This is a genomic window from Candidatus Paracaedimonas acanthamoebae (genome assembly GCA_017307065.1).
In the GTDB taxonomy this organism is placed as follows: Bacteria; Pseudomonadota; Alphaproteobacteria; order Caedimonadales; family Caedimonadaceae; genus Paracaedimonas; species Paracaedimonas acanthamoebae_A.
In genome coordinates this window covers 114,904-197,333 of record JAFKGL010000010.1, presented here as the reverse complement: position 1 = coordinate 197,333, position 82,430 = coordinate 114,904, and the positions used below count along the sequence as shown (strand labels likewise).

General features: G+C 39.5%; 76 protein-coding genes (1 of these 76 running past the window's edge). 37 read left to right on the top strand and 39 right to left on the bottom strand.

What is annotated here, in order from left to right:
* Window positions 1-437: 437 nt before the first annotated feature.
* Window positions 438-1,145 carry a hypothetical protein gene (locus J0H12_01055; GenBank protein ID MBN9412503.1) on the bottom strand — a complete coding sequence of 236 codons (708 nt, stop codon included), beginning with the start codon at window positions 1,143-1,145 and terminating at the stop codon, window positions 438-440.
* Window positions 1,146-1,492: 347 nt separating this feature from the next.
* On the opposite strand from J0H12_01055, the gene J0H12_01050 reads away from it, so the two are divergent.
* On the top strand, window positions 1,493-2,788 hold the full coding sequence (locus J0H12_01050; GenBank protein ID MBN9412502.1) for a hypothetical protein: 1,296 nt from the start codon (window positions 1,493-1,495) through the stop codon (window positions 2,786-2,788).
* An 81-nt stretch (window positions 2,789-2,869) separates the two neighbouring features.
* Here J0H12_01050 and J0H12_01045 read toward each other — a convergent pair whose 3' ends face one another.
* The 6 genes from J0H12_01045 to J0H12_01020 all read right to left on the bottom strand — a co-directional run bounded on the left by J0H12_01045 (window position 2,870) and on the right by J0H12_01020 (window position 7,355).
* Window positions 2,870-3,133 carry a hypothetical protein gene (locus tag J0H12_01045; GenBank protein MBN9412501.1) on the bottom strand — a complete coding sequence of 88 codons (264 nt, stop codon included), beginning with the start codon at window positions 3,131-3,133 and terminating at the stop codon, window positions 2,870-2,872.
* 68 nt (window positions 3,134-3,201) lie between these two features.
* Window positions 3,202-3,555, bottom strand: a complete 354-nt coding sequence (locus J0H12_01040) for a DUF4280 domain-containing protein (protein MBN9412500.1) — start codon at window positions 3,553-3,555, stop codon at window positions 3,202-3,204.
* 8 nt (window positions 3,556-3,563) lie between these two features.
* The gene (locus tag J0H12_01035) at window positions 3,564-4,331 is read right to left on the bottom strand and encodes a cytochrome c1 (protein MBN9412499.1); all 768 of its coding nucleotides are present in this window, start codon (window positions 4,329-4,331) and stop codon (window positions 3,564-3,566) included.
* A complete protein-coding gene (locus J0H12_01030) occupies window positions 4,328-5,569 on the bottom strand; it encodes a cytochrome b N-terminal domain-containing protein (GenBank protein MBN9412498.1) in 1,242 nt (413 codons plus the stop codon). Before J0H12_01030 ends, J0H12_01035 begins: the two co-directional genes overlap by 4 nt.
* Before the next feature lie 8 nt (window positions 5,570-5,577).
* Window positions 5,578-6,144, bottom strand: coding sequence for a ubiquinol-cytochrome c reductase iron-sulfur subunit (gene petA, locus J0H12_01025; protein ID MBN9412497.1), 567 nt, complete (start codon window positions 6,142-6,144; stop codon window positions 5,578-5,580).
* A 296-nt stretch (window positions 6,145-6,440) separates the two neighbouring features.
* On the bottom strand, window positions 6,441-7,355 hold the full coding sequence (locus J0H12_01020) for a LysR family transcriptional regulator (protein MBN9412496.1): 915 nt from the start codon (window positions 7,353-7,355) through the stop codon (window positions 6,441-6,443).
* Window positions 7,356-7,901: 546 nt separating this feature from the next.
* Between J0H12_01020 and J0H12_01015 the strand changes: the two genes are divergently transcribed.
* A complete protein-coding gene (locus J0H12_01015) occupies window positions 7,902-9,008 on the top strand; it encodes a DUF1207 domain-containing protein (protein MBN9412495.1) in 1,107 nt (368 codons plus the stop codon).
* A gap of 234 nt (window positions 9,009-9,242) precedes the next feature.
* Here J0H12_01015 and J0H12_01010 read toward each other — a convergent pair whose 3' ends face one another.
* From J0H12_01010 to J0H12_00990, 5 genes are all read right to left on the bottom strand, one after another.
* Window positions 9,243-9,677, bottom strand: coding sequence for a hypothetical protein (locus tag J0H12_01010; GenBank protein MBN9412494.1), 435 nt, complete (start codon window positions 9,675-9,677; stop codon window positions 9,243-9,245).
* 177 nt (window positions 9,678-9,854) lie between these two features.
* Window positions 9,855-10,037, bottom strand: coding sequence for a hypothetical protein (locus J0H12_01005; GenBank protein MBN9412493.1), 183 nt, complete (start codon window positions 10,035-10,037; stop codon window positions 9,855-9,857).
* Window positions 10,038-10,047: 10 nt separating this feature from the next.
* Window positions 10,048-10,536 (bottom strand): SMI1/KNR4 family protein, encoded by a 489-nt coding sequence (locus J0H12_01000; GenBank protein MBN9412492.1) that lies wholly within the window; start codon window positions 10,534-10,536, stop codon window positions 10,048-10,050.
* Window positions 10,529-14,341, bottom strand: a complete 3,813-nt coding sequence (locus J0H12_00995; protein MBN9412491.1) for a DUF637 domain-containing protein — start codon at window positions 14,339-14,341, stop codon at window positions 10,529-10,531. Before J0H12_00995 ends, J0H12_01000 begins: the two co-directional genes overlap by 8 nt.
* On the bottom strand, window positions 14,308-18,039 hold the full coding sequence (locus J0H12_00990) for a hypothetical protein (protein MBN9412490.1): 3,732 nt from the start codon (window positions 18,037-18,039) through the stop codon (window positions 14,308-14,310). The genes J0H12_00995 and J0H12_00990 overlap by 34 nt, the downstream gene beginning before the upstream one ends.
* Before the next feature lie 327 nt (window positions 18,040-18,366).
* On the opposite strand from J0H12_00990, the gene J0H12_00985 reads away from it, so the two are divergent.
* Together J0H12_00985 and J0H12_00980 are read left to right on the top strand one after the other, a co-directional pair.
* On the top strand, window positions 18,367-19,902 hold the full coding sequence (locus J0H12_00985; protein ID MBN9412489.1) for a TRIC cation channel family protein: 1,536 nt from the start codon (window positions 18,367-18,369) through the stop codon (window positions 19,900-19,902).
* Window positions 19,903-20,400, top strand: a complete 498-nt coding sequence (locus J0H12_00980) for a GNAT family N-acetyltransferase (protein MBN9412488.1) — start codon at window positions 19,903-19,905, stop codon at window positions 20,398-20,400.
* A 65-nt stretch (window positions 20,401-20,465) separates the two neighbouring features.
* On the opposite strand, the gene rpmG is transcribed toward J0H12_00980, so the two are convergent.
* Window positions 20,466-20,633 (bottom strand): 50S ribosomal protein L33, encoded by a 168-nt coding sequence (gene rpmG, locus J0H12_00975; GenBank protein MBN9412487.1) that lies wholly within the window; start codon window positions 20,631-20,633, stop codon window positions 20,466-20,468.
* Between the two features lie 209 nt (window positions 20,634-20,842).
* On the opposite strand from rpmG, the gene J0H12_00970 reads away from it, so the two are divergent.
* The 11 genes from J0H12_00970 (at window position 20,843) to J0H12_00920 (ending at window position 29,915) form a co-directional block, all read left to right on the top strand.
* Entirely contained in the window at window positions 20,843-22,342 is a 1,500-nt protein-coding gene (locus J0H12_00970) for a leucyl aminopeptidase (GenBank protein ID MBN9412486.1), read from the top strand.
* A gap of 11 nt (window positions 22,343-22,353) precedes the next feature.
* A complete protein-coding gene (locus J0H12_00965; protein MBN9412485.1) occupies window positions 22,354-22,809 on the top strand; it encodes a DNA polymerase III subunit chi in 456 nt (151 codons plus the stop codon).
* A 25-nt stretch (window positions 22,810-22,834) separates the two neighbouring features.
* Window positions 22,835-23,257, top strand: coding sequence for a nucleoside-diphosphate kinase (gene ndk, locus J0H12_00960; GenBank protein ID MBN9412484.1), 423 nt, complete (start codon window positions 22,835-22,837; stop codon window positions 23,255-23,257).
* A gap of 62 nt (window positions 23,258-23,319) precedes the next feature.
* A complete protein-coding gene (locus J0H12_00955; protein MBN9412483.1) occupies window positions 23,320-24,402 on the top strand; it encodes a DUF2066 domain-containing protein in 1,083 nt (360 codons plus the stop codon).
* Window positions 24,399-24,926, top strand: a complete 528-nt coding sequence (locus J0H12_00950; GenBank protein MBN9412482.1) for a CDP-alcohol phosphatidyltransferase family protein — start codon at window positions 24,399-24,401, stop codon at window positions 24,924-24,926. Before J0H12_00955 ends, J0H12_00950 begins: the two co-directional genes overlap by 4 nt.
* Window positions 24,927-24,936: 10 nt before the next feature.
* Window positions 24,937-26,046 carry an AI-2E family transporter gene (locus J0H12_00945; GenBank protein ID MBN9412481.1) on the top strand — a complete coding sequence of 370 codons (1,110 nt, stop codon included), beginning with the start codon at window positions 24,937-24,939 and terminating at the stop codon, window positions 26,044-26,046.
* 6 nt (window positions 26,047-26,052) lie between these two features.
* Complete coding sequence (locus J0H12_00940) at window positions 26,053-26,706, top strand: hypothetical protein (GenBank protein ID MBN9412480.1); 654 nt, start codon at window positions 26,053-26,055, stop codon at window positions 26,704-26,706.
* 13 nt (window positions 26,707-26,719) lie between these two features.
* Entirely contained in the window at window positions 26,720-28,141 is a 1,422-nt protein-coding gene (locus tag J0H12_00935) for a deoxyribodipyrimidine photo-lyase (GenBank protein ID MBN9412479.1), read from the top strand.
* An 81-nt stretch (window positions 28,142-28,222) separates the two neighbouring features.
* Window positions 28,223-28,555 carry a ferredoxin family 2Fe-2S iron-sulfur cluster binding protein gene (locus J0H12_00930; GenBank protein ID MBN9412478.1) on the top strand — a complete coding sequence of 111 codons (333 nt, stop codon included), beginning with the start codon at window positions 28,223-28,225 and terminating at the stop codon, window positions 28,553-28,555.
* 2 nt (window positions 28,556-28,557) lie between these two features.
* On the top strand, window positions 28,558-28,761 hold the full coding sequence (gene iscX, locus J0H12_00925; protein ID MBN9412477.1) for a Fe-S cluster assembly protein IscX: 204 nt from the start codon (window positions 28,558-28,560) through the stop codon (window positions 28,759-28,761).
* 224 nt (window positions 28,762-28,985) lie between these two features.
* Window positions 28,986-29,915 carry a rhodanese-related sulfurtransferase gene (locus J0H12_00920; GenBank protein ID MBN9412476.1) on the top strand — a complete coding sequence of 310 codons (930 nt, stop codon included), beginning with the start codon at window positions 28,986-28,988 and terminating at the stop codon, window positions 29,913-29,915.
* A 143-nt stretch (window positions 29,916-30,058) separates the two neighbouring features.
* Here the strand turns inward: J0H12_00920 and J0H12_00915 are convergent, their stop codons facing one another.
* From J0H12_00915 to J0H12_00905, 3 genes are all read right to left on the bottom strand, one after another.
* Window positions 30,059-30,622 (bottom strand): hypothetical protein, encoded by a 564-nt coding sequence (locus J0H12_00915; GenBank protein ID MBN9412475.1) that lies wholly within the window; start codon window positions 30,620-30,622, stop codon window positions 30,059-30,061.
* A gap of 96 nt (window positions 30,623-30,718) precedes the next feature.
* Window positions 30,719-31,390 (bottom strand): protein-L-isoaspartate(D-aspartate) O-methyltransferase, encoded by a 672-nt coding sequence (locus J0H12_00910; GenBank protein MBN9412474.1) that lies wholly within the window; start codon window positions 31,388-31,390, stop codon window positions 30,719-30,721.
* A 385-nt stretch (window positions 31,391-31,775) separates the two neighbouring features.
* The gene (locus J0H12_00905) at window positions 31,776-32,012 is read right to left on the bottom strand and encodes a hypothetical protein (protein ID MBN9412473.1); all 237 of its coding nucleotides are present in this window, start codon (window positions 32,010-32,012) and stop codon (window positions 31,776-31,778) included.
* Between the two features lie 445 nt (window positions 32,013-32,457).
* Between J0H12_00905 and J0H12_00900 the strand changes: the two genes are divergently transcribed.
* The gene (locus J0H12_00900) at window positions 32,458-33,843 is read left to right on the top strand and encodes a hypothetical protein (protein MBN9412472.1); all 1,386 of its coding nucleotides are present in this window, start codon (window positions 32,458-32,460) and stop codon (window positions 33,841-33,843) included.
* Between the two features lie 180 nt (window positions 33,844-34,023).
* Here J0H12_00900 and mltG read toward each other — a convergent pair whose 3' ends face one another.
* From mltG to rmuC, 11 genes are all read right to left on the bottom strand, one after another.
* A complete protein-coding gene (gene mltG / locus J0H12_00895) occupies window positions 34,024-35,004 on the bottom strand; it encodes an endolytic transglycosylase MltG (protein ID MBN9412471.1) in 981 nt (326 codons plus the stop codon).
* Window positions 35,005-35,053: 49 nt separating this feature from the next.
* Window positions 35,054-36,316: a beta-ketoacyl-ACP synthase II gene (gene fabF, locus J0H12_00890; GenBank protein MBN9412470.1), complete on the bottom strand. Its 1,263-nt coding sequence runs from the start codon at window positions 36,314-36,316 to the stop codon at window positions 35,054-35,056.
* A gap of 13 nt (window positions 36,317-36,329) precedes the next feature.
* Window positions 36,330-36,569: an acyl carrier protein gene (locus J0H12_00885; protein MBN9412469.1), complete on the bottom strand. Its 240-nt coding sequence runs from the start codon at window positions 36,567-36,569 to the stop codon at window positions 36,330-36,332.
* Window positions 36,570-36,659: 90 nt separating this feature from the next.
* Window positions 36,660-37,397 carry a 3-oxoacyl-[acyl-carrier-protein] reductase gene (gene fabG / locus J0H12_00880; GenBank protein MBN9412468.1) on the bottom strand — a complete coding sequence of 246 codons (738 nt, stop codon included), beginning with the start codon at window positions 37,395-37,397 and terminating at the stop codon, window positions 36,660-36,662.
* A gap of 7 nt (window positions 37,398-37,404) precedes the next feature.
* Window positions 37,405-38,346 carry an ACP S-malonyltransferase gene (fabD, locus tag J0H12_00875; protein MBN9412467.1) on the bottom strand — a complete coding sequence of 314 codons (942 nt, stop codon included), beginning with the start codon at window positions 38,344-38,346 and terminating at the stop codon, window positions 37,405-37,407.
* Window positions 38,347-38,414: 68 nt separating this feature from the next.
* A complete protein-coding gene (locus J0H12_00870) occupies window positions 38,415-39,998 on the bottom strand; it encodes an ABC transporter ATP-binding protein (protein MBN9412466.1) in 1,584 nt (527 codons plus the stop codon).
* Window positions 39,998-41,029 (bottom strand): ABC transporter permease, encoded by a 1,032-nt coding sequence (locus J0H12_00865; GenBank protein MBN9412465.1) that lies wholly within the window; start codon window positions 41,027-41,029, stop codon window positions 39,998-40,000. Before J0H12_00865 ends, J0H12_00870 begins: the two co-directional genes overlap by 1 nt.
* Window positions 41,030-41,031: 2 nt before the next feature.
* The gene (locus tag J0H12_00860; protein ID MBN9412464.1) at window positions 41,032-42,141 is read right to left on the bottom strand and encodes a microcin C ABC transporter permease YejB; all 1,110 of its coding nucleotides are present in this window, start codon (window positions 42,139-42,141) and stop codon (window positions 41,032-41,034) included.
* A gap of 9 nt (window positions 42,142-42,150) precedes the next feature.
* Entirely contained in the window at window positions 42,151-43,977 is a 1,827-nt protein-coding gene (locus J0H12_00855; protein MBN9412463.1) for an ABC transporter substrate-binding protein, read from the bottom strand.
* Window positions 43,978-43,986: 9 nt separating this feature from the next.
* Window positions 43,987-44,523 carry a cytochrome c family protein gene (locus J0H12_00850; protein MBN9412462.1) on the bottom strand — a complete coding sequence of 179 codons (537 nt, stop codon included), beginning with the start codon at window positions 44,521-44,523 and terminating at the stop codon, window positions 43,987-43,989.
* Window positions 44,516-45,943: a DNA recombination protein RmuC gene (rmuC, locus tag J0H12_00845; protein MBN9412461.1), complete on the bottom strand. Its 1,428-nt coding sequence runs from the start codon at window positions 45,941-45,943 to the stop codon at window positions 44,516-44,518. Before rmuC ends, J0H12_00850 begins: the two co-directional genes overlap by 8 nt.
* A gap of 153 nt (window positions 45,944-46,096) precedes the next feature.
* Between rmuC and J0H12_00840 the strand changes: the two genes are divergently transcribed.
* The 7 genes from J0H12_00840 to J0H12_00810 all read left to right on the top strand — a co-directional run bounded on the left by J0H12_00840 (window position 46,097) and on the right by J0H12_00810 (window position 55,134).
* Window positions 46,097-47,362 (top strand): nucleoside:proton symporter, encoded by a 1,266-nt coding sequence (locus tag J0H12_00840; GenBank protein MBN9412460.1) that lies wholly within the window; start codon window positions 46,097-46,099, stop codon window positions 47,360-47,362.
* Window positions 47,363-47,372: 10 nt separating this feature from the next.
* Window positions 47,373-48,419 (top strand): metal-dependent hydrolase, encoded by a 1,047-nt coding sequence (locus J0H12_00835; protein MBN9412459.1) that lies wholly within the window; start codon window positions 47,373-47,375, stop codon window positions 48,417-48,419.
* A gap of 5 nt (window positions 48,420-48,424) precedes the next feature.
* Entirely contained in the window at window positions 48,425-48,877 is a 453-nt protein-coding gene (locus J0H12_00830; GenBank protein ID MBN9412458.1) for a tRNA (cytidine(34)-2'-O)-methyltransferase, read from the top strand.
* The gene (hemF, locus tag J0H12_00825; protein ID MBN9412457.1) at window positions 48,870-49,739 is read left to right on the top strand and encodes an oxygen-dependent coproporphyrinogen oxidase; all 870 of its coding nucleotides are present in this window, start codon (window positions 48,870-48,872) and stop codon (window positions 49,737-49,739) included. Before J0H12_00830 ends, hemF begins: the two co-directional genes overlap by 8 nt.
* A 124-nt stretch (window positions 49,740-49,863) precedes the next feature.
* On the top strand, window positions 49,864-50,793 hold the full coding sequence (locus J0H12_00820; GenBank protein MBN9412456.1) for an alpha/beta hydrolase: 930 nt from the start codon (window positions 49,864-49,866) through the stop codon (window positions 50,791-50,793).
* A gap of 181 nt (window positions 50,794-50,974) precedes the next feature.
* A complete protein-coding gene (locus J0H12_00815) occupies window positions 50,975-53,362 on the top strand; it encodes a hypothetical protein (protein ID MBN9412455.1) in 2,388 nt (795 codons plus the stop codon).
* A gap of 140 nt (window positions 53,363-53,502) precedes the next feature.
* The gene (locus tag J0H12_00810; protein MBN9412454.1) at window positions 53,503-55,134 is read left to right on the top strand and encodes a hypothetical protein; all 1,632 of its coding nucleotides are present in this window, start codon (window positions 53,503-53,505) and stop codon (window positions 55,132-55,134) included.
* 123 nt (window positions 55,135-55,257) lie between these two features.
* Here J0H12_00810 and J0H12_00805 read toward each other — a convergent pair whose 3' ends face one another.
* Window positions 55,258-55,665, bottom strand: a complete 408-nt coding sequence (locus J0H12_00805) for a hypothetical protein (GenBank protein MBN9412453.1) — start codon at window positions 55,663-55,665, stop codon at window positions 55,258-55,260.
* Window positions 55,666-56,619: 954 nt separating this feature from the next.
* Between J0H12_00805 and J0H12_00800 the strand changes: the two genes are divergently transcribed.
* The 5 genes from J0H12_00800 to dapE are packed head-to-tail and all read left to right on the top strand — an operon-like array spanning window position 56,620 to window position 61,081.
* The gene (locus tag J0H12_00800; protein ID MBN9412452.1) at window positions 56,620-57,555 is read left to right on the top strand and encodes a hypothetical protein; all 936 of its coding nucleotides are present in this window, start codon (window positions 56,620-56,622) and stop codon (window positions 57,553-57,555) included.
* A gap of 4 nt (window positions 57,556-57,559) precedes the next feature.
* Complete coding sequence (gene mnmA / locus J0H12_00795) at window positions 57,560-58,687, top strand: tRNA 2-thiouridine(34) synthase MnmA (GenBank protein ID MBN9412451.1); 1,128 nt, start codon at window positions 57,560-57,562, stop codon at window positions 58,685-58,687.
* Window positions 58,684-59,118 carry a DUF192 domain-containing protein gene (locus J0H12_00790; GenBank protein ID MBN9412450.1) on the top strand — a complete coding sequence of 145 codons (435 nt, stop codon included), beginning with the start codon at window positions 58,684-58,686 and terminating at the stop codon, window positions 59,116-59,118. The genes mnmA and J0H12_00790 overlap by 4 nt, the downstream gene beginning before the upstream one ends.
* Window positions 59,115-59,951: a 2,3,4,5-tetrahydropyridine-2,6-dicarboxylate N-succinyltransferase gene (gene dapD / locus J0H12_00785; GenBank protein ID MBN9412449.1), complete on the top strand. Its 837-nt coding sequence runs from the start codon at window positions 59,115-59,117 to the stop codon at window positions 59,949-59,951. The genes J0H12_00790 and dapD overlap by 4 nt, the downstream gene beginning before the upstream one ends.
* Window positions 59,951-61,081 carry a succinyl-diaminopimelate desuccinylase gene (dapE, locus tag J0H12_00780; GenBank protein ID MBN9412448.1) on the top strand — a complete coding sequence of 377 codons (1,131 nt, stop codon included), beginning with the start codon at window positions 59,951-59,953 and terminating at the stop codon, window positions 61,079-61,081. Before dapD ends, dapE begins: the two co-directional genes overlap by 1 nt.
* Window positions 61,082-61,083: 2 nt before the next feature.
* Here dapE and J0H12_00775 read toward each other — a convergent pair whose 3' ends face one another.
* Both J0H12_00775 and J0H12_00770 read right to left on the bottom strand, forming a co-directional pair.
* Window positions 61,084-61,776: a MarC family protein gene (locus J0H12_00775; GenBank protein MBN9412447.1), complete on the bottom strand. Its 693-nt coding sequence runs from the start codon at window positions 61,774-61,776 to the stop codon at window positions 61,084-61,086.
* 63 nt (window positions 61,777-61,839) lie between these two features.
* Window positions 61,840-62,361, bottom strand: coding sequence for a hypothetical protein (locus J0H12_00770; GenBank protein ID MBN9412446.1), 522 nt, complete (start codon window positions 62,359-62,361; stop codon window positions 61,840-61,842).
* 129 nt (window positions 62,362-62,490) lie between these two features.
* On the opposite strand from J0H12_00770, the gene J0H12_00765 reads away from it, so the two are divergent.
* Window positions 62,491-63,042, top strand: a complete 552-nt coding sequence (locus tag J0H12_00765; protein ID MBN9412445.1) for a hypothetical protein — start codon at window positions 62,491-62,493, stop codon at window positions 63,040-63,042.
* Between the two features lie 74 nt (window positions 63,043-63,116).
* Complete coding sequence (locus tag J0H12_00760) at window positions 63,117-65,441, top strand: hypothetical protein (protein ID MBN9412444.1); 2,325 nt, start codon at window positions 63,117-63,119, stop codon at window positions 65,439-65,441.
* Between the two features lie 283 nt (window positions 65,442-65,724).
* Here J0H12_00760 and rpsI read toward each other — a convergent pair whose 3' ends face one another.
* The 4 genes from rpsI to greA all read right to left on the bottom strand — a co-directional run bounded on the left by rpsI (window position 65,725) and on the right by greA (window position 68,271).
* Entirely contained in the window at window positions 65,725-66,231 is a 507-nt protein-coding gene (gene rpsI, locus J0H12_00755; protein MBN9412443.1) for a 30S ribosomal protein S9, read from the bottom strand.
* 6 nt (window positions 66,232-66,237) lie between these two features.
* On the bottom strand, window positions 66,238-66,699 hold the full coding sequence (gene rplM / locus J0H12_00750) for a 50S ribosomal protein L13 (protein MBN9412442.1): 462 nt from the start codon (window positions 66,697-66,699) through the stop codon (window positions 66,238-66,240).
* A 129-nt stretch (window positions 66,700-66,828) separates the two neighbouring features.
* Complete coding sequence (locus tag J0H12_00745) at window positions 66,829-67,785, bottom strand: mitochondrial fission ELM1 family protein (GenBank protein ID MBN9412441.1); 957 nt, start codon at window positions 67,783-67,785, stop codon at window positions 66,829-66,831.
* Between the two features lie 12 nt (window positions 67,786-67,797).
* A complete protein-coding gene (gene greA, locus J0H12_00740) occupies window positions 67,798-68,271 on the bottom strand; it encodes a transcription elongation factor GreA (GenBank protein ID MBN9412440.1) in 474 nt (157 codons plus the stop codon).
* 378 nt (window positions 68,272-68,649) lie between these two features.
* Here greA and J0H12_00735 point away from each other — a divergent pair, with 378 nt between their 5' ends.
* From J0H12_00735 to mutL, 7 genes are read left to right on the top strand one after another with little or no spacing between them, the layout of a single operon-like run.
* On the top strand, window positions 68,650-71,442 hold the full coding sequence (locus J0H12_00735; GenBank protein MBN9412439.1) for an isoleucine--tRNA ligase: 2,793 nt from the start codon (window positions 68,650-68,652) through the stop codon (window positions 71,440-71,442).
* A complete protein-coding gene (gene lspA, locus J0H12_00730) occupies window positions 71,439-71,930 on the top strand; it encodes a signal peptidase II (GenBank protein ID MBN9412438.1) in 492 nt (163 codons plus the stop codon). Before J0H12_00735 ends, lspA begins: the two co-directional genes overlap by 4 nt.
* Window positions 71,927-72,418, top strand: coding sequence for a DUF3035 domain-containing protein (locus J0H12_00725; protein MBN9412437.1), 492 nt, complete (start codon window positions 71,927-71,929; stop codon window positions 72,416-72,418). The genes lspA and J0H12_00725 overlap by 4 nt, the downstream gene beginning before the upstream one ends.
* A 14-nt stretch (window positions 72,419-72,432) precedes the next feature.
* Window positions 72,433-73,767 carry an insulinase family protein gene (locus J0H12_00720; GenBank protein MBN9412436.1) on the top strand — a complete coding sequence of 445 codons (1,335 nt, stop codon included), beginning with the start codon at window positions 72,433-72,435 and terminating at the stop codon, window positions 73,765-73,767.
* Between the two features lie 17 nt (window positions 73,768-73,784).
* Window positions 73,785-75,101 (top strand): insulinase family protein, encoded by a 1,317-nt coding sequence (locus J0H12_00715; protein MBN9412435.1) that lies wholly within the window; start codon window positions 73,785-73,787, stop codon window positions 75,099-75,101.
* Window positions 75,091-76,365: a hypothetical protein gene (locus tag J0H12_00710; protein ID MBN9412434.1), complete on the top strand. Its 1,275-nt coding sequence runs from the start codon at window positions 75,091-75,093 to the stop codon at window positions 76,363-76,365. The genes J0H12_00715 and J0H12_00710 overlap by 11 nt, the downstream gene beginning before the upstream one ends.
* On the top strand, window positions 76,362-78,176 hold the full coding sequence (gene mutL, locus J0H12_00705) for a DNA mismatch repair endonuclease MutL (protein ID MBN9412433.1): 1,815 nt from the start codon (window positions 76,362-76,364) through the stop codon (window positions 78,174-78,176). The genes J0H12_00710 and mutL overlap by 4 nt, the downstream gene beginning before the upstream one ends.
* Before the next feature lie 66 nt (window positions 78,177-78,242).
* On the opposite strand, the gene J0H12_00700 is transcribed toward mutL, so the two are convergent.
* From J0H12_00700 to J0H12_00680, 5 genes are all read right to left on the bottom strand, one after another.
* Window positions 78,243-79,514: an RsmB/NOP family class I SAM-dependent RNA methyltransferase gene (locus J0H12_00700; GenBank protein MBN9412432.1), complete on the bottom strand. Its 1,272-nt coding sequence runs from the start codon at window positions 79,512-79,514 to the stop codon at window positions 78,243-78,245.
* On the bottom strand, window positions 79,511-80,191 hold the full coding sequence (locus tag J0H12_00695; GenBank protein ID MBN9412431.1) for an RlmE family RNA methyltransferase: 681 nt from the start codon (window positions 80,189-80,191) through the stop codon (window positions 79,511-79,513). Before J0H12_00695 ends, J0H12_00700 begins: the two co-directional genes overlap by 4 nt.
* 3 nt (window positions 80,192-80,194) lie before the next feature.
* Window positions 80,195-81,190 (bottom strand): Ppx/GppA family phosphatase, encoded by a 996-nt coding sequence (locus tag J0H12_00690; GenBank protein ID MBN9412430.1) that lies wholly within the window; start codon window positions 81,188-81,190, stop codon window positions 80,195-80,197.
* Window positions 81,191-81,390: 200 nt separating this feature from the next.
* On the bottom strand, window positions 81,391-81,591 hold the full coding sequence (locus J0H12_00685; protein ID MBN9412429.1) for a zinc-finger domain-containing protein: 201 nt from the start codon (window positions 81,589-81,591) through the stop codon (window positions 81,391-81,393).
* A 1-nt stretch (window position 81,592) separates the two neighbouring features.
* Window positions 81,593-82,430, bottom strand: partial view of an MFS transporter gene (locus J0H12_00680; protein ID MBN9412428.1) — the 3' portion only. Its footprint extends 491 nt past the window's final position; only the last 838 of its 1,329 coding nucleotides appear in the window; its start codon lies beyond the right edge, outside the window; its stop codon occupies window positions 81,593-81,595.

Here is an 82,430-nt window from a genome sequence, read left to right as displayed (position 1 = left end):
AAGAGTTCGTCAACTCTTCAACCCTATACAATTATAGTAACAAATTTCACCAAAAATATCAACAAATTTCTGTCACGAATTTCAAAAATCACCCCCCCTCACATGCCAAAAACGCATATCTTCTTTCTCTAAAAAGCACTCGTTCCTCTTACAAATATTATTGATTGGGAATCTTCTGATTCTTCAAAACTTAATTTATTTAAGCGAGCGGCCTCTCGCAATATAGAGGCCACCACAAACGAGTTTCGTCAAAGTTTAAGAGAAGGTTCGGTGAAAACTCACCTTCATCCTTTTATGTTTACAGATTTTTATGAAAATACCAACAAAGACTAAGAAGCTCTTTAAGCTTCCCTTTTCAGAGAAAAACCCTCTTAAAAATTAACTTCAAAATAGAAGATAATATTTCTAACAGGGTTCATCCTTTCAACAACTTCTCTTTATTTCTTTGCCATCAACTTTGCACGTTCTTCATTCGCCACCGTGAATGCTTGATTTCTTTCGATAGCAGCTTTTTGAAGAGCATCTGAAAAATACGCAATTTCGTGTTCTTTGGCACTTGCAATACTTTGATAGGCTTGCTTTTCTTCAGCTGTAGCCTGAGGTGATGTTGCAATAAAGTTTGCTTCAGCATAAGCAAACACAACTTCTAAAAAGTTTTTCCCCTGCTGTAATTCGGCTTTTGTCTTCTTTTCGAGATCATCCAAGGCTATAATCCAAGGCTTGAATTCTGGTTTTTCACCAAATTTCCTTTTTGCTCCTTGGATGCCCACGATATCCTTAATAGCTTGAGTAAGAGTAACCTTGATATTATCGACAAATATTTTCACATGCTGTTTAGCCTCTTTTAGTCCTGGTGTTCCAAGATTGATTCCAGAAAATATTATTTCTGCCTCTAATTTCTGATTAAGCGTTGTCAGAGTACCTTCCAATTTTTGTTGATCAACACTCTGTTCGACGACTGCAATGGCCGTGACAATTTCGTTTAAAGTACCCTGAAGTGCTTGATTTAATTTTCGATAATCCTCTTCTAGCACTGCTGATTTTAAAGTTTGAGAAGCCTCAGTTGGAAGACCACTTACGGCAAATACTTGATTCCCCACGGAAACAAAAAAACCTAGAATAAAAAAGAAGATCTTTTTAAGCATTTTAATAGCCTATATTTAATAAACTCATTCCATCAGACTACAGAGTGGTTTAAAATAAAGTTAATACTTAGAATCTCTCTACGGGAGACTCAGAGGATAAGGGGCATATTTAAATTCTGAGGGTTTAATAAGAGACCCATGAAAGATTATTGCTGACGCGTGCGCACTTCAATATTTCGCGCCTAAAAGTCAAAAAATAGAATCTTTAAATGACGCGGTATAGGCTCCAAAAAAGTATACTTTATTATTTTTCATCATTGACTTTATGACACTTTTTTACTATATAGGGAATAAAATACTTTTATATAATTTTTAATCGGGCTCAAATTCTTTTTTATAGGTAGTTCATGACTAAACTCTCTTTCTTTTGCTCACTTTTAACAACAACCTTATTAAGCATGCCTGCTATCGCAACAAAAGTAGATGAAGACATTCTTTCTGCTTCACGGGAGAAGTCACCCTCCATAAAAAAAGCTGAAATAAAAGCTTCTGAGGACATTGGGGCCTTTCTTGGAGCATGCGTACCCCAAATGCGCCTTTTAAAAGAGTGGATTATCCCCTTCTCTAACTCTAAAGACTCATCCCCTTTACCAGTTCAATCTATGATCAGTACATCACAAGAAGATCACGAAGCAACGATGACGCTCTTTAAAAAAAATGCGGCAAGTACGATTAAAGAATTAGTTCATGACGGTCTTGCTCTTATGGACGATTATCCAACAGAACTCACGGCAAAAAAACTCGACGACTTTAGCGCCTATGAGATGCTAGCAACTTTATTTGCTCGGATTTATGAAACAGAATTATTTCTTCAAGAACTTTCTCCCTCTTACGCCCTACATGGTCAATTAAAGGGATATTTTATCCTTCATAAAACACGCCAAAAAGAAAAAGAAGGACTGCAAAAACTACAGCAAGAACAACAAACCCCATCATCTCCCCAAGAGCCAAAATTTTCTCCAAAAAGAGATGACCTGGAACAAAAATTTCTAACAATAACAGAAGAGCTAGAACAAAAGTTTCGAGGAGTCTGCCAAAAAGTCGCGCAATATCGCCGTCTCACTGTTGCATTGCCGGATGGCACGCCTGATTTCTCTGACCTTACGTCCGAAGAGCCAACCAGCCCCCTCTTAAGCCCAAGGAGTAGCGATTCTATATCTCCTCCAAAACTTTCCCCCTCACCGTTGCCCTCTTCCTCACAAGATAGTATCGTCCAAAGAGGACGCGCGAAAACGACAAGTAGCCCTCGTGTTATGACTACCAGCCCCAAAGGCCCAAACTCCACAGAAGAGTTTCGCACAGGCTCTATACCTTCCTTACACTCTGAAAAAAAGAGACCGTTGAAGGAAAAACGCTCCGAATCAATGAGTGAGAAATCACCTCAAGGTATTTCTGCAACTGCCCTTCAGGAATCCTCGCGCTTTAGAGCTCTTTCTACAGCATCATCTTCTGACGAAAAAATTTCTGTAGAAAAAAGTCCGGAATCTCCCAAATCCGAGTCTCCCCAAAAAAAGCGTACTCTACTTGGGGATTTAAAAAGGTCTTTGAGCGGGAAAAAAAAGAACCTAAATGAGGTCAAATCTTCATCAAGCAGTCCTTCTTCTCGTTCGTCGTTAGGATCCTCTCAAGAGGAAACTCGATAGAAAACAGAAAGCTCTGCATCCATAGACTCTTCTCAGGTATCTCAAAATAAGAAGAGTCTATCAGATTTTTTAATTATTTCTCTAATGAAGACTTAAAGAACAGGAGGTATACTTAAACTCTGACGCTTTAATAAGCGCCACATGAGCCACCGTGACCGAATGCATCCGTCCTTCAATATGATGTGCCCAAAAATCAAGGAATTTATGGAGTTCAGGAAAATTGGGAAGTAAGTCATATTCTTGCCAGATAAACGTTTGTAAAATTTCTGGATGATCCGGCAAATAATAAAGGATTTCAGCGGTTGTTAAACGATAATTTTGCAGCTGAAGAGAAAGATGACTCATCATATCCTCCGTCTTTTTCTTATCAATACTTTTAGAATGGCATAAGATATTAAAGATTTTATTAAGATTTAAGCAAGAGCACTAATTTGTAATTGACCAGGAAATTCAACGGTAATAACACCTCCGATGTTGCAGGCAAGTATAGAGATTTGATCTAAAGCCGCTTCCTCTCCCACAAGAACTGTTGGCACCCCCGGCACCCAAGATTCTACAGCAGGAACACACTCTGTATCGACCCCCAAAGTTTCTGCGGCAAGGATTGAGCACGCAGAAAATCCTTCAATATTCACGAAAGGAATAGCGCTACTAATATTTCCAACCATCCCTTCGCCCGCAATGACATTCCCTAGAATAGTCATAGCACTCGGGGCGGCTCCTGCTGCACATTGGACTAAAGCTTCTGTTACAACCAAGGTTGCCATTGTTCTCTCTATTCTTCAAGTCGACGCCATGTCCGTCTTTTTACAAGCCCCATTAGAACAGTAAAAACTAAAAGATACGTTAAAATTTTGACGCCTAAATGCTTCCGCTCTTCCATTTCAGGCTCTGACGCCCATGCCAAAAAAGTCACAACATCATGCGCCATCTGATCAACAGTGGCCGCAGTTCCGTCCGCATACTCAACAAGGTGATCCGACAAAGGAGAAGCCATGGCTATTTGATGTCCGCCGAAATAAAGATTATAGGACATCCCTGGGGCTAATTTCATTCCTGCAGGAGTCTCAACATATCCTTTTAACAAGGCTTTCACGTAATGAGGCCCTCCCTTGCGGCCTTTAATCACTAAAGAAAGATCCGGTGGATTCGCGCCATTATTCGCGGCGCGTGCGGCTTTTTCATTCACAAAAGGATTCGGAAAATAATCTGACGGCTTCCCATTTCTTTTAACAGGATTTCCATCTTCATCCACTCCATCTTGAACTTCTTTCTGCGCGGCAATCGCCTTAATTTTAGCCTCACTAAATCCAAGAGCTTTCAACTGTCGATAACTGATATGACTCAATCCATGGCATGTTGAGCAAACTTGTTGATAAACTTGAAATCCTCGTTGAAGTTCAGCCCGGTCGTAAGTCCCGAATAGTTGATCAAAGCTCCACTTTTCTTGTGGGAAAAGAGGTTGCTCATTCGCACAAGGCTCATCACTAACCAATAAGTTAAATAAAACAATTGAAATTTCTCTTAAGAAACGACGGCTCATGAGGAGGCTCCCCCTTTTACAGAAGGTACCGATTTCTTTTGAAGGCTCTCAGGCAAAGGAAGAGGACGTTCAATCCGATTCAAAAGAGGCACAAAAACTAAGAAATGAATAAAATAATAAACTGTTGCTATTCTTCCAAAGATCAAAGGTAATCCTTCAGGTTTTTGAGAACCAACCCAACCCAGAATCAAACACGTGGCCACAAAGATCCAAAACAAGACTTTATATAACGGTCTAAAGCGGGCACTGCGAATAGGAGAGCGATCTAACCAAGGCATTAAGGTCAAGATAAAAACGGCGCTAAACATCAACACGACGCCTCCTAATTTATCTGGCACAGAACGCAAAATAGCATAAAAAGGCAAAAAATACCATTCAGGAACGATATGTTCAGGAGTCACAAGTGGATCCGCGGGAATATAATTATCGGGTTCTCCAAAAAAATTAGGCGCAAAAAAAACAAAGCTCCCCCATACCATCAATAAAACACCTAGTCCTAAAAGATCTTTCACGGTGTAATAAGGATGGAACGGGATCTTATCTCCAGGCTTCTTGGCATCAATCCCAAGAGGGTTATTTGACCCATGCTGATGAAGTGCAATTAAATGAAGAAAAACCACGCCTACAATCAAAAAAGGAAATAGATAATGCAAAGCAAAGAAGCGGTTTAATGTCGGATTTGCCACAGAAAATCCGCCCCATAACCACGTAACAATAGAATCTCCAATCAAAGGAATAGCCGAGAATAGATTAGTGATCACAGTGGCACCCCAGTAACTCATCTGGCCCCATGGCAAGACATATCCCATGAAAGCTGTCGCCATCATGAGCAGAAAAATAACAACCCCCAAAATCCACAAAAGTTCGCGCGGCGCTTTATAGGACCCATAATAAAGTCCTCGAAACATATGAATATAAACGACGACAAAAAACATTGAGGCACCATTCATATGAATGTAGCGTATTAGCCAGCCATAGTTGACTTCTCGCATGATGCGTTCCACGCTATTAAAAGCATGATCCACATGTGGTGTATAAAACATTGCTAAGAAAATGCCGGTTAAAATCATGACAACCAACACAACTCCCGCAAGAGATCCAAAATTCCACCAATAACTTAGATTCCGGGGAGTTGGGTAGTCCACCAATTCTTTATTAATAAAAGAAAAAACAGGCAGACGTTCATCAACCCACTGAACAAATCCTGCTTTCTTTTTTTCTGACGAAGGCATTGTCATATCGACTCCTAACCTACTTTCAAGGTTGTTTCATTTAAAAAGGTATAAGGCGGCACCTCTAAATTCCGAGGGGCAGGTCCGCCGCGGATTCGCCCTGAAATATCATAAACAGATCCGTGACAAGGGCAATACCAGCCGCCGTACTGACCGCGATTATCACTGGGCTTTTGTCCAGAAGGAACACACCCTAAATGGGTACAGACACCGACCACTACCAGCCATTGAGGATATTGTTTAAAACGCTCATCATCCGATTGAGGATCAACGAGGTCTGCAAGGTTAACGTTTTTAGCTTCTTGGATTTCTTGAGCGGTTCGATGACGGATAAATAAGGGACGGCCTCGCCACATGACAGTAATAGCTTGTCCGACTTGAATCGGCTTAAGATCAAGTTCAATAGAGGCTAGAGCTAAAACATCTGCAGCAGGATTCATACTTTTAACGAAAGGCCAGATAAAGCCTGAAGTTCCTACAACACCTACCGCACTCGTCGCTAAAATGAGAAAATCACGCCTTGATTTATGAATAAGCTCAGGTTGCTCTTGGTCGATCTTTAAAGTTTCATCGTTCTGCATATAGCCCCCTTTATGGTTGCAGATTCCTTTCTTCTCTTGAATAAATCTATAAGGCAATCAGGGAATTTGAGCAATATGAATAAAAAGAGCCGGCGCTTAAAAAAACACCGACTCTTAATTAGGTCCCAGCGAAAGTTAGGGGAGGGAAAAGATAATCGCTAGAACCATACGAGCCACTTAACATGGCCCATATTTAAATCTTATTCTCAATTCTCATAAAAGCATATATATTCAACTTTGTCATCTAAAAAATAGATCTTAGAGATAAAAAAATTTTATCTCCTAAATTCAGATAATTAACCTGAATCCTTTATACAATAACCACTAGACAAGATATTTTGAGTTAAATATTCTTGAAAGGCCTTAATCCGTCGAGAGTTTTTAAGGCTCCGATGATAAGAATAATAGATATCAACCCAATGTTTTTCAATCTCAGGTAGAACTTCGACTAATTTTCCTATCCCTGGAAAGTGAGGATTCATTGAGATGATCCCAAGCCCTTGTTCTGCAGCTCTCGTTAACGCAAGGCTCGAGTTCACTTGTAAAAAAGGCTTTCTTGAAACACCTGTGGCACACCCTAAATTAAGATGCCAATCTACATTTCCTAAAAAGCTTTTTCTTAATGTTGAGAATGTAATAATTCGATGGTTATCAAGGTCTTTAGTACTTTTTGGCAGCCCAAAATTTTTGATATATTCGGGGCTAGCATAGAGTTTCAAAGGATAGGACATTAAATATTCTTGGATCAAATCAGGCACATTTGCGATCAAAGGTCCTATGGCAACATCAGCATCCGCTGCCTCGAACTCAACCATCACATCATTATATCCTTCAAGAATAAAATTAAATTTGGGATATTGTTTAAGAAAATCCGACAAGATTTCAATAAGCCAAAAATTAATTGTCCCCAAACTCGTAATGATTTTGAGGGTACCCGCGGGCTCTTTATTAAAATCTTCAATTTCTATTGTGGCTAGATTTTCAAGGTCGAATATCTTTTTTGCTGTATTTAATAATAGCTGCCCTGAATCCGAGGGAATAACACCTTTAGCTCCACCCAGCCTTATAAACAGTTGGGTATCCAGCTCTTCTTCTAACATTGCAATCGAGCGGCTAATGGCTGATTGAGCAATTTTTAAGCTTGTTGCAGCAGCAGAAATACTTCCTCGCTTTGCAACCTGATAAAATACTCGAAGCTTTTCTAAATCCATAATAATTAGGCTCTTAATTAATTCTTAAAGCCCCTTCTATTATAAAATAAAGCTTTCAATCCCCCTTTAATATCAGCAATATTCAACAACCTAAGAGTTAACCTACTTTTGCAATCCCGACGAGATGCCATGGATGTATATTTGCATTTTTTTTAATAAGTTTCTTCATTTCAACCCACCTCATATTTAATTTATAAAACCCCAGAACCAACCAAAGCAACTTTAAGTTCAAATTTCTCTATTGAAATAGTCTCATCATTGAGCTTTTTATTGCCAATAGTATTCTTAAGTTTTTTTCTAGATTTAATTAACTAAAATTTAATAAATGTTTATTAATGTATCTAACATTTTTTCCAACAATGCAAGTCAATTTTCACCTTTAGCCTGTCAAAAACCTCCTAAAAAGAAGCTTTTTAACTGCTATTTTCCTTACATAGCCCCCAATAAAATCAATCTCATTTAAATAAAAATTTAATTAAATTTTAAATGCATAGAGAAAAAGTTTATCGTATGATTTTTTAATGAAATCTAAGACTGGGAAAGCATATGAAATTTTATTATTTTTATCTAATTCTTTTCTTAAGCTTTATGACTTTGACAGCCCCACATCCAAGCTTCTCACACTCTAATGATTATTATCTCGGATATGCTCGCTCAATAACTGATGACGCGATCCCAGAAGAAGATGTTCATCTCACCATCACGAATCATATTCTTTATCTTACAATTAAGGGGGATCCTCTTGATATTCATGTAGAGCAAAGATTGAGAGAACGCCTTTTAAGGACAAAATATTTTCAAACGATTAAAATCCATTATGAAGATAAAATAAATACACCCGAAATGACTCTACCGAAGCCCGTAGAAGAAGAAAAACCGGGACTAGATGAACCTATGCCTTCTGGAACTATTTATAATGCACCGATTGCGGACCCTAAATGGCCGAGATTTTCTGTAGGATATCAAAATCATTTTAAAAAAAATCATGGCAAAAGCATTTATTCTTTATCTTTCGGCGAGAATTTAGCCCTCTTCCGTCACAAAAACAACAGTGAAATATATGAACTAGGCATCCAAGCAGGACTTTTTGGAGCTATGGATATTTCGTCAAATCCAACGACATTAATTAACTCTGATTACTTTGTAGGAATAGGACTTTCAATTGTGCGTAGTAAAAAATGGCAGAATATGATTCAGTTCTCCCATCTTAGCTCGCATTTGGGCGATGAACTTATTGTGAAAGATCCAACGATTACCAAAAAAAGAATTAATCTCAGTTATGAAACTCTTAAATGGCTTACCGCTTATAAGTTTAATAGTTTAAGGCCTTATCTGAGCATTGGTTATATTATCCATCGCGATCCCTCCACCATCAAACCTCTCACTTTCGAAGGCGGCTTTGATTACATCTCTGAAGATAAATTTATCTTTCATACGACAAGAGCTGTAGCAGGTGCACATATTCATAGTTGGGAAGAAAATAAATTTAAACCAACGCTAAATGTACGGGCAGGATTACAATTAGAAAACCCCGTCTGGCAAGGAAGACTCCTTCAAGGTCTCATTGATTATTCTTACGGAAAATCACGCCATGGCCAATTTTACAAACAAAAAGAACACTATATTGGCGTCTTAATCTCTCTCTCGAGCTAAGAAATATCCCACTTAAACTGCAGGGATTGGAGATGTGGGGAAAGTTCTGGTGAGGCTAAGCTAATAGCTTACGATAAAAGGCAAGCTCAATTACAGATAAATCTGTAGAAAAGAGTCAAGTGCTTAAGGGAATAAGCTCGTCTGGTCCACCAACAGTTCAATATCGAGAATAGTTTAATGAAGCTTATGTAGAACCAATCTAAACTCTTGTGCTTTTCGAAATAGCTTTTACGCTTAGTATAAACGAACCTCTTTGAATTTTGCTAAACAAGTTTTTGAAAAATCAGAGGGTAAGTTTCGGTCTCTATTTTGTAATAAAATCTTTTCGGCATTTCCTACAATATTTTTTCTAATTTCATAAACCTCTACATTACAATTGCAGTTATTCCATTTATAACTAACCTCGTAATCTTTGCCTTCTTCAAATGTGTGTTGTATAACAACCCCGCATTTACAAATGATACGATTACCTTTAGCACCTTCAAACATATAAACTTGAGGGACACCTGCTCTTATATAAAATTCTTTTGCACCATTCTCATGATAGTCCCATAGAGGTATGCCAAGGCATCTAGGGTCACTATTAAAAACAAATCCATTTCTAAGTCTCATCATCTCATGCTCATCATCACACTCTTTGGATTTGTAGCCTCTAACTACAGTTACCATTTCCATGTCTGTTACGAACCTAACTCTTGCTATAGGTCCAGATGTGGGTTCTTCGTATGTAACACTTGCACATCCAGTGATTGTTAATGTCAAAAGTAGTAGTAGAATGTTATGAATCTTGATTGAGAACATTTTCATTTTCCTTTGGAAGTTTAATCTTGAAACACTAATAAGTTTTTACAGAGTAAATTTTAACATTTCTATCCTCTGCTGAACAAAGTTATGATCGATGGCATTGCTGGCGGTGAAGATACTCAGGCCAGGATCGGTGTTGGTCAAAAGACTTGTGAGAGATCCCCCTATCTTTGCTATTGTGCCTCGTGTCTGAAGAGACAGAGTCTCAGGTAAAGATTCCGGCATAATGTAAGAATTAAGTATTATCTGGAATCAACCCTCTTTCTTTTTCTTCTTCTGTTAGTAAATATTCAAAAAAGTCTGCAAATGAAGGAAATATGCGATGTTTATATTCTAATTTTTTTTCAGCTGCTAAATTATAAGCATCTGGAATACTGCAGTAAATAATAGGGGTTTTTTCTTCTGACGTAGTTTTTGTTTCCATAACTATAAAACTACTTTCTGTCTCTTCAAGAGCAAGATATTTATTAGGAAGACCAAAATTAGATCTTCTATAAAATAATGTTTTATCTACTATATTATATTCATTTCCTTGTCGAACAAAAGAAAAGAGACTATGCAAACCTATTAGACCACCGCTATAAAATTTTGCTATATAATGAAAATCATATGGAAATTTAATTTTTAGTTCACCTTCTGCTTGTTTCAATAATTCAATAGAGGCGGAATCATTTTCGAAATAATTTTGAAACTTATGTTCAAGTTTTTTAAGTTGATCATTCATTTTTAGTAATCCTATCTTTCCAGTATTCTCTTTTTTCGGAATCCCAGACCGTATGATCAACAGGATTTTCTGGATGTGGTTTATTTCTGCCATACTGTCCATGGAGAATATTCTGTCCTATTGTACCGATACCATGATATCGAGTACTCGCTTCTATTAACGGTCCAATATTCTTTTGCCCCACATGGTGGAGTGTTGCAAATGATCCATCTGCTAATTGAGGAGCAAGTCCAAATTTTGCAGCTTCTGCATTCGTTTTTCCTATAAAACGTTTATCGCCACTCTTTCTCACCATATCCCAATCAATATCACTTCGTTGATAGACAGGGTAAGTTTGCTGTGTTCCCACAGAAGATGTCCAGTGAATTTTTTGAGTAAAAATATCGGATTTAAACTCTCCCATAGAAAGAGGTTTTTGCGCCATCTTCTTATCCAGAGTGAGGATATAAGCTAGGGAATCTTCTGCTTGAGGCGTGACAAAGGCTAAAGGAAGAGCATCTTCAAATACTTGATACCCTTCTTGCCAGGGGCCACCATCATATAAAGGCGTGGTCAGAATCTTCATCTGACTCTTCTCAGGCATAAACCCGGAATCTTCCCAAAGGATTCCCTCCGGCAGTAAATCCATCATCAACGGATGATCTTTCAACCATTGTCCAACTTGATGGACAGAGATTCCTGAAAGCCCCAGCTCTGCTAACACTTTTGGTGTTAAACTTCTTGCAAGACGAGCTGTTTGTAGCAGGAAGTTATGATCGATGGCATTGCTGGCCGTGAAGATACTCAGGCCAGGATCGGTGTTGGACAAAAGACTTGTGAGAGATCCCCCTATCTTTGCTATTGTGCCTCTCGTCTCAAGAGACAGCGTTTTAGGCAAAGATTCCGCAAGCACTTCCGCCCCAAGGGCACTCAGCCCACCACCCAAGGCTTCTTGAAGGTCGCCTCCTGAAAGGCCAAGGCTTAATAAAAATCCCGTACCAAAATGCCCACCTTTATGAACTAGATAAGAAAGATCTCCACTTCCATAAAGATCTCCCAGATTATTCGACATCACGCCCCCAACTGTGTGGGCTACACAAGAGGTCACGCCTGACACAAGTGCTTCTTGGGGTTTACATCCTTCTATCACGATGTGGAGGGGCGTTGAGACCAAGGACCTCACGGCATTGACTTTGAGGTGTTGGGCCCATCCTTTCGGTTGAGACGGAAGTTTCAAGGGGCCGCTTAACTCATGTATCGTCCCAGCTGTCGCCATATTGATGATGAGGGATTGGGCAAAACGAGAAGAGGTGAGATCTTTGCCAACCTCTTTTAGATTCCCCCCGTGCATCACAAGAGAACTTGCTGTTTGGCTTGCAACACAGCCTACCGCCACACTCCCAATCGTCCCAATCACCGGCGCTGTGGATGAAACACTTAAGAAAGTCGCCATCACAGTCGGAGTCGCCGTTCCCATCGTCAACAGACCTGCGGCTAGCCCTGCGATCATCGCAAGAGCTTGCCCCCCACGCGCGCGATACCCCACACACTTATCATACATCTCGTCACGAGCCTCAGGACGTGTCAGATCAATAACATCACTCTCGCATATCAACGAAGAGGAGACCTCAGGTCGATCCCCAAATATCCCTCCTGACGCTCTTAAGATAACCTCTCCAGGAACCTTCATCGTCGTGGGAAGGCGAACCTCTTTAAATCCTCCAAGCTCCATAATCTTGCGCTTCTGATTATACAAAAAAGGGGCTTGGGGTTGCATCAACTGCGCATCTTCAATCCTGAGAACGCCCAGCGCCTCTATCAGGGCAGGCCCCTTGTTCCCCTCAAATGCTGTGCCCATAAAATGGATGTCATGATCAGAAACAACATGAATCGATCCCTGCGAAATCACCTTCGTCGGCTCAATCTCATAATAAGGGGTCATCCCCGTCTTACTCATCCCGCGACATCCTGCCGAAAAGTCTTTTAAGGATGTTGTTATGAGGGGAAGAAGTTCAATCTTTTGGGTTACTTCTGGAGACCAGCCTTCTGGTCCAGCTAAAAGCTTTCCACCGTGCACACTCAACGACTCAAGAACTCTTCCTTTTTCATATTCCGGAAAAAAGAGCTCAATTTCTTTTGGATCCTTTATAACTCTCCCAATCTCATAAAGTCCACTCAAGTCCTCAGGATAAGCTTCTGTCATTGTAATTGTGTGCTTCTCTTCCTTCTTTTTTCTCTTAGTACGGCCCGTCCATTTCTTTTTCTTGGTGACGGTTTCAACAGTGTACGTCTCTTGCCAAGATCTCTGTTCTCGCCTCACCAGAACTTTCCCCACATCTCCAATCAAAGTCGTTGCTTGCACAACCCCTGTCGTAGATAACGTTTCGAAATCCGTCCATAAGACCTCTGATTTCACCTCTCCAAGGGCATTCTCACAGTGCTTTCCATGAAGCTCTAACTGCTTGACCCACACCTCGCCCCCAAGGTGTGGAACGTAACGAGACGTTTTGCCTTTTTGTATCTCACAATCAATTTGTTTCGTTAATCTCAGCGTCCCCGTCGCTACACCTCCTTTATCCGCAATTAACCGAGCCTGATCAAAATGGGTCAAAGAAGCCTCATCTCCCATCAGATAAACTTCTTCCCCCTTAATTTGGGCAACGTGCTCTTGCAAATGAGGATCATAATAAGAGAGTGGCGTCCCCACATAGGTCCTCAAACTTTGTGAATTACCTTTTCCTTGAGGGCCATAAAAAAGCACTGGCTCCTGCAGCTTAAGAGAAATCTCTTTTGGCAAAGTCTGTTTTTGGAGTGAACTGATGCCTTTCTCAATTAAGGCCTCAAAAGAGACATCCCCTGGCAAGCCTAAAAGTTTTGGATTCTCAAGAAAAGGCTTTAGATAAGGGATCAGTGCTGCACCATTCTGGATCATTTTTCGATGCAAAGAAAGATAATCAGGGCACTCAGGTGTCAAAGGAATATAGCCGATATTCTTTTGAAACGCTTCTAAGAGCGCGCGACCTTCCAGAAAAGATGGAAGCGCAAACGGAAGCTTTTCTGATCCTTTTGGCCCCAAAATTAAGCGGGTCATCCCTCGAAGTTCTTCCTCTAAAGGATACGCAATCGGTATCAACGAGGTCCCCTTACCCGTTGAGTCACTCTTTCCCACACTTAAAAGAGAATCCAAAGATAATGCCATGATGGGTTGATAAGCTTGCACACTCCCAGATCTTCCAACCGTCTGGACCGTCAAACCTTCTTTAAAACTAATCAAGATTTTCGAGCCGACTATTTTTCCTTGAATAAGCGCTTGCTTTGCCCCTGTAAAAGCAATTCCTTGACTGCCTTCCATCTGCGGGAGAACCGAATACGATTCATTGGTTTCAATCTCAATGATGGAATCCAATGGAAAATAATCTTCTAATGTTCGCCAGTCAGAAAGCTCCGCTCGTTTTGGATTTAATGCTTGCGTCCACTTTTGGCTATTTTCCAGGTTTCTCTTCTCTCGCTCTAAGATCTTTTTAAACTTAGGATAGTCATCTTTGGCTCGATCCTTGTGGAAAATCCAAGAAAATTGTTTGTGTAATTCTCGACGCGTTAAATCAGCACATAGGGCCGGATATAAAATGTCATAAGGTGACTTTTCATAATTATAAAGTATACCCGATTGAAAACAGAACTTTGCTGCAAGATTTTTCATAAATTCTGTCCCCATAATGACGCCAGACGCTAAAATGGAGCCTCCAATATTTTTTCCTTCTTTTGCCTCGAGCTTAAGATGACCATTCACCCTCAAGAGAGGGGCTCTTCCTTGTGTGGTAAACAATAATTTATCCAGTGAGAGGAGGCTGTGTCTTGACCTGTATAGACCGTAGTCGGACTATATTGTTCAAAGACAGGAGTTGTAATTGAAGCATTTCCTTGCCACAGCTCAATAAGAGTTCCACACAATAAACTTTCTTTAGAAGCCTTAATCTCTAAATTTCCATTCGCCACGAGAATATCACCACACTCACTCCACAAATTTTGCGTCTCAAGTCTCATCCCCCCATTCGAGATGAAGCTACTTCCATTGGGAGTATAGAAAGGATAAGAAATTTCAATTTCTGTCCCCTTTTCTGGGTTATTGAAATTCCAACGCTTCACCTTATACGTTCGCTCCTCTTCAAGCCATCGGCCTAAAATAATTTGATCTGTCGCCTGAACATGAAAAAAATCATTTGAAAAAACCGTTCCATGTACAAGGGAGAACTTTTTAGCTCCTATCGACTCAAAAGATCCTCCACTCTGAATCTTTATTAAAGGACGAAAAGTGGTTCCTATAGAAATATTATGGCCTGGGACCTTTAGGCGCAGCCCTTGTCCCGCGATCAGATCGGCACAGAAGAATAAATCTTGAGGCGTCTTGTGGGGCAAAACTTCAATCTCAATTCCTCCCTTCACTTCTAGAGGGCACAAAAAATCTCCTCCTGTCTTAAAAACCAACCTTAAAAGACCTAATGTTCTTAAACAATAAGGCTCAAAGGTAATAATTTCTCGGGGGCCATTTGCTTCAATTTCTAGACCTTCTTGCCCCTCAACAAATTCTCCTTTTAAGTGATGAATATGTCCTTTTATTTTCAGTGATTTCGCCGTTCTCACCTCACTTTCATCTCCCTGAAAAACATTCCCTTGAAATACTATATCCCCTTCATCGCTAATTATCTTTCCGATGTTAACAAGACTCCACTTCCATATATTCTTGAGGTGGGAATTGGTTAAAATCTCAATCCCTTTTCTGGCTTCAAGCGTCGTAACATTTCGAAAATCAGGTGCCTCAATCCTTAATTGTCCGAGCAATTTAAGGGGAATCTCCAAGCGTCGATAAGGCGGTAAGATCAAATGAAGCAATCCCAATGTCTGGAGACCTTCTGCAGGATATGTGAGATTTTCCGCTGTGTTTAACAGGACTTTCTCAGTGCCTTCAACAAACGCTTCTAAAGTAATATCCCCCTTTGTCGACCCAATCAGAACCTGATCCGCTTGGATCTTCTTTTTAGCAACCACGGAAGGGGCTTGAATCAAAAGTTCACCTTTCGCTTGAATCGGCGAAGTTAAGGTAAAATCTTCTTGAAAAATAAAGGAAATCTTCGGCGTATCTCCCTTGATTTCCTTCACTGTGAACGGTTTAGTCACCGTAATAGAAGGACCTTCAAGGGTAAGCTCTGTCTCTGGGCTCTCTAGCGGTTGATTGAGTTGTTTACCCATATCAAAAGCAAAAGTTACCGAAGGACAAGTTTCAAAAACAGTAGGACAATAGCTCAGTCCCCATTTATGTAAGGTATGAATCCTGAGATGCTCTTTTATCGTGAGAGGCCCCTGAAAATAGTTTAAATGCCCTTTAAAATGAGCTTGCCGAGAGCTATAAATTTCGCCTTGGGGATAATGGGTCGTGTTGCCTTCAACATACAAATTCCCTTCTTCACTGATCAATTTGCCACAATTCACCAATCCAAATCCTTCTTCCACAAAAGGCGTTAAAAAGACAAAACCTTTTTGGGATTTTAAGGTGGAAAGATTGTAGGCTTGAGGACCTTTAAAGACAAAAAGACCTAAAAGAGACAGAGGTGACCTAAAACAAAGCTTAGGTACTGCGCTGATGATCTCTAAAGTCCCTCCTGTCTGAAGGCCGGACGTTTGAGAGGTGATATCAGGACCCGCGTCTTTATAGAAAATTCTATCTCCCACGCGTAAAGTAATCCCCTGGACCCCGACCACTCTGTCTTGAAAAAAAATGGGGCCCGAGCACTCAACTTGCATGGTCTTATGAGCAAAAATTTCTTTCTCTGAAACTATCGACAGACTAACAATAGAGATATCTTGATGTCCTAAGATGCTTCCTTTCAGAGACACATTCCTTGACGCCTCTACTTTTAAGTCTCCTTCCACGTCAAGAGGATATTCTGCCGTAAAAGCGTAAGGCGCGATAAACTCAACCTTCCCCCAAGCTTTGAGAGGCGTGGATAAAATATCCCCTGCCATCTTTAAGAAAGGTGTTTGAGCTTCTGTATACGTTGCCTCTAAACCTTTTCCTATTTCAACTGAGGGCCCTTCTAAGAAAAGGGAGCCTAAAGTTTTAATCCCTTGAGGAAAAGATACTGGCTCTTGGAAAATGAGTTTTAATAAATTTTTTGTCTTTAGTTTTTCTGGATCATAGGTAAGTCCTTGTTTACTTTTAATTAAAAAGGCTGATTGAGGATGAAAATCCCCTTGAAATACATGTGCTTCGCCGATAATTTCCACGCCTTCAGAAGCTCCAAGAAGTCCTTGCGTATGATGAACATTGCCTTCAAGGATTATTTTTCCTTGTTCTGAGACTAAAAAGGCCTCATTTAGAATCTGAGGCGCTTTAAACTGAATACTTCCTCGGCTCCCGATTCCCTTAGTATTTCTTACACAAGGGGCTTCCACTTTCAAAGATCCCGCAAAAACAAGAGGATTTGTAAAAGTTAAGGAAGATTTTGTTGAAAGAAGGTGAAGACTCTTAAAGAGAGTCACCTTTTCAAAATCACATTCTTCAAGACTTGAAGCTTCAAGATCAAGGATTTTGCCATTCATTCTAGGCAAAGTGTTAAGTTTTTGAGCCGTCTTCACCTGGATCGTCTGAGCTTTCATAAAAGAATCAGGATGAAATACCATCTCTTGTCCTTCATAAGAAAACTGACCTTTTTTAATCTTCAATTGAGCCTTAGACGTTCGATGGTGAAAAGTGCCGCCCGCTTCAAAGAAGAGTCTCTTAATTCCTTTAATTTTATGATCATTAATTAGATTGTTCCCATGGAGATGAAAAATGCCATCTTCCTTAAATCTTAAAGTTCCTTGATTAATTAAAGTTCCCTCATGAAGATTTAAAGTGCGCACATTTAACGTGCTATTTCCCTCAATCTTCACGTCTCCATAGGCATCTAAATGCTCAACGTCCATCCCCTTTAATCGCCAGGTCTTATCCAAAGGAGCCATGGCTCGAATCACAACATGAGGTGCATACGTCACAAGACCTTTTAGTTGAATCCCATCCTCAATGATAATCTGACCTTCACTCTCAAGCCCAACTGTAAAATCCTGCTGACCTAATCCTTCCAAGAGTAATTTAATATAAAGATTATAGATTCCCTTTTCTTTTGAGTTTTTATGGACCTGAGCAGCCTTTAAAAGGGAAGGATGGTGAACTTCATAAAATCCGCCTTGCCAGCGATAAAAGGTTTGAACTTGATCTCCAGCTTCTCGAAAAATCCAATCACATCCTTTGAATTCTTCCCGAACTTCCGTGGGATCTTTAGAAACACGAATTTCATCAGAAGAAGGAGATGATTTTAAGATCTTTCCATGATGTCGAATTTCATCAAGATCTACTTGAATCACTTTCAAGCCATCACCTGCCCACACAATACCCATAAAAATCTGCTGATAAATCAATAAATAGGTCAAAAAAATTCGACCACTCGAGCTTAGTGCTCTCCCGATTTTTGGTAAAAAATTCCTCATCCCTCCGCCTCCTAAAACGTCAACCCCCTGCTTTCCCTTGTCTTTTTTATCTTATCTTTTATTTTATAAGTGAGTCATATTCCTCAACCCAATCTCTTCTCTCATCTCAATTCTACAAATTAAATTTCCTATCGTAAATATTTTTAACACGATGGGATAAAATAGATGAAAGCTTCCCCTGTAAAATAAAGGTTTCCTCTATTCAAAATGTAAATAGTAAAATTCTCTCAAAAAATAAGTTGTTTCTTAGCGATATTCTTTACTTTATTTTATAGAATTATTGCTACTGTCGACTTTCAGTCATATGATTCATAGAGGGAGGAACCAATGACACTTATAAGAATTTTAGCTTTATTCATCACTTTTTGCATAGATGTAAGCGCTCAAGATAGGCTCGTTCAAAAAGAAACTCTGTTGAATGGGTGGTATTTATGGGATCCTTATCAATACACAATCCACAATGAAGGCGCAGGAGATACCTTAACAGGCCTTGATATTGAACTTGTTAAGGCAATTACCACTGCCGCAAAAGCCCAAGTTGTTTATGAACCTGTTTCGTGGAGACAGCATCAAGAGGACCTTAAAAATGGGAAACGCGATTTTGCGGCGGGAGCAACATACACAGCAGAACGTGCTAAATTTGTTCATTTTTCTGCCCCTTATCGTTTTGAAGAAAATTCTCTTTTTATTCGTCGCCATGAAGAATCTCGGCTTCAATTCAAAACGATTGTCGAATTCCTCCATCAAGTAAAACAACGTCAATTCCGACTTGGCGTTATTGAAGGTTATATTTATGCCGACCCTGAAATTAATAAGTGGTTAGAAGATCCTGCCAATCAAAAATTAATTGTTAAAGCGAATAATGATCTTGAAAATATCAATCTTCTCTTAGACGAAAAAATTGACGGATTTCTCGCCGACCGTGTGGTAGGTGCGACACTTATTTGGCGAGCAAATCATGGCGACCGTATAAATGAAATACGCCTAGGAATTAAAACGCCTATTCATCTCATGTTTAGTAAAAAAACAGTTCCCCTCGCACAAGTAGAAGAGTTTAATAAAGCAATTGAAGAGGTAAAATCTTCTTCAACCTATAACAAAATTATCTCATGGTATCTTCATCCTGTTCTTTTATTGCAAACAATTGACACAAATTGGTTTCATTTTATTGAAATTATGGGAACAATTGCTTTTGCTATTTCGGGACTTGTGATTGCTTATCAAAAAAGAGCCACTCTCTTTGGGGCTTTTCTGCTTGCTGTTTTACCTTCTTTAGGAGGAGGGATTATTCGAGATGTTATTTTTAATCGAAAACCAATCGGAGCCCTTCAATCTCCTTTATATTTATCTCTTGTTCTCGCAACTGTTTTGATAGGTTTTATTAGCTTAAGGCTTTATTCATATTGGCAAAGAAAGAAAATTTCTAAAGAAGAAAAATATCTAACCTATAAATCAAAACACGTTCCAGAACATATTCTTGCTACCTGTGATGCGATGGGGCTCGCAGCTTTCACTATTACAGGGATAGTTGTATCCGTCATGGCCAAAGTAAGCCCCCTTTGGTTATGGGGTGCTTTTTTTGCCTTTTTGACAGGTGCAGGAGGCGGTATTCTTCGAGATTTAATCAGTGGCAGTAAAGATGTTGTCAGCTTACGTGGTGGCATTTACCCAGAGATCGCTATATTTTGGGGATTCTCATTATCTCTTTTCCTTATGTGGCAAACAAACGATATAAATCCAGAAGCAATTAAATATGGTGTTATGCTTCATGTTATAGGTGCATTCTTAACTCGTCTTATTGTTTATTTCCTAAAGATTCCCAACATTCATTTTAGGAAAGAATCTATTTCTTCTGAAATATAAATGATGTTTCCCCTCTCTCAAAAAGACGATGGAACGGTTAAATGGACGTTAAAAGAGTTCACGCAATTAACTGTCGAAGAACTTTATCATATTCTTAACCTTCGAATTGAAGTGTTCATGAGAGAACAAAATTGCTTATACTCCGAGACTGATTACTACGATCAAAAAGCCTTGCACATATGGACAACCAATGATGACAATCTTATCCTAGCCTACGCAAGAATTTTGCCTCCTCACACCCTCTATCATGGTGTCAAAAGCGCGCGTGCTAAAATTGGTCGTGTTGTTGTTAATAAGATAGTAAGAGGAACTGGGCTTTCTTATCAACTCATGGAAAAAGCTATTTCACAGATTCAAGAACGATACTTATCTGAGATTGAGATCTCAGCCCAAGCGCACTTAACGCATTTTTATCAAAAATTAGGATTCGCAATTGATAGTGAGGAATATCTAGAAGATGGCATTCCTCACATTAGAATGATCTTTAAATCGTCATAAATTGAACGCCAAAAACAAAAAGGCCGCTTAACAGCAGCCTTCTTCTCTTTAAAAGCTAAAATAGCTTATTTTATTTTTGCTTCACGAAAAGTGACGTGTTTTCTTAACACAGGATCATACTTACGTACTTCCATTTTTTCGGTCTTTGTCCTAGGATTTTTCTTCGTTACATAGAAAAAACCTGTCTTTTCCGTGCTTAAGAGTTTAATTTTAATTGATGTTGCTTTTGCCATAGTCAAAACTCGCTTTATACTTTTATGAAAAGACCATAATCATGACTACCGAAGAGAGTCAAGTCTTTTATTATAAGCTTTCACCCATCTGTAAAATCACCTATAATAAAGTAATTATGTTTTTTTAAGCATTCTATGGAAATTATCACTCACTCTTTAAGAATGAAATGTGATAAATCCATATTTTATATAATATTTCGGAGGACTGAATGGATTTCAAATTTTCAGCGAAAAGCCTTGATTCAAAAGCAACAAAGGTTTTTCTTTGCTTACAAGATAAAAAACTCTCAAAATCAGCGGAAGATTTTGATGTAACTCACCAAGGTTTTTTAAAGCAAGCGCTTGATAATAATAACTTCAAAGGCAAAAAGAATGAAACCCTTGTGTTGAATGCACCTTCTGGTATTGACAGTCCCCGTATCATTTTGCTTGGTCTTGGTTCAGAGAAAGAAATTTCAATTGAATCCCTTGAAAACGCTGGGGGAAATATTTTTCCGCTCATAAAAGGCACACCCGATCAAGGTCTTGAAGTTATTGTAGAAGATATTTCTCTTAATGATTTCACAGCTGGCGAGATTTGTGGCCGTTTTGCATACGGTTTCTTATTGAGATCCTGGAGCTTTAACAAATACAAAACAAAAGATATTGAAGAACGAAAAATCGCCCTAAAAACAGCTACATTTTTAACAAATGAAACAGACAAAGCTGAAAAACTCTTCTCTTCTCTAGAGCATGTCGCTGCAGGCGTTTTCCTGGCGCGTGAATTTGTCAGTGAGCCCCCCAATGTACTTTACCCTGCATCGATGGCAGAGCGCCTTCAGGAATTGACAAAGCTTGGGATCAAAGTTGAAGTTTTAGGCCTTGAAGAATTGAAAAAACTCGGTATGGGAGCGCTTTTAGGCGTAGCACAAGGAAGCATCCGAGAGCCAAAAGTTGTTGTTTTACAATGGATTGGCACAGATCCTGCAGAAAAGCCTGTTGCTTTCATCGGAAAAGGGGTCACTTTCGATACAGGGGGCATTAGCTTAAAACCATCTGCTAACATGTGGGACATGAAATATGACATGGCGGGCTCTGCTGTTGTCGCCGGCCTCCTTCGCGCTCTTGCAGGACGTAAAGCAAAAGTGAATGCCATCGGCGTTGTGGGACTCGTTGAAAATATGCCATCCGGGAATGCTCAACGCCCCAGTGATATTGTCACCTCCATGTCAGGTCAAACAATTGAAGTTCTTGATACAGATGCTGAAGGACGCCTTGTTCTCGCAGATATCCTTTGGTACACCCAAGATCGTTTTAAGCCTCAATTCATGATAGACCTTGCAACCTTAACTGGCGCGATCGTGATTGCCTTAGGAGATTATTTTTCAGGTCTCTTTTCAAATAACGATGACCTCCGTGAAAAAATAAGATTAGCTGGTGAAAAAACTGGTGAAAGAGCCTGGCCAATGCCTCTCGATGCTCGTTTTGAACGTGAAATTGAATCCGAGATTGCGGATCTTAAAAACATCACATTTGGGCGTAAAGCTGGCAGTGCCACGGCAGGCCAATTCCTTAAAAGATTTGTGAATGATACCCCTTGGGCCCACCTCGATATCGCCGGCATGGCCTGGGCAGATAAAGATCTCCCAACAGTTGCAAAAGGTGCAACAGCTTATGGAGTAAGACTCTTAAATGAGCTCGTTCAAAATTATTATGAAAAACAACAATAATAGGTTATAGGGTGCCCGAAGTTAGCTTTTATAAGCTCCAAAAGACCTCTTTAGAACACAGTTTGCCACGGCTTTTAGAAAAAATCTTTCAAGCTCAAAAGAAAGCTGTTGTTCTTTTCGGGACACCAGAAAGATTAGACGCCTTTAATGCAATGCTCTGGACCTATGCGCAAGGTTCTTTTTTGCCGCATGGGAGCGCAAAAGAAGGATCCGCAGAAAATCAGCCCATCTGGCTCACGACAATATTGGAAAACCCGAATGAAGCTGAAATTTTAATCACCATTGAAGATCAAGAAGTTAATAATTTCTTAACTTTTTTAAGATGTCTTGATATATACGATGGCAATGATCCAGAAGCCGAAGCAAAAGCCAACGATCGTAAAAAAAAGTATAAAGCGCTAGGATGTTCCATTTTAATGTGGCATCAAGATGAAAAAGGCGCATGGCATGAAATGCCGCCTCATTAACAATTTAAAAAACCGGAGTATAATTATGTCCCTTACAAGAACACTTTCAATTATTAAACCTGACGCAACGCGCCGTAATTTAACAGGCGTCATTAATGCCCGTATTGAAGAAGCAGGTTTACGGATTATTGCTCAAAAAAGAATTCAAATGGATCGTTCGATGGCTGAGCGCTTTTATGAAGTTCATAAAGAACGCGCTTTTTTTGATGAACTCTGCGCTTTTATGATCAGTGGTCCCGTTGTTGTTCAAGCTTTAGAAGGTGAGGATGCCGTGCCTCTTTATCGTCAAGTCATGGGCGCCACAAATCCTGCAAATGCAGAAGAAGGAACAATTCGTCGTGACTTTGCCGAATCTATTGAAGCAAACTCTGTTCATGGATCTGATTCAGCTGAGAACGCTCAAAGAGAAATATCTTTCTTCTTTAGCGAAATTGAAATTGTTGGTTAATAACGGCATAATAATCTCAGCCTATCCTTTTTGAGAGTAAAAAGGCAATCAAAGGAGTTTTAATGCTGAGTAAATTTGTCATTTTATTATGGGTTTCTATCTCATGTTTGGTTGCCAGTAACACTCTGGCAGCCAATGAAGATTATGTCATCAGAAACATCCAAGTTGACGTAACGGGAAGTTCTGCTTTAGAAGCGCGTACAAAGGCAATGATAGAGGCCCAACGCCAGGCCTATCATGCCCTCTTAGAGAAAGTTCTCCCCGAACCTGATGCTTTCTTGCTAAATTTAACGGATGACCAAGTGGAATCTCTTGTTCAATCCATTGAAATTCAAGGTGAAAAAACTTCAGACGTTCGCTATTTAGGCACTTTAACGATTCACTTCATTCCTAAAGCTGTCCAAGAATGGCTTACACAACAAGATAAAAAAGTGACTGCCTCTTCTCTCAATAAAACAACTATTATTGTTCCTGTATTGGTCCGTCATGAAAAAACATTATTATGGGAAGAAAATAATCCCTGGTGGCAGGCATGGAATCAAAAAACAGACCTAGAGAATGAAACACTTGTGATTCCAATGGGGGATCTGCAAGATCTCAAAAGTCTTTCTGCAAAAAATGCCCTTGAGGGTAATCAAGATGCCATATGTAAAATGTTAAATCGCTATCACGCCAACAGAATGATGATCTCTATCTTTTATGAAGACCTACCTTCACGTCTTGAAGTTCGCCATTACACGCCAGAAGGCCTTATTGATCACTCTCCTCTTGTCGAATTTGATATGAATGAGCATGCACCCGCAAGCCTATTGCCTCTCGCAATAGCAAAAGTTGTTGAAGCAAGTAAAGCAATCCTTCAAACATCTGCTCAATCTGAATCAAAACAACTTCACTTTACCATTACTTTCAATAATTATCCTGAATGGATTTATTTACAACAGCAACTCGAAAGCATCCAAGGCATACAAAAAATAATGATTCATCATTTAAGCCTAAAAGAAGCTCAAATTTCTCTAACGTGCTCTGGAACTGAAACTTTTATAGAAAATCAATTAAAGACTAAAGGACTTTTTATTGATCAAAAGACGCATGATTTCACATCAAAAACCCTATCTTTAAGAATTGATGAAAGTCTTCCCTCATGACTTGGCCTAATTTTATTAGTTTAGGACGTCTTTTGTCTGTTCCTTTTATTGTTTGGTGTATTCTTTCCGACTCTTTGTTATGGGCTTTTTGGGGGATGGTCCTCGCAGGTCTTTCCGATATTCTTGATGGCCTGATAGCGCGAGCCATGCATTTGCGAACAGTCTTAGGAAGTTATCTTGACCCTATTGCCGATAAATTTCTTCTTGTAGGCGTTTTTATTGCACTTGGGCTTAAAGCGTGGATTCCGTTGTGGTTAATCATTCTTGTTGTCTTTAGAGATGTCTTAATTGTTGGAGGTATGCTCCTTCTTATGATGTTGGATAAACCTATTACCTCAACACCTATCTTGGTTAGTAAATTAAATACTTTTTTACAAATCAGTGTGGTGAGTCTGACTCTATTACAGGGCGCGTATCACCAAAATTACGAGACCTTTAACCAAGCTCTCTTCATGCTAACTGCAATGACGACTATTCTTTCGGGTGCAGCTTATGTTAAAGAAGGTATTAAGCGTTTAAATTAAGGGATGGCATATGAAAGAACCAACGTTGCTTCTTCTCAACCGTCGTGTGTGGATATGGGCCTTGATATTTGCAGGAGCTCTGACACTTTTCTACCTTTTTAAAGGCATTCTATTGCCCTTCATTGTGGGTATTCTCGTTGCTTACCTTTTAAATCCTGCCGTCCTAAAACTAGAAACTTTCAATATCCCCAGAATTTTAAGTACAACTCTCATGATTTTGTTGTTCTTTATTGCAATTGGGGGCTTATTATTTTTTACGATTCCCTTTCTTAAACAAGAACTTTTATTGTTAGCTCAGCATCTTCCTGCTTATGGGGAGCGGCTCTATCAAACCACATTACCTTTATTAGAACAGCTCAATGATGTCATTCCTGTTAAACATTTTAACCAACTCAAAACGACGGCAAGTGCTTATTTTGGGGATATGCTTTCTTGGGGATTCAAAGCCATCGCAAGTATCCTAACCAATACTTTGGCTCTCGCGAATTTATTATCATTAGTGGTATTAACACCTGTGATTGCCTTTTATTTATTGAGAGATTGGCCTCGATTCACCTCGATGTTGATCGGCTTACTTCCTTTAAATCATACTAAAACCATTAAAAATCAACTTAGTCTTATTAATCAGACACTTGCCAATTATGTAAGAGGACAATCACTCGTGTGCTTGAGTCTTGCCTTTTACTATTCCATCGGTTTGAAAATCACGAACTTAGACTTTGCTTTCACTATAGGGATTGCCACAGGCCTCTTAGCCTTTATCCCTTATTTTGGATTTTTATTAGGGGCGACCGTAGCCTTTGGACTTGCTTTCTCTCAGTTTAATGACTGGACTTCTATCGGATGGGTTGCGGCTGTATTTGCGGTAGGGCAAGGTCTTGAATCTTATCTTTTAACTCCTAAGTTTGTGGGAGAACGCATTGGACTTCACCCTGTATGGATTATTTTTGCTCTTCTTGCAGGAGGGGTTCTCTTTGGTTTCCTTGGGATCATTATGGCAATGCCTATTGCCGCGACTTTAAGTGTTATCGTTCGTTTTACGCTTAAAAAATATTATGCAAGTGAGTTTTATCGAGGAATATCCCCTCATAAGCATAAAGCGGCATCCGCTCAGAAATAATTCTCGATGGCACAATTAACCTTTAATTTTACAGCCGCGTGTAGTTATCAATCGGAAGATTTTGTCGTAACCCCCAGCAATCAAGAAGCTTTCTCTTGGGTAACGCAATCCACACCATGGACCCAAAATACGTTATTGTTAATAGGCCCTCAATATTCGGGAAAAACCCATCTTGCCACCATCTTTCAGAAACTATTTTCGGCTGTTTTTATTTCTCAAAAGGATCTGCAAATATACCAAGAAGATTTTCATTCCCATGAAACTCCTTTCATTTTGGATTCCTTAGATTTTCAAGCCTCTGAAGAGCCTTTATTGCATCTTTATAATGGCTGTCGAGAGAAACAACGCCAACTCTTACTCACAGCAGAGACTCATCCTGCTGAATGGAAAATTAAACTCCCTGATCTTGCCTCTCGACTGATGGCCATACCTTATACCACGATTCAGTCCCCCGATGATGCTTTGATTCGAGGAATTCTTCTGAAAAAATTTTCAGACTTTCAGCTAAGCATTTCCGAAACTGTTTTAGATTATCTTTTGACTCATATTGAAAGAAGCTATTTAGGAATCCAAGAGACTGTTCATTCGTTGAATGAAGCGAGTTTAGCTGAACACAAAAAAATCACGCTTCCTCTTGTAAAAAAAATCCTTAATTTATAAGGATTAAAATAATATGACACTTTTCCCTTTAATCCTCTGGTTTCGCCAAGATCTTCGTCTTCATCATCACCCTGCTCTTGAAGCCGCTAAGGCAACTGGGCAACCGATCATTCCCTTGTATATTCTAGATGAAGGCGCTTCTGATCCCTGGAAAATGGGAGAGGCTCAACGCTGGTGGCTCCATCACAGCCTTGCGTCTTTAAATAAAGATCTAGAATCTCAAGGAGGAAAACTGATCCTTAGACGAGGATCTTCCGCTCAAATTCTTAAAAATATTCTTCAAGAAACGGGGACACAAAGTATTTATTGGAGCCGTTGCTATGAACCTTTTTCGATTGCCCGAGATACAGGCTTAAAAAAAGAATTCATTGAGCAAGGAATCACACTTAAAAGCTTCAATTCTTCCCTTTTATTTGAGCCCTGGGAGATTCAAAATCAGCAAGGCCATCCTTATAAAGTTTTCACCCAATTTTGGAAAAAATGCCTTATCCAAGGCCCTCGTTTTCCAACTTTCGACTCAACACTATCCCCTCAATTTTATACCTCACTCAAAAGTGATGACCTCACCTCTTGGGAATTAACACCAACTCACACGAATTGGGCTCACGGGTTTTCCAAAGTATGGCACCCTGGTGAAGCCAGTGCTCATAAAAAACTAGAGGATTTTTGTACCTCTCGCTTGGCAACTTATAAAGAAGCAAGAAACCAACCAGGATGTATTGGAACTTCTCGGCTTTCTCCTCATCTTCATTTTGGAGAGATCAGCCCCCATCAAATTTGGCACCATCTTCACCAAAAATCCTCCTCAAACGCCTCTGTTGAAAGCTTTCTCTCGGAAATTGGGTGGCGCGAGTTTTGTTATCATCTTCTCTATAATTTTCCGTCGTTACCTGAGCGTCCCTTCCAAGAAAAATTTACGACTTTTGAATGGGAAAACACCGATGAAGCCCTCTCTTTATGGCAGACAGGGAAAACAGGTTACCCTATTGTTGATGCGGGCATGCGTGAACTTTGGCAGACGGGTTGGATGCATAATCGTGTACGCATGATCGTCGCTTCATTTTTAACAAAACATCTTTTATTGCCATGGCAAGAGGGTCAAAAATGGTTTTGGACTACGTTAGTAGATGCAGACCTCGCTAATAATGCGGCGAATTGGCAATGGGTTGCAGGTTGTGGCGCAGATGCCGCGCCTTATTTCAGGATCTTTAACCCTATTCTTCAAGGCGAAAAATTTGACCCTCAAGGAGATTATGTGCGCCAGTGGGTTCCTGAATTAAAAAATCTGTCAAATTCTTTCCTTCACAAACCTTGGGAAGCCTCTTCAGCAGAATTAAACCAAGCAGGTGTTGTCTTAGGAAAGACTTATCCTTTTCCCCTCGTGAACCATGAACAGGCGCGGAAACGAGCGCTTGAGCGCTACCGCCACCTTTAAATAATACGTTTTTAACTAGTTTTTCTTTTCATCTCAGGTTAATGTGCGCGATAATCATTTTGATAACATAAGTAGGTTACAATGCCCCAAATAACTTTTATCACACCGAAAGGTGAACGTGTCCAAGTCGAAGCTCCTCTAGGTCTTTCTGTCCTTGAGATTGCCCACCAAAATAATATTGATCTTGAAGGCGCCTGTGAAGGATCACTCGCTTGCTCGACATGCCATGTCATCGTGGATCCTGAATGGTACGACGCCTTGCCTGAAGCTCAAGAAGAAGAAGAAGATATGCTAGATCTTGCTTTTGGGTTGACGCGCACGTCCCGCCTTGGATGCCAAATTATCATCACCGAAGAACTTGATGGATTAACTGTCTCATTACCCGCAGCGACTCGCAACATGATGGTTGATTAAACATGCCCACACTTAAATGGACTGATGTTCGGGAAATTGCGATTGCCCTTGAAGAACATCATCCTGACGTTGATATCCTTCATATTCGCTTTACTGAGTTGTGGAAGTGGGTTCAAGAACTCCCCGGCTTTGAAGATGACCCCCAACGGTCAAACGAACGTATTTTAGAGGCCATTCAAATGACCTGGCTTGATGAGCGCGACTAATTTTTTTTATTTTTCATCCTAAAGCACAAAAAATTTTATCTTCTTAACCAAATTTTAACGAACCTGCTGCTATTTTCTTTTCACACACGCAGCAGGGGGCTGCTGTAGCGCCATTATAAAAAAATAAACCGGGAAGGCTAAAAGGTAAAACCACCCCCACGAATTCTCCCTAATTTTCTTGATTTTTATTCCCCAACAATTGTAGAACCATTGCAGAGGTAAAAATGAAAATTGTTGTTGCTGCTCTTTATAAATTCGTTAAGCTCGCTAATTATCGTGCCTTACGAGATCAATTACAGGATCTTTGTCAAAAGAACGATATTCGTGGCACTCTCTTGCTCGCCCCAGAAGGCCTGAATGGGACGATTGCAGGCACAAGAGAGGCAATTGATCATCTTCAAACTTTCTTAAAGAATAAGGGGCTTTTTGAAGGACTTGAATATAAAGAATCCTCCGTTGATTATTATCCTTTCTATCGTCTCAAAGTGCGTCTCAAAAAAGAAATCGTCACCCTTGGTATGCCTCATTTAGATGTTGAAAAAAGCACGGGCACTTTTGTTGAGCCCGAAGAATGGAATGCTCTCATCAGCGACCCTGACATGCTTCTCATTGATACCCGCAATACCTATGAGACAAAGATCGGCACGTTTAAAAACGCTGTTGATCCAGAAACCGAAACTTTTCGGGAATTTCCCGAATTTGTTGAACATTTCATTCAGCAGAAAAAGAAGCAACGGATTGCGATGTTCTGCACAGGCGGCATTCGCTGTGAGAAAGCCTCAAGTTATCTTCTTGAGCAAGGCTTTGAAGAAGTTTATCAACTCAAAGGCGGTATTTTAAAATATCTTGAGACGATTCCAACAGAAGAAAGTTTATGGCAAGGCGAATGCTTTGTCTTTGATAATCGTGTTGCTGTCAAAGAAGGTGTTGAAGAAGGCCAACATGATTTATGTTTTGGGTGCCGCGCGCCTCTTTCTGAAGCTGACAAAATCTCTTCGGACTATGAAGAGGGCGTCACCTGTCCCTCTTGCTTTGCCCACCATGGGGAAGACAAGAAAAAGCGTCTTCGTGAACGACAAAAACAAATCATGCTCGCCAAACAACGACAAGAACAACATATTGGTCGCTCAGTTTCTAAACGAGTTTCTTCTTAAAGTTAATATTCTTTCGGAGTTAGCTTTTTATACAACAGGCTTTCTTGCTTTCAGGCCATTAAGCCGCCTGAATCCTCATGTTCCATAAAATTATCGTAAATTTTAGTGTTAAACTTTGGAAACCTTACAAAAAAATTTTAATTTTAATGCGAACCAATTTCTCGATAGTGGCTGTTTTTCATTTGGAAAGCTCTATTCGTCTCGACCCATGCATCAGACAAAAAAGAAGTCTCTCTTTGTTCTAATTCATAAAGCATTCCTTTATAATTTAACCAAGCAAGCTTGGATAAATTTTCTTGTTCTTCTTTCTTTTCTTGCTCTTTTAGTTCTTCATATAGGTCAATAACTAAGGATATATTAGGTTGTTCTTTCTGATCTGCGATTGCGAAGCATTCAAGCCCATTTAAGCTCAACCATTTCTGTAATGTTGGAACATCTTCAGGCTGTAGTTCTTCAACAAATTTCAAATAATGAGGGATTGGACTTTCTCCCCTCCAGTCGCCATTTTTATCAACTAAAAAATCTACTGCCTTAAACGCCTCTTTATCTTTAAGCACCCAAAAATCAGCGTCTTTTTTATCAAAAGAGATTGCCTCTAGTCTTTGTATTTGGCTTTTTTCTTCTACATCTTCAACAGACGGCGAAGTTGCAAAAACATTATTGCTTATCAAAAAAGAACACACCAAACCTAAGAAAATTTTTTTCATTATAGTCATCTCTTTTTTGAATAAATTCATTTCTTTCATAAATTCCTATTTTATTTACGTGAGTAAGATAATTCTACAAGAATTTTAATATTCTCCTTAAACAAATGGCACAAAGGTCACAGGAAAAATAGGCTTTTCATGAATGTACCCCTCTTGATCTTTTGTAATGAGCGTTAACATCTGTAGCTTCCCTTTGCGGCCTAGAGGAACAACGATATAACCATCAAGCCCCAATTGGTCGATAAGAGGCTGAGGAACTTTTTCACACGCTGCAGTGATCAGAATTCCGTCATAAGGCGCGTACTCAGGACATCCCACAGCGCCATCCCCTATAAAAGGAAAAATGTTCCGATACTGACATTCATTAAAATGACGTTGCGCTGTTAAAGAAAGTTCTGGAATAACCTCAATCGTATAAACTTCTTTAACCAATTGACCCAAAATCGCCGCTTGATACCCAGATCCTGTGCCAATCTCAAGGATGCGATGTCCTTTTTGAGGATGAATAAGAGCCGTCATCACCGCCACCATGAAAGGTTGAGAGGTTGTCTGTCCATGCCCGATAGGAAGAGCTTCATTAAAATAAGCAAATTCCGCAAGTGCTTCGCTCACAAATCGCTCTCGAGGAACTTTCAGTAAAGCTTGCTCAACATCCAAAGGCAATTCATCTATTCCTGTCAGATGGGCTGTATCTCGAATTTCTCGCTTAATCATCTCAATCATTTTTAGATGATCAGACATCCCTCCCTTAAGGTGATATGCTAACATTTCTTTTTTCTCCAAAATAATGCATCATTTATCTTTGTAAATTAGTCCTCCGATAAAACCTCTCTTCTCACCAAGAATACCTAACTTTTAACTCATTTAACGAGTTGAAAAATTTTATAAAAATCTCTCTTTAAGCATCAATCATTCGCCGATGAACCATATAGAAACCTCTCAAGAATCCCCCAAAAATCAGTCTTATAAATCTATTGAACAATTCCTCAAATCCTCTTTGTTTTATTATCCCTATTTTCATATACTTATCCTTTCTTCATTCTTTTTCTTTCCGGACATTAGACTTCATCATGCTTATTTCCATTCAGGATCCAAGGATGGCGAACGAAAGGTTATTGTTCCTCTCTCTTTTTTCAAAGAGTGCTTTCACCACTCAACCTGAGTCATTCTCAGGCGTATCCTGAGAATCTCGAGAGACTGATAGATCTTTTCTATCGCTAGTTGACCTATTCCACCTCTCATTTTCACAATGCCTCTCCCGCACATTGAAGGCATTTTGGCGACTACTGACATCTCTTGGTTGCCTGAGATCCTCGGCACAAGGTCGAGGATGACCACAAGGAAGAGAGGCTTTACACCCACTACTTTCTAATATTTTATTTATCTTCATTTACGTATCCTTTCTTTTTTTGTTAAAAACGTAAGGCAAAGTTTGGGCATTGCCTCACAAAGTAGGCTAAAAAAATTATTGATTTTTTTAGTCTTTTTTAGAAGAGTAAGAGGCCAAAATTACGAAACTCTTGTTATCTAGATAGGGCCTTAAAAAGATCTAATTTAATCTCTTAACCATCTATTATAATCCTACCACAAATGGTTACTTTTTTCAAGTATTTTCATCCTCAGGATGACTATTTTAATCATTAATTTTCAACAACTTATCATTTTGTTTTTAATAAATTATTTAAATTTTTTCGACCCGTGAAAATACTTATTGAGAGATTTTATTTGCTTATTTGGTCATTTATTTATAAATTAAGCACTATTCTTAAGTTACAAGGATTTCCCCCCTAAAACTGAAAGAATTATTTTAAATCAATAATATAGGGTATTTAACGTTGACATCGAAATTAATTTCTTATGTTTTAGGATGTGTTTTCATCTTATCTTTTGCTCACCAATTGAGGGCAACCGATCCACAAGGAGACTCGAGGCCACCGCGAGAAAAAGTTTCTGGAAACAAAGTCCCTGAAGGCTATAGAGCTCCTCACTCAAGTCTAATGTTTGGCGTTAATACTGAAGTAGCAGAAGAAGAATCCCCTAAAACCAGACAAAGAAAAAAAGCTCCGAAAAAAGCTGGCGATAATAATCAAGGGACATTTCCACGTTTTGATACACTTCAAACAAAAACCCTTCTTAAGTCCCTAGAAAGCATCAGTATGGAAAGTCCTACCCCAGAGAGTAAAGCTTCCTCGTCTTCTCCAACCAAAAAAGAAAAATTAAAACCTTCCTCGGCTTCAAGTAGTCCCAAGACACGAGCAAAACAACCCGTTCGGTCGCGGGTTCCTGAAACACGAGATGTCCCTTTGCCGGAAGAAGCAAGTAGCGCCCCTCAATTCCCCGCAGAAGTAGAAACTGCTGCCTCTCCTTCTCAAGCTCCCAATAGACGAGAAATAACAACTCTCGATGTGGCAACTTTCATGCCATCTGCACCTGTGAAGCAAACTGCCCCAACAACCGAAACTAAAGAAAAAGCAACGAGTTCTTCTCCAAAAGTAAAAGAAAAGAAGGAAAAGAGTGCTAAAAAAGGCAGTAAAAAAGAAGAAATTCCTCAAGCTGCTCCTTCAGCTGCATCCCCTGCGAAAAATCGCATAGGGGAGAAAAACTATACTTTTGATCAAATCTGTAAAATGATGGAGTCCAAACTCCCTGAAACCAAACCAGAAACCCCTCTTAGGCAAGCTAAGGATATCTTTGCTCCCCCCGAGTTAGAGCCTGCATATGCCTTACTTGCGCTTGCTATAGGCTTTAAAATAGTCAAGAAGAAAAACCCCGTTACAGATACAGAGCAAGATAGGACTCAGTATCATATGATTTATATTCGTAAACTTAGAATGCTTATGTACTACAAAATGATGGAAGCAGGCGAATTAGACGCCTTTAAAGAGAAACTTTTATTTGATACCTATTCACAAACCGAAGAAGTGAAAATTCTTCTTGCGCTTATTGGTATTAAAGAAGAAGAAGATTTTGCTAAAATTATAAATAGCACTCTCATGCAAAAAGCTGACTCTGTCCTCAATCAATTCACGCAAAAATATTGGCTTAAAACTGGACTTCGTCTCAAGCGTGAAGACTTTGATAAAAGACCCCTAGGCCCTACTATGGGAGGTAACTATAAAGGAAATTTTGGGTCTTATGTGCTAGAAGATAGGGAAGGTAACCCTGTTCAGGGCTTCCAAGTGAAATTTGCTTTTTGCATTTCAAAGGAAGAAGAAATATAAGTTATTTTCTTAAAAGGCTAGGGTCTTCCTAGCCTTTTTTCTTATAAAGAAACTTCGTGAAGAAGTGACATTGCTTTCTTCTTGAGATATTAAAATCATCGTACCTTGCAAAAAAACTAGAATAGTTAAGAATTCTCAAACACAAACTTAAGCCTGAAAAATAGACTCAAATAAAGTTGTTTAGTTTGGTACCTTTTTATTTCTGATTTTCCGCCATGTTTTATGGTGCTTTGCATGAGCCGTATACGTCTCTGAGAATTCGTGTCCTCCTCGGCCATTGGCCACAAAATACAGCTCTTTCGTAGATGCAGGCATAAAAACGGCTTTCAAAGAAGCGCGCCCAGGATTACAAATTGGCGTCGGAGGCAATCCTTTATGAAGATAGGTATTATAAGGTGTGGAGGCTTTTAATTCGGCCTTTGAAAGATGGCGATTAAGGGCCAAGCCTTTATCATGATAAAGGCCATAAAGAATCGTCGCATCACATTGTAAAGGCATCCCTATCCGGAGCCGATTTAAAAAAACAGCCGCCACACGAGGACGTTCTTCGGAGATTGCTGTTTCTTTTTCCACCAATGAGGCCAATATGATGGCTTCTTGGAGATTTTTATAAGGAAGAGTCGAGGAACGTGTTTGCCATAATTTTTGGGCCTCTTTTTGGAAGGCGTCTTGCATCCGCTTTATAAGGTCACGTCGTTTATCTCTATAAGAAAAATGATATGTCTCAGGTAATAAAGTTCCTTCTTCTGTAAGACCGCTCTCACCTTGTAAAAACGGCAGATCTAGCACCTGTTTTTCAATTTCTGCTGAGGTAAGACCTTCGACGACGGTAAATCGATGGACAACAGTTTCACCTCTCTGAAGCTTTGCAATAATATTTCCTAAACGATGAGGTGGAAAGAATTCATATTCACCAGCCTTCAAGAAACCGAATGGCCTTAAAATACAGGCCCATACTCTAAAAGGAATGTCTGAAACAATAAGGTGGTTTTTCTTGAGGATCTCAGCCATTTGACTCATAGAAGTCCGCTGAGGAATAATAAGTGTATGCGTCTGCTTATCCCCTATCTCTATTCTATAAGAAATCAAGAGAAACGCTGCAGTAACAAGGATTTTACAACAAAGGAGAAGAACAAAAAAACCAAAAAGAGGTTTTTTCATGATCTTTTCTCAGTCAATTTTCTCTTTTTGCTTAGCTTTTCTTTAAAAATTATGAAAATGCCTTAAAAACAAGAGAAGCATTAGTTCCCCCAAACCCAAAAGAATTGGAAAGAGCAACTTTCACTTTTTTCTCTTTAGCTTTATGAGGAATAAGATCGATCCCTTTACACGTATCATCCACATTATCAAGATTCAAAGTTGGAGGCATAATGCCATCAACAATGCCCATAATGCAGAAGATCGATTCAACAGCGCCTGCAGCACCTAAAAGGTGACCTATGGATGATTTCGTAGACGACATCGAAACATGCTCACTATGGCTTCCCATAAGGCGCTTTACAGCACCTAATTCAATCTCATCTCCCATCGGAGTTGAAGTCCCATGGGCATTCACATAATCCACATCCTCTGGAGAGAGTTTTGCATTACGAATTGCCGCTTGCATGGAACGGAAAGCACCATCACCTTCTGGATGAGGAGCCGTCACATGATGAGCATCTCCAGAAAGGCCATATCCTACGAGTTCCGCATAGATTTTAGCTCCACGCTTCTTCGCATGCTCAAGTTCTTCTAAAACGACAACACCGGCGCCTTCACCCATGACAAAGCCATCGCGATCGCGGTCCCACGGACGCGAAGCGCGTTCAGGTGTGTCATTAAAGCTTGTTGACAAGGCCTTCATGGCCGCGAACCCACAAATACCCAATTCATTGATGGCGGCTTCTGCACCACCGGCGATCATGACATCTGCATCCCCATATTGGATAAGACGAGAAGCATCACCAATTGCATTCGCACTTGTTGAACATGCTGTGACGACAGAATGGTTAGGGCCCTTAAAGCCATACTTAATAGAAACATGACCCGACGCAAGATTGATCAAACAAGACGGAATGAAGAAAGGCGTCACGCGACGTGGACCTTGTTCCAACATTGTTTTTGCAGCTTCTTGAATACGAGTTAATCCCCCTATACCTGAACCAATCATAACGCCTGTCCTAACCTGGGACTCTTCGTCCTCAGGCTTCCAACCAGCATCCTCAATTGCTTGAGTTGCAGCTGCAATACCATAACTGATGAAAGGATCTACTTTGCGCTGATCTTTGGTAGAAAGATACAAATCTGGATTAAATGCGCCATCTTGAGTTCCAACAGGAAGTTGTCCCGCAACACGGCAAGGCCAATCTGTAGCATCAAATTTATCAATTTGTACTAACCCAGACTTACTCGCAATCAGGTTCTGCCAAGTCGTTTTAACGTTAGCCCCCAGCGGACTCACCATTCCTATGCCTGTAATTACAACACGTCGCATTTAAAACTCTATGTTATTCGTTTGTGCTTTCTTCAAGCAATTTTACTGCATCGCCAACAGTTTTAATCTTTTCCGCAACATCATCAGAGATTTCAACACCGAATTCATCTTCAAATGCCATAACGAGTTCAACTGTATCCAAGCTATCAGCGCCGAGATCATCCATAAAGCTTGCTTTATCTATGACTTTAGCTTCTTCCACGTTCAAACGTTCGATAATGATTTTTTTGACTCTATTTGCAACTTCACTCATGAGTATTTCCTCAATTGGTTAAAAAAATAAATTTAATGTTTCCTAAAATTCGCAAAGGACTCTAACACAAAGTTTCCAAAACGCAAACACTCAAATCATCGCCATTCCACCATTTATATGAAGTGTTTGACCTGTGATATAAGCAGCTTCTGCACTTGCAAGAAAAGCAACCCCTGCAGCGATTTCCTCGGGCAATCCCATCCGTCCTTGCGGAATTGTGGTAAGTAACTTTTCTTTATGTCCTTCAGGAAGGACATCTGTCATAGGGGTTTGGATAAATCCTGGCGCGACACAATTCACTGTCACCCCACGCGAAGCAATTTCTTGAGCCAATGACTTTGACATTCCAATAACGCCGGCTTTAGAGGCACAATAATTAGCTTGCCCAGGATTACCTGTCACACCCACAATCGATGTAATATTAATAATACGCCCTTCTCGACGTTTCATCATCCCTTTAATAGCCGCCCGCATTAAGCGAAAAGTTGCCCCTAAATTAATGTCGATAACTTCTGAAAACTCATCATCTTTCATACGCATCATCAAATTATCACGCGTAATTCCTGCATTATTCACAAGAATATCTACTTGCTCCATAGCACTTTCTGCTTGAGGGATCAAACTTTCAATGTCTTCGATGCTTTTAAGGTTGCAAGGGAGAACATGAACTCTTTCTTTAAGATCTTGAGCAATCTTTTCAAGAGCTTCTCGGCGTGTTCCAGAAAGCGCGACTATCGCCCCTTGCTGATGAAGGGTTTTTGCAATTGTTGCCCCGATTCCACCTGAAGCACCTGTAATTAGGGCTTTTTTTCCTTCTAATTTAAACATTGATCCCTCACACTTGTTTTAAAAATACGTCTATATCTTCTGGTGTTTGAATAGATAGCCCCTCTAATTCGGGATCTATTCTTTTTGTTAGGCCTGTTAAAACTTTACCAGCCCCAATTTCAACAATTTTGGTCACGCCTTGAGATTTCATATAAGAAATGCTTTCGCGCCACCGCACACGGCTTGTAATTTGCTGTATCAATAACTCAGGATGAGACAGAGGATCATTCTGCGGTTGAGCCATAACATTAAAAACCACAGGCACACGTGGAGCCTTAAAAGAAGTTTTCTCAAGAGCTTCCTTCATAACTTCTGCACTGGGTTTCATCAACGAACAATGGAATGGCGCACTCACAGGCAAAATGACTGCCCGCTTAATCTGATGCGCTTTCGCTATTTCTATAGCTCTATTAATCGCCTCAACATGCCCACTAATTACAATTTGACCAGGAGAATTATCATTCGCAACTTCACACACTTGCCCTTGAGTGGCCTCTTGAGCTATTTTTTCCGCTTGCTCAATCTCGGCGCCTAAAAGAGCTGCCATAGCCCCCTGCCCAATCGGTACAGCCGCTTGCATTGATTCTCCACGCTGCCTTAACAGTTTAGCACAAGCATTCAACTCCAAAGAACCTACCGCAGCTAACGCACTATATTCTCCTAAGGAATGTCCGGCGACATAGTCAATATTTTCTATCTTGACCCCTGCTTCATTAACAAGAGTTCTGAGGATCGCAAGGCTCACAGCCATAAGGGCAGGTTGCGTATTAGAGGTTAACATCAGCTCTTCTTGAGGTCCCTCAAAAATAAGACGTGTTAAATTAAATTTCAGTGTTTCATCAACTTCTTGAAATACTTCTCGGGCGGCTAAAGAGGCTTCATAAAGCTCTTTTCCCATTCCAACAAATTGTGATCCTTGACCCGGAAAAACGAATGCTATGCGATTCATAAGATCCTCTTTTATTATGGCAACAGTCATACCGCCTTAACTTAAAGTGTCAAGAAAATTTATTCTTTTTAAAGGTCAAAAGCAGCTTTAAATAACACCTTGGTATAAGGATGTTGTGGTTTTTCATAAACAACCTGTGTAGGGCCGAACTCAACAATAGAGCCGTGCCGCATCACAAGTACATGATGACTAATAGCCCGTATAACTTTTAAATCATGGCTAATAAAAATATATGCTAGATGATGTTTTTCCTGCAAATCCCTGAGAATCTCAAGAACTTCAACTTGAATTGCTCTATCCAACGCTGAAGTTGGCTCATCAAGAATCAGGATTTGAGGTTTTAAAATGAGCGCCCGCGCGATGGCAACACGTTGTCTTTGTCCCCCTGAAAATTCATGCGGATATCGGTTACGCGTCTCGGGATCTAAACTCACGTCTTTAAGAGATTCGACAATTAGCTCCTCTCGCTGCTCAAAAGTTAATTGCGGATGGTGAATTTTAAGCCCTTCCCCAATAATCTCTGCAATCGTCATGCGCGGACTCAAAGAACCAAAAGGATCTTGGAAAACAACTTGAATCTTATGACGCAATTCTCTTAACTCTTTATTTTTTAAACGATGAATAGGATTACCCTGTAAGAGAATTTCCCCGCTACTTTCTTGGAGCCTCAAAAGAGCAAAAGCTAATGTGGTTTTGCCTGATCCACTTTCGCCCACAATTCCAAGTGTTTCCCCTTGACGAACTTGGAAAGAAACATCTTTAACCGCCTCAAAGTAAGTTTTTGGTGAAAAAAGAGCTGATTTACGCGCAAACTTAACAGATAAATTCTTTGCCTCAAGAATAAGAGAGGCCTCTGGATCTAATTCTTCAGGGATGCCGCGTGGCTCTGAATTTAATAACTGTTGAGTATAAGGATGTTGCGGATTTTCAAAGACATTTTCTGTAAGACCAGCTTCGACACATTCTCCTTTTTGCATGATTACAACGTTTTTAGCCATTTTTTTCACAATCGAAAGATCATGTGTAATCAGCAATAATGCCATTTTAAGTTTTTTCTGAAGAACTTTCAGAAGATCTAAGATTTGTGCTTGCGTTGTAACATCTAAGGCTGTGGTAGGTTCATCTGCAATCAATAAAGATGGTTCTGTCGCCAAAGCCATCGCAATCATGACTCTTTGTCTTTGCCCTCCCGATAACTGATGCGGATAACTCTCAAGTCGATCAAAAGCATCTGTAAAACCGACAAGTTCAAGAAGTTCAATCACTTTTTCTCGAATTTGAGACTTTTTGAAATTTCTATGTAACGTTAATACTTCACCAATTTGCTTTTCGACAGTATGAAGGGGGTTAAGAGAAGTCATAGGCTCTTGAAAAATAAAAGATATTTCATTTCCTCGGATCTTACGCAGGTTCTCATCTGCCTTCTCTAAAAGATTTTCTCCTTTAAAGTGTATCTCTCCTTGCGGATGACTTGCTTGAGGATAGGGAAGTAATTTTAAAATCGATAAAGCTGTAACTGATTTTCCAGAGCCGCTTTCTCCCACAAGGGCCATGGTTTCTCCACCTCTTAAATCAAAGCTTACACCTTTGACAGCGTCAAAACGACCAAAACGAACCCATAAATCTTTAATAGATAATAATGGAAGTGACATTAAAATTTAACCTTTCTGGGGTCAAAGGCGTCACGAACACCCTCTCCAATCAACACAAGCAAAGCTAGCATACAAGCAACTGAAAAAAATGCGGTCATCCCAAGCCAAGGAGCATGAAGATTATTTTTCCCCTGTGCCAACATCTCTCCTAAAGAAGGAGATCCTGGAGGCAATCCAAACCCTAAAAAATCTAATGAGGTAAGCGTTGTAATAGCTCCATTTAAAATAAAAGGCAAATACGTCAAAGTCGCAACCATCGCATTAGGAAGGATGTGCCGAAACATGATATGAAAAGTTGATCCTCCAAGAGCTTTGGCCGCTTTTACATAGTCAAAATTGCGCGCTCTTAAAAATTCAGCCCGCACCAAACTTACAAGAGACATCCAACTAAAAAGAAGCATAAGCCCTAAAAGCCACCAAAAATTCGGCTCCACTAAGCTTCCCATGATAATTAATAAATAGAGGACAGGTAACCCAGACCATATTTCAATGACACGTTGACATACAAGATCGACTGTTCCTCCAAAATAACCTTGAATTCCCCCAACTATCACACCAATGATGGAGCTTATGAGAGTAAGAATTATCCCAAAAAGGACAGAGATTCGAAAACCATAAATAAGGCGCGCAAGAACATCACGCCCTTGATCATCTGTCCCTAAAAGATTTTCATACGTAGGTTTTGAAGGGGCAGGTGACGGAAGATCATAATTGACGGTGTCATATCTATAACGTATAGGAGGCCAAATCATCCATCCTTTGGCCTCAATTTTTTCTTGAATGTAATGATCTTTGTAATCAGCTTCTGTTTCAAAATCTCCGCCAAAAGTTTGCTCTGGGTAAAATTTAAAAATAGGAAGATAAATGTTTTTATCATAGGCAATTACAAGTGGCTTATCATTTGCAATGAACTCTGCAAAAAGACTAAAAATAAATAACGTCAAGAAAATCCATAAAGACCAAAAAGCACGCCGATTAGCATAAAAATACTGCCATCTTTTAAGCGTGAGAGGCGATAATTTAACTTCCACAATCAACCTATTCTTTTTTCAAAATCAATTCTTGGATCAATGATCATGTAAGTAAGATCCCCGATAAGATGAAAAACTAGTCCAAGTAAAGTGAACATAAAAAGAGATCCAAAAACGACGGGATAATCTCTTGAAATGGCTGTTTCAAATCCAAGAAGCCCCAAACCATCCAAAGAAAATATGACCTCAATCAATAAAGAACTTGTGAAAAAGATATGTATGATAGCAGCGGGGATTCCAGAGACAACAATAAGCATCGCATTTCGAAAAACGTGACCATAAAGAATATTCTTTTCATCAACCCCTTTTGCACGAGCGGTTAATACGTATTGCTTATTAATCTCTTCAAGAAAAGAGTTTTTCGTTAATAACGTAAGCCCTGCAAAACCTGTGACGACAATGGAAATAATAGGCAAGACCATATGCCAAAGATAATCTAAGATCCGCTGTCCCCAGGATAACTGATCCCAATTTTCTGACACTAGTCCTCTTAAAGGAAAAAGATCCCAAAAACTACCTCCTGCAAACAAGACAATCAACAGAATAGCAAAAAGAAAACTCGGGATAGCATATCCAATAATGATGGCCGCACTGGTCCAGATATCAAAGGCTGTTCCATCTTTTACCGCCTTTCGAATTCCTAAGGGAATGCAAACAAGATAAATAATGAGCGTGGACCAAAATCCTAAAGAAATAGAAATTGGAAGTTTTTGCTTAATTAACTGAACCACAGAAACATCTCGAAAATAACTATCGCCGAAATTGAGCATGGCATAATTTTTCACCATTAACCAAAAACGCTCGGATGCTGGTTTATCAAATCCATACATTTTCTCAAGTTTTGCAATAAACTCTGGATCAAGGCCTCGAGCCCCGCGATATTTATTTTCCATTCCACCAGTTTGTGAATCATTTAACTGTGTCGTTTGAAAAGTATCTTCGCCCCCTCCCGTGAATCGAGCTGTTGCATCCACGGCAGTTCCCTTAATTTTAGCAATCATTTGTTCAACAGGCCCCCCCGGCGCAGCTTGAATGATGATAAAATTAACGAGGAGGATACCAAACAAAGTTGGCAAAATAAGAGAAAGCCGACGCAAAATATAAGAAGTCATCATTTAAAATTAACTCGCCTTTTCAGCATCAGCACTCCACCATGCATAAAAATCTATTCCGTAAGGGGGTATTATTGAGGGGTGTTCTAATTTTTTCCAGTAAGCAATTGAATCTTTTTCACGATACCATGCAGGAATAACGTAATGCCCCCACAATAAAAGTCGATCTAAGACTCGACAATAATTAATTAAATCAGCGCGATTAGTTGCATTCACTAAGCTTTCAATAACCTCATCAATAATAGGGCTCTTTATACCCGCATAATTTCTACTTCCTTGACTATTTGCGCTTGAGGAAGACCAAAATTCACGTTGTTCATTACCTGGAGAAATACTCTGAGAAAAAGTCATAAAAATCATATCATAATCAAATGTATCAATTCGCCTCGCATATTGAGACGTATCAATAATGCGTATTTTTGCCTTAATCCCCAATCGTTTTAGATTTTTTACAAATCCTTGGATTACTCTTTCTAAATTAGGAAGCGCAAGAAGAATTTCGAATTCGAAAGGTTGTCCTGTCTCTCGATGAGTCAGCACACCATTTTTAATGTTCCACCCTGCTTGTTCAAAGAGCTTTTTAGCCTCATTGAGGTTTTGACGAATATTCCCCGATCCATCTGTTTTTGGCGCTTTATATTCACTTGTAAAAACCTCCTCCGGAATTCTCCCTCGGTATTTCTCAAGAACATTCAGTTCTGCTGGCGAAGAAACCCCTGAAGATGCAAGGTCAGATCCTGGGAAATAGCTTTGAATTCTAGTATAGGCATTATAGAAAATGTTCTCATTAATCCATTCGAAATCCAAAAAATATCCAAGAGCTTGACGGACTTTACTATCTTGAAAGAAAGGGCGACGAAGGTTAAAAACAATCCCCTGCATGACTCGAGGATTTTTGTTTTCAATCTCTTTACGAACAATTTTTCCTTCTTGTGCAGCAGGAAATTTATACTCTTCAGCCCACCTTTTCGCAGAATTTTCTAACCTTAAATCGTAATCTCCTCGCTTAAAGGACTCAAACATAACCGTATCATCTCGATAATATTTATAGGTAATATAATCAAAATTATAACGCCCAACGTTGATTGGAAGTTTCTCACCCCACCACCCTTTAACACGTTCATAAGTAACGATATCACCTGGCTTAAAATGACTAATTTTATAAGGTCCATTTCCTAAAGGGGGCGTTAGATCAGCTTTCTCAAATCCATGTTTTGTATAAAATGCTTTAGAAATAAGAGGGAATTGCCCAATAATTTGAATGATTTCCTTACTCGCATTAGGTCGCAAAATAAATTTAAGACGACGCGTCGTTAGTTTTTCAATTTTTACTACATCTTGATAATATGTTTTATAATAAGGCTGCCCACGGTCTCTTAGGGTGTTAAAACTATAGACGACATCATCCACCGTTAAAGAGGAACCATCATGGAAACTTATGCCTTCTCGCATCGTAAAAATAATCCATGTTCTATCGGGGGCTACCTCCATTGATTCAGCCGCATAACAATAAGCAGATGAAGGTTCATCCATAGACGGAGCCGTCAGCGTGACGAACAATAAAGAAGGATAGAAAGGCGTTATTCCTGCGGCCGGTTGGCCTTTCACCACAAAAGGATTAAAACTATCGAATGTTCCCAGAACCCCCACATTAAATGTCCCCCCTTTGGGAGCTTTTTCGTTAACGTATGAAAAACTTTTGAAATCTTGAGAATATTTTAAAGGCTCTCCATATAAAGTAATTCCATAGAGAGGACTTGCTTCTTCTTGAGTTTGAGCTAGCTGCCCCATTAAGTATGATATTAAAACGATGCTATACGCGCACTTTTTAAACATGGAACTCCTTTAAGGTAAGGGTTTAAGGGTATCGCTCAACGTTCGCAAATATGCAATAAGATCTGCGCGTTCTTGTCCTTTTTTAAGGCCTGCGAAAGCCATTTTTGTCCCTGGTATAAATTTTTGTGGTTTATAGAGATAATGATTCAAATTTTCATAAGTCCATTCTCCTTTATGCCCTTTAAAGGCAGAGGAATAAGCAAAACTATCTGAATGGGCTACTTTGTTTCCAACGATATTCCAAAGATTCGGTCCAACCTTATTTGCCCCACTTTTTTCAAACGTGTGACATTGTAAACATTTTTTTGCGATGTTTTGACCATTTTCAGCACTCGCTTTTGCAAGAAGTGGCTCAACAGCCTCAATGATTTCTTCTGTCGTTGCCGCAGTTTGTGAAGCACTTTCTTCTGCAACATCAATTTGATAGACATCCTTAGCAAGCCATGTTGGCGCAACAAGCCAATCTGCGATTTTTTGACTTACCATTCCTATAAGCAAAGCAAGAAGAATCGCACATAATCCCTTATTAAGCTCGAAACTATCCATGAATTACTTTACCGTCTCCACTTTCATTTTCCCCCGAAATAACAAGCTGTGGTTTTTTAGCAAGGTTTTCATTTTGTCCATCAGCCCTTAGCTCTAATGCTTGCACTTCTCGTGTTACACTTTCAATTTGCGGAAGTACAGGTATTTCTTCAAGAGAATTCGCAACTTCCAGAGTTTTAAGACGACGTGCACTCGGTAAAACTCGACTTTCTAACGAAGCAACCGTACTATTATAAGCCTTCACGGCCCCATTAATTGTTTGACCAAGACGCGCAATATGCCCGCCCATATCGGATAATCTTTTGTACAAATCGCGTCCTTCTTGACTAATTTCTCGCGCATTTTCAGCAAGGGCTTCTTGGCGCCATCCGTAGGCAATTGCATGTAATAAAGCAATTAAAGTTGACGGCGTTGCAAGCATTACTTTTCGCTCAACTCCCACTTCGATAAGAGTTGGATCTTGTTCCAAAGCCGCACTAAAAAAAGTTTCTCCCGGAAGAAATAACACAACAAATTCTGGAGTCTCAGAATTTTTAAACTGATCCCAATAAGAGCGCTGACTTAATTCTTGAATATGTGCTCTCACTTGTCGCGCATGATCTTTCAAAAAAGATTGCCGCTGACTTTCATCAGAAACCTCTAAAGATGCAAGATAGGCTGCAAGAGGGGCTTTTGCATCAATAACAATTTTCTTCCCTCCTGGAAGATTGATAATCATATCGGGACGAAAACGCGTTTCATCCGCAATGATCGTATTTTGTTCAATAAAATCACAATGAGAACTCATCCCGCTCATTTCAACGACGCGCCTTAATTGCATTTCTCCCCATCGTCCTCGAATGTGCGGTGTTTTTAAAGCTTTCACCAAATTAGCCGTCTCAAGACGAAGATCTTTTTGTGTCACGGCTAATTCATGAATCTGATGCCGTAAGACTTCAAACGTACTAATTCTCGTTTTCTCAAGTGCCTCAAGTTTTTGATCAACACTTGAAAGGGATGTTTTTATAGGAGCTAACAATTCGTGGATGGCTTGTTGTTTTTCTTTTAATTCTCCTTTTGCATTTTCTTGCAAACGCTCAAAAGTACTTTTCGCAAGATCTAAAAATGTCCGATTATTTCGCTCAAGAGCTTGCGCTGAAAGAGCATAAAAAGAATTTGAAAGCTCTACTTTTGCTTGCTCAAGAAGAGCAAGTTTTTCTGAAAATTGTTGGCGTTCTTGACGTAAAATCGTTTCAAGTTCTGCCGCACGAATTTGTGATTCTCGACTCTTGACTTCAAGCTGCGTCCTCTCTCTTCGGGTCTCAAGCACTTCATTTTTTAGATCTCGATATTGATGACGAAAGACCCGCCATAAAATTAAAAAAGTCACCAAAGATCCAGCACATAAGCTCCCTAAAGAAATAAAAATCAACTTCTCCATAATAATGGATCCTCTATTTTCTGAGTTTTTTTGTAAAACTCAAATAATTTGCATAAATGCTAACTTTGCGTTATGAAGCAATATGGACTACTCTTGTAAATAAGTCTATACGAGTCTGAAATTAGCTTAATTTTTGCACTTTGGGAGATTTTAATGACCTCGCTCGCGTCTATACTTCAAGCAATTTTGGGACTCTCTGTCTTTTTATTTTTCTCATGGCTTATCAGTGAGAATCGCCGAAATGTTAATTTCAAATTCACTTTTATTGGCATTTCTGCGCAATTTATTCTTGCTTTTCTCATTATGAAAATCGACATCATCAATAAAGCCTTTCTTCTTATCAGCAGAGGTATTGGGACCTTGAAAGATGCCACTTGCGAAGCGACCAAATTTGTTTTTGGTTATCTAGGAGGTGGAACAGTTCCTTTTTTGATAGATGATAGCGCCTCAACTTTTATATTTGCTTTTCAGGCACTTCCTATGTTGATCGTGATTAGTGCTATTTCAATGCTTCTCTTTCATTGGCGTATTTTACCTTTTCTTGTCCGCGGTTTTTCTTTAGTTTTACAGCGAACTTTAAATGTTGGAGGCGCTCTTGGGGTTTGCGCTGCTGCCAAGGTATTTTTAGGACAAACTGAAGCACCACTTCTCATTCGGCCTTATTTCACAAAATTGAGCCGCAGTGAATTATTTTCCGTCATGACTGCGGGTATGGCAACAACTTCTGCCTCTATTATGGTCGTATACAGCACCATTCTCGAAAATACAGTAGATAATCCTATTAGCCACATTCTAACTGCGTCAATCATTAGCATTCCTGCCGCCATCACTATTTCGCGTTTAATGGTGCCTCAAGCAGAGACCCCTTCTAGTGGAGAACTTATCAATCCTTATAATTTTTCAGGCTCAATGGATGCTATTTCTCAAGGCGCAAGCGATGGTATGAAACTTTACTTGAATATCATTGCAATGTTAATCGTGACTTTAGCTCTTGTGGCTCTTGTTAATACAATTTTGGAATGCTTTCCGAATATTGCAGGAGCGCCAATAACTCTACAACGAATTTTAGGCCTCATGATGTCTCCTGTGACGTGGCTGATGGGGATTTCATGGAATGAAGCCAGTATTGCTGGAAATCTTCTTGGAACCAAAACTGTTCTAAACGAAGTGATTGCCTTTATCGAATTGGCGGCATTACCAAAACACCTTCTAAGTAAACATAGCGATCTTATTATGGTTTATGCTCTTTGTGGTTTTGCGAATCTCTCGAGTATTGGCATTCAAATTGGAGGCCTCGGTACTATGGCTCCTGAGAGAAGAAGTGAAATTATTGCTCTTGGGTTCAAAGCTGTTATTGCAGGCACATTATCAAGCTGTATGAGTGGTACAATCGTTGGAATTCTATATTGGGTGGGGTAAAATATTTCAAATGGATCTCGTCACACATAGCCTTTTAGGGGCAACAATTGGTCAAGCTGGCTTTCAGAAAAAACTCGGTCGTCCTGCCCTTCTTTGGGGAGGTTTAGGCGCACTCGTTCCTGATCTTGATGTGATTATTGGATATATTACGAACCCCATTGCTAACTTAAAATATCATCGGGGCATCACTCATTCTCTTTGGTTTGGCCCTTTAGTTGGCATGTTTCTTGGTTATTTCATTTGGCGTCATTACACAAAAAAACGTCGACTTTATAAACATCCACAAGGGGGTCGAGAATGCTTATTTTCATGGATGTTATTGATGAGTTTAGTTCTTCTTACACATCCTTTACTTGACCTTTTTACAGGCTACGGAACACAATTATTGGCCCCTTTTTCAAATCACCGATATGCTATTAATGCTGTCTCTATTATCGATTGGCGATACACTTTCCCTCTTTTTCTCGCCGTCATGGTAGGGATCTTCAGGTCAAATGGGCGACCTCTTTTTCTAGCTCAACCCTTAGCTATCTTAGCCCTATTTTTTTCAACAGCCTTCCTTTTTTATGGATGGCACCTGAACAATAAAGCTCTTGCCTATGCACGTGAGGATCTAAACGCACGCCACCAAGCAGTTTCAGATCTTCAGAGTTATCCTCTTCTGTTCCAACCTTACAGACGCCATGTCGTTGCTCGAGAAGGTCGCAATGTATGCGTAACAGAAGTTAATACTCTCACGCCTCACCCTTTAACATGGCAATGCGCTCAAGAACCTGACACCCCTCAAATTAATTACCTTAAACAATCCTCTATTGGAAAAATATTTGAATGGTTTGCCGAACATCAGACGTTTGCTGAAATTACAAAGACCGATAGAGAAATTAAAGTACGACTTTATGATCTACGATATCCTCTTTTAGACTTTCCCTTGAAAGGAATGTTGGGAATTGAAGCTGTCTGGGATCAAGGCATCATGCAAAATCCTCCTCACTTTTTTCAACAGCATCCCCATTTTTCACTCAAAAATTTCTTAAAGCTTTGGAAGGTTGGTACTTAAAAACCGTGAGAATTGCTCTTTATCAACCTGAAATTCCACAGAATACGGGCACATTGCTTCGGTTAGGGGCATGTCTTAATGTTGGGCTCGATATTATTGAACCTTGCGGCTTTGTCTTTTCCGATCAACGATTACAGCGTTCCGGGATGGATTATATTCAAGAATGCGATTATCGTCGCCATCCTTCATGGGTAGATTTCTACCAAAATTGCAAAACTCGTCTTATACTTCTAACGCCAGCTGCCCAAACCCCTTATTATGATTTTGCATTTCAATCAGATGATACATTATTACTTGGCCGTGAAAGTGATGGCGTTCCCTCAGACGTGGCCACTTTATGCCCTTACCATCTTCAAATTCCCATGATCCCCAGGCGTCGTTCTATTAATATAGCTATCGCCGCCTCAATGGTCTTAGGAGAAGCTCTTCGCCAAATAAAAGGATTCCCTCATGCTTAACCAGGCTCAAAAACGTGATTTGTCTCTTGAACCTCAAAAACAAGCTCGTTCCTGGTTTGAAACCTTAAGAGATCAAATCTGTCAAGCTTTCGAAAATATTGAAGAAGAATATGCTTCCCGTCATCCCAGCACAAAGCCGGGAAAATTTATTCAAACTCCCTGGCAACGAACAGAGGGAGGCGGCGGTGTCATGTCTTTAATGCATGGCTGTGTATTTGAAAAAGTGGGTGTCAACGTCTCAACCGTATGGGGAAAATTTAATTCAGCCTTCAGTCGAGAAATACCCGGGACTGAACAAGATCCCACTTTTTGGGCTTCAGGAATTTCTCTTGTCGCCCACATGTGTTCTCCCTTAGTCCCTGCTGTTCATATGAATACCCGCCATATTGTAACTCAAAAATCTTGGTTTGGCGGAGGCGTAGATCTCACACCTTACTATCCCTACCAAGAAGATATCGATTTTTTTCATGATGCTTTAAAAAGCTCTTGCGACAAACATAACTCCACCTACTATCCAGACTTTAAAAAAGCTTGCGATGACTATTTTTATTTACCTCATCGCCAAGAACCTCGAGGAGCTGGAGGTATTTTTTACGATTATCTTAATACAAATAACTGGCAGAATGATTTTACTTTTACTCAAGATGTGGGAAAAACTTTTTTAAAAATTTATCCTCAGATTGTGCGTCATCGCATGTTTGAACAGTGGATACCAGAACAACGACGTTATCAACTCATGAGACGAGGACGTTATGTTGAATTTAACTTACTTTATGATCGTGGCACTCGTTTTGGCCTTCAAACGGGTGGCAATATTGACGCAATTTTAATGTCTCTTCCTCCTCAAGTTGAATGGCCTTAGAATTACCCCCAAGCCCTTATTTTATTCAAATCAATCAACACGTATTCTCTTTTATCTTATTAAAATTGATTTAATGACGTTAATAGTTTATTAATAAAGGTAAAGTGATTTGAAAGAATCTCCTATGCATAGTTGGCAATTTTATAGTTTAGAAACACTTTTAAGCCTTCCCTTTAATCGTATACTTAAAGACGAATCTGATTTATTTAGAGTCAGAAAATTATTTGAAACACTCACGTCAAAATACACCCACCCGAGTATTAATTGGCGCCCTCTTAAGATGGGGAAAATCCCCGCAGAAGTTCACACCCCACAGAACGGAAATTTTTCTTCTGTAACCCTTTATCTTCATGGAGGGGGATATTTCATGGGGTCACCTCAAACGCACAGAAGTTATCTTAGTTATTTCAGCCATCTTACAAATTCGCGTGTCTATGTTATCGATTATCGTCTAGCCCCTGAACATCCTTTCCCTTCAGCATTACAAGATGCTGTCGCCGCTTATAACTGGTTACTAGATATTTACCACCCACAAGAAATCATCATTGCAGGTGAATCTGCAGGAGGAGGACTTACATTAGCAACTCTAGGAGTTTTAAAATCAGCTAAAACTCCGTTGCCAAGTGCTGCTGTATGTATTTCACCATGGACAGATTTAGCTTTAACTGGAGACACATTAGAAGAAAATAAAAGAAAAGATTCTCTTGTCCCCGTAGAAGTTCTACCTTTTGTTGCCAAATCCTACTTAAAGAATATTTCTCCTCATGAGCCTTTGGCTTCGCCTCTTTATGCAGATCTTAAGGGCTATCCTCCTCTCTATCTTCAAGTCAGTAATTCAGAAGTTTTCTTATCCGATGCCCTTCGATTGGCCCAAAAAGCTGAAGAACAAGGCGTAAAAGTTATTGTGGACGTATGGGAGGGAATGACACATGCTTGGCCTTTCTTTGCACGATTCCTTCCAGAAAGTAGGATAGCTCTTAAGAAAATATCTCATTTTATGAATGAGAATGTCAGTGCAGCCCCTTCTCACCACAAGATCATAAAATCAGCTTAAAAATAAGCTCTTTTTGTTTAAAAATTCTCACTTTTTAAAAATTTTTTATTTTCTAAGCGATATAAAAACAACTTAGTTAGATTACAATTATGCAAAGTTCCTTTGCCAAAAGGGAACTTCTTTCTCAAACCTCATGCCTATATCCTTATATCAAGAAACAATTTTTTGATGAGGTGATAACATGACTGTCTCTGGCCCCACATTAATAGCCGCCCTATTGATGGGCGATCCTCTTAACAAACCTAAAACACTTGAGGAAATCTCAAATGAGATTTTACAAACTCTTACTTTAGATCCTCCAGCTTTAAAAGAAATAGTGAAGAACTCTAATACAGCTTCCACCCTAATTGCTGGACCAAGTAATAGTTTAACAATCCGTGAAAATAACAGCAAAACAAGAGCTTTACGTTATGATAACTTGCCTATAAGAAAGCATATTACGTTAGATTCAAATACTGTTTTGGGGAACTCTCTTCACAGTGCTCATCCTCTCTTAATTCCCCCCATTGAAAGACTATCGCGAGAGAATATAAGTAAACAAACACATTCTACGCCCTTAAAAACAGCGTACAGTTTTACCACCACTCCTCTTTCTCCTATTAATCATGCAAATCTAAGTACTAATTCTACAATTTTAGCTTCGGGACCACGACAAAATAAGGGCTCTTCTATTACGAGAGAATCGACAAAAATACAAATAGATTCTCTTCAACAGACGACCATAACAAATGAAAATGTTGCCCTGCAAATTGCCGTTGAAGATCCTTTAACAATAAAAGAAGACGAGGTTACAACGTCAAATAATACAAACATGCCTATTCCTAAAGCTTCCATAATACCTGGGGATTCTAGCTCTCCACAAAAAAATCCCGTTGCTGAAGTAAAAAGGCATCTTCCGAAAAAGAAAGAAATTTTTACAACTGAAAATCAAATACTTATCAAAAATGTAGGAGAAGAACTTTCCCAAGCACTCGCAAGTCGCGCTAAAACTGAAACAACTCAAAATGAAGAGTGCCTTCAAAAAGAGGTTTCTTCTCAACAATCGGAAAACTCTAGAACCCTCAAACCTACAGAAATTTTGTCTGAAGTTGCGCAATCATCCAAACAGCAAAGAGATTTTCAAACAGACCTGCTCTCTTTGATTCAAACCACGAAACTAAAACCAATGGTGCCTCAAGAACCCAAACCATCTTTAACCGATCCTCTCACAAAGAAAGATGCTGTTATTAATACACTTCGCTCTCTTCATAAAAAAGGAGCTTCTTTCCTCAAGACATCTTCCCAATCTAAGCTTGAGAGTCCTAAAATTAAAACTCTAGATGAACTTAAAACAGAATTTGATACAGCAAAAGCCAGTGGTGCCGATAAATTCACGTTAAGAATTTTGTCAATGCAAATTCAAGAAGTCGAAAGCATGGCTCAAAAAGTCAGTCACAGCAAAAATGCCAATACTGCCACAGCCGAACATCAAGTAAAAAAGGTTACCCTCGCAGGAGAATCTAAAGAAAAATCATCACAGATACAAAAAGCTCTTAAAAAAGTTGATCCGACAAAAGATGAAGTAGTTCGTCAACGCATTCTTAAAGGAAATGGTCGCACCCAAAAAATTACCGAGCTTGAAGCAAACAATGCCCAAGCCCTTCATAAAGGAACTCTGTCTTATGAAGGACCTATTGTAATTCTGCAAGCTCCTGAAAAAGCAGAAGAAAGTAACACAATTCCTATAATACAAGCAGATGAAAATATAGAAAAAATGGCACCGATCTTCTCTTCAGAATTTTCTCTGGAATCTATATCAACAGCTTCACAAATGACAATCAGAACATCGCCAATTCTTCCATCTTCGTCTTTCGACGGGTTACTTGGTGCTTTAAAAAGAAACATCACGTCTAGGGAAGAAGAGGATGATAATAAGCCTCTTATTAAAGAAGAGATTTTGCAAACCTTCAAAGACCATCAGAATGATCTTGGGCTTTCAGAACAAGATTTAAGAATTTTAAGCGAGCAATCTTTAAATAATCTTCAACCTCTTATTGACGAATTCTATGACAAGAAAAAACAACAATGGGATTTTGATTTTGCGGATCAAGTATCAATTATGGCCTGTATAAAATCAAGCGAACAAGAAGAAGCTAAATCTTCTCAAAAAACGGTGAGCCGACTCAATCTTAAAAAGAGTGGGGGTCAGGACTTTTTGTCTTCCATTCGTGAGGCTCGCGGTATCATTGAGGGTGAAGTTGTGGCAACTTATCCTTCGGTTTTTGCTAAAAATTCAGTAGATAATACTATAATAGAGGCACCTAAAGCATCCAAAGAACCGAAAAAATTAAGCGCAAAATCTTTAGAAATCCGTGAGAAACTTTCTCAAAGAAAAGAAGAAACCACAGAAGGAAATTTGCTTGATCAAATTCGTAATAATAAACAGCTTATTAACTTGAAGAAAGCACCCTCAGCAGTTCCAACACCTGAAGAATTTACGCCAGAAGATACTCACTTAAAATCCGCCTTAATAGCTCATCGTCGCTCTATGAAAATGGAAGATGAACTAGATGATGAGTGGGAAGATTAATCTTGTCTTAATTCTCTTAGTAAACTAAAATTTCTTTCCAACGGTATGATAGAATATGAATAAATTTATTGACAAAAAGTCATAAGATCTTTATAAAATATCTTAAACTTGCTACATTAAATCTTTATTGAAGGAGCATTATGAAGAAAAATTTTTACTGGATTGTTGCAAGTTTATATATTTGCGCTTCCTTTGCCCAGGCTAGTGTCCCCCTTGAAGAAGAACTAAAGCCTATGCCTCATCATGCTCTAACCCGTTGTACTAAAGGTACAACCCTAAAAAATGAAAAGTCAGGAGTTCGAGTCATCACAAGCTCTTGCACCTCTGATCCTCAGGCTGAGACCCAATCTACTATTCCTGTAAAAAAATCATCTCTTGAAGCTACTTTTGAGGTAGTGCTTACGAAAGGAGGCCTTCGCATCGCTTTTTGCTCAAAAGACAAGAAAACTACTCTAGTCTCTGAGAGTTACGAAAAAATCGGCACTATCACCGGAAAATTAAGGCTTCCATCTGACTGCTCTACTAAAGAAGTTCGCCTTGTTTTTATGAATCATCTATCAAACCCAGGCGTATCTGAGTTTAATATTATAAGTTACAAGTTGTTTGAAGTTACTATTAAATCCCCCTCCCCAAGTCAAACAATTGTTAAAAATAGTCCCCCCCCGAAACAAATATCTCCAATTCCCACTGTTTTAGTTCTCGAAGAACCGAAACATTTACCTCTTGCCTTACATGGCAATAGTGACTCTCTTTCCGTCCACACCTCTCCCATCAATAAGTCTGGACAACCACAAGGTGAGTACATAATCGAGGGGAAAGACTTTAAACGGCAAGATGTGTCTGGAGACCGTATGCGGTGCTTCTTTAACTCTATGGGTCTTGATTTCACGAAACAAATTGAATTATTAAAACAGAATTCTAAGAATGTTTACATTCTTAAAATGATTGCTAATGAAATTATAAATGCAGCTCGTGCAAATTCTTCTGAACTTCCTGAAAGCTTAAAAACAGTTATTAACTTTAAGCTTTTCCAAGAAGAAATGAAAACTATTGATGAGCTTCGTGAAAAACGTAATAAAGCACTTGAAGCTCAATCTCCAGCCCCAGAAAAAAGAGACCCCAAACTCCTTTCTGATGAACTCAAAAATGTCGATCTTCTAGAAAATGAAGTGGTTGCCTCTTTAAGAGAAAGAGCCGAAACTGAAGACGCTTTCTTAACCTTTCTTAAGGATTATATAGGTAAAGGCAACATGATGGTTGCTGTTCCTGATGTTCAAGGTCAGGAAGGAGATAATCTTGATGGAAACTCTTGTTCAATCGACGCAATTGCTCTCTTGAACGAAATTGAACTGAGGATTTATAGGCAGGACTACATTGATTTTGATGAGGCATTGAAAATGCTTCAAATAAATGTTGATGACTTCTATAAAAATGCGTTTATTCAGAAATTAAAAGAACTTAAAAAGAATGGTTCTAAGGATCCGTTGAACCCTGCAGCTTTGGAGAAATTAAAAGGACTTCAAGAAAGTGATATTGATAAGCTAACGGCAACTAATGCCGAACAGATATTAAAAGATCTTTGGGTCCCTGTTATACGCGTCATGAACGACGCTGCCATTGCTGAGTTAAAGAAACGAAACATAAATATTTATTCTCCCCACCTCCAGTTAACTCATAAATTTATTCCGAAAGGAGCAAAAAAGGTCGCTTGCATTTATCATGAGGGTGCCCATTTCCAAGCTCTTATTCCTGCTCTATCTCAAAAAAAGTGAAATGAGTTTATTGATTATTATAGGGATGAACTTATGTCTTAGGTTTTAAAGATGATATCTAGGAATAAATTTCTTTTTATTTATTCCTAGATTTTCATCCTAACATGCCGCCAATTTTAAGGGTTATACCCCTTCTTGACGCACAAGTTTTAGAGATGCCTTTTTCTTTCTTTTTTGAGATTCTTTAGGAAGCATAGAACAAGTGGGCCTTCTGGATAATTTTTTAATTTTTCTCTCTTCTCTTTCTAATAAATCCCTTGTGTTTAAGTTTACTTTCGTCTCTTGCTTCTCCCACAGAAAAATGCCGACCAATACCTCTGTTTTCCCAAGAATTCCTATATTTATCAGAAGATTATTTCTTTTATGTCTCGTCCCCCATTTTTGAAATCTATCAATTCTGTGGCTTAATCTTTGATGATGGAAATTTCTAATCCCACCTATTGAAACTCGTTCCTCTTCATTATTTTTCTTCTTTATTGGCTTATTTATCATTTCAATTTGATCTTTTTGGATAGATACTTTTCTTATCATTTTCTGCCTCCCTCTATTTTTATAATTAGCTATTCACTCATTCAAGCTGCTCACTTTTTAGAAGAATTTTACTTTATTTCTAAAGGAGCAACAGAAGTAAAAATTCAAAGATTCCATAAAAAGACTTACTGTTTCTCTCTCTTAATTTTTATATTCGTCAGACAGCGATGACGTCCTTCTGGCACCTACTCACCACTGTCAGGTTGCCTGAGATCCGCGGCACAAGGCCAAGGATGACCGAGAGGGAGAAAGACTTTAAGCTCGTCACTTTTTAATATTTGATTCTGTTCCATTTCCTTCCCTTTTCTTCCCTTCATCTCGATAAAGCCCAAGGATTCTTCTCTTTCCGGGCCTCTGTCTGCATAATTTTAATTCTATTCAGAGTTACTCCGAGGATGACAAACGAGAGATTGCTCCCTATCTCTCTTTTCAAAGAGTGCTTTCACCACTCAACCTTCCTCCTTTTTTAGAACCTATGGGACCTCTCCAACGAGCCTTTGCGCCCCTGACCTGCGTCATTCTCGGACTTGCACCGTGCCTGTCACACACATTGAGGGCTTTTCCTTCTCTTTCATCAAACAAAGAGAGGGTATTCGCTCAAAAAAGAGCATTAAAAAAGCTTTGTCATTTAATAATCTAGGTTGTTAGCCCTGTTTTACTTATTTTTTTAGATGATTTCAGAAATGAAGTGAAAGAATTACAAGGACTTGTAAGATCCATGCAAGAGAAGAGTCATCCCTGCCCATCTCTTAATAGACTATCATAACAAGATACAAAAATCAAGTAAATTCACCCTGTTTTTCCTAATTACTCTCCTTATTTATAAAATAATGTCGTATATTTGGAGGCTTCATGATATTATTTCGGTGCAGTATTATCCTAAATTAATGTTATTTTTCCGCTAAAAAGATTAAGTTATCCTTTAAGCGTCTCACCAAAGGAATTTGTCCCCTCATGTCTTTGCCTTCTTATCTTCAAGAAAAAATAACCCTGCTTCTTAAAGAAGCCTCAACCACTCAATTACAGCAAGCTCGACAAGCTGTGACATCACGCTACAAAACTCATCACCAATCTTCTTTTCAAACTCAGGAAGAACGGCTTTCTTATTTAGCTACGCGCCTTCCAGCCATTTATGCTGTCGCCTCTTGGGTGTTGGAAAAAATTAAACCTTACTCTTTAAAGTTAACCTCCCACCTCGATTTAGGGACAGGGCCTGGTACGATTTTCTTTGCCGTCCAAACGCTTTTTCCATCCATCCAAAAAAATACGCTGCTGGAAAAAGATCCCTCTCTTATTCAACTTGGGAAGCAATTGACTCCTTCTGATTTCTCTGCAACCTGGCATCTTCAAAATCTTCAAATGACACCCTCTTTTGACGAGGCGGATCTCGTCACCATCTCCTATGTCCTCAATGAATTAGAAGATCCTTCTTTGCTTATTTTAAGAGCCTGGGAGGCAACAAAACACTTTTTAGTCCTTATTGATCCTGGCACCCCCTATGGCTTTTCTAAGCTTAAATCCGCTCGTGAAATCCTCATTCAACAAGGGGCCTTTATTTTAGCGCCTTGTTCTCATGAAGCACCCTGTCCGATGGAAGCGAAAGATTGGTGTCATTTCAAAGTAAATGTTCAAAGGCCTTCTTTTCACCAGAAAATCAAACAAAGCCCGAAAGGTTTTGAGGAAGAAAAATTCAGTTATTTAATTGCCGCAAAACAATCATATCAACGTCAACAAGCGCGCATTGTACGCAAACCCATAAAAGGTTCGGGCCATATTATACTTGATTTATGTGAGCCAAATGGCTTAAGACGGCAAGTGATTTCAAAAAAGAATATCTCCCACTATCATGAAGCTCGTCATGCAGAATGGGGCGATCCTTGGGATGAATAAAACGATGACCGATTATCTTTATCTTACAACGGAACCTTCAAAAACACGCGTTGTCGTGGCCATGTCGGGCGGGGTAGATAGCTCCGTCACAGCCGCTCTTTTAAAAGAACAAGGATACGATGTTGTGGGACTTACCATGCAACTTTATGATCATGGGGTTGCTGTTGATCGCAAAAAAGCATGCTGTGCAGGTCAAGACATTTATGATGCCCGTCAAGTTGCTCAACAAATTGGCATCCCTCACTATGTGCTTGATTATGAAAGCCGCTTCCAAGAATCCGTGATGGAAGATTTCGCGGATAGTTATTTACGAGGCGAGACTCCTATTCCTTGTGTTCAATGTAATCAAGAAGTAAAATTCAAAGACCTCTTGACGATGGCGCGAGATTTAGGCGGAGAAGTGCTGGCAACAGGTCATTATATCCGCTGGATGCCAGGACCTGAACTTCATCGAGCCGTCGATCTAAATCGCGATCAAAGTTACTTTTTATTTTCAACAACAAAAGAACAGCTTTCATTTCTACGCTTTCCTTTAGGAGGCATGCATAAACCTGAAGTCCGCATGCATGCCGAACGATTTGGCTTAAAAGTTGCAGAAAAGCCCGACAGTCAAGATATTTGCTTTGTTCCCAATGGTGATTATGCTCGTGTTGTTGAACGCTTGCGCCCAGGGGCTCTTGAAAGTGGCAACATTGTGCACATCGATGGCCATATTCTTGGTCATCATCAAGGCATCATTAATTATACGATAGGACAACGTAAAGGATTAGGGATCTCCAGTGAGGCAGGAACACCTTTGTATGTTGTCAAAGTAAATCCTGAAAAACATCAAGTGATTGTTGGCCCTAAAGAAGCTCTTGCTTGCCCGGAAGTTTATCTTAAAAATGTTAATTGGCTTGGCGAAATCCATGAAACAAATACAGCACACGAAGTTCTTGTTAAAATTCGTTCGGCTCAAGAACCTATTGCTGCATTACTTGAATTCACCTCTTCTCATACCGCAACGGTTCGCTTTAAAGAACCTGAATACGGTGTTTCACCTGGACAAGCTTGTGTCTTTTATAAAGGAGATCAAGTCCTTGGTGGCGGCTGGATTACAAAAGCTCCTTTGCTATTTGAAATACAATCGTGAAACTTTATTTTTGCCTTTTAAATTTTCTTATCTGTAGCCCTCTCTTTGCTGAAAATTCTGGAATTGTGTCTCTCATAACGACCACCCAAGAAATTGAATTTATGGTGGAAATTTCCTCGACAGAAAAAGAAAAAGCCCACGGCCTTATGTTTCGAAAATATCTTCACCCGAACCATGGGATGTTATTCCTTTATGATCCCCCCCGCTTCGCAAGATTTTGGATGAAAAATACCTATATTCCTTTGGATCTTATCTTTATTGATTCTCAAGATAAAATTGTTCAAATTTATGAGAAGGCAAAACCTCTCTCTCAAAAAATCATTCGTTCTCAACAACCGGTTAAAGCTGTCTTAGAATTATCCGCTGGAAGTGTTGCCAAATATAATATTAAACTTAATCAGATAATTAAGTTTCATAAGGATAAAGCATGAGTGCGCTACAAACGATTATTGACCAAGCTTGGGAAGAACGTGGGGTGTTGTCTCCAAGTTCCGTCTCTCAAGAAATCCAAGAAGCTATCCACCTGTCTCTTGCGGCTCTCGATAAAGGAGAAAACCGTATTGCCGAAAAAATCAAGGGACAATGGCACATCCATCAATGGCTTAAAAAGGCAATCTTACTCTCTTTCCGGATTCGTCCAAATTTAACATCTCCAGAAGGAATTGGGGGATCTTACGACAAAATTCTTCTTAAATATGGCGCATGGCAAGAAAAAGACTTTAAAGCCGCAAATTTTCGCGCTGTTCCGGGGGCAATTGTTCGTCATTCAGCTTATGTAGGGCCAGATGTTATTCTCATGCCCAGCTTTGTTAATGTCGGCGCTTACATCGACACAGGCACTATGATTGATAGTTGGGCGACAATTGGGTCGTGTGCGCAAATAGGAAAAAATTGTCACATTTCTGCGAATGTCCTGATTGGAGGCGTTCTTGAGCCTTTACAAGCAGATCCTGTTATTATTGAAGATCATTGTTTTATTGGAGCAGGAAGTTCAATTGCAGAAGGCGTCATTATTGAACAAGGAGCTGTGCTTGGCATGGGTGTCTCTATCAGTGCCTCAACGCCGATTGTAGATCGCACAAGTGGTGACATAAGTTATGGTCGTATTCCCGCCTATTCTGTTGTTGTGAGCGGAAGCCTTCCTCCTCGCGTTCCTTCATCCAATGGCCTACAACCTCATTTAAGTTGTGCCGTGATTGTTAAAACTGTTGATGAGAAAACGCGCAGTAAGACAGCCATTAATGACCTTTTGAGGGCCGTATAATGAACCTCCACGATCCTATTATCCTTACCCAACGACTTATTCAATGCCCGAGTATCACTCCCTTAAATGCCGGGGCTTTAGAAATTATTGAAACAGCTTTAAAAATTCTGGGTTTTACGTGTTATCGTCAACAATTCGATGATGTGGACAATCTTTATGCGAGACTTGGTGACCAAGCCCCAAATTTTTGTTTTGCAGGACATATTGATGTCGTTCCCACCGGGTCTCTCGCGTCCTGGACTTATCCTCCTTTTGATGGGAAAATTATAAACGGCATTCTGTATGGGCGGGGCACTGTTGATATGAAAGGAGGCATTGGTGCTTTTATCAGTGCGATTGCCCGTTTTCTTGAAAAATCAACTTTAAAGGGTTCGATTAGTTTTCTGCTCACCAGCGATGAAGAGGGCCCAGCCATCAACGGGACCCTTAAAATGCTTGAATGGTTAGACGGAAAAAGTGAAAAATTGGATGTGTGCCTTGTTGGAGAGCCTACTTCAGACCTCCAGGTTGGCGATATCATCAAATATGGAAGTCGCGGAAGCCTCAATACATCCCTAAAAATCCAAGGGACACAAGGGCACGTGGCTTACCCTGATTTAGCAGATAACCCCCTCCCGCGGCTTATCGAAACATTATCAAATGTTCTAGACAAGCCGTTAGATCAAGGCTGTCCGCATTTTCAACCTTCTAATGTTGAGATTACTTCTATTGATGTTGATAATGAGGCAACCAATATGATCCCTCAAGAAGCAACGGCTCGCTTTAACATCCGCTTTAATACGCTTCATACAAGTGCATCTCTTAAAGACCATATTCAAGAAATCTGTCGTCACCATGCAGGAGTGCATTCTTTAGATTTCCAAGGGAATGCAGAAGCCTTTGTAAGTTCCTCCGACGATTTTCTTCCCATGGTTATTCGCGCTATCGAGGCTATTACACCGATAAAAGTTAAGGCCAACACCTCAGGTGGCACCTCTGATGCGCGCTTTATTTATAAATATTGTCCTGTTCTTGAACTCGGCTTACGGAATCAAACAGCTCATAAAATTGACGAATGCGTCCCTCTTACCGATCTTGAATCTTTAACGCAAATGTATGAAAAGATTTTAAGGGGATATTTCGATCTTTAATTTTATTTCCCAAAAAGGGGCCATTTCTCAGGGGATTGAAGTGATTGAGGAGAGCCCACAGGTTTTAAAACATGCTCGATACTTTGCCCCAACCCATCAATAATAAATTGAACCGCTAGAGCTGCCAAAATAATCCCAAAAACGCGCCCCAAAACGTTACTACCCGTCACGCCTAATAATTTGCTCAGGGGTTCTGCTAACAATAAACAAACATACATAATTAAAACAACCAGCACTAAAACAGCGATAAGTCCAAGCTGCATCATGACATCACCCTCAACTTCTCGCATCAGGATGACAGCTGACACAAGGGCCCCAGGTCCTGCAATTAATGGAATCGCTAATGGAAACACAGAAATATCATCACGCTGCAAGGCTTCTCGTTGTTCATCTTGGGTTGTTGAACTAATCCCCGAATGACGAGCTACCACCATATCAATCGCCGCAAGGAGAAGCAAAATTCCGCCAGCAATACGGAAAGAAGGGATAGAAATTCCTAAAGAATCAAGAAGATAATCTCCCACAAACGCAAAAAGGAGCAATAGAATTAAGGAGATAATTGTCGCCTTACTCGCAATTTTCGCGCGCTGTGCTTTTGAATCTCCTCGCGTAAGTGCAATAAAAACGGGAATAACTCCGAAGGGATCAATGATGACAAATAATGTTATAAACGCCCCAGCTAAAAAATTGACCACAAGACCACCTCTTTTAAAATTTTTCCCACCATATCAAGGAAGAATGCCTCCCTACAAGCATGATTAACCATCAATCAATAAAGAACTCGATGCCCCCTGGAAAGGAAGTGAAGCCTGTTCTAAAAATTCAAGAGCAGGCGACTCAATCAATTCTGCAATAAACTCTATTTTTCGCAGATCCGCGTGATAGGTACTCTCTTGCACGCGAAAGGCAAGCGGAAGAGATTTATGCTCTAAAGGAGAGGATAGCATTAAAGTCAAGGTTAAATCACGTTTATTCGAGCAATAAAGATACCCTAAAACGTCTTCGATCGTGGTCTGAAAAATTTTTCGAATAGGACGATCATAAAAAGCCGGAAAATTCACATGATTCACATGAAGCAGGATGTGCACAATTTTAGCCTTCTCTTTTTCCGAAGGATAAATCGTAAAATGGGGAATATCGATGGCAAAGTAATGACTATTCGCATCACACGTTAGTTTTTCATTCATGTTTTGCAGAGACGAAGGATAGAGACTTGCCGCGACATAACCGGCATTCCCACTTAACCAAAGCAACATAAAGTGCCACACTAAGGATCTCATTTTTTCCTCTTTTTTCTCTTTCGCTGTTTTTTGCCTTGATTATGACAAAAAATAAATTAAGAATTATTAACCAAGAAAAATAATTGGGAATTTATAACAGTCATATAGAAATCAGGGGAGAGTTCTAAAATGTTCAGAAAAATTGCTTATCACTTATCTATTTTTTTTGTCACAATGGGTAGTTTTTACCTTGCTAACGCGAATGTTCAAGAAGGAAAACAAATAGGCGACTTTATCATTACAGCTCAAGGTATTAACGTAAAGGCCCTAGCTCAATCTCAACAATATGTGTGTGAAATCCTCGATCCTTCTATTCTTTTTAAGCCAAAGAATAAAGGGGAAACAAAAGAACTAACATCAGCGCAATTTTCTACTTTATGGGAAAAAGGACAGTCTTTTTATACGAATGCACCGAATGCAACGCTCGTTTTCTCAGATCAAAAAGAAAATTCCTATCAAATGATCTTTGAAATTCCTAAGGCAGAATCTGTGGACAATATCCTAGCTCTTACAGCGACACCGTTGACACCACACGGAAGTAAAGCCTTTCTTAAAAACAATCAGCCTATCTCTGCTGAAGAATTTATAGAGGGAGCTCACACAGCAAAGAAAGAAACCATTTCTCTCCTTGTTGATGATGCGGATGAGCCAGATTATAGCAATCCTTGGGCTCCTAATTGAGATAACAACTTGGGGTGATTTAACATCACTCCACAACCTTACTGATAAAATAAATCTTACCTGGGGAGTGTTTGATGTCTAAGTTCAAAAAGGTGGTTTGTTATTGCCTTATTTACAGTATTTTTCTCAATAATCTTTTAACTTCCTTTACGAATACGGCATATGCCTCTGATATCACAGAAGATATAACAATCGATGAAGCATCGCCTAGCGTTTCCACACCACAAGGCACAATGATCGAAGAAGAGCAGACTATTCAAATTCCTGCAAAGCAAGCCATCATAGAAGAAGAAATAACAAAAACATGGAAAAGGAAACATACGCTTAGTGATTTTTCACTTAACTGTTCTACAATTCTACACGTCATATTGTTTGGATTTTCAATACTTCTTGGCCTTATGGCTTTGAATTCATTCGAAGCTCTCAGTGCGAAAACTTTATTCCCAGCTATAGGAATTGGGCACGTCGGTGTTGGAACAGAAAAGCCCTTTTATGAAGCAACCGCAGCGACGCATGGGATAATTTTTGCGGGATTAGTTCCGACTATTTATACATTTTTTAAATTTGGGAAAGGACTCATAGACAATGGAACACTTCTTGTTTCTAAACTAAAATCCCGCTGCCAAAAACAAAAACCCGTTGACTCCGAGAAAGGTCCAGCTCCAGAAAATGACCAAGAAAAGCTGACAAAAGCTAAAAAACAAGTTTTTCGAAAATGGCCTATGCCTCAATTTTTAGGCTATCTTATTCCTGGAGGAATAAATATTGGCGCGGCCTTGACTTATTCGCTGATCACTGTTGTTAATCTTTATCAAACTGAGATGCCTCGTTTCCCCATTTTTTTCAAAACTATGTTTCCTTTTCTTATTATCATGACTTTCCCAGATAAATGTATGACAGGTCATGGTGCAATAAAAGAAATGCTAGAATGGGTAGCTCAGAAATTGAACAGAAAAGTAACTCAACGACAAAACGCTTTAAAGGAAAAGATCGAAGGATTTCGTCAATACGTAGAAAATTTGGACCTGGAAGACCCAAGAGATCGAAATACATTACGCAACTTAATCAAAAATCTTCTCCCAGAAGATGAAACTATCTCAATCCTCAATGAAGAACCTGAAGAACTTGGCACTATTCCTCCGTCAACAAGGAATGATACAGATTTAAGGGCTACTATGGAATTATCTGAGGAAAGTGATCAAGATTTAGATACACAACAAAAGGGTATATCAACGCAAGGAAAAGATGAAGCGACCTCTTCCTCAACAATAGATGGCACAGATTTAATTCCTATCATAGGATCACCTGAAGAGAGTGGTCAAGGATCCGCGACCAGCTTAAACTCACAGATTGATACCTCAAAAAGAGAAGGCCCAAGCTTCCAAGAAAAAGATTTTGTTGAATCTGGAGTATCCCCTATTGCCTATGAAAAATTATATGACTTTATTAGAGAATACCCGATTTCATCTCACACAGATCTTGGATCAAAAATCTCCCGTTACTTATCATATGGTATCTCATTTTTAGGGGCTTGGGGACTCTCAACTGTTCTGACACAAGATTTGGAAACAATATTCAAGATTGGAGAAAAATACTTAGCATTCATGGCACCAGATCAGAGAATAATATTGGCCACTGTTATAGGAAGCCTTGCCGCGGGATGGATTGCTTTTGCTGAAAAAGGAGATATTTATAAAACTTTGAAAAGTTTTGAGACTTCTTTTACTTCACAATTCTTTATAAAAAAAACTAATGGAACTAGAACAGATTCTGTTTGTCACCCTCGCTCTTTAAAACATGTGCTCAAATTTACGGCAAATATTCTTTTATATAAATCCTTCTTAGCATTAACTGCAGTAGTTTTTACCTTTTCTGAATTTTCATCCTACCGTAATACCAGAAAAGAACCTTACGAAAATATTTTTACAAGAACTAACGATAACATACCTGCCATAAAATATATTGGGCTTATAGCTCTTTATTTATTTGAAATTCCTTCTTATATGGCAGTTCAAGAACGAGGCTACAACGCTGTCTCACGACGACTGAAACAAGCGACAATATGGTCTAAAAGCCTTTCTTCTTACCAAGAAAAGCTTATTGGCATACTTGAAGTTATGTCGAAACAAATTAATGATCTCACCCCAGAAGGGCTGACAGTACTTGAACAAAAAACATTCCCAGATCACAATAGAAATGTGCAGGTAGAAGAGGTAGAAGATGATCTCGCATTTCTTACATTGCCGCATCAAACAATGTCTTCCTCGAAATGGCAACGCTTTAAACAATGGATGAAAGATTGCTTTCCCCCTGATATTCAAGATAGTGACGAAGCTGTTTCTTTATTAGTAAATCAGAGTTCCGATGAAGAAAGCTCTATGTTAAATGGCGAAAATTAGAAGATAAAGAATCAGTGAGAGATGAATCAAAATCTTCATCTGAATTTTGCTTATTAAATTTTTTATATCATAAGTTTTTCTTTAAAGAGAGATATTATCTCTTTCTGCTACAGGTTTTTCTTAGGAAACTTTGTTAATAGAGCCTGGTAAGCATCACGACAAATCTCTCCAACATCTACCTTCTACAAGGCTGGACACTCTTACTTCTCAAAACAATAAACATAAAACAAAAACGCCACCCTTTCGGATGGCGCCTTGCATATAAACTTGATCTCTGAAAACGTTAACGCTTTGAGAACTGGAAGCTACGACGCGCTTTTGCACGACCATATTTCTTACGTTCAACAATACGGCTATCGCGTGTAAGAAGACCTTCAACCTTTAGAGGCGGACGAAGCGCTGGATCAAAATAAGTCAACGCCTTGCTAATTCCATGACGAACCGCACCTGCTTGACCTGAAAGACCGCCGCCTGTCACTGTACAAATGACGTCGAACTGTGCTTGACGACCAGAAACCTTAAAAGGTTGGTCTATCATCATTTGTAAAACGGGACGGGCAAAGTAAACTTGGCTTTCACGTCCATTAACAGTAATTTTTCCTGAACCTGGCTTAATCCAAACACGTGCAATCGCATTTTTACGTTTACCGGTAGCATAAGCACGTCCTAAGGCATCCACGCGAGGACCATCTGTCTTCTCACTGGAAGTCGTAGAAACTTTCTTTGCTGTCATCCCTTTATCAGAAACAGCTGACTTTAAATTTTCAAGTTCAATTCGCTCTTGTGCCATTGAAACTTAACTCCTTTTATTCTTTGGATTCATCCCTGCAACATCCAAAGTCTCAAGCTTTTGTGCTTCATGAGGATGGTTAGGACCAGCATAAACCTTAAGATTATTCATTTGCTTACGTCCAAGAGGTGTTCTTGGAATCATACGCTCAACAGCTTTCTCTAAAAGGCGCTCTGGGAATCGACCTGCAAGTGTCTCACCCGCGGTACGTTCTTTGATTCCACCTGGATGGCCTGTGTGCCAATAAAAGACATCATCTTTTAATTTCTTGCCTGTGAGGCGCACTTTATCTGCATTGATAACAACGATATTATCACCACAATCAACATGAGGCGTATAATCTGGACGATGTTTTCCACGAAGACGCTTTGCCAAAACAGACGCAAGACGACCTAGAACCACACCTTCTGCATCGACAAGTCTCCACTTCTTGGTGACTTCAGCAGGTTTTAATGAAAGAGTTTTCATTTTTACACACAATCTTAACTGTTAATATAGAAACTTCAAATGAGCGTTATTCACACGACTCTGGCATTTCTGTACATCACTTCGCCTTTTCTCGTCAATCATAAAAACAAGGAAAATGAGGTTCTTTGTTTATAAATTGATTTTCAAGAGCTTTTTAAGCTTCGTTTCAACAACTTGCAAATCGTTTAACGGAACATAAGACCAAGTTGAAATATTATCTTCAAAAGGCTTCGTGTACCCTTTCTTTTGAAAATACGCATGAAAACGTCTGAATTTAGAGGACCCCCCTTCAAAAAAGTAAGAATAAACAGGCTTCCCTGTAAAACACGCCTCTGAAGTCATCGCAACCGAATCACAGGTCACAAGAATGTAATCTGCAAGCCCTAAGAATCCAAAATAAGGATTCTCACCTTCTCCTGTCCAAATAGCCGCCGAGACATCTTTGAGGCTCTTGATTAAGGCTTCTCTATTTTCGGGCTCTGTCCGGCGCGAAATCGTTATAGCTAACCCCAAATTTTCGCGTTGGCAGAGAGATTTCAATCGTTCCCCCATTTTTCGCATATGCTCAGGCTTCACTTTATAACAACGATTTGAACCTCCAATAAGAACCACTAGAAGAGGTTTCGATAAAGAGGTTACCAAAGGTTTAAATTTAAGGGCTTCCTGAGCAAGACGCTCACGGGTGACGCGGTGCAAAGTGCCTTCCGTGACAATAACGTTCTCTCCTGTGAGATTATCATGCTGAGGCGCAATGACAGCATCGAAACGAGCAGGATTAACCAAAGGATTTTGTAGCTGGATGACTTTTGTTCTACCGTGGGTTAACTGACGAATTTTTGCTGTGGGGGCGACACTTGCTCGACCTCCAGCAATAATTACATCTGGCCAAGGGGGCGCCAAACGATCATGAGCAGATGAAAGTCCCTCTAAAGGATTGAACCAGCAAGAAGCCGGTAAAAAACGCCATAGACCTCGCGGTTTGATTCGCTTAATTATGGGAGAAAATCCTAAAGCTTCAGCCAATCCAATGCATTGATTTTCTGTGCCAATTTTCCCACTATCCGCAACAACCCAACAAGATTTCACGTCAGCAACTCATTACCGATATTCAATTTTAAGAATATGATAACCTTTAAGTCCACCCGGGGTTTTGACTTCAACAGAATCATCTACCTTTTTGCCAATCAAAGCCCGTGCTAAAGGCGCAGAGATTGACAGAAGACGTTCCTTAATGTCGGCTTCGTCAACCCCAACGATTTGATAGCAAATTTCTTCTTCTGTATCTTCATCTTCAAGAAACACATGCGCCCCAAACTTAATAGTATCGCCTGTAAGTTTTGAAACTTCAATAATGTGGGCGTGCATAATTTTAGCTTCAAGTTCCGCAATACGCCCCTCTATAAAGCTTTGTTTTTCACGAGCCGCATGATATTCCGCGTTTTCTGACAAATCTCCCAAGGCTCGCGCATCAGCAATAGCACGGATTACCGCCCGGCGTTCAATTGTCTTGAGATGGCTAAGCTCTTCTTGAAGACGCACAAACCCTTGAGATGTCATAGGTACTTTTTCCATTTAAAACTCTTCGTTCAGTTTTTCCGACTTTAATTCAAGACATCAAATGAACATATTTAGCATCATTATTCAAGGTTTTTACCAATTTTAACTCTCATTCTCTCTAAAAAATTGAAAAGAAAATTGCTTTTTTCTAAAATAAAATCAATATTTTTTAAAAAATGTACACTTTTATATTGATTTTTGATCTAAAATCAATTATGATAAGAAGAAGAGGTGAGAAAGAATTCTATAATTTTAAGAAAAGATTCTTTTAAATTTCTTAAACCTGCGTTGTTGCGAAAGCGAAAATTCTATAGAAGAAAAAGAAAAGTTCGTGTAACACAAGTAAGATAACTACCAGGGAATATAATAAACTTTAAGCAAGGCCCGATTGTAATGAATTATAAAGATAGCGTTTTTCTGCCAACCACCCCCTTTGCAATGAAAGCAAACTTACGTGAACGTGAGCCAGAAATATTAAAACTCTGGGAGCAGACAAAGCTCTATAAAAAAATTCGTGCCAAAACTCAAGGTTTCCCAAAGTTTATTTTGCACTCAGGCCCTCCGTATGCGAATGGTCATATTCATGTCGGACATGGCTTCACAAGCATCTTTAAAGATATTGTGATTCGGGCTCAGCATCTTCTGGGACATGATGCGCCTCTTGTTCCAGGATGGGATTGTCATGGCCTCCCCATTGAGTGGAAAATTGAGGAAAAATACCGAAAAGAAGGCAAAACCAAAGAAGAAATCGACATTCAACAATTCAGAGCTGAATGTCGCACGTTTGCCGAAAGCTGGATCGCAATTCAACGAGAAGAGTTCAAACGTCTCGGCCTCTTAGGCGATTGGGAAAATCCTTACATCACCATGGATCCCGATGCTGAAGCCGAAATTGTCACCACATTCCTCACTTTTTTAGAAAAAGGAAACGTCTATCGGGGCGTCAAACCTGTTTTATGGTCTGTCATTGAAAAAACAGCCCTAGCGGAAGCTGAAGTTGAATATGAAGATAAAACATCTTCCTCAATCTATGTGCGATTTAAAATCCAAGCTTCTACAGACGCTGAACTTCAAGAAACTTCTGCTGTCATTTGGACCACGACGCCTTGGTCGCTCCCCGGAAACCGGGCTATTGCTTATCATCCAGATGTTGAGTATGCCCTTCTTCTAGTGCAAAAAGTTGAGCCTGATTCAGTCGCGATCCCAGGAGAAAAACTCCTAATTGCCAAAGACCTTATCGATCAAGTCTTGAAAAAACTTGGCATTGCAGAGGCAGAAATTCTAACCTCTTTCAAAGGAACTCGTCTTGAAGGGATGAAAGCAAGCCATCCTTTTGTCGGCCAAGGATATGATCATGATGTTCCATTCTTGCCCGGAGATCATGTTGCCGTCGATACGGGAACAGGCCTTGTTCATACGGCCCCCAGTCATGGAATTGAAGACTATGACCTTGGAAGACGCTATCAACTTGAAGTCCCTGAAACTGTCTTAGATGATGGAACGTACGCTTCTTGGGTCCCGCTTTTTGCTGGCGATCATGTCTTTAAAGTGGATGATAAAATTATTGCTCTTCTCTCAGATAGTAACGCGCTTGCCGCCAAAGAGAAAATTGTCCATAGCTATCCTCATTCCTGGCGTTCTAAAGCTCCTCTTATTTATAGAACCACTCCCCAGTGGTTTATCAGTTTGGAAGCAAATTGTTTGCGTCATCAAGCCCTTGATGCGATTGAAGGTGTTCACTGGTATCCTTCTCAAAGTAAAAACCGCATCAAAGGAATGGTTGAGAATCGCCCCGATTGGTGTATTTCTCGCCAAAGAGCTTGGGGAGTTCCGCTAACCATCTTTGTTCATAAAGAAACAAAACAACCTCTTATTGATGCCTCCGTTAACCAACGAATCATTGAGGCCGTTAGGAAAGAAGGCGCCGAAGCTTGGTACAAAAATCCAGAACGCTTTTTAGGTCATGATCATGATCCTGCAGACTACGAACCCATCAATGATATTTTAGATGTTTGGTTTGATTCAGGGTCAACTCAAAAATTTGTCCTTGAAAAACGTCCTGAACTTGAATTTCCAGCCTCTCTTTATCTTGAAGGGTCAGACCAGCATCGAGGCTGGTTCATGTCATCTCTCTTGCTTGGATGTGGCACTAAGAACCAAGCTCCTTATAAAGCCGTTGTAACTCATGGCTTCACGGTCGACGAACAAGGTCGAAAAATGTCTAAATCTCAAGGAAACGTTGTCGCTCCTGACAAAATTGCCGAGACTTTAGGAATTGAGATTTTAAGGCTTTGGGTCGTCAGCTGTGATTACTCCGATGACTTGCGCATTGGCCCAGAAATCCTAAAACATCAAGAAGATATCTATCGCCGTTTTCGGAATACTCTTCGCTACTTACTGGGCGCCTTACATGGATTTACTTCAGAAGAGCACCCTTCTCTTGAGGATATGCCCTCTTTAGAACGGTGGGTTCTGCATCGTCTTCATCAGCTCGATACGCTTTTTAAAGAATGTACTCAAGCTTATAATTTCCAGGCTTTCTATAGTGCTCTTCATCATTTTTGTTCTGCCGATCTTTCTGCTTTTTATTTTGATGTGCGTAAAGACGTTGTTTATTGTGATAGTGCCCAAGATATAAAACGCCGCGCCACCCGCACAGTTTTTGATTTACTTCTAAATCATCTCTTACATTGGCTTGCGCCTGTATTATGTTTCACCGTCGAAGAGGCTTGGTTGGCTCGGTTTGGCGAAGACCGTGAAAGCATCCACTTAAACTTTTTACCTGAAACGCCGGAAGCCTGGAAAAATGAGGCTCTGGCTCAAGACTTTGATGTGCTGCGCGCGCAAAGACGTGTCATAACAGGTGCTCTTGAAGTTGCCCGTTCTCAAGGCCTTATTAAATCAAGTTTGCAGGCGCATGTGACGGTTTTTGATCCTCAGCAAAAAATGCTCCCGAAGGTCGATTATGCTGAACTTGCAATTACTTCAAGTCTCGATATTTCTATAGAAGCACTCCCCTCTACAGCTTTCATAAGTTCAGATTTTGATCATTTGGGCGTCCAGGTTTCGGTTGCTTCTGGCCATAAATGTGAAAGATGTTGGCGCGTTTTAAAAGAAGTTGGCAATCATCCTATCCATTCAACCTTATGTGATCGTTGCGTTCACGTGATCGACGAGGTCACATGATGTTTCCTATCAAGCGACCTAAACTTTTTGCTCTTTTGGGAATAGTCTTCATTATTGGCATAGACCAATGGTCGAAAGCATTGATCTTAGAATATTTTTTTCGGCCTCGTGCGCCTATCACAATTACGTCTTTTTTTGATTTAGTTTTAGTTTGGAATCATGGCGTAAGTTTTGGGATGTTCAATGCGCCAAGCCGCTGGAATGTTTATATTCTTAGTACTTTTGCTGTGGCTATTTCTTGTTTATTGCTAAAATGGCTTTGGCAAGCACCAAACTATCTACTGCGTGTTGGTTTTGGTCTCATTATTGCAGGTGCCATAGGAAACGTCTTTGATCGGCTTCGTTTTTCAGCGGTTGTGGACTTTTTGCACTTTCATTGGGGAAACTATGCATTTCCGACTTTCAATATTGCAGATACTGCGATTACACTAGGTGTTTGTTTTGTTCTAATTGATAATTTTAAAAATTCACGGGAAACGACGTCATGAACAAGAAATATGATTTTCTTTTTTTAGCCCTCTTAAGCACAAGTCTTCTTGTTATTTCAGGCTGTAGTCAAACTAAAAAAAGTTTAGGTCTTGAGAGAATGCAACCTGATGAATTTACAGTTCTAGATCATCCTCCTCTCAGCATGCCTCCTGGAATTGGATTAACGCCGCCTCAAACGGGAGCCTCAGCAAAGCATCCTCAAAATACTCATCTTCAAGCTAAAGAGCTTCTTATCAAGCAATCTCTTACAACCGAAATATCTTCTGTTTCGCCCGCAGAACAAGCTTTGTTAAACTCAGCCAAAATAGAAGAAAGTCATCCCAATATACGTCAAACAGTCAACCAAGAAGCAAAGGTTTCAAAACCAGGAGAACAGACAATTAAAAAAATTATCTTCTGGGAAGGAAAACCTAGCGGAGACGTTATTGATCCTCAGGAAGAATATAAAAAGCTCCATAACAAAGACGCTCCTGGCCCCCTAAATTAATGAGGATAGTTTTGATGTTGAAACAAATTTGGTTACGTTTTTATATGCTCCTCATTGTTTTTGTTTATGGGAACGTGGAAGCCGTTGTTTATAATCCTCATACATTTACTTTAAAAAATGGCCTTCAAGTTGTTGTGATTGAAAATCATCGCGCTCCCGTTGTGACTCAAATGGTCTGGTATAAAGTTGGAAGCATTGATGATCCTCATGGGAAATCAGGCTTAGCTCACTATCTTGAACATCTTATGTTTAAAGGAAGTTTAGCTTCACCAGCGGGGCGAATACTCCCTGAGATTAATCGGGTGGGGGGCGAGCAAAATGCAGCAACTTCTCCAGATTATACTGTCTATTACCAAGTGATCCCTAAAAGCGAACTCGAACTCATTATGAGTCTTGAAGCTGGCCGAATGGCCCATCTCGAAATTGAAGATAAATATGCAAAACCTGAATTGGATGTCATCCTTGAAGAGCGACACATGCGGGTTGACAATAGTTCAACAGGGCTCTTTTTTGAAACTGTTCTTGCTAATTTTCTAAAACATCATCCCATGAGATTACCCACGATTGGATGGGAACATGAGATAAAAACATTTACGACGCAAGATGCGCAAAACTTTTATAACACTTGGTATACCCCCAATAATGCCATTCTCTTAATTGCCGGCGATGTCACTGTTGAGGAAGTCAAAGTTCTTGCCAAAAAATATTATGAAGTGATCCCTGTCAAAGCAAAACCGCACCCTTTGACGATTCAAGAGCCTAAAATGGCCCCTGCACTTCAAAGGCTTGAAATGACATCTTCTCTTATTCAAGAACCTTATCTCTTAAAAATCTTTAGGGCCCCTAATTTTAAAGAAGGTTCACGAGAAGATTTTTATGCGCTTCAAATTTTAACTGAATTATTAGATAAACCCGTCACAGGTCCTATTTATCGAGAGCTTGTCGAAAATCAACGAATTGCAACCTTCGTTCAAATTTCTTATCCAGGTTACACCCGAGGCCCAGGGTATCTCCTTATGTTTGCTCAACCGGCCCCAGGACATACCGTTGAAGAAGTTGAAAGAGCCCTCAATAAAGAATTAGAAAAAATCATACAACAAGGGCTGAATGCCTCAGAGGTCGAGAAATCTAAAACAAGACTTTTAGCCCAACTTGATTATACACGTGACCATGTATTGAGTGGAAGCAATGAAATCGGGAGAGCTCTTGTGGTCGGGGAAACAATTGCAGAATTCGAATCATGGCCCCATCGCATAAAAGCCGTGACCCAAGAACAAGTCAACGCAACTTTTAAACTTATTTTTAATTCTAAATCTAATTTTACAGCTATTTTGCGTCCCCAAAAATAATACCACGAGGAAAAGTTATGAGACTGTTTTTTTCTGTAATAATGATTCTTTTAAGTAGTTTTTCTTCGGCACATGCCCAACTGAAGATCCAAGAAGTTATCTCAACTCATGGAATTAAAGCATGGCTTGTTGAAGATACAACAACACCTGTTATTGCTATGAATTTCAGTTTTGAAGTCGGTGCAGCTCATGATCCTGACGATAAAGTGGGACTTGCATCCCTTACTGCCCAAATGTTGACTGAAGGCGCTGGAAAATTTAATTCTCATGCGTTTGCACAAAAATTACAAGAAATCGCCAGCTTTATCTCTTTTAATGCGACTCTCTCTCATTTTGCGGGTTCTTTAAAAACAACAAAAGCAAATGCCTCAGAAGCTTTTCAACTTTTGAAAATTACACTTACCGAACCCTTATTTTCATCTCACGAATTCACTAAAATTGTGAATGCTCACATAACCGCTTTAGCTAACATTGAAAAACAACCTTCAACCATCGCCCTCACCCAATTAAGAAAGCAAATTTTTGGGGCTTCTCATCCTTATGCACGTTTTACCGAAGGTTCCTTCAAAACAATAAAAAAAATAACCTCAGAAGATCTCAAAAAATTTATGAAAAATATGAGCCGCTCTACCTTAAAAATAGGCGTATGTGGAAATATTACGGCTCAAGAATTAAAAAAGATTCTCGACAACATTTTTAGTTTTCTTCCTGAAGAAGCAAACTTGCCTGAAATTCCGCCTGCTCAATTTCCACAGCAAGAAAAAATAACCACGATAAAATTAGCCCAACCTCAAAGCATTGGGCTTTTCGCACAAGAAGCTCTTGATTTTAAAGATCCCAATTATCTAAAACTCTCAATTCTAAATGAGGCTTTAGGTCGGGGCTCAGTTTCAAGACTCATGAATGAAGTTAGAGAGAAGCGAGGATATGCCTATCATGTGGGAACAAACATTCAACAAGAACCCTGCATCAGTTTGTTAATGGGAAGTGTTGGAAGTCAAAATACACGCATTATGAAAAGCCTCTCCTTAATTAAGGAAGAATGGAAACGTCTCCGAGATCATGGCCTAACAAAAGAAGAATTTATAGACGCTAAAAGTCATATTTTAGGGGCTTATACCCTTAATTTTATGTCTTCTCCTCAGATTTCTGAACTTTTGCTTCTTTATCAAGTTATCGACGCCCCGAGGACTTATATGGAAAACCGTGAACAATTACTGAATGCCATCACGCTTGAGCAAGTTAACCACTTCGCAAAAGATTTTTTTACCCCCGAAAAACTTCAAATTGTCATTGTTGGCAACCCTGAAGAAGGAGAAACACATGCCCAATAAATCACTTTTAAATTTTTCAATTAATGGATGCTTCTTGAATCATAAGCTCAAGGAAGAATCTTTTATTTCTTTTCAAGAAAAAGCACTCCAAAGCTTTAATGAGGTGAAAACAGCCTATTATGATAAAAAATTACCTGCTCTTTCAGTTATTTATGAACAAGAATCTTTAGAGCATTATCAAAAAATTGCTCACCATTGGCAAAAACGTTTTAAAAATGTGATCCTTTTTGGAACAGGTGGGTCTTCTCTCGGGGCTCAAACGTGTATTGAACTTTATCAAAGCCGTGTAAGTACGCCCAAAGATTCACCTTATTTCCATTTCATGGACAACATTGATCCTCATACTTTTCAAAAACTTATAGAAAATATTGATCTTCAAACGACTGGTTTTTTGGTTATCTCAAAATCTGGCACAACAGCAGAAACACTTTGTCAGTTCCTTTCTCTTATAAGTGTTTTCAAAGATAAATTGTCACAAGACCAAGTCATTGTGATTACCGAACCAAAGAACTCACCGTTGCGACGCCTTGCCGAACAATATCATTATCAAGTCCTTGATCATCCAACACAAATTGGAGGACGTTTCTCTGTTTTTTCAATTGTAGGAATGTTGCCAGCTTTCATCGCCGGCATTGATGTTCATGCCATTCTTAAAGGAGCCCAACAATACCTCTCTCAAGAAATGGACGGAATTACGCACAATACTGTTCAAGGGGCTGCGTTAACCTATGCCTATTACCAACAGTTTGGTTGTACCCAAACTGTCCTTATGCCTTATATTGACCGTCTTTCAGCATTTGCTTTATGGTTTAGACAACTGTGGGCTGAAAGCTTAGGAAAAGAAAAAAAGGGTATTACGCCTATTAATGCTTTAGGAACTGTCGACCAACATAGTCAGTTACAGCTTTATCTAGGAGGCCCTAAGGATAAATTTTTTACGTTGGTCATGCTGGAAGCTTTGACTCCTGCCCCTCAAGTTCAAACTGACGATCCTGAACTTTCTTATCTTCATCAGCATACTTTGGCGGATTTGATGCGCGCAGAACAAAATGCCACTGTTGCAACCCTTATTCGACAAGAATGTCCTACGCGTACCCTTACATTTCCCCAGTTAAATGAGCACGTTTTAGGCGCTCTCTTCATCCATTATATGCTTGAAACGATGATCATGGCTAAATTGCTTGGAATTGACGCTTTTGACCAACCTGCGGTTGAAGAAGGAAAAATTCTAACTCGCGAATATTTAAATCGAGAAGCTTCATGATTCGCCTTCTTCCTCCTAATTTAATTAACCAAATTGCAGCTGGAGAAGTTGTAGAACGCCCTTCTTCTGTTGTGAAAGAGTTAATTGAGAATGCGATCGATGCCAAAGCCACCGCAATTGACATCGTTATTCGCGAAGGAGGGAAAAATCTTATTCTGGTGGAAGATAATGGCCTTGGAATGACACAGCAAGATCTCATACTGGCTGTTGAACGTCACGCAACCTCTAAAATTCCAGATGAGAATTTATTTAATATCCAATCCCTTGGGTTCAGAGGCGAAGCTCTTCCTTCTATTGGGTCCGTAAGTCGCCTCGAAATCTCAAGTCGCGCTCAAGGAAATGAGACTTCGTGGTCTTTAAAAGTTGAGGGAGGGCAAAAAATAGGCCCCACTCCTGCTGCTCAAAATATAGGCACACGCATTGAAGTGAGAGACTTATTTTATGCAACACCTGCTCGATTAAAATTTATGAAATCAGCCACTTCCGAAATGGCGGCGATTGTCGATACAGTAAGTCGACTTGCCATGGCATATCCGGAAATCTGCTTTACACTTAAAGATGATAAAAAAACTTATCTAGATCTTCCTGTAACCTTAGGAGAAATTAATGAGCGCCGTCTTCATCGTCTGAGTATGCTGATGGGGAAAGAATTCATTGATAATACGTGTTCAATTAATGCCGAACGCGGAGATTATAAGATTCTTGGATTCGCAAGTTTGCCAACAATGAACCGAAGCAATGCGAATTTACAATATCTTTATGTGAACGGACGTGCGGTTAAAGATAAGCTTCTGAATACAGCGGTTCGGGTATCTTACCAAGATTTTCTTGCACGCGATCGCCATCCTTTAGTTGCCTTATTTTTAGAAGTTCCTCCTGGAGAAGTCGACATCAACGTCCATCCAGCCAAAACTGAAGTCCGTTTCCGTGAAAATGAGGTTATTCGCAGCCTAATCATTGGCGCTTTAAAGCAAGCTTTAACAGAAGCAGGTCATAGAGCAGCGACGACGATAAGTTCTTTCGCCCTAAAGGCGATGCAACCTTCTATCATTCCTCAACTAAAAACATCTCAACCAAGCTTTATGATGCCAAATCGAGCTTCCTCTAAGCCTATCTATTCTGCCCCACGTCCTTCTAATTTTATGCCTTCAGATCACACTGCAATACAGGCTATTCGTCTTGAAGAACCTCTTGTTTCTGAAGAAATTAAGACTCACGACCTCAAAGAACATCATCCTTTAGGAGAAGCACGCACCCAACTTCACGAAACCTATATTGTCGCAGAAACAGAAGATGGTTTTATTCTGGTGGATCAGCATGCAGCTCATGAAAGACTTGTCTATGAAAACCTTAAAAATCAGTTTTTGAATGCACAAGCTCAAAGTCAATATTTATTGATCCCTGAAGTGATTTCTCTCCAAGAATCTTCTCAGCAAGCTCTTTTAGCTCATAACGAAGAATTAAAACTATTCGGACTTGGTATTGAGGCTTTTGGGGGAGAAGCAATTCTTGTACGAGAAACACCTGCCGCTTTAGGAAATTTTAACGTTGCAAGCTTGATTCAAGATTTAGCAGATGAGATAATTGAATTAGGTCAACCGCTTAGCCTCAAGGAGCATCTTGAAGAAATTCTTTCAACAATGGCTTGTCATGGCAGTATTCGCGCCGGCCGAAAGATGTCCCTACCGGAGATGAATGCTTTACTTCGAAAGATGGAAGACACCCCTCATTCAGGACAATGTAACCATGGACGTCCCACTTATGTGGAACTTAAAAAATATGATATTGAAAAATTATTTGGGCGAAGATAAATCTTGAGAGAGGAAAAATAGGGGCTAAAATTAATCATTTTTCTTCCGAAGTTATTAATTAATTTTTTATTTCTTTTCAAAAATCGCTATAAAAAATCCGTCTGTTTTATGTTGATGAGGCGTGAATCGTAAAAATGAAGAGGCTGTTGGACATGGCACTTTCAATAATTTTTCCCATACTCCTGAAATAGGAACTGCCTTAAATTCAGAATGATTCTCAAGAAAATTTTCCATAATTTCTTCATTTTCGCAAGCAAGTAAAGAACAGGTGACATAAATAAGTCTGCCGCCCGTTTTAACATTTTGAACTGCCTTAAAAATAATTTCCTTTTGAAGAGATATAAATTTTTTAAGGTTTTCAGGTGTTATTGTAACTCTCCACTCAGGATGCCTGCGCCATGTCCCCGTCCCCGAACAAGGAGCATCGATCAAAACACGATCATAGGTTCTATCTGAGACGTTTGTTAGAAAATGAACATTCTGACATCCTGTGCGCTGTGCCCGAAGTTCAGCTTTTCTCAATCGAGTAGATGATACATCGTATGCATCGATGTGCCCTTTATTATCCATCAGCCCTGCTAACGCAAGCGTCTTGCCTCCAGCTCCTGCACAATAATCTAAAACTGTCTCATTTCCTTGAACGTCACATAATATGCTAACCAATTGTGAAGCTTCATCTTGGAATTCAAATAGGCCTTGCTGGTATAAGGGATGATTCGTCAAATTAACGCGTTTTTTCAATCGAAGCCCAAGAGGAGAATAGAGTGTTTCAATGCTTTCAATGTTCTCGCTTTCTAGGGATTTTTTGATAAAATCTCGGTTTGTTTTTAGCGGATTAACACGAAGATCGACAGTTGCCTCTTGATTCAAGCTTTCGGCTTCAGATAGTGCCTTTACTCCAAAAATATTTTGAACTTCTGGCCATAAAAACTCTGGAATATTTGCATGTGCCCACTCTGGCCACTTCACAATTTCTGCTTGCAGATTCTTAAAAAAATTTTGCTCTGGCGGCGTTATTTTAGAAGGAGCATAACCGATACCGGAAAACAAACTATCAAGATCTACCTCTTTTTTATCTAAAATTAACTTAAGATATGCCAGTAAATATAAGCGCGCAGAAACTTCATGAGAAAACTTTTCTTGAGCTACATAAAAAAGTTTATAAAAATTTCTTAAAACACCATACACAAGCTCTAAAATAGTCCGCCTATCTTGAGAACCAGCATAGCGTCGTTGTTTAAAATAGTGAGTAATTATGACATCAAAAGGTTTCTCACCAACAGTAATTGCATGCTCCAAAAGATCAAGAGCTGCCGCTACTTGGGCCCCAGGTGTCATCGATAAAATCCTAAAGCAACAACGTACATCTCAGGAGATTCTTTTCGACTCGCTTGAGGTTTCATATGCTTAATGGTCTTAAAATGCTGCTTCATCTCTTTCAAAAGCTCCGGATCAGTTCCTCCTTGGAAAACCTTTGAAATAAATGTTCCACCAGGGGTTAAAATTTCTTTTGCAAATTGAAAAGCCATTTCTGCTAGAGCAATCGTTCTTAGATGATCCGTTCCCGCATGCCCAATCGTAGAAGCCGCCATATCACTCATGACAACTTGGGCCCCATTCTTAACAAGCGTTTTTATTTTTTGGCGTTGCTCCACTTCTAAAAAATCACCTTGAATTAATAAAGCATCAGTTAAAGGTTCAATTTCTAAAAGATCAATCCCGATCACTTTTCCCCCTGTTTGGTGAGGATTAATCTTTTGAACGGCAACCTGCGCCCATCCACCGGGCGCAGCCCCTAAATCAATTAAAGTGATTCCAGACTTCAAAAAGTGAAATTTTTCATCGAGCTGAATTAACTTAAAAGCGGCCCGTGATCTAAATCCTTTGGCCTGGGCTTCTTGCACATACGGATCGTTCAATTGACGATGAAGCCATCGCTGAGAAGACGGTTTCCGTCCTCGAGCTGTTTTTAGCAAGACTGATTTAGCTCTTAATGTAGGTTTAACTGATGTCATCTTCTATGCAACCCGAAATAAAGAGTTAACTGCAGGTAAGGGGATATGAGTAGGACCAAAAGCAAGCTCCGTTAAAATCCCTTCTCGCACACCTCGATCGGTGACACGTATTTTCTCCACAGGCCATAATTTGCATATGGCATCTAAAATTGCCATTCCTCCGAGAATTAAATCTCCCCGATCTGCTCCTATACACTGATGAATCATTCTCTCCTCTGAAGCCATCATTTGAACATATTTTATCGTCGCAAAAATTTCATCTAAACTCATAATTAGACCATCAACACGCTCTCTTTGATAACGTTTTAATCCTAAATGTAAAGCCGCTGTTGTTGTCGCCGTGCCAGAACTCCCTACAAGTTGAACCTGCTGTTGTTCTATGTAATGAGAAATATTATTCTTCTCACTAAATTTTTTTAGAAGACCATGAGTACGCTGTTCAATCAAAGAATATGATTTTGCACTTTCATATGGAAATTCTTCAGCAAGTGTTACAACTCCAAAAGGTAATGATATATAATCTATAAGCTTTAAAGGCCGATCCTTATTAATTTCAATCCATAGAATTTCTGTACTTGCCCCTCCAATATCAAACAAAATAGCATAGGGAATTAAAGGATCTAAAATACTTGCGCATCCCTTAAGAGCTAACAAAGCTTCTTCCTGTTGAGAGACAACTTCAAGATGAATACCTGTTTTCTCTGAAACTTGCTTCACAAAGTCAGGTCCATTTTGAGCCCTTCGACACGCTTCAGTTGCAACAGCTTTTAATTTAAAAGGGGCATGATGACGCAAACGTTTTGCGCATGTTTCCAAAACATCAAAAGCTCTTTTCATTGCGAGTTTGTTTAACTTACCTGTTTTAGCAAGTCCTTCGCCGAGCCGAATATTTCGCGAAAAAACTTCAATGATATCTAAATGTTGAATATCTTTTTTACCAATAATTAATCGACAAGTATTACTACCCAAATCGATTGCTGCTAAAAGATCTTCATTCATAACAAAAAGTATTTCTAAATTTAATATATAAAATTTTATATCTAATTTTAACAAAATTAAACTTAATACTTAAAAATTTTAATTAACGTTAAAATAGGATTTATTTTATCATTTTTGAATTAAAAAACCAATTAAAAATAAGCCATAAATGAAGTTTACATCATTCCAAAATTTTGATGCTTTTTTGCCTGGAAAAGATCTTACTTTTTTATAGTATACTTCGAACTACAATAAGGGCAAATAGCGATGCCTGTTTTTGTGAGGTCTAAGAAAATACGTGGATGCTTAGAACGCGCATCTCCGATGCAATAAACATAAGCTTCAGACGAAAGAACTGTAATTTCTTTAAAAAGATTTTCTGTTGCAACTTTTATCGCTTTTTCTTCCGCTTCATCCCGCATCCTAAGTAGACCTTCCCTTATTTAGAAACCATAGATTTTCTTTTTTAATACGAGAAAGATAATAAATGACCATTAAAGTAGGCACAATACCAAAGGTTGCAAGCCAAAACAAAGTGTTCCACCCTAAATGTTCCACAATCCATCCAGACGGCGAAGAAAACATAATTCTTCCAAGGTGAGTCATTGAGGTTAATAAAGCCAATTGAGTGGCAGCATAAGAAGGTGAACATAATGTCATTTGATAAGCAAACAAGGCAGTAACCCTCATCCCTCCTGTTATATTATCCAAAGCTACAATCAGGTAAAAAATAATGCTATTATGTCCTACCAGACCCAAAAGAATAAATCCTAGAGCGGTTATTCCATGCAAAGCCCCACACCAAAATAAACTCCTCAACATTCCATAGCGCTTTACAATAAGCCCTCCGACAAAACCTCCCAAAATAGTTGCCCATAATCCAAAAATTTTTGAACCATTTGCGATTTCAATATTAGTAAATCCAAGTTCATTAAAATAAATATTTCCCATAGACCCAATCAAATTGTCCCCACATTTATAAAAAAACATGACGAATAAACTCGCAAGCCAAGATGATTGCTTAATAAAATCATGAAAAGGGGCTATAAGGGCCCCATAAAACCAACTCAAAATACTTCCTTGCCACCCTTTTAATCGAGGATGCGTCAAGAGATATTCATGCGCCTTTCGTTCCCGCAATTGGCTTTCAGGATTGTGAATAGGATGGGGTTCACGCGCACACAGCGTAGTCACCAAACCAATGCACTGGAACCCAGTCATCACAAGATAAACTGTATTCCAGCTAAGAAATGAAGCTAAA

Excerpts from the sequence above, each read along its gene's own strand:
- lspA (MBN9412438.1), top strand. The coding sequence starts at position 71,439 with ATGATGTTTCCTATCAAGCGACCTAAACTTTTTGCTCTTTTGGGAATA.
- J0H12_00805 (MBN9412453.1), bottom strand. The coding sequence starts at position 55,665 with ATGATAAGAAAAGTATCTATCCAAAAAGATCAAATTGAAATGATAAAT.
- J0H12_00935 (MBN9412479.1), top strand. The coding sequence starts at position 26,720 with ATGACACTTTTCCCTTTAATCCTCTGGTTTCGCCAAGATCTTCGTCTT.
- J0H12_00765 (MBN9412445.1), top strand. The coding sequence starts at position 62,491 with ATGTTCAGAAAAATTGCTTATCACTTATCTATTTTTTTTGTCACAATG.
- J0H12_00835 (MBN9412459.1), top strand. The coding sequence starts at position 47,373 with ATGGATCTCGTCACACATAGCCTTTTAGGGGCAACAATTGGTCAAGCT.
- dapE (MBN9412448.1), top strand. The coding sequence starts at position 59,951 with ATGAACCTCCACGATCCTATTATCCTTACCCAACGACTTATTCAATGC.
- J0H12_00760 (MBN9412444.1), top strand. The coding sequence starts at position 63,117 with ATGTCTAAGTTCAAAAAGGTGGTTTGTTATTGCCTTATTTACAGTATT.
- J0H12_01055 (MBN9412503.1), bottom strand. The coding sequence starts at position 1,145 with ATGCTTAAAAAGATCTTCTTTTTTATTCTAGGTTTTTTTGTTTCCGTG.
- greA (MBN9412440.1), bottom strand. The coding sequence starts at position 68,271 with ATGGAAAAAGTACCTATGACATCTCAAGGGTTTGTGCGTCTTCAAGAA.
- J0H12_00985 (MBN9412489.1), top strand. The coding sequence starts at position 18,367 with ATGACACTTATAAGAATTTTAGCTTTATTCATCACTTTTTGCATAGAT.
- J0H12_01050 (MBN9412502.1), top strand. The coding sequence starts at position 1,493 with ATGACTAAACTCTCTTTCTTTTGCTCACTTTTAACAACAACCTTATTA.
- rmuC (MBN9412461.1), bottom strand. The coding sequence starts at position 45,943 with ATGGAGAAGTTGATTTTTATTTCTTTAGGGAGCTTATGTGCTGGATCT.
- ndk (MBN9412484.1), top strand. The coding sequence starts at position 22,835 with ATGTCCCTTACAAGAACACTTTCAATTATTAAACCTGACGCAACGCGC.
- J0H12_00810 (MBN9412454.1), top strand. The coding sequence starts at position 53,503 with ATGAAGAAAAATTTTTACTGGATTGTTGCAAGTTTATATATTTGCGCT.
- petA (MBN9412497.1), bottom strand. The coding sequence starts at position 6,144 with ATGCAGAACGATGAAACTTTAAAGATCGACCAAGAGCAACCTGAGCTT.
- J0H12_00980 (MBN9412488.1), top strand. The coding sequence starts at position 19,903 with ATGATGTTTCCCCTCTCTCAAAAAGACGATGGAACGGTTAAATGGACG.
- J0H12_01040 (MBN9412500.1), bottom strand. The coding sequence starts at position 3,555 with ATGGCAACCTTGGTTGTAACAGAAGCTTTAGTCCAATGTGCAGCAGGA.
- rpmG (MBN9412487.1), bottom strand. The coding sequence starts at position 20,633 with ATGGCAAAAGCAACATCAATTAAAATTAAACTCTTAAGCACGGAAAAG.
- J0H12_00910 (MBN9412474.1), bottom strand. The coding sequence starts at position 31,390 with ATGTTAGCATATCACCTTAAGGGAGGGATGTCTGATCATCTAAAAATG.
- J0H12_00855 (MBN9412463.1), bottom strand. The coding sequence starts at position 43,977 with ATGTTTAAAAAGTGCGCGTATAGCATCGTTTTAATATCATACTTAATG.
- J0H12_00715 (MBN9412435.1), top strand. The coding sequence starts at position 73,785 with ATGAGACTGTTTTTTTCTGTAATAATGATTCTTTTAAGTAGTTTTTCT.
- J0H12_01045 (MBN9412501.1), bottom strand. The coding sequence starts at position 3,133 with ATGAGTCATCTTTCTCTTCAGCTGCAAAATTATCGTTTAACAACCGCT.
- J0H12_00870 (MBN9412466.1), bottom strand. The coding sequence starts at position 39,998 with ATGTCACTTCCATTATTATCTATTAAAGATTTATGGGTTCGTTTTGGT.
- J0H12_01005 (MBN9412493.1), bottom strand. The coding sequence starts at position 10,037 with ATGCCGGAATCTTTACCTGAGACTCTGTCTCTTCAGACACGAGGCACA.
- J0H12_00970 (MBN9412486.1), top strand. The coding sequence starts at position 20,843 with ATGGATTTCAAATTTTCAGCGAAAAGCCTTGATTCAAAAGCAACAAAG.
- J0H12_00860 (MBN9412464.1), bottom strand. The coding sequence starts at position 42,141 with ATGACTTCTTATATTTTGCGTCGGCTTTCTCTTATTTTGCCAACTTTG.
- J0H12_01035 (MBN9412499.1), bottom strand. The coding sequence starts at position 4,331 with ATGAGCCGTCGTTTCTTAAGAGAAATTTCAATTGTTTTATTTAACTTA.
- J0H12_00850 (MBN9412462.1), bottom strand. The coding sequence starts at position 44,523 with ATGGATAGTTTCGAGCTTAATAAGGGATTATGTGCGATTCTTCTTGCT.
- fabG (MBN9412468.1), bottom strand. The coding sequence starts at position 37,397 with ATGTTTAAATTAGAAGGAAAAAAAGCCCTAATTACAGGTGCTTCAGGT.
- iscX (MBN9412477.1), top strand. The coding sequence starts at position 28,558 with ATGCCCACACTTAAATGGACTGATGTTCGGGAAATTGCGATTGCCCTT.
- hemF (MBN9412457.1), top strand. The coding sequence starts at position 48,870 with ATGCTTAACCAGGCTCAAAAACGTGATTTGTCTCTTGAACCTCAAAAA.
- dapD (MBN9412449.1), top strand. The coding sequence starts at position 59,115 with ATGAGTGCGCTACAAACGATTATTGACCAAGCTTGGGAAGAACGTGGG.
- J0H12_00930 (MBN9412478.1), top strand. The coding sequence starts at position 28,223 with ATGCCCCAAATAACTTTTATCACACCGAAAGGTGAACGTGTCCAAGTC.
- fabF (MBN9412470.1), bottom strand. The coding sequence starts at position 36,316 with ATGCGACGTGTTGTAATTACAGGCATAGGAATGGTGAGTCCGCTGGGG.
- mnmA (MBN9412451.1), top strand. The coding sequence starts at position 57,560 with ATGACCGATTATCTTTATCTTACAACGGAACCTTCAAAAACACGCGTT.
- J0H12_00735 (MBN9412439.1), top strand. The coding sequence starts at position 68,650 with ATGAATTATAAAGATAGCGTTTTTCTGCCAACCACCCCCTTTGCAATG.
- J0H12_00915 (MBN9412475.1), bottom strand. The coding sequence starts at position 30,622 with ATGAAAAAAATTTTCTTAGGTTTGGTGTGTTCTTTTTTGATAAGCAAT.
- J0H12_00690 (MBN9412430.1), bottom strand. The coding sequence starts at position 81,190 with ATGAATGAAGATCTTTTAGCAGCAATCGATTTGGGTAGTAATACTTGT.
- J0H12_00770 (MBN9412446.1), bottom strand. The coding sequence starts at position 62,361 with ATGAGATCCTTAGTGTGGCACTTTATGTTGCTTTGGTTAAGTGGGAAT.
- J0H12_00720 (MBN9412436.1), top strand. The coding sequence starts at position 72,433 with ATGTTGAAACAAATTTGGTTACGTTTTTATATGCTCCTCATTGTTTTT.
- rpsI (MBN9412443.1), bottom strand. The coding sequence starts at position 66,231 with ATGGCACAAGAGCGAATTGAACTTGAAAATTTAAAGTCAGCTGTTTCT.
- J0H12_00800 (MBN9412452.1), top strand. The coding sequence starts at position 56,620 with ATGTCTTTGCCTTCTTATCTTCAAGAAAAAATAACCCTGCTTCTTAAA.
- J0H12_00725 (MBN9412437.1), top strand. The coding sequence starts at position 71,927 with ATGAACAAGAAATATGATTTTCTTTTTTTAGCCCTCTTAAGCACAAGT.
- rplM (MBN9412442.1), bottom strand. The coding sequence starts at position 66,699 with ATGAAAACTCTTTCATTAAAACCTGCTGAAGTCACCAAGAAGTGGAGA.
- J0H12_00920 (MBN9412476.1), top strand. The coding sequence starts at position 28,986 with ATGAAAATTGTTGTTGCTGCTCTTTATAAATTCGTTAAGCTCGCTAAT.
- J0H12_00905 (MBN9412473.1), bottom strand. The coding sequence starts at position 32,012 with ATGAAGATAAATAAAATATTAGAAAGTAGTGGGTGTAAAGCCTCTCTT.
- J0H12_01010 (MBN9412494.1), bottom strand. The coding sequence starts at position 9,677 with ATGGTAACTGTAGTTAGAGGCTACAAATCCAAAGAGTGTGATGATGAG.
- J0H12_01020 (MBN9412496.1), bottom strand. The coding sequence starts at position 7,355 with ATGGATTTAGAAAAGCTTCGAGTATTTTATCAGGTTGCAAAGCGAGGA.
- J0H12_00945 (MBN9412481.1), top strand. The coding sequence starts at position 24,937 with ATGAAAGAACCAACGTTGCTTCTTCTCAACCGTCGTGTGTGGATATGG.
- fabD (MBN9412467.1), bottom strand. The coding sequence starts at position 38,346 with ATGAATCGCATAGCATTCGTTTTTCCGGGTCAAGGATCACAATTTGTT.
- J0H12_00820 (MBN9412456.1), top strand. The coding sequence starts at position 49,864 with ATGCATAGTTGGCAATTTTATAGTTTAGAAACACTTTTAAGCCTTCCC.
- J0H12_00940 (MBN9412480.1), top strand. The coding sequence starts at position 26,053 with ATGGCACAATTAACCTTTAATTTTACAGCCGCGTGTAGTTATCAATCG.
- J0H12_01000 (MBN9412492.1), bottom strand. The coding sequence starts at position 10,536 with ATGAATGATCAACTTAAAAAACTTGAACATAAGTTTCAAAATTATTTC.
- J0H12_00955 (MBN9412483.1), top strand. The coding sequence starts at position 23,320 with ATGCTGAGTAAATTTGTCATTTTATTATGGGTTTCTATCTCATGTTTG.
- J0H12_00700 (MBN9412432.1), bottom strand. The coding sequence starts at position 79,514 with ATGACACCTGGGGCCCAAGTAGCGGCAGCTCTTGATCTTTTGGAGCAT.
- J0H12_00990 (MBN9412490.1), bottom strand. The coding sequence starts at position 18,039 with ATGAGGAATTTTTTACCAAAAATCGGGAGAGCACTAAGCTCGAGTGGT.
- mltG (MBN9412471.1), bottom strand. The coding sequence starts at position 35,004 with ATGAAAAAACCTCTTTTTGGTTTTTTTGTTCTTCTCCTTTGTTGTAAA.
- J0H12_00840 (MBN9412460.1), top strand. The coding sequence starts at position 46,097 with ATGACCTCGCTCGCGTCTATACTTCAAGCAATTTTGGGACTCTCTGTC.
- mutL (MBN9412433.1), top strand. The coding sequence starts at position 76,362 with ATGATTCGCCTTCTTCCTCCTAATTTAATTAACCAAATTGCAGCTGGA.
- J0H12_00885 (MBN9412469.1), bottom strand. The coding sequence starts at position 36,569 with ATGAGTGAAGTTGCAAATAGAGTCAAAAAAATCATTATCGAACGTTTG.
- J0H12_00815 (MBN9412455.1), top strand. The coding sequence starts at position 50,975 with ATGACTGTCTCTGGCCCCACATTAATAGCCGCCCTATTGATGGGCGAT.
- J0H12_01015 (MBN9412495.1), top strand. The coding sequence starts at position 7,902 with ATGAAATTTTATTATTTTTATCTAATTCTTTTCTTAAGCTTTATGACT.
- J0H12_01030 (MBN9412498.1), bottom strand. The coding sequence starts at position 5,569 with ATGACAATGCCTTCGTCAGAAAAAAAGAAAGCAGGATTTGTTCAGTGG.
- J0H12_00695 (MBN9412431.1), bottom strand. The coding sequence starts at position 80,191 with ATGACATCAGTTAAACCTACATTAAGAGCTAAATCAGTCTTGCTAAAA.
- J0H12_00685 (MBN9412429.1), bottom strand. The coding sequence starts at position 81,591 with ATGCGGGATGAAGCGGAAGAAAAAGCGATAAAAGTTGCAACAGAAAAT.
- J0H12_00950 (MBN9412482.1), top strand. The coding sequence starts at position 24,399 with ATGACTTGGCCTAATTTTATTAGTTTAGGACGTCTTTTGTCTGTTCCT.
- J0H12_00710 (MBN9412434.1), top strand. The coding sequence starts at position 75,091 with ATGCCCAATAAATCACTTTTAAATTTTTCAATTAATGGATGCTTCTTG.